Annotated in this window: 62 protein-coding genes, 1 tRNA gene and 1 pseudogene (1 of these 64 cut by a window edge); 21 read left to right on the forward strand and 43 right to left on the reverse strand. The window is 58.6% G+C overall.

Features of this window, described 5'->3' with window-relative positions; all coding sequences use genetic code 11:
• From BLLJ_RS09690 to BLLJ_RS09715, 7 genes are all read right to left on the reverse strand, one after another.
• Window positions 1–1,763: the 5' portion of a Sip1-related alpha-galactosidase gene (locus BLLJ_RS09690; protein ID WP_007054605.1), read on the reverse strand. The gene continues 100 nt to the left of window position 1, outside the view; 1,763 of the gene's 1,863 nt are visible here — the first part of the coding sequence; it begins with the start codon at window positions 1,761–1,763; the stop codon falls past the left edge of the window.
• Window positions 1,764–1,794: 31 nt separating this feature from the next.
• Complete coding sequence (locus tag BLLJ_RS09695; RefSeq protein ID WP_007057512.1) at window positions 1,795–3,465, reverse strand: glycoside hydrolase family 13 protein; 1,671 nt, start codon at window positions 3,463–3,465, stop codon at window positions 1,795–1,797.
• 100 nt (window positions 3,466–3,565) lie between these two features.
• On the reverse strand, window positions 3,566–4,390 hold the full coding sequence (locus BLLJ_RS09700) for a carbohydrate ABC transporter permease (RefSeq protein WP_007054607.1): 825 nt from the start codon (window positions 4,388–4,390) through the stop codon (window positions 3,566–3,568).
• A 2-nt stretch (window positions 4,391–4,392) separates the two neighbouring features.
• Window positions 4,393–5,304 carry a carbohydrate ABC transporter permease gene (locus BLLJ_RS09705; RefSeq protein ID WP_007057508.1) on the reverse strand — a complete coding sequence of 304 codons (912 nt, stop codon included), beginning with the start codon at window positions 5,302–5,304 and terminating at the stop codon, window positions 4,393–4,395.
• A gap of 132 nt (window positions 5,305–5,436) precedes the next feature.
• A complete protein-coding gene (locus tag BLLJ_RS09710; protein ID WP_007054609.1) occupies window positions 5,437–6,762 on the reverse strand; it encodes an ABC transporter substrate-binding protein in 1,326 nt (441 codons plus the stop codon).
• Window positions 6,763–7,008: 246 nt separating this feature from the next.
• Window positions 7,009–8,127 carry a glycoside hydrolase family 172 protein gene (locus tag BLLJ_RS10765; protein ID WP_007054610.1) on the reverse strand — a complete coding sequence of 373 codons (1,119 nt, stop codon included), beginning with the start codon at window positions 8,125–8,127 and terminating at the stop codon, window positions 7,009–7,011.
• A gap of 61 nt (window positions 8,128–8,188) precedes the next feature.
• A complete protein-coding gene (locus tag BLLJ_RS09715; protein ID WP_007054611.1) occupies window positions 8,189–9,517 on the reverse strand; it encodes an ABC transporter substrate-binding protein in 1,329 nt (442 codons plus the stop codon).
• A gap of 207 nt (window positions 9,518–9,724) precedes the next feature.
• Here BLLJ_RS09715 and BLLJ_RS09720 point away from each other — a divergent pair, with 207 nt between their 5' ends.
• Window positions 9,725–10,753, forward strand: coding sequence for a LacI family DNA-binding transcriptional regulator (locus BLLJ_RS09720; protein ID WP_013583019.1), 1,029 nt, complete (start codon window positions 9,725–9,727; stop codon window positions 10,751–10,753).
• Between the two features lie 117 nt (window positions 10,754–10,870).
• Window positions 10,871–11,890 carry a LacI family DNA-binding transcriptional regulator gene (locus BLLJ_RS09725; protein WP_012472085.1) on the forward strand — a complete coding sequence of 340 codons (1,020 nt, stop codon included), beginning with the start codon at window positions 10,871–10,873 and terminating at the stop codon, window positions 11,888–11,890.
• A gap of 58 nt (window positions 11,891–11,948) precedes the next feature.
• Here BLLJ_RS09725 and BLLJ_RS09730 read toward each other — a convergent pair whose 3' ends face one another.
• From BLLJ_RS09730 to BLLJ_RS09740, 3 genes are read right to left on the reverse strand one after another with little or no spacing between them, the layout of a single operon-like run.
• Entirely contained in the window at window positions 11,949–12,815 is an 867-nt protein-coding gene (locus tag BLLJ_RS09730) for a carbohydrate ABC transporter permease (RefSeq protein WP_007051830.1), read from the reverse strand.
• Window positions 12,816–12,833: 18 nt separating this feature from the next.
• Window positions 12,834–13,763 (reverse strand): carbohydrate ABC transporter permease, encoded by a 930-nt coding sequence (locus BLLJ_RS09735; RefSeq protein ID WP_007051829.1) that lies wholly within the window; start codon window positions 13,761–13,763, stop codon window positions 12,834–12,836.
• 21 nt (window positions 13,764–13,784) lie between these two features.
• Window positions 13,785–15,074 carry an ABC transporter substrate-binding protein gene (locus tag BLLJ_RS09740; RefSeq protein ID WP_007051828.1) on the reverse strand — a complete coding sequence of 430 codons (1,290 nt, stop codon included), beginning with the start codon at window positions 15,072–15,074 and terminating at the stop codon, window positions 13,785–13,787.
• A 173-nt stretch (window positions 15,075–15,247) separates the two neighbouring features.
• On the opposite strand from BLLJ_RS09740, the gene BLLJ_RS09745 reads away from it, so the two are divergent.
• Window positions 15,248–16,456 carry an ROK family transcriptional regulator gene (locus tag BLLJ_RS09745; RefSeq protein WP_013583020.1) on the forward strand — a complete coding sequence of 403 codons (1,209 nt, stop codon included), beginning with the start codon at window positions 15,248–15,250 and terminating at the stop codon, window positions 16,454–16,456.
• Window positions 16,457–16,620: 164 nt separating this feature from the next.
• On the opposite strand, the gene BLLJ_RS09750 is transcribed toward BLLJ_RS09745, so the two are convergent.
• Together BLLJ_RS09750 and BLLJ_RS09755 are read right to left on the reverse strand one after the other, a co-directional pair.
• The gene (locus BLLJ_RS09750) at window positions 16,621–18,927 is read right to left on the reverse strand and encodes an alpha-galactosidase (protein ID WP_013583021.1); all 2,307 of its coding nucleotides are present in this window, start codon (window positions 18,925–18,927) and stop codon (window positions 16,621–16,623) included.
• Window positions 18,928–19,046: 119 nt separating this feature from the next.
• On the reverse strand, window positions 19,047–19,496 hold the full coding sequence (locus BLLJ_RS09755; RefSeq protein WP_007056534.1) for a nucleoside deaminase: 450 nt from the start codon (window positions 19,494–19,496) through the stop codon (window positions 19,047–19,049).
• Window positions 19,497–19,621: 125 nt separating this feature from the next.
• Here BLLJ_RS09755 and BLLJ_RS09760 point away from each other — a divergent pair, with 125 nt between their 5' ends.
• Window positions 19,622–21,694 carry a cation:proton antiporter gene (locus BLLJ_RS09760; protein WP_013583022.1) on the forward strand — a complete coding sequence of 691 codons (2,073 nt, stop codon included), beginning with the start codon at window positions 19,622–19,624 and terminating at the stop codon, window positions 21,692–21,694.
• A 43-nt stretch (window positions 21,695–21,737) separates the two neighbouring features.
• On the opposite strand, the gene BLLJ_RS09765 is transcribed toward BLLJ_RS09760, so the two are convergent.
• The 3 genes from BLLJ_RS09765 to BLLJ_RS09775 form a co-directional block, all read right to left on the reverse strand.
• Entirely contained in the window at window positions 21,738–22,562 is an 825-nt protein-coding gene (locus tag BLLJ_RS09765) for a sulfite exporter TauE/SafE family protein (protein ID WP_016507544.1), read from the reverse strand.
• A gap of 89 nt (window positions 22,563–22,651) precedes the next feature.
• Entirely contained in the window at window positions 22,652–23,410 is a 759-nt protein-coding gene (locus BLLJ_RS09770) for an alpha/beta hydrolase (RefSeq protein ID WP_007056568.1), read from the reverse strand.
• A 118-nt stretch (window positions 23,411–23,528) separates the two neighbouring features.
• Complete coding sequence (locus BLLJ_RS09775) at window positions 23,529–24,389, reverse strand: hypothetical protein (RefSeq protein ID WP_011068622.1); 861 nt, start codon at window positions 24,387–24,389, stop codon at window positions 23,529–23,531.
• Window positions 24,390–24,745: 356 nt separating this feature from the next.
• Between BLLJ_RS09775 and dcd the strand changes: the two genes are divergently transcribed.
• Window positions 24,746–25,327, forward strand: coding sequence for a dCTP deaminase (gene dcd / locus BLLJ_RS09780; RefSeq protein ID WP_007051821.1), 582 nt, complete (start codon window positions 24,746–24,748; stop codon window positions 25,325–25,327).
• A 62-nt stretch (window positions 25,328–25,389) separates the two neighbouring features.
• Entirely contained in the window at window positions 25,390–27,111 is a 1,722-nt protein-coding gene (locus BLLJ_RS09785) for an FIVAR domain-containing protein (RefSeq protein WP_013583024.1), read from the forward strand.
• Window positions 27,112–27,327: 216 nt separating this feature from the next.
• Here BLLJ_RS09785 and BLLJ_RS09790 read toward each other — a convergent pair whose 3' ends face one another.
• The 3 genes from BLLJ_RS09790 to BLLJ_RS09800 all read right to left on the reverse strand — a co-directional run bounded on the left by BLLJ_RS09790 (window position 27,328) and on the right by BLLJ_RS09800 (window position 32,720).
• Window positions 27,328–30,315: a cation-translocating P-type ATPase gene (locus BLLJ_RS09790; protein ID WP_013583025.1), complete on the reverse strand. Its 2,988-nt coding sequence runs from the start codon at window positions 30,313–30,315 to the stop codon at window positions 27,328–27,330.
• Window positions 30,316–30,497: 182 nt separating this feature from the next.
• Window positions 30,498–31,331, reverse strand: coding sequence for an alpha/beta hydrolase (locus tag BLLJ_RS09795; protein ID WP_013583026.1), 834 nt, complete (start codon window positions 31,329–31,331; stop codon window positions 30,498–30,500).
• 75 nt (window positions 31,332–31,406) lie between these two features.
• Window positions 31,407–32,720, reverse strand: coding sequence for an MDR family MFS transporter (locus BLLJ_RS09800; protein WP_013583027.1), 1,314 nt, complete (start codon window positions 32,718–32,720; stop codon window positions 31,407–31,409).
• A gap of 72 nt (window positions 32,721–32,792) precedes the next feature.
• Between BLLJ_RS09800 and rlmB the strand changes: the two genes are divergently transcribed.
• Window positions 32,793–33,785, forward strand: coding sequence for a 23S rRNA (guanosine(2251)-2'-O)-methyltransferase RlmB (gene rlmB / locus BLLJ_RS09805; protein ID WP_007051816.1), 993 nt, complete (start codon window positions 32,793–32,795; stop codon window positions 33,783–33,785).
• A 106-nt stretch (window positions 33,786–33,891) separates the two neighbouring features.
• Here rlmB and BLLJ_RS09810 read toward each other — a convergent pair whose 3' ends face one another.
• The 14 genes from BLLJ_RS09810 to BLLJ_RS09880 form a co-directional block, all read right to left on the reverse strand.
• Window positions 33,892–35,304 (reverse strand): DUF4032 domain-containing protein, encoded by a 1,413-nt coding sequence (locus tag BLLJ_RS09810; RefSeq protein WP_032740914.1) that lies wholly within the window; start codon window positions 35,302–35,304, stop codon window positions 33,892–33,894.
• A 121-nt stretch (window positions 35,305–35,425) separates the two neighbouring features.
• A complete protein-coding gene (locus tag BLLJ_RS09815) occupies window positions 35,426–35,641 on the reverse strand; it encodes a hypothetical protein (protein ID WP_071474701.1) in 216 nt (71 codons plus the stop codon).
• A 20-nt stretch (window positions 35,642–35,661) separates the two neighbouring features.
• Window positions 35,662–36,453, reverse strand: coding sequence for a hypothetical protein (locus BLLJ_RS11005; protein WP_032740916.1), 792 nt, complete (start codon window positions 36,451–36,453; stop codon window positions 35,662–35,664).
• Entirely contained in the window at window positions 36,437–37,420 is a 984-nt protein-coding gene (locus BLLJ_RS09825) for a class C sortase (RefSeq protein WP_032740918.1), read from the reverse strand. The genes BLLJ_RS11005 and BLLJ_RS09825 overlap by 17 nt, the downstream gene beginning before the upstream one ends.
• A gap of 80 nt (window positions 37,421–37,500) precedes the next feature.
• The gene (locus BLLJ_RS09830) at window positions 37,501–39,090 is read right to left on the reverse strand and encodes a SpaH/EbpB family LPXTG-anchored major pilin (protein ID WP_013583031.1); all 1,590 of its coding nucleotides are present in this window, start codon (window positions 39,088–39,090) and stop codon (window positions 37,501–37,503) included.
• Between the two features lie 64 nt (window positions 39,091–39,154).
• A complete protein-coding gene (locus BLLJ_RS09835) occupies window positions 39,155–46,864 on the reverse strand; it encodes an LPXTG cell wall anchor domain-containing protein (RefSeq protein ID WP_013583032.1) in 7,710 nt (2,569 codons plus the stop codon).
• A gap of 780 nt (window positions 46,865–47,644) precedes the next feature.
• Window positions 47,645–48,772, reverse strand: a complete 1,128-nt coding sequence (locus BLLJ_RS09840; RefSeq protein WP_007054633.1) for an ABC transporter ATP-binding protein — start codon at window positions 48,770–48,772, stop codon at window positions 47,645–47,647.
• Window positions 48,773–49,130: 358 nt separating this feature from the next.
• Complete coding sequence (locus BLLJ_RS09845; protein WP_013583033.1) at window positions 49,131–50,306, reverse strand: glycosyltransferase family 2 protein; 1,176 nt, start codon at window positions 50,304–50,306, stop codon at window positions 49,131–49,133.
• Between the two features lie 63 nt (window positions 50,307–50,369).
• On the reverse strand, window positions 50,370–51,362 hold the full coding sequence (nrdF, locus tag BLLJ_RS09850; protein ID WP_013583034.1) for a class 1b ribonucleoside-diphosphate reductase subunit beta: 993 nt from the start codon (window positions 51,360–51,362) through the stop codon (window positions 50,370–50,372).
• A 310-nt stretch (window positions 51,363–51,672) separates the two neighbouring features.
• The gene (gene nrdE / locus BLLJ_RS09855; protein ID WP_013583035.1) at window positions 51,673–53,868 is read right to left on the reverse strand and encodes a class 1b ribonucleoside-diphosphate reductase subunit alpha; all 2,196 of its coding nucleotides are present in this window, start codon (window positions 53,866–53,868) and stop codon (window positions 51,673–51,675) included.
• 115 nt (window positions 53,869–53,983) lie between these two features.
• Complete coding sequence (nrdI, locus tag BLLJ_RS09860) at window positions 53,984–54,442, reverse strand: class Ib ribonucleoside-diphosphate reductase assembly flavoprotein NrdI (protein WP_008783041.1); 459 nt, start codon at window positions 54,440–54,442, stop codon at window positions 53,984–53,986.
• Window positions 54,439–54,705, reverse strand: coding sequence for a glutaredoxin family protein (locus BLLJ_RS09865; RefSeq protein WP_007051803.1), 267 nt, complete (start codon window positions 54,703–54,705; stop codon window positions 54,439–54,441). Before BLLJ_RS09865 ends, nrdI begins: the two co-directional genes overlap by 4 nt.
• A 587-nt stretch (window positions 54,706–55,292) precedes the next feature.
• Window positions 55,293–55,943: a helix-turn-helix transcriptional regulator gene (locus tag BLLJ_RS09875; RefSeq protein WP_032740920.1), complete on the reverse strand. Its 651-nt coding sequence runs from the start codon at window positions 55,941–55,943 to the stop codon at window positions 55,293–55,295.
• Window positions 55,924–56,607, reverse strand: a complete 684-nt coding sequence (locus tag BLLJ_RS09880) for a DUF3990 domain-containing protein (RefSeq protein ID WP_013583037.1) — start codon at window positions 56,605–56,607, stop codon at window positions 55,924–55,926. Before BLLJ_RS09880 ends, BLLJ_RS09875 begins: the two co-directional genes overlap by 20 nt.
• 194 nt (window positions 56,608–56,801) lie before the next feature.
• Here BLLJ_RS09880 and BLLJ_RS09885 point away from each other — a divergent pair, with 194 nt between their 5' ends.
• Window positions 56,802–57,569 carry a potassium channel family protein gene (locus BLLJ_RS09885; protein WP_007054642.1) on the forward strand — a complete coding sequence of 256 codons (768 nt, stop codon included), beginning with the start codon at window positions 56,802–56,804 and terminating at the stop codon, window positions 57,567–57,569.
• A 44-nt stretch (window positions 57,570–57,613) separates the two neighbouring features.
• Here BLLJ_RS09885 and BLLJ_RS11310 read toward each other — a convergent pair whose 3' ends face one another.
• Window positions 57,614–57,763, reverse strand: a complete 150-nt coding sequence (locus tag BLLJ_RS11310; protein ID WP_007056563.1) for a hypothetical protein — start codon at window positions 57,761–57,763, stop codon at window positions 57,614–57,616.
• Here BLLJ_RS11310 and BLLJ_RS09890 point away from each other — a divergent pair.
• Window positions 57,762–58,868 (forward strand): ATP-binding protein, encoded by a 1,107-nt coding sequence (locus BLLJ_RS09890; RefSeq protein WP_007056552.1) that lies wholly within the window; start codon window positions 57,762–57,764, stop codon window positions 58,866–58,868. The two genes, BLLJ_RS11310 and BLLJ_RS09890, sit on opposite strands and share 2 nt — an antisense overlap.
• Before the next feature lie 212 nt (window positions 58,869–59,080).
• Here BLLJ_RS09890 and BLLJ_RS09895 read toward each other — a convergent pair.
• A pseudogene (locus BLLJ_RS09895) lies at window positions 59,081–59,428 on the reverse strand (glycoside hydrolase family 3 N-terminal domain-containing protein); the annotation flags it as partial.
• A 373-nt stretch (window positions 59,429–59,801) separates the two neighbouring features.
• Between BLLJ_RS09895 and BLLJ_RS09900 the strand changes: the two are divergent.
• The 7 genes from BLLJ_RS09900 (at window position 59,802) to BLLJ_RS09930 (ending at window position 67,772) form a co-directional block, all read left to right on the forward strand.
• Complete coding sequence (locus tag BLLJ_RS09900) at window positions 59,802–62,021, forward strand: serine/threonine-protein kinase (RefSeq protein WP_008783044.1); 2,220 nt, start codon at window positions 59,802–59,804, stop codon at window positions 62,019–62,021.
• 177 nt (window positions 62,022–62,198) lie between these two features.
• Window positions 62,199–63,176, forward strand: coding sequence for a DsbA family protein (locus tag BLLJ_RS09905; RefSeq protein WP_013583038.1), 978 nt, complete (start codon window positions 62,199–62,201; stop codon window positions 63,174–63,176).
• Window positions 63,177–63,306: 130 nt separating this feature from the next.
• A tRNA-Thr gene (locus BLLJ_RS09910) sits at window positions 63,307–63,380 on the forward strand.
• A 316-nt stretch (window positions 63,381–63,696) separates the two neighbouring features.
• On the forward strand, window positions 63,697–65,193 hold the full coding sequence (locus tag BLLJ_RS09915; RefSeq protein ID WP_013583039.1) for an aggregation-promoting factor C-terminal-like domain-containing protein: 1,497 nt from the start codon (window positions 63,697–63,699) through the stop codon (window positions 65,191–65,193).
• Window positions 65,194–65,225: 32 nt separating this feature from the next.
• Window positions 65,226–66,149: a 16S rRNA (adenine(1518)-N(6)/adenine(1519)-N(6))-dimethyltransferase RsmA gene (gene rsmA / locus BLLJ_RS09920; RefSeq protein ID WP_013583040.1), complete on the forward strand. Its 924-nt coding sequence runs from the start codon at window positions 65,226–65,228 to the stop codon at window positions 66,147–66,149.
• Window positions 66,146–67,096, forward strand: coding sequence for a 4-(cytidine 5'-diphospho)-2-C-methyl-D-erythritol kinase (locus tag BLLJ_RS09925; RefSeq protein WP_007051793.1), 951 nt, complete (start codon window positions 66,146–66,148; stop codon window positions 67,094–67,096). Before rsmA ends, BLLJ_RS09925 begins: the two co-directional genes overlap by 4 nt.
• 46 nt (window positions 67,097–67,142) lie before the next feature.
• Window positions 67,143–67,772: a LytR C-terminal domain-containing protein gene (locus BLLJ_RS09930; protein WP_007051792.1), complete on the forward strand. Its 630-nt coding sequence runs from the start codon at window positions 67,143–67,145 to the stop codon at window positions 67,770–67,772.
• Window positions 67,773–67,856: 84 nt separating this feature from the next.
• On the opposite strand, the gene BLLJ_RS09935 is transcribed toward BLLJ_RS09930, so the two are convergent.
• Window positions 67,857–69,272: a CCA tRNA nucleotidyltransferase gene (locus BLLJ_RS09935; RefSeq protein ID WP_007051791.1), complete on the reverse strand. Its 1,416-nt coding sequence runs from the start codon at window positions 69,270–69,272 to the stop codon at window positions 67,857–67,859.
• 86 nt (window positions 69,273–69,358) lie between these two features.
• Here BLLJ_RS09935 and BLLJ_RS11535 point away from each other — a divergent pair, with 86 nt between their 5' ends.
• The 5 genes from BLLJ_RS11535 (at window position 69,359) to BLLJ_RS09960 (ending at window position 77,927) form a co-directional block, all read left to right on the forward strand.
• Window positions 69,359–70,651: an NUDIX hydrolase gene (locus tag BLLJ_RS11535; protein ID WP_013583041.1), complete on the forward strand. Its 1,293-nt coding sequence runs from the start codon at window positions 69,359–69,361 to the stop codon at window positions 70,649–70,651.
• A 71-nt stretch (window positions 70,652–70,722) separates the two neighbouring features.
• Window positions 70,723–72,918: a DUF6049 family protein gene (locus tag BLLJ_RS09945; RefSeq protein ID WP_173361541.1), complete on the forward strand. Its 2,196-nt coding sequence runs from the start codon at window positions 70,723–70,725 to the stop codon at window positions 72,916–72,918.
• Window positions 72,915–74,642 carry a murein biosynthesis integral membrane protein MurJ gene (gene murJ / locus BLLJ_RS09950; protein WP_013583043.1) on the forward strand — a complete coding sequence of 576 codons (1,728 nt, stop codon included), beginning with the start codon at window positions 72,915–72,917 and terminating at the stop codon, window positions 74,640–74,642. The genes BLLJ_RS09945 and murJ overlap by 4 nt, the downstream gene beginning before the upstream one ends.
• Before the next feature lie 82 nt (window positions 74,643–74,724).
• Window positions 74,725–76,788 (forward strand): protein kinase family protein, encoded by a 2,064-nt coding sequence (locus BLLJ_RS09955; RefSeq protein WP_013583044.1) that lies wholly within the window; start codon window positions 74,725–74,727, stop codon window positions 76,786–76,788.
• Window positions 76,789–76,907: 119 nt separating this feature from the next.
• Window positions 76,908–77,927 (forward strand): NAD(P)/FAD-dependent oxidoreductase, encoded by a 1,020-nt coding sequence (locus BLLJ_RS09960; protein WP_007051786.1) that lies wholly within the window; start codon window positions 76,908–76,910, stop codon window positions 77,925–77,927.
• A gap of 306 nt (window positions 77,928–78,233) precedes the next feature.
• Here the strand turns inward: BLLJ_RS09960 and BLLJ_RS09965 are convergent, their stop codons facing one another.
• From BLLJ_RS09965 to rpmH, 8 genes are all read right to left on the reverse strand, one after another.
• Window positions 78,234–79,595, reverse strand: a complete 1,362-nt coding sequence (locus BLLJ_RS09965) for a ParB/RepB/Spo0J family partition protein (protein WP_013583045.1) — start codon at window positions 79,593–79,595, stop codon at window positions 78,234–78,236.
• Window positions 79,595–80,566 carry a ParA family protein gene (locus BLLJ_RS09970; RefSeq protein WP_007051774.1) on the reverse strand — a complete coding sequence of 324 codons (972 nt, stop codon included), beginning with the start codon at window positions 80,564–80,566 and terminating at the stop codon, window positions 79,595–79,597. Before BLLJ_RS09970 ends, BLLJ_RS09965 begins: the two co-directional genes overlap by 1 nt.
• A 250-nt stretch (window positions 80,567–80,816) precedes the next feature.
• Window positions 80,817–81,482 (reverse strand): 16S rRNA (guanine(527)-N(7))-methyltransferase RsmG, encoded by a 666-nt coding sequence (gene rsmG, locus BLLJ_RS09975; protein ID WP_007056575.1) that lies wholly within the window; start codon window positions 81,480–81,482, stop codon window positions 80,817–80,819.
• 151 nt (window positions 81,483–81,633) lie between these two features.
• On the reverse strand, window positions 81,634–82,167 hold the full coding sequence (locus BLLJ_RS09980; protein WP_007051772.1) for a Jag family protein: 534 nt from the start codon (window positions 82,165–82,167) through the stop codon (window positions 81,634–81,636).
• A gap of 123 nt (window positions 82,168–82,290) precedes the next feature.
• A complete protein-coding gene (gene yidC, locus BLLJ_RS09985; RefSeq protein WP_007051771.1) occupies window positions 82,291–83,298 on the reverse strand; it encodes a membrane protein insertase YidC in 1,008 nt (335 codons plus the stop codon).
• Window positions 83,295–83,612, reverse strand: a complete 318-nt coding sequence (gene yidD, locus BLLJ_RS09990) for a membrane protein insertion efficiency factor YidD (RefSeq protein ID WP_007051770.1) — start codon at window positions 83,610–83,612, stop codon at window positions 83,295–83,297. Before yidD ends, yidC begins: the two co-directional genes overlap by 4 nt.
• Entirely contained in the window at window positions 83,609–83,968 is a 360-nt protein-coding gene (rnpA, locus tag BLLJ_RS09995; RefSeq protein WP_007051769.1) for a ribonuclease P protein component, read from the reverse strand. The genes yidD and rnpA overlap by 4 nt, the downstream gene beginning before the upstream one ends.
• Before the next feature lie 32 nt (window positions 83,969–84,000).
• Window positions 84,001–84,135, reverse strand: coding sequence for a 50S ribosomal protein L34 (gene rpmH / locus BLLJ_RS10000; RefSeq protein ID WP_007051768.1), 135 nt, complete (start codon window positions 84,133–84,135; stop codon window positions 84,001–84,003).
• Window positions 84,136–84,453: the final 318 nt, after the last annotated feature.

An 84,453-nucleotide genomic window follows, 5' to 3' on the forward strand; every position in this document is an offset into this window, starting at 1 on the left:
ATGCGGCAAGAGCGACCGCTAGCCGTAATAATGCCGATTTGTGGCTGCCGGCGCAATCCGACGAAAGCGATGACCTGTTCTGCGCCGAATCTTGCTGTGACACCGAGCGCATAGTCCGTATGTTCGGGGTCATTGAGCAGTGACGCAATGACTGGTCGGGCCGGCTCATCAGGACGCGGTAATGTACCATCTTCGGCAAGTAAATCACGCAAGACAGCCGCATCAGTGTGACCGCAGGCATCGGAACAATACACTGGTCCGCCGCTAAGCAATCGGAGCACGGCATGGACTCGCGCATGGGGATGCTCCGTCCAGAACATGTCCCAATCACAGTGGTACAGCTCCCCCATCAGCAGTGCACAGTATGCGTTCTGGATAAGGTGTTCGCCCAGCGAATCAGGATTGTGCGGTAGATAGTCGTCGCTACTACGGGTGATTGGCGATGAAGGACGATGCCAATAATCCTCCGGTGCCATGCCCATGCAGTTAATCAATGCGCCGCCGAATCGTCGTGAGGTCACTTCATCAAGCGCCTGATGGCGTCCCCAGGTGGCTTCACCGTAACTTTCGGTGCCACGAACCATTACTGACGTGGAACTTTGCGAATCCACTTTGACGAAATCGACGCCGGCTTCGGCGAGTTCGCCGTCCCAGGCATCCCAGAACTGTGCGGGTTGTTCAGCACGACTTCCAGGAATCAGGCAACCATTCGCCGTGGTGGTTATTGCGGTCGGGCAGCTGGCCGCGGCTACACCCGATTCGTCCAAACCATTCCAATAGCCTTGGAACGCCTGCCACACGCCTACGCTGCGCACGCCATAGTGCGTTTTGAGCAGCGCAATGGTGTGGGCAAGCCCGTGGGGGAAACGTTGGCGATCCGCGCCAAAGTCGATCAGGGTTTCCTTTGTGCGATCCGTGTTGGACCAACCGTCATCGATAAGCACCCAGGAAATGGGCACATGCTTGGCTTGGAACTCCTCCATCTTGTTGACGATAGCCTGCTCGTTGACATCTCGCCCCAATGAATCCCAAGTACACCATCCCAACCCGGTGAGCGCATCCGGGAATGGACGCTCCTTACGGGTGCGAATACCCAGCTGGCGTGCTGCCGTTTGTGTGGCAGCTCGAATGGCCATATACGGGTCGGATGCGCAAGCGATATATGCGGCAGTGTCACATAGAGTCGTGCGACCAACCCGGTTGGAAGACAGCACGAGCCGCAAAGCCGTGTCATCAGATTCTGTTGCGGGCTGCCCACTGAAATCAGCCCGAATATCCGTGCCGCAGATAGCGACCAACACTAGCCACTCGGCATCTTCGGCATCGTTGTTGCGGCGTAACAATAACTGCGTGCGTTCAGGCAGTTCAGATGGTGTACGCACCCAGGTCGGGCGCATCCACCACTCCTTGTGCTGGTATAGCGCCAGCATGGTGTCATCGTTGCCGCTGTCGACGCCGGCCATGGTGAGCGACACGTCAATCGCATGGTGGGGCTCAAACGCTTGTTGTTCCTGAAAGGCAGCGGCGCGGTCCTTGGGCTGGGGTGCATGCGCGTTCACATCGATACGCCAGAGTCGCACCTGAGCATCACCCTGGATACCCGCACTGGACGTGCACTCGTCTTCGCATGATTCGGGAACGATTGTGACGGCTTCTACCGGCAGTTCACAGATTGCCGAAGCCTGTTCGCCATAGACGGCACGACCGGTATCAAGATGGGCCGTTACCGTGCGAACGGTTATTGGACAGGTTTCGGCAATCATTGGCGTAACTCCTTGGTGTTCTTCAATGAGATTATGCTGGCAAGGCCCAGACGGTAGCAGCTGGAGGAACGCTCTCGACCTGAGTGTTCGCCTGCACAGTCGCGTCAGACACAAGTAGCACGGTCATCGGCTGCGGCAAGGCGACTGGTTGACTGTCAGAGAAGTTCGCCATCACAACCATGCCGGACGGCAAGCGCCAACCAAGCAGCGGCGCCGGACACTCTTCGTTGGTAAGCCACGAGAACTGGAAGTCCGTGCCGTTGGCCACCCACTGTTTGCGCAATGCGACAGCAGCACAATACAGGTGCAGGACGGAAGCCCCGTCACCAATCTGACGATTAGTGGCATACTGCGCAAACCATGCCGGCTGGGGCAGCCACGAAGCACCGGTGGCATTGAAGCCGAACGCCGGGCCGTCTGACTGCCACGGCAGCGGTACGCGGCAACCGTCGCGCCCCTTGAAATAATGACCGGAACGTTCCCAATTGGGATCCTGAATTTCATCTTCGGTCAAATCAAAGTCCTCCGGCAAACCAAGCTCTTCACCCTGATACACAAAGGCGGTACCTGGCAGGCCGAGCATCACCAGCGCTGCTGCACGGGCACGACGAGCGGCGAGCGCGGGGTCAATCGGCGGATTCGTGCCGTTGGACGTCACCCACTGCTCGATGTTTGCACCGCTCGGCAGTCCGAGACGCGAGGCGATACGTGGCACATCGTGGTTGCCGAGCACCCAGGTGGGGGCGGTTTCGGCAGCGAGAGCATAGCGATGCGTGCGCTCAATCGTGGTGCGGTATTCTTCGCGATTCCAGGCGGCCTTTGACATGGAGAAGTCGAATACGGCACCAAGTTCATCAGGCTTGGCGTATTGGAAAATACGGGTGGTGAATGGCGACCACGATTCGCCGACCGCATACTTGGCTGGCGTGTACTGATTGAACAGGTCGCGCCATTCACGGTAGATATCATGCACGGCGTCGCGGTCCCAGAGCGGATCGGAGCCATCGGTAGCCTGTGGAGACATCAGTGTCGGGTCGATACGGTCGCGCAGCGGCTCACGCAGGTCTTTGGCCAGACCGTGCGAGACATCGATGCGGAAACCGTCCACACCGCGATCGCACCAGAATGTGAGTACACGCAGGAACTCATGCCGCACCTCGGGATTGTCCCAATTGAGGTCCGGCTGCTCCTTGGCGAACAGATGCAGGTAGTACCAGCCGTCTCCACACGACTCCCATGCGGAACCGCCGAAGTTACTCAGCCAGTTGGTAGGCGGCAATTCGCCGTGCTCCCCCTTGCCCTGCCGGAACACATACCGTTGTGCCGCTTCCGATTCCGGACCTTGAGCCAGGGCCTCTTGGAACCAACGGTGCTGATCGGACGTGTGGTTCGGCACGATGTCCACGATGATGCCGATACCGCGTTCGTGCGCTTTGGCCACTAATTCGTCGAACTGATCGAGTGTGCCAAGGCGGGGATCCACATCACAATAGTCGGCAACATCATAACCTCCATCCGCCAGCGGCGATGGATAGAATGGAGAAAGCCAGAGCGCGTCCACCCCGAGCGCCTGCAGATAGTCGAGACGATCGATCACGCCTTGGAGATCACCGTTGCCGTCTCCATTGGCATCGCTGAATGAGCGGGGGTAAATCTGGTAGATGACGGCGTCGCGCCACCAGTCATTGTTGGTGAAAGTCATATCGTTCCCCTGTCCGATTGCTCGGTACGTATGGTTTTACCAGTATGGCCGCACGAAACACTGTTCCGGCGGCCATACCCTACATCCTCTTGCCTTCGGATCAGCCCTTAACCGAGCCGGCAAGCATGGCGCGGATGAAGTAGCGCTGGAGGAAGATGAACAGGATCATCGTCGGTGCCATGATGAGCAGTGCGCCCGCGTTGAGCAGCACCACGTCGGTCTGATACTGGCCAACGAACGACTGTAGGGCACCTGCCATCGTGCGCTTGTTCGGGTCGTTCTCCAACACCACAGCCAACAGGAACTGGTTCCAGGTGGCCAGGAAGGTCAGAATACCGAGCGAGGAGATGGCTGGCAGTGCCAACGGCAGCTGAATGGAACGGAACGTGCGCAGATGGCCTGCACCATCGATGGATGCGGCTTCGATCAGATCACGCGGCATCTGCTCGAAGCAGGAGCGCATCCACACAATACCGAACGGAATATTCAGGCCGATGAGCGGCAGGATCAGGGCAAGACGGGTATTCAGCAAGCCCATGCCACTGATCTCGTAGTACAGCGGAGTGACCAAGGTTTCGAACGGAATGGTCAGACCGACGAGGAACAGCACGTAGATCAGGCCCTTGCACGGCACCTTGAGCTGAGCGAAGGCATAACCGCCGAGCGAGCAGAAGATCACCACGCAGGGCACGACCACGATCACCAGAATGCAGCTGTTGAGCAGCAGCGGGGTGATGTTTGCCATGTTCCAGGCGTCGATGAAGTTCTCCCAGTGCGGGTGGGCAGTGAACTGGATACCTTCGGGCATGGAACCTTGCGGCTGCAATGCCGCGGAGAGCATGCTCAGGAACGGCAGTACGCAGAAGAGGACGGTCAGAGCGAGCATCGCCGTGCCGGTGATGCGAACGGCTTTGGATTGCTGCATGGTCACTGCTCCTTTCCGTTGACCAGACGCTGCAGAGGTCCGACGACCAGCAGCACGAGAATCATCAGGGTGACGGCGAGTGCGGAGGCCAAGCCAACGCTCTGCTGGGTGAAGGCCAAGCGGTAGACCTGCACGCCGGGCACCATGGTGGAGGTGCCGGGGCCGCCCTGAGTGGACATGTACACCACGTCGAAGCTGGCGAGCGCGGAGATGATGGTCATGGTCAGGCATACGCCGATTTGGCCGCGCAGACCGGGCAACGTGATGGAGAAGAGCTGACGCCACCAGCCGGCACCGTCAAGACTTGCTGCCTCGTACAGGGACTGGTCGATGCCGCCGATGCCCGAGAGCAAGAGCACCACACAGAAGCCGAGCTGCAGCCAGAAACCAATCACGCCTACCGCGTTCAGGGAGGTGGATTGGTCGCCGAGCCACACGTGGGCGAAGTCGCCGAGGCCTACTGCGCGCAGCAGCTGATTGGCGGTGCCCTTGTCGGCCAGCATCCAGGTCCAGGCCACACCGGCTGCAGCGCCTGGGATAACGCGCGGCAGGAACAGGCAAACCTGCGCGAAGGAACGACCGACCTTGGACTTCATGTCTTTGATGAGCACGGCAATGATCAGGCCGAGCACAATCGGGATGATGGAGAAGAAGATGATCAGGTAGAAGGAGTGCAGAATCGATCCGTACAGATCGGGGTCGGTGAACACGGTGATGTAGTTTTCGACACCGATGAAGGTGCTAGCATCGATACCGTTCCACTCGTAGAACGAGTACCAGATGGTCTGAATGATCGGCCACAACTCGAAGGCGATGTAGAACACAAGCGCCGGAGCGAGGAAAAGCAGGCTGACCAGACCGAGGGACATATTGCGCTTGGGCTTGACCGCCTTGGCTGCCTTATGGGAATCCATGATTGTCACCACGCTTTGCTGGTTTGGTGTGAACTGGGAATCGAACATCGCACACAACGTCGTGCGCGCGATGGGAAGGAACCAGGCGGAGCGGGAAAAAGGGAAGAACACTCCGCCCGGTAAGTGCAAGGGTTACTTGACCTCCTTCTCGTACTGAGCCTGAATGGATTCGACGAATGCCTTGGGGGTCATCGTGCCGTCAATCAGGGACTGGAAGCCGGGGATAATGGCGCTGGCCTGCATACCTGCGGTGGCGTTGTTGATGTAGTCGGTGGTGTTACCGGTCTTCACCAGACCTTCGTAGGCGGTAAGGACCTGGCCGAGAAGCTGGTTATCGGTGCTCGGAGTCTCGCCTTCGCCGACCGGCGGGTAGCCGTTGTCAACTGCGATCTGGCGGGCTTCGTCGGACTGGAGGAAGTCGAGGAAGGCGGCTGCAGCGTTCTTGTTCTTGGCGTTGGCCGGGATACCGAAAGCGGTCACGGCGTTGGCTGCGGCAGAACCGGAATCGGCCTTTTCGCCGGGGAAGGCGATCCAGCCGGCGTCATCGCCAAGTGCATCGTTGATGGAGGCGGAGTACCAGCTGCCGGAGGGGAAGAACAGGGCTTCGCCGTTGCAGAAGCGGCTCAGTGCAGTGGAACCGTCAAGGGCGAGCGCGTCGGAGGAGAAGTAACCGGCATCCTGCCAGTCCTTGATCTTCTGTGCAGCCTTCACGGCACCGTCGGTGTTGAAGGTGGCGCCATCCTTCTGGATAATCCAATCCTGCACGGTATCGCGACCCTCATAGTTGGTGAGCAATGCCTGGTAGATGTAGGAAGTGCCGCCTTCCTTGGCCGGCATCATCATGGCGAGCTTGCCAGCGTCGGAGGCCTTCTTCATATCGGCCTCGAGCTCTTCGACAGTGGCCGGAGCCTCGGTGATGCCGAGTTCCTTGGCGACTTTCTTGTTCCAGTACAGGCCGGTCATCGAGACACCGTCCGGCACTGCGTAGAGGCTGCCGGAACCGATCTTACCGTCGGAGCCCACGCGGTAGACCTGAGTCTGGGAATCCGGCAGCTTCCAACCGTAAGCATCGGCGTAAGCGTCAAGATTGACGACATGGTTGCCACGCACAGCGGAGTTGATGTCGGTGATACGGGCAATGTCCGGGGTGTCGGCGGCGGAGATGATGCGCGGGCCATTCTGCTGGGAGGTGTTGTCCGGATCGTAGGTGGCCTTGATGGTGATGTTCGGGTACTTCTTCTGGAAGGCTTCGATCAGCTGGTCATCAAAGGTCTTCAGGCCAGCGCCGTCCCACAGCTTGAGCTCATACTTGGTATCGCCAAGATCAGTGCTCACCGCTTCGGTTTCGGTGTTGGCTTTGTTGCTGGACGAGCCCGGGCCGCAAGCGGCGACGGATGCCAGGCATGCCACAGACATCAGACCGGCAATAACGGTTTTGGCGGTTCGTTCGATCCTCATTGATCATTCCTTTCTTCCTTCCGGGCGATCCCGGCTATGTCTTCCTTGGCTATCTCGGCTTAGCGTATTTGCTAAGCGCTTATGCATGAGGATAACAGATGTCGAACCGGTTCGTCAAATCCGCAACACGCAAACAAATGGCCGATTCCCGAAGAAATGAGGAAGGCTTGACGTTCCCCATAGGCAAGCACTTCCTTCTCGCGAAATTGCAACATCGGTCCCTTAAATACCTAAGCGCTTATTCATTCACCTAGGATGACGTTTCGAAGGCTCGGGCAGCTCGGGAAAAATTGAATGTGGCTCAATTTGATACCAGTACGCCACGCTAGACACATCATCCTGACGCTCAAATGCACCTTCATATCCTGAACCAATTTGTTGAAGCGTGACTCTAAGCTCACTATCAAACCTGATGGGATCAGGAATATGCCATCGGTACAAGCCACGCATAGGTGGACAATAATCGTCATGATATTGGTTTGCTATAGCCCCATCGCGCACAGAATAAAATGGATATCCTACATATGGGGCACAAAAAGTACGCTCGCGCGTATGACCATCTCGCTGCTCAGCGAAGCTCCATGCACCGCCAAAATAATCTTCGGTGCCGGTACTACACACTGTGGGATAATCGTTATCGCCATCTAGGAAAAACTTAATCTCTCCCTCACCCCACCAATATCGTTGCAACGTAGAAATAGCAAGATATGTGCCGACGTAATGGCCCCGTCCGCTGACTCCATCGAGGATTACATAGTCCTCGCCTAAAGTAGTGATTGGCTGTCTGCGCCATTGCGCATGGAAATAAGCCATTTCACGGGAGGAATACGCATTACCCAATGCATAATCAATCTGATAAAACAAAGCCGGAATAGCATGAGCGTGGTCATTGCGCACTACGATACGTGCCCGTTTACGAAACGGCATCGTGAAATAACAATTCATACCTCGTGTAGGTGCCACCACAATAGGCTCTGAGAACACATCGCAACTTTGTCCAAAGCCGCAACAGAAGAAGTCTCCTAGGGGACATTCCACAGAAGGTCGCTTTTCATCATCCCAATAGATGGCAAGCACCGCATCGCGCAGAACGTATCGATCAGCGTCACTGGTGCGATCCGTAACGGTAAACCACATGTGCCGAATACAACCGGGGCCTTCAATATCTGCCAATGTCACAGACTGCCCGGGAGCAATGTCATTCAAACACGGCTTTCCCTTGCGCGACGGCCCCAACGGACCAGTTTCACGGCAACCAAAACCCTTGGCTCCCGTTGGGTTCTCCGCATTAATCGAACATGTTACTTCGTCGCGGACAGTCGGCAAATCCGATAAAGTTCCCGCGTACGGTCCTGCCATCATCATAGGTTGACTCTCCTCAAATCAAGCGTCGCTAGCGAAAGCGGCATATAAGTTGAAGCTGTTTCTACCGCTTCGCTTCTTTGTCATATTGCGCCTGCACATTCTTTGTGAATTCCTGAGGCGTGATGCTGTTATCCAGCAGTAACTGGAAGTTAGGGATTAGCCCACTTGACTGCATTCCCGCAGTAGCATTATTAATGAAATCGCTAGTATGACCGCTCGTCAGCACGTCGGCATAGGCATCAAACATACTCTGCTGCAATGCGCTATTCGCCTTGAGATCCAAAGTAGATGATTTTGGCAAATAGCCAGAATTGTCAACAATAATCTGTTGCGCTTCGGCACTTTGCGTATAATCGAGGAACGCCGCAGCAGCATCACGGTTCTTAGCATTCACCGGAATACCATAAAATGCACCTGCATTAGCAGCAACGTTCGGCTCATCTTCACTGGTGGCACCCGGGAAAGCAAAGAACTGAACATCATCACCCAGCGCTTTGGCCACAGTATCCAGATTCCAATTACCGCTCGGGAAAAATAGTCCTTCACCATTGCAGAACCTGCTCAGAGCAGTAGAGGCATCCACTGCGTTAACACCTTCAGGCATATATCCCTTGTTATTCCAATCCTGCAAGGTGGACGCAGCGTCCTGCGCCGCCTGATTGTCGAAGGTACCAGATTTCTGCAAAATCCAATTCTGCACATCTTCCGCAGAACTGTTATTAGCCATTAACGCCTGAAAGACAAAAGAGGTACCGCCATCCTTGGCATATGTCATCATCGGCAGTATGCCGGCATCCTTGGCTGTCTGCATATCCGCCTCAAACTCCTCGACAGAGGTAGGAGCTGCATCAATACCTAGCTGCTCGGCAAGCTTGGTATTGAAATAAATGCCAGTCACCGAATAGGAGTTCGGCAATGCGTACAAATCACCGCTGCCGAGCTTGCCATTTGAATCCACTCGATACAATTCAGTCTGCGAATCGGGAACATCCCAGCCGTACGCATCCACATATGCCTCTAAAGACACCAAATGGTTGCCACGAACCGCTGAATTCATGTCGGTGACGCGGGCGATATCCGGCGCATCTTTTGCTGAAATCACACGCGGGCCATTTTGTCCAGAGACATTATCCGGATCATATTGTCCCGTGATGGTGATGTTTGGGTATTTCGCTTCGAACCCGGCAATCAGCGCCTCATCTACAGCCTTCAGACCCGCTCCATCCCACAAAGTCAGCTCATATTTTTTATTACCTAAATCAGTGCTGACCTCAGTAGGATTTGTATCACTTCGTGAGCTACTTGCCGAGCCGGGACCACATGCAGTCAGACTTCCAGCGATAAATATCGCAGCAAGCGCCGCGCCGCTGTTACGCATAATCCTATTCATCGGTTACCTCCTTGCATCCTCATCATATGCAATCGATATTTCTCTTTACTGTCACCATTTTTCGGCGGCAATAAAATATATTTGCGATATCGATTACGCACATCGTACATCTTTTTGCGGAACCCGTCAACCTTGCATCACACCAATGGTGGCCTTAACTTCAAAATCCAGATACAATACAATCGATTACGCAATGCAGGAGATCCCATGAGCGAACCAACAATCTATGAAGTAGCCAAGGAGGCTGGAGTCTCTGCGGCGACCGTATCTCGTGCAATCAACGGACGTGACCGCATATCGGAAACTACTAGGCAAAAGGTATTTGATGCATGTGCAAAGTTGGGGTTTTCAGCATCGAAAACAGCCTCCATGCTGCGAACGGGAAAGACAAATCGTATAGCACTTACCGTAGGTAACTCACTGGCTGGCTGGTTCAGTTCACAACTAGCCGAAGGCGTATATTCCGTGCTCGCATCCCAAGGATATGACTTGCTATCATACCGACTTGCAAACGCCGATCAAAGACGCGATTTCTTTTCCTCAATGCCAGTGAAGCGCAACGCAGACGCGGTCATCATCTCCTCCTTCGACATCAGCGAGACAGAGAGGCGAACCTTAGAACAACTCGGTATGCCAGTCATCGGTGTCAACACCATCGGGCTTACGGAACAGCGAGATATGATTTCCATCGGCGTAGACGAAATTATAGCAATGCGACAAACCGTTCATCAGCTCGCAGGACTGGGACATCGCAATATCGCCTTTATCTGCAAGCAGCAAGACAGTAACGGATTCATATGGGAAGCTGACCAACGTATAGAAGGGTTCCGTCTTGGCATGGCGGCTGAGGGACTCAACTTGCCCGACGGATACATCATCGCAGTACAGGACAACGAATTTGCCGGAGCAGAGGCACTCAGTAGCCTGCTCGCACTCTCCCCTCGCCCAACCGCCGTATGCTGCATCAGCGACGAGAATGCCATTCCTCTAGTCCATGCGCTTCGCTCATACGGATTCCGCGTACCTGAGGACATATCCGTCATCGGATTCGATGACTGGCCAATGGCACAAGCGCTCAATATATCAACCGTTCGGCACGACCCTCGGTCCTACGGAGCATTAGCGGCAGATGCCGCAATCCGATTATCACGAGGCGAAATTCTGACAGAAAGTTGCATCGTTGTTCCCACGACGCTCATGTTGCGCGGCACCACAGGCCCAGCACCTCGAGATTAAACATCGACAACGTCCGCATTTGATGATGTGCATATCATTATTGCAACAGCGAAACAACAGGTACCAGCCAGAGGAAGGACGACCGGGTAACAGCCACAAGGCGGCCACCCATTCACCATGAAACGCGCGACCATCAACGACGTAGCTCTCACGGCCGGAGTCTCAACTTTTACCGCATCCCGCGCTTTGCGAGGTAAGGATCACGTGGCAGCAGCTACGCGGGATAAGGTGCTGAAAGCGGCCAAAGAGCTGAATTACACCGCGTCTCGCTCGGCGGCGGCGCTGGCAAGCGGACGCACCAATCGCATTGCCATGCTGGCTCGCGAACGGCTGGCCGGCTGGTTCATGGGCGAATTATTCGACGGGCTGTATGACGAACTGAGCCGCGCACGCTATGACTTGACCGTATACCGAGCCGGCAGCGTCGAGGAGCGTGCGGAATTCTTTACTCGGCTGCCAGCCAATCGTAACGCCGACGCCCTCATCGTATCCGGATTTTCCGCCACCGATGAGGAAGCCGACACGTTGGCCAGCATGGGTATGCCCATCGTCTCGGTGAATTCGCCGTATATCAGCTGCTGCCAAGCCTCCGTGGCCATTGATGACGAGGCGGCCGAAGCCATGGCAGTGCGTTATCTTGCGGCCCTCGGGCATCGTCGTTTCTGCTATGTGGGGCGCACCGATCCGCTGACCGGCAAGGAATGGGGATTCGATGCACGCGCACGCGGATACAAAGATGAGATAGTCTCGCTTGGCCTCACCGACTGCGGCATCCACTTCATCGACTCGGAATCACCACGCTCGGCCAAACAAGTCATCGCCACCATGCTCGCGCAGCCTGAGCGGCCGACCGCTATCTGCGTGTGGTCTGACTACTACGCATTGCGCGTGGTACATGAGTTGCAGGCAATCGGAGTACGAATCCCCGAAGACGTTTCGGTCTTTGGCTTTGATGGGTCCGACGTGGCGGAATCCATTGGATTAAGCACCATGGTGCCAACTCCCCCGCGCGAAATCGGACAGATTGCCGCGCGCAAGGCACTGAATTTGGTTGAGGGGAAGACCTTGGACGACCCTCATACGACTGTACCTGTGGCGGTCGAGCCCGGCGCGACCAGTGGGCCAGTGCGGGAATAGGCGATATGGGAAAAGCCCCCCTCGGCGGAAAACCGAAGGAGGCTTGGGTGGAGCTGCACTACTTCACAGCGCCTCGCATGACTCCACCGACGACCCACTTTTGGGCGAAGATGTAGACGATGAGGATCGGGGCCATGGCCATCAGGTAGCTGGAGAAGGCCATCGGGTAGTTGGTGGCGAACTGCGAGCTGAAGACGTACTGGGCGAGCGGGATGGTCTGGTTCGACTGGTCGGTCAGGATGATCAACGGCAGGAGGAAGTCGTTCCAGGCCCACAGTGCGGTCAGGATGGCGATGGTGGCGTTAATCGGGCTCATCAGCGGGAAGATGATGGTCCAGAAAATGCGCCACGTGGATGCGCCATCGATTCGGGCCGCCTCTTCCAGCGAAACCGGAATCGAACGGATGAAGCCAGTGGCGATGAACAGGTTCGTGCCCAGGCCGAGCACCGTGTACAGAATGATCAGGCCGACCTGGTTGTCCAGGTGCAGGGAGCCCATCTGCTTCGCAATCGGCAGCATGACGACCGGGAACGGCACGAACATGGCGGCGATGAAGAAGTAGTACAGGAAGCGGAAGAAGCGCTTGTCCATGTTGCGGGCCACGGCGTAGGCCACGAAGGTGTTGGTCAGCAGGGTGAGCACCACGGCGGCCACCGTGATGATCGCGGAGTTGAGCGCGGCCTTCGGGTAGTTGACCTTGGCGGAGGCGTCGGCGAAGTTGTGCCACTGCCACGAGGTGGGCAGGGCGAAGGTGCCGGCTTCGGCCGGAGTCTTCAGCGCGGTGACGATGGTGAAGTAGAGCGGGATCAGAATGGTCAGGCTCAGCACGGCCACGGCGGCGGTCAGCCACCAGTTGATCTTGTGGTCCCTGCGGAACTTGGCGGGCTTGCCGGACTTGGACGGGGTAACTGTTGCAGTAGTCATTTCTTATCCTCCCCTAAATCAGATCTGTTCCTGGCTGCGGGAGATGCGCAGCTGTACGAAGGCGATGATCGCCAGCACGATGAAGAAGAGCACGGCGTTTGCGGTCTGGTAGGCGTACTCGCCACCGGTCAGGCCACCCTTCCAGATGAGGTAGGTGACGGTTTCGGTGGAGGAGTTCGGACCGCCCTCGGTCAAGGCGACGACCTGATCGAAGGTGCCGAGCGCGTTCTTCATGGACAGCACGAGGTTGATGGTGAAGAACGGTCCGATCAGCGGGAATGTGATCTTCCAGAACTTCTGCCAGGCGTTGACGCCGTCGATGGCGGCGGCCTCGTAGATTTCGTCGTCGATGGTCTGCAGGCCGGCGAGGTAGATGAGTACCGAGTAGGCGATGCCCTGCCAGACGGCGAGGAAGACGATTGGGATCCAGCTGAGTTGCTCATTGGTCAACAGCGAGGTGGACAGCCACTTGATGCCCAGCGCCTTGCCGAGCTCGGGCAGCGGGTTCATGAAGATGTACTTGAACACGTAGCCGATGACCAGCACGGAGAGGGTGTAGGGGATGAAGAAGATGGCTCGGAAGCCATTCTTGAAGGCGATCTTCGAGTTCAGCAGCACCGACAGGAACAGGGCGATCACATTAATCAGCACCGTGATGAGAATGGCGATGAGGAACGTGAACAGGTAGGCATGGCCCACTCGGTTGTCCTGGAAGAGGGCGATGTAGTTCTTCAGGCCGATGAACTTGTAATCGCCGTAGCCCTGCGAGTTGGTGAAGGAATACTTTACGCCATCAAGAAATGGCAGGTACAGGAAGAAGGCGAAGATGATGGCCGCCGGAACCACCATCCAGTAGTAGGCGGGGTCCACTTTGCGGGTGGAGAAGGCGGAGACCTTCTTCTTGGCCGGTTTCTTGGCAGCGGTCTTGGTTGCGGTTGCGTGTGACATGATGTTCTCCTCTCCTACCGATCACTCGAAGGTCCTGGCTTGGACCTTGTCCCATTCGGTCTGCATCTGGTTCAGGAAGCGGTCGGTGTTGCCGGAGGTCACCATGGTCTGCAGGTAGCCGCCGATGTTGATGGACGAAGGAATGTAGTGGTCGCAGAAGTCGGCCAGTCGGTTTTCCTCGAAGAACGGGCGCACGGTTTCCAGCGCATCGTTGCCGAAGTAGGTGTCCTTCAGCGGCGTGATGGCGGACTGGGCGTCGGCGTAGGCGTCAAGCTGATCCTTCTGCATGAGGAACTCGACGAGCTTCATCGCTTCCTTGGGGTGCTTGGTGTTCGCACCGATGGTGAGCATCACGTCGTCGCCGGCGGTGAGGATCTGCTCGCTGGCGTCATCGGTGGCCGGCATCTGGGCGAAACCAAGTTCGATATCGGGGTTGATCAGCAGGATCTGCGGGATGGCGTAGGTGCCGAGCGGGATGATCGCGGCCTTGCCTTGGGCGAAGTTCTGCGTGCCCTGCTGGTAGGTGACGCCGGTGTCCGCAGTGGAGTAGGTGAAGAGCTCGGATTCCTTCTCGACTGCGGTCTTCCACAGTTCCTGGAACGTGGTCTTGCCTTGCTTGAGCTCGGTGTACTTCGATTCGGGAACCAGCGTGCCGGTCAGGGAGGCGAGCGGTGCCTGGGTGGTCCAGGCGTCGGCCACGGAACCCTGCAGCGGGTTGATGCCGGCGTCCTTGAAGGTGTTGAGCATATCGGTGAACTCGCTCCAGGTGGTCGGCGGATTCTCCGGGTCAAGGCCAACCTTGCGGAACAGAGCCTTGTTGTAGATGTAGCCGGAGGCGTTACCCGCGAAGGGCAGGCCATACAGGCGCTTCTTGGAGGAATCGGTGGTCTGCACCAGATTCTTGGCGATCTGCACCATGCCGGGGTTGAGGGTGTCCACAATGGGTTCATCGGTGAAGTCGTAGAACACACCGGAGGCGGCGAAGTTGCCGAAGCTGATGTCGCCGTTGAAGGTGATCACGTCCGGCACACGATTCTTGACGAAACGGGTGCGCAGATCGGTCTGGGCGTTGGCGGAGTTGTTGATGTTGACCTTGATGGTCGGGTTCTGCTTCTCAAAGTCGGCGACCATGGACTTGAACTGGTCGGCGGCCTCGGACTTGAACTGGAAGAAATCCAGCGTGACGGTGCCTGCGGTGCTGGAGCCGCAGCCTGCCAGGCCGAACCCGACGGCGATCGCGCACATCACGGCGGCGGTGCGCACGGCCAGACGCTTCAGTCTAGGCGTTGCATGTGGGGAATCGGACAGCATAATTGTTGACTCCTTTATCTTTCTTTTCCTCCGGCTTCGGTGCCGGCGGTTCTTCCACTTTCCAAGGTAACGGTTCGGCCATTTCATTCCCAGCGCCAGCGAGCCCACTTGCGCAAGCAACAAAAAGCGCGGTATTTTGTGATTAACGCAATAAATACAGCGAAGGGGCTTGCATGTCTGATGTCAACGCGATTCCACAGTGGTTTTCCGGATCCGAGCATACGCATCGCGTGGCGGCGGCAATTGCCCAATACGGGCCGATAGCCCGCACTACGTTGGCACAGATGCTGGGACTGAGCCAAGGGGCCTTGTCCCGCATCACCAGCGATCTGATCTACGCCGGGGTGATCGAGGAGCTTCCGGCCGAGGCCGGCCCGTCAGGCAAGCTGCCCGAGCGATTCACGCCAAGGGAAAGTTCGGATCGTCGCGGACGCCCGCAGACTTCGCTGGTGTTGTGTTCGAACGCACGCACCTTCATTGGTGTCAAGGTTCATGGGATGTCGATTGTGGCCGCTGCGGTGAACGCGCATGACGAGGTGGTGTCCGGCCGGCACGAGGTGCCGATCGGGGCGGATCAGTCGGCTGAGTATGTGGTGTCGGCCATCACGCGGCTGGTGCGCGAATGTTCCGCCGATATCGCCTCTTCCGGACTGCCCTCCCCCACTGCGGTGGGCGTTGCGGTAGGTGGGCATGTGGTCGACGATTCGATTGTGACGTTCGCGCCGTTCCTGCATTGGGACGGGGCCACGGACTTGGGGACGATGGTCACAGAGGCGACCGGCCTGCCGTGCGGGGTGTTCAATGATATCGATTCTCTGCTGGTGGATGCCTCCTGGTTCGGGCCGGGTGTCGGCGTGGATATGTTCGCCGTGGTGACCATCGGCGTGGGTGTTGGTTATTCGCTGGCCGTGAACGGCAAGCCAGTGCAGTACCCGGATAAGAGCTATGGTCTGGTGGGCCACGTGCTTATCGATCCGGAGGGGCCGCGCTGCACCAGCGGACATATCGGCTGTTCACAATGCTTGACTGACGATTCGATCGCCGAACAGTACTCTGCGATTGTGGGTCGCGCGGTCAGTTTTGAGGACTTTGCGCGCGATGCCAAGGGACGCGTGCCGCAGGCCACGCAGTTGGTGAACCGGACGTGTTTCCGGTTGGGTTCGCTGGTGGCTACGGTGGCGAACATCGCGATGCCCGGACATGTGATGATTGCCGGGGAGTCCGCGTTTTTGGCCAAGCTCGGCACCGATTCGCTGCGCGATGGCATTCGTTTCTACCGTCACAGCCAGACCCAGCCGGTCAAGTTCACGATTATGGACCACGACTGGCAGCTCTGGGCCAAAGCCGCCGCCAGTCGCGTAATCGTGAAGCATATTGGGTAGGCCGTTCTTGGCTCCCCTCAGAGAGGGAAGCCAAGAACGTTGCTTCGCCACAGTTACTCCGCCACGACCAGCAATTACGGACTTGCCTATCGGCAAGGCTCAATCCCACCTTCGCTCAGCTGTCGCTTCGCTCAGGCCGTGGCTACTGACAGCCTACTAGGCTGTCAGCTTAACGCCACAGCCTTGAGCAATACTGCCTGCTGGGGGTGGAGGGACGGGGGACGGATGCCGTAACGCTGCAGGGCTTCGCCGGTCAGGACTACGCCTTCCTCGTTCCACCAGCCGAGAGTGCTCTGGCCGTTGGTCAGACCGGTCAAATCCAAGCTCGGGTCGAGCGGGCTGACGCGGTAGGTGCGCTCGGGGTCAAGTCCGGGCAGGTGCACGGGCGCGGCCGGATAGGTCTGGCTGGTGGTCAGCTGGGTGAAGCGGTAGATGGCGGCGTCGCGGTTCGGCATCACCATGCCATCCAAGCGCACGGCCGGATCGTTGGAGTCGGCGTGCACGCAGGTGTCGATGGCGAACCAGTCGCGGTGCTTCTTGAATTCGGCCACCCACACGGCCAGCTTGGCGAGCGCCTCGTCCGGCTCCTTCAACAGGTTCCATTCGATGCCCATGTGGCCGAAGAACGCCATGGCCATGCGCAGTTCCTGGCTGGTGGCACGCTGGGTGGAGTGCGCGGGACTGGCACCCACGTGCTCGCCCATCATCGCCGGCGGCACCAGCAGCGAGGTGTAGCGCTGGATGTCCGCGCGCTCGACCGGGTCCACGCAGTCGGAGACCCAGATACGGTCAGCGTGCTCTAGGATGCCGAGATCCACGCGGCCACCGCCGGAGGAGCAGCTTTCGATCTCAAGGCCCGGATGTGCGGTCTTGAGGCCCTTGAAGATGTTGTAGACGGCGAGGGTCTGCGCGTGCACGGCCGGGCGGCCGGAGCGGCGGGAACCGGGCTCGGTGACGAGCTTGTTGTGGTCCCACTTGATGTAGTCGATACCAAGCTCGCCGACAAGCTGGTCCATGCAGCCGTAGATGTAGTCGAACGCATCCGGATTGGTCAGATCGAGCACCTGCTGAGTGCGGCCCTGCAGCGGCAGTCGGCCGGTGGTGGGCGAAAGAATCCAATCGGGGTGGTTGCGGGCCACGTCGGAATCGGGGTTGACCATTTCCGGCTCGAACCACAAGCCGAATTCCATACCCTTGGCGTGCACGTAGTCGGCGAGCGCCTTCAGGGACTTCGGACCATCGGGCCAGACGTCCTGCGCAATCTGCCAGTCACCGAGGCCGGAGGTGTCGTCGCGGCGGGAGCCGAACCAGCCGTCGTCCACCACGAATCGTTCCACGCCGGAGTCGGCGGCCTTGTCGGCGAGCGCCTTCAGCGTATCGAAGTTGTGGTCGAAGTACACGGCTTCCCATGTGTTGAGGATCACCGGACGGCCGTGCGAGAACAGGCGCGGGTGCAGGGAGCGCACGTAGGAGTGGAATCGGGCGGCGATCTCGTTGAGACCATCGCCATAGGAGCCGAACAGCCACGGGGTGTCGTAGGAGTTCTGGCCTTCGCCAGGGCCAGCGAGCGTCACTTCGCCGCCGAACAGGAGTTCGCCGCCGCCGATCACGCCGGTTGTGTAGGGCAGACGTTCGGCGGACAGCACGGAGTTGCCGCTCCAGCCCACGTGCACCGAATAGGCGTCGCCATGCTCGAAGCTGAAACCGGGCACGCCGGCGGTCAGGAGCAGGGATGCGTCGAAGTCAGGGCGGCCGGCGAGCTGCGGCTTTTCGAAACGGCCGACGGTCAGCGGCTGGCGCTGCGGACTGCGTTCACGTAGATGGTGACCGGTGGTGGTGAGGATTTCGCCGGCGGATTCGGGCAGCGGGAAGCCGAGCTCGATCTTGCCGATCTCGAGCGGGGCTCCGGCGTCTGCACCGAACAGGTTGGTTACGGTGGCCTTCTGACGGACCAGGCCGCCGGGGAGCAGTTCGAGGTGCCATTCGACTTCCACGCCCTGCTCCTCATCGCGCGCGGTGACTATGACGCCGGGCACGCGGACCGGACCGGTGGCACGGGCATGGCCGGCCACATCGGTGTAGCTTTCGCCGGACACGGCATCGAGGGTGGCTTCCAGCACGCCGCCGGCCTCGATATTGGTCACGGTGAACTTGGGGAAGAGCTCGACGCCGGCGCGGCGCAGCACCACGCGCTGCTCGCCGATCCAGCTTTCGGCCTGGGTGGGCAGGATAGACGGCCAGGCGGTGTCGTCGAGCGCGCCGGACACGCGCTGCGGCTTCAGGGCGTCATAGGCGGCCAGCAGGGTGTCGGGCTTGGCCAGCGGGCGGCCCCAGTGGACGATGTGCGGCAGGTCGCTGCCGGCAAACACCAGACCGATCGCCACATTGGCGGCGGGCTGGGTCAGGTAGACGGCGGTGAGTGCGGTGCCGTCAGCGGCGGCGCCGGTGAAAGTGGAGGTGTTCTCGGCCATATTGTCTCCTTCGACGTGTGTGGATTTGCATTGCACTACTGGTTTCGATGGTAGAAGAAATGGAATATGTTGCCTTGGTGCCGCGTGTTGGTTGCGTGAGGTAAGTAATGCGTCCGTGTCTATCGCCGCTGGGCGAAGAAATCAGTCAGGATGGACTGACACTCGCCTTCCAGCACGCCGCCGTGCACTTCAGGACTATGGCCGATATGCGGATCGCGCGGAATATCCCAAATCGAACCGCATGCACCGAGCTTGGGATCCCAGGCACCGAACGCGATGGTGCCGATATGGGTCTGGATGCAGGCACCCGCGCACATCGGGCACGGCTCAAGTGTGACGGCCAGCGTGCAATCGGCGAGATTCCAAGCGCCCAAGGCTTGGGCCGCCTGACGCATGGCGATGATTTCGGCGTGGGCAAGCGGGTCGCCATCAGCCTCACGCGTGTTGTATCCGCGCCCGACAATCTGGCCGGCCGCATCCAGCACCACCGCACCAACCGGTACGTCACCAGCGGCTGCGGCCTGACCGGCCAGTTCCAGTGCGCAGCGCATCGCCTCGTCATATTCCATACCAACGAGTGTATGCCTTTTCTCATATCGTCTCATGATGTGCATAATCGGCCGCAAGCTTAACGTTTTCTTCATGGTTCCCATATACTTTTGGTGGAGAAAAATTTAAGGGAGAAGGCGGCAACATGGCGGTATTTGAGCTCATCCTATGCATCATTGCGGCGGTGGTGGTGAGCTCGTTTGTCAGTCGCTTCGTGCCCAAAGTCTCCACGCCGCTGGTCCAGATTGTGCTGGGCGTGCTGGTTACGTATCTGCCGTTTTTCCCGAATGCAACGCTCGACCCGGAACTGTTCATGGTGCTGTTTATCGCGCCATTGCTGTATTTGGAAGCCCACGAAATCGATAAGTCGGCGTTGCTGAAAACGCTGGATCTGAGCCTATCGCTGGCTATCGGACTGGCTATCGTCACGATGGCGGCGGTCGGATTCACTTTGCATGCCGTCTGGCCGTCCATCACCTTAGCCTCAGCCTTAGCACTCGGCGCGGCACTCGGCCCGACCGATGCGGTGGCCGTCAGCTCCCTCGGTAAAGAAGCCTCGCTGACGCAGCGTCAGCGCAGCGTGCTGAAAGGCGAATCACTCTTCAATGACGCTTCCGGCATCGTCGGCTTCCAGTTCGCTCTGGCCGCCGCCTTCACTGGAGAATTCGCCGTGGGGCAGGCCGCCGGCGAATTCGTGATCTCCTTCTTTGGCGGCACCTTATTTGGCCTGGTGATAGCAGCAGCGGCCAACTGGCTATTCGAGACCGTGCGATCCCTCGGCTGGGAAACCACTACCACACGTATTCTGATGGAACTGTTCCTGCCCTTCCTGCTGTATTTGGGCGCGGAGGAATTCAATGTGTCCGGCATTCTGTCGGTGGTGGCCGCTGGCCTGTTCATCCGATTCGACCGCACCGGCGTGGGGCCGAATGTGGCACGTACGAATATCGTTTCCACTTCAGTATGGGGTGTGCTGAGTTTCTCGCTCAACGGTGCGGTGTTCATTCTTCTGGGCATGCAGCTGCCGCGCGCCATGAGGGCCAGCTGGTCTGACCCGTATATCAGCAATACCGTGCTGATCGGCATTATTCTGCTGGTCACTCTGGTGGTAATCGCGCTTCGATTCTTCTGGATTGCGGCCATGCTGCGCGTTGCGCGAGATACAATCACCGGCCAGCGCCGCAAAATGACACCCGAACGCTGGCGCTCGGCCGCAGTGATGACCTTTGGCGGCCCCAAGGGAACCATCACGCTGTCATTGATGTTTACCATCCCGTATTACATTGCCGGCGGTGCGCCGTTCCCGATGCGTGACGAGCTGATTTTCATTGCGTCAGGCGTGATTATCGTGACCTTGCTGCTGGCCAACTTCCTGTTACCGCTATTGGCCCCGAACCGTGGCAAGGATCCCAGCGCGGAAATGATTCCGGTGACCATCGATGTGTTACGCGCCACGGTGGAGGAATTGACCGGACGCATCACGCCAGAGAATCGCCGTGCGATTCTGATGGTAATCGACCAATACACCAAGCGCATCGGACGATTGCAGCAGCGCATCGGCGATACCGATCCTCAGGGATTCGAGCAATTGCAGATCGAAGCGCTGCATTGGGAAAAGGAATTCGTGCGCGACCGACTTGCCGACACCAAGGCGCATCCGGCGGCGGATACGGCCACGCAAGAGCTGAACGTCGAAGCCTGCGAGCGCATGCTTGACCAGATTATGAATACGCTGCGTCACACTTCCACTGATCCGACTTCGGGGCATGCGGTATCGCAGATTCGCGGTCGCTTACGCATGTTCCAGCGGCAGATGAGCAATTACGCCAAACGCACGGTGTCCAAGATTCGCCATACCACACCATTGGTGAGCGAGGACCAGATTTTCGCGCGCACCCGCGAACTGCAGGTCGAGGCGATTCATCATGTTATCGGTCGGCTTATTGACGAGATGGGCCAGGATACGTACAACACCGAGCATTGTTCGGCACTGTTGCTGGATTATCGTCGTGCCGAGGCTTCATTGCAGGCACGTCCGACCATGAGCGGCACTACGGAAACCATCACGCAGGTCGAGGACGTAAAGCGCGAGAGCTACGGTATCGAACTCGGTATGATTCAGGACATGTACGAAGCCGGCGACATCAACCGAGCCCAAGCCCGCTCCCTGAGGCGCAACATCTACGTTATGCAAGTGGACGCTGATTCCGGCATCTAGTTTCCCTGGCTCCCTTCTCTGAGGGGAGCCAAGTTGGGGATTGCTATTCCCGTGTGACTTTGAGGGCTACCCAGATGCTGCGAATCAGCAGAACCGTCAGATAGGTTGCGAAGAGTATTCCGCCGGCACGCGGGCTCATGGCCCCGGCAATCCAAGTGCCCAGCGGTGCGGTCAGTGCCGCCACGATGCCGATAATCAGACCGGCTTTGGCATGCACCATTTTGCGGCGCACATTGGCCACGGTGGTGGTCATGGCATTCGGGAACATGGACAACAGCGAAGTACCACGCGCGATCAAATCGGACGCGCCAAACAGGATCGACAAAGCCGGCACGCAAATCGCGCCGCCGCCCACACCCAGCAAGCCAGCCAAAATACCGGCGAGCACGCCGAAAACAATCATCAGCAAGACAGTAACCAGATTAAATTCGATTGACGAATCACGCGAAGGTATAAAAATAAGCTGGCTCGCGATGATAAACGCCATAAACACCACGAACGCCCAGCGCAGCACGACTTCCGGCAGTCGGGACAACAGCAGCGAACCAATCTGACCGCCGATGAACATGCCCAGGAACATCAGCAGCGCGGCAATCCAATCCACATTGCCTTCAACCGCATAGGCCAGAACACCAGACACCGAGGTGGGCACAATCGCCAACATCGAAGTGGCGGCCGCATGCCGCTGGGTCAGGCCGAGCCAGACCAGCGCGGGCACGATGATGGTGCCGCCGCCAATGCCAAACAGTCCGGACAACAGCCCGACCAACACGCCCACCACAACCATAACCGCGATGCCGCGCGGGGACTCGTCCACATGATTCTCTTCAGTATGTGCAGTAGTACTTGCAGTGCTCACTTCGCTCATGGGAGAACAGTCTATGACCGAGTCAGCCACAAGCGCCCTCGATGTCCGATTGCTGCGACGGCCGCGCCAATTCCAGTAATGGCGGCTGACTACAGCACGCCAGAAGTAATGTCGTTGTCAAGTAGCCACTGGCGTAAATCGGCGAACTCCTCAAGACTCACATTGTGATCCAGACCGTGGTAGCTCTTGGTTTTCAGCCACGTATGCTCTTCCAGCCAAGCGGCGGTGGCGAACAGTTCGTATTTTGGGATTACGCCATCGTTCTTGCCGTACGTATAGAACACGGGGATATCGTAATCGGCCAGGCGAGAGTCGGCGGGGGCCGTGCCGGGCACCTGACCGGGTGTGTTGAAGCCGGACAGGGAGACGACGGCCCGGTACCGCTCGGGGTTGATGCGCAACAAATGCACGGCGACCAGCCCACCTTGCGAAAACCCAAGCGGCACCACGTCACGGTCGGCGGGAATGTTGTCGGCCACCCATCGGTCGACTGCTGTGGCGGCGGCATACGCGTCGTAGTCACGATCATCGCCGATAGGCAGGGCATCGTGAAACCACGCGTAGTTGCCGGGGTCGGGACTGCCTTCACGGGCCGGCGCGAGTGTCAGCGGCCCGCGCAGTGCCACGAAGTCGTTATATGGAGCGATGAGGCGCATGATGTCCGCCATGTCTTCTTCGCTGGATCCCCATCCATGCAGGCACAGGAACAGCGGATGCGTGGCATGCTGGTCGAAGCCGCCGCGCGAGGTGACGCTGTGTTCCACGGTGAGTGGCTCGCCAAAACGTCCGGGCACAGTGGTGGATTCGCGGCCGATCAGAGGCTGGCTGGCATTCGCTTCTTTGCTCATACCATTCCAATATAGAGGTCTTGCGCGCTGTGCGGAAAACGATGGACCATGATTTCAATCACATTGGGTAATCCGCGCCGAATCGCCTTGGGACTTTTCAAGGGATACCGGCAATCTGTCAGGCGTTACCGCTGTCTGCGGTATCTGCGGCTGCGGTGATTGTCTCAAGTTCGCCGCCCCACTGCTGCTGCAGTGCGGTCATCTTGCTGGCCTCGCCGAACACCATCCAGCGTTTGCCGTTCAGCAATCGCCAATCACCTTTCGTTTGCTCATTATCAGCGTATTGGCTCAGCAGTTCGGAAATCTTGCTTTCGATAGGTGCCCGGCTGATGGCTGCGGACGATTCCGATTCAAAGGATACGAAGGCCACTCTCGGATCAGTGCACATCTGTACGGTGGTGATGCCCGGCAAACCGCCCGTATCAAGCCCCTGCCATCCTTCTTTGCACGCGCCGGCAGCTTGTTCGATGCCTTGCTCCATCTGTGCGGTATCTTCGACGGGTGCCTTGTCGTTCGACTGCTGAATCAGTCCTTCCGGGAACAATACGCCCACGGCCACGCCGATAACCAAGCAAACTATGGCGCACACCAGTGCGATGATGCCGCCCGCGCCCACTCCCCCGTGAGTGGCGTACCGAGGCATGGTGACTCGCGCAGCGATGACCAGAATCAGGGTGATGCCGATAAGCACCGCCGCCGTCAACGCAATGTATCGTCCTGGCACTGCCGTCATAAAGGAAATGGCGTAAGGCGCGATCTCATGAACCGCCGAGGTGGCCGATACCACGACGGCTAGCAGTCCGCTGACAACGGCAAGTCTGCGGCACAATATCGACGTTGGGCTGCTGGCTTTTGTAGCGGCGAATCGCCGGCCGGCATCCCGCCTGGATGGGCGTCGATTCTGTGCACGACGTGAGCTGCGCGAATCGTCATACTGACCATCGCCGAAGAAATCGTAGTCCTCATCGTTGCGGGCCATCGGTGCCCCCTTCCTGCCGATTACACAGCTAGTGTACCGCTATGGCTTGGGAATGGCGGTCATTCGGGGGAATGATTCAGGGCACAAAAAGAACCCCGGCGGTTGCCCGCCGGGGAGAGAAAGGAGAGAGAAGAAGAAAGGGGGTTCAATTGTCGGGAACTGCTGCGGCTCCTGATCAGCTTTCCGCTGACATCTTTTATATAACCACTGCTTTCTGGGTCTACCTCTAAGTTTCTCTGAGAAAAACCTGAGAATACTTGCGATTGATGGACCGCGGAAGCGTGAGGAGCCTCTCACGTTTCCGCCCAAGGCGCTAGACTTGAAGGCAGTATTTATTTGCCCAAGGAGTTTTTCACATGCTGCTGTCCGACCGCGACATTCTCGCCGCACAGTCCGCAGGTCATATCTCACTTGATCCGTGGACCCCCGAAATGGTGCAGCCCGCTTCCATCGACGTGCGATTGGATCGGTACTTCCGTTTGTTCAATAACCACGCCTACACCTATGTCGATCCGGCGGAAAACCAAGGCGCGCTCACCGAACAGTTCGAGGTGGCTCCCGACGAACCGTGGATTTTGCACCCTGGCGAGTTCGCACTGGGTTCCACGTGGGAATACGTCAAGTTGGACCCGTCCATTGCCGCCCGTCTGGAAGGCAAGAGCTCACTGGGCCGATTGGGGATTCTCACCCATTCGACTGCGGGCTTCATTGACCCCGGTTTCGAGGGGCATATTACGCTTGAGCTGTCTAATGTGTCGACGTTGCCGGTCAAACTATGGCCTGGCATGAAAATCGGCCAGATGTGCTTCTTCCAGCTGAGCTCGCCCGCTGAGCACCCTTATGGCTCCAAGGGCACCGGCTCGCATTATCAGGGCCAGCGGGGTCCGACGCCGAGCCGTTCCTACGAGAATTTCTACCGCGCGCACATCGACGACTGAGCGTTGCGACGTACCATTCGGCCGGCGGATGCCGGCCATTTGCTTAATCCCAAGGAGATGTCATGACCAACAGCGATGGCGGGTTCCAGTTCGACTTCCAGCAGCCCGAAAAGCCGGTCAGGCCAACGGTTCCTCCGATTCCCGGGCAAGAGACGGCAGCATATAGCACAGAACCCACGGCACAAGCCACACCGGCTCTGCAGTTCCCGCAGTCTGTGCAGTCTGCGCAGCCCACACAGCCCACACAGTTTGTGCAGCCCGCGCAAGTAGCGTATGCCTCACAACCCACGCAAGCTGTGCCGACCGTACAAGCCGCTCAGCCGACGCAGCCCATCGATCCGGCCATGACGCAACCGTTCTCGCCGCAATTCCTAGCTGCGGTTGCCGCACAAGCACCACAGCCGGCGGCAGCCACGCAGCCAGTAGTATCCGAAACACCAATCGCCGCTGTGCCCGGCCAGCAGCAATACGTTTGGGATCAGACGACGCAAAGCTTCCGCCCGGTGGAACCGACAGCGCCGGTGACGCCAGCAGCACCAGCCGCACCAGCGGCACCGGCGACATCGCCTGTTTCGGTAGCTTCAAACGCCGCGACACAGGCGTTCCAACCCAATCAGGCCGAGCAGCCTGCGGTAGATGCCGAGGCAACACAAGCGTTCCAGCCTGATCAGGTCATGGCAACACAGCCTTTCGAAGCTCAGGCCATGCCGAATGCCGAAACCGCGGCCACACAGGCATACGGCGCATCATCCACCGTATCCGGTGAGACCGTTGCCATGCCGGCAACGCAAGTAGCGTCTGCCGATGATGCTGCAGCCACACAGGTGTTCCAACCGGCCGCCCTGGCCGCTTCGGCACAGGCTCAGCCTGCTGTGATGCCTCCCTCCATTCCGTTGGATCAGGTCTCCGATGAGGACGATTCCGATGGCGCCGAGCCTCGTCACGGCGGTAGCGGCAAAAAGAACACCCGCAAGATCGTCAGCATTGCCGTAGCAGTAGTCGCCGTGATAGCGCTGGTTGTCGCCGGCCTGCTCTGGTGGCATTCCAACAGCAGCAAGGCGAGCCAAGCCGTGGCATTGGCCGAGTGCAAGGTAGCGGCCAAGCAGTACACGAATGCTCAGAAGAAGCTCACCACCGCCATATCCAATGGCCAAACCAGCGCGCAAACATCCACCAGCGATGTGGCCGATGCCAATACGCTCACCACGCTGAATCAGGCGTTGCAAGACGCCGGCAATCCGGCTGACACCGCCAAGTGCGATTCCAACCTCAACGCCACTGAGTTGAAGTCTCACACTAAAGAGCTGCAGAATGATGCCAGCGACATGGCTGACAAGACGGATGCCATCAACAACGCGATCAAGGCCGTTAATACTTCAAAGGCGACGGCCGATACCAACACACTGAAATCGAACCTGAGCTCGGCTATTTCGCAGGCGCAGGGCACGCTGGATAATTCCGCGGGCAGTGTGGCCGATGAAAACACCCGCACCGCGCTGCAAAACGCCATCACCGAGGCCAATACGGTGATGAACGGGACCAGTCCGTCCGAATCCGACGTCAATAATGCGATTTCTAAACTGCAGAAGGCCGAGTCCGACGTCACCGCCTCGATGCAGGCCAAGCAGCAGGCAGATGCCGCCAAGCAAGCTCAGGAAGAGGCTCAGCAGAAGGCTGACCAAGAGGCACAGCAGAAGTCTCAAGACGAGTCCAACAATAGCGACAACAATAACGGCGGCGACAACTCCACCTCTACTGACGGCACTGACGGCAGCAACAACTGAGGTCTGCAGCGTTCTCCTGTTTCCCATGGGGCGGTAACTCCCCATGGGGCGGTTAGCATATTTTCCTTTTTCGCGGAATAATGCCGTTTTCAGCGACCGCCCCATGGGATAGTTACCGCCCCATGAGGAGCCGTTTGGATATAGCAGTGGGCCGGGCTCTGAATACCAGAGCCCGGCCCACTGCTATATGCCCACAATCAGGGCTATTGCGATGGCTTAACGCTTGGCCATCGCGCGTAGCACAATCTTGCGCAGTTCGGAGGCAATCAGCACGATTGCGGCCAGGCAGATGCATTCCACCCAAGCCATCGGGCTCAATGCCACGGTGCCGAACGGACCGTTGAGGAACGGCACGTAAATCACCACGAGCTGCAGCGCCACGGACAAACCAATCGCACCCCATAGCCACTTGTTGGAGAACAGACCCACGAATGCGGACTGCAGATGCGAACGGGAGGACAGCGCGTTGAATAGCTGGGCAAACACCAGAATCGTGAAGCCCATCGTACGGGCCTCGGTCATCTGCGCTTCATGGCCGATGGCATCCACCGAGCGGTCGGTGAACAAGCCGCCGGACAGGTGCATGTCCATACCAATCAGCGTGACGATGGCCATGATGACGCCGATGTAGATGATGTCGCCCCACATGGAGGCGTCAATCACGCGGTCCGTCACCTTACGCGGTTTACGACCCATCACATCGTCGGTCTGCGGGTCCACGCCCATAGCCAACGCCGGCGCGGCATCGGTCAGCAGGTTGATCCACAGCAACTGTGTGGCGAGCAGCGGCACGGTGACACCTACGGTTTCCGGCTGGCGGATGCCGAGGAAGCCGGCAAACACCACACCGAGGAACACGGTGAACACCTCACCCACATTGGAACTCAGCAGGTAGCGCAGGAACTTGCGGATGTTGTCGAAGATCACGCGACCCTCGCGTACGGCGGCCACGATGGTGGAGAAGTTGTCGTCCGCCAGAATCATCTTGGCGCTCTGCTTGGTCACTTCGGTGCCGGTGATGCCCATGGCCACGCCGATGTCCGCGGACTTGACTGCCGGGGCGTCGTTCACACCGTCGCCGGTCATGGCCACGATGTTGCCTTGACGCTGCAAGGATTCGACGATCTTGAGCTTGTGCTCGGGGGCCACGCGCGCGTACACGGACACTTCGGACGTGGCCTTGTCGAGTGCGGCCTCATCGGGCAGCTGGTCGAGCTGGTCGCCGGTCAGGGCCTTGCCGTCCTTGGCGATGATGCCAAGGTCGGAGGCGATGCGGGCGGCGGTCAGCGGGTGGTCGCCGGTGATCATCACCGTGCGGATGCCGGCACGATGGGCCTCGGTCACGGAGTCGCGCACCTCAGTACGCGGCGGATCGATAATGCCGACCATGCCATTCCAGATGAGATCGGTTTCGATGGCTTCGGCCTGATCGGCGATGTCGGACACCTGGCCTGCGGCGTTGACGCTTACACCGGGCACATCAGCCAAAGAACTGGTTTCCAGCGGACGGCAGGCCTCGCCAAGCGTACGGTAGGCCTCGGAGGAGAGACGTTCGACGGTGGCGAGAATCGACTGGCGATCGCCTTCGGTGAGCTTACGGACCTGACCACCCACGCGGATGCGCGTGCAGTAGCTCAACAGCACGTCGGGCGCGCCCTTGGCGAACACGGTGAGCTTGTCTGAATCGGTGCTGTCCTTGGCGATGATGGACATGCGCTTGCGTTCGGAGGTGAACGGAATCTCGCCAACGCGCGTGTAGCGCTTGATCTTGCGATCGGCCTTGACCTTGCGTGCGGCCACGATCAGCGAGACTTCGGTGGGGTCGCCCACAATCTCCCAACGGCCGTTCTCCTCGCGTAGTTCGCCGTCGTTCGCGAGCGTGCCGGCCACAAGCGTGGCGACGACTTCATCGGCCACAATCTGGGCCTGCTCGGATTCAGGACTGACGCCACCGGTCATAACCATGCGGCCTTCCGGCGCGTAACCGGTGCCGGTGATCTGCACTGCGCCGGACGGGGTGACCACGCGCTCCACGGTCATCTCGTTGCGGGTCAGCGTACCGGTCTTATCCGAGCAGATCACGGAAGCGGAGCCCAAGGTCTCCACCGAATGCAGTTTCTTGACGATGGCGTTGTGCGCGGCCATACGCTGCACACCAAGCGCCAGCACCACGGTCAGGATGGCGGCCAAGCCTTCCGGCACGGCGGCCACAGCCAGCGAGACGGCCAACAGCAAGGAATCAATCACGTCATGGACGTCGTTGAAGCCTTCCAGCACGGCGAGCGCCACCAGCACCACGACAGCGATGACGCACACCGCAATGCCGAGGATCTTGGAGACGTAATCCATCTCCTTTTGCAGCGGGGTTTTCTCATCTTCGGTGGCGGAGAGCATGTCGGCGATCTTGCCGACCTGCGTGTTCATACCGGTGCCGGTCACGATTGCGCGGCCGGTGCCTTGCGTCACGGAAGTGCCGTTGAAGATCATGTTGGCACGGTCGCCCAGCGCCTTGGCTTCGGTGAGTGTGTCCGGCTTCTTACCAACCGGCACGGATTCGCCGGTCAGTGAAGCCTCGGCGATGCGCAGGCTGGCCGCGTTGACCAGTCGGCCATCAGCGGAGACCGAATCGCCTTCCGCAAGGACGATGATGTCGCCGGGGACCACGTCGGCGGTGTTGATGCGCATGACCTTGTCATCGCGCAGCACCGAGGTCTGCGGGGCCGTCATTTGTGCGAGCGCTTCGACGGCCGCCTCGGCCTTGGCTTCTTGCATATAGCCGAGCACAGCATTGACAATCAGGATCAAGATGATCACGATGGCGTCGAACGGCAGCACTTCGCCGCCTTCCGCGCCGGGCTGCGCATTGGCTTTTTCGATGAACCAAGCGATCACCGAGATAATAGTGGCCGCGATCAGCAGGTAGACCAGCGGATCTTGGAATTGGGCCAGGAATTTCTTCCATTTCGGTACGGGCGGGGCGCTGGCGAGCTCGTTCGGGCCGAATTTGGCCAGTCGGCGCTTGGCTTCTTCCTCGCTCAGGCCGTGGGATGGGTCGACGTTCAGGGCTTTGGCCACGTCGTCGGCGCTGGTCAGACTTGGATCGGTATCCCCCAATAGCGCTTCCTGTGCGCGCACCTCTTCCGATTCCACGACCCCGTTCGTTGCGGTCGTGGACACTGCGGATTGATCTTTGAGATCATCCATAATGTTCTCCTTGGTATTGCCGCGGAGTAGTCAGCCTTGCGGCCGCTGCCGGGTTTTCTCTCCCGGCTGGACGCACAGGACTGCGCGGTTATGGACACCGGCGCAACTGCTGCCGATGCATACGATTGCCATTATTCCATAACCGCGTGGCGCACTTGGCGCACAGCGTAATAGCGTTTTGCCTAGAACAGGCGACGCAACCAGGCCTCAGCCAAATCAGGCCAACACTGCACGCATTCGACGATGTGCGCATAGAAGCCGTTACCGGCAGTTTCCGCATTGGCCAAGGACAGGCCGTGGCTGCCTTCAGGGAACAGGTGCGCCTCAATGCTCACGCCGGCGGCCCGGCAGGCCTGGATGAGCATTAGCGTGTTCTCCACGGGCACGGCGTCGTCGGTCATGGTATGCCAGACGAAGACGGGTGGCGTTTTGGCATCGATGTGCTTTTCGATGGAGAACTTGTCCAGCAAAGCCTGATTGTGAGCTTGGTCCCCTAGCAGGCATTGGAAGCTGCCGCGATGGGCGTACTTGCCGGCGGTGATTACTGGGTACGAGAGCATCAGCGCGTTCGGGCGCACGGCGTCCGGGTCTATGCCGCCCTGTTCGCGGATGTCTTCGTCGCCGACCGAGGTGGCGAGGTTGGCGGCCAGATGCCCGCCTGCGGAAAAGCCGAGTACGGCCACTTGCGCGGGGTTTACATGCCACTGATCCGCATTGGCGCGAATCAGGCGCATTGCCTCGGCAGCCTCCAGCAAAGCCACCGGATAGCGGCTGGGCTGCACCGAATAGCGCAGCACGAATACGGCGAAGCCTTTGGCCAGGAATTGCATGGCCACTGGCTCGGCTTCGCGGTCAGAAGTCATGGCGTAGCCGCCGCCAGGCAAAATCAGGATGGCCGGGCGTATACGGTCCGGTTCCATCTCCTCGCTGTTGTCGGCCACATAGCCAAAGAATCGCGCCTCGCTGCCATCAATGCCAACGATGGTTTGTTGAATGTATTGCATGCCATACATCATACGCGCAGAGAATAGTTCTCGATAAGAACCACTCGCCATATGCGGTCTTGCCCGTATCTCCAAACCGAATAACACTTACAGCGAATCGTGAAGACTGCGGGCCATGGCGCGGTCGCGCGAGCCTTTGGTGAGCTTGAGACCGAGGGTCACGGCAATCAACACAACAGTGCAGGCGATCCACAGCGTTCGACCGCCGAAGTTGCTGATAGTCCAGCCACCAATCAGCGGCGCCAGCGCAACCGACACCGACCACACTACGTTGTAGACGCCCTGATACGTGCCACGCGCCGACGCGGGTGCCATGGCGGCAACCGTAGTGGTGGCGATAGGGAATGTGCCCAGCTCACCCAGCGTCCACAGCACTACGGCAAGCGCGAATCCGCCCCAAGAATGGGCCGCGGCCTGCACCGCATAGCCGATGACGGTTACGGCGAGGCCCATCACCAGCACGCGTGAATTGCCCATGCGCGCGAACAGTTTCATCGCGGGAATCTGTAGCAGGCACAACATACCGCCATTGATGGTGAGCAGCACCGAATACTCGCCCAGCCCTAGACCAAGGTCCGTCATGGCAATGGGCAGGCCGGAGGTGCTTTGGAAGTACACAAGGAAGTAGCCGAACATCAGCAGGGAGAAGCCGAGGAATGGAGTATCGGTGAGCACGCGCCGCCAATTGCGAGACATGGCGCCCTTGACACTGGCAGCCGGTGCGGCATCCGAGTGATTCGGCCTCTCAATGCCGGCGAATTCCGCATGGGTAACACTGCATTCGTCTTCATGGCGCACCGCACTTGGCACCGATACAGTAATCCCCAAATGCCGCACCTCGCGGAAGAACGCAATCAGCAATATCGTGACGGCTATCATCACCGCCGCTTCAACGTAGAACATCAGCGAATACGAGATCTTGACCAGCTGGTTGGCCACAATCGGTCCAATCGCGTACCCAAAATTAATCGCCCACGATTGCAGTACGTATGCACGTTGCTGACGTTCGGCAGGCACCACATCCGCGATATACGCGGCGATGGCCGGGCTGGGCAGCGAGGCGAACGCACCATAGACGAACAGAGCCGCGCCTAAAGACACAGGATCAGTGAGTACGGAAACGACCAGCAGGGCAGCCGCTGCGCCGATTTCGCCGATGATAATCATGGATTGGCGGCCGAATCTGTCGGACAAGGTACCGCCGAACAGGCAGCCGATGATTGCGCCGAAGCCGTACATGGCCACGACTGTGCCCACCACACCCTCATCGAGGCGCAGCGCGGAAACCAAATATATCGACAAGAATGAGGTCACGAAGCGACCCATCCACAGAATCAGAATCGCCAACCATAATCCCCAATACAGCAGGGACAGTCCGAATATCATACGCTGCTTCTTCACTCTCAATACCTTACCGGCTACCGACGGCGGAATAGCCGCGTTTTGGCGCGGGGTGCTGGGACAATAGCACCTATGGCTATCAAAAAAGGACCGACCAAGGGGTCGGGTGGCAAGCATCGCAACAAACTGAAGGGCTACGGCCCCACTCCCAAGGCCGAGGACCGCGTCTATCACAAGGCGTACAAGGCCAAGAAAGCGGCCGAACGTCGGCAGATGGCCGACCCGCGTCTGGCAGCCCGCCGTCGAGTGGACAAGTTCGCTTCGGCGGATACTTCGGATCTGGTGTACGGCCGTAATTCCGTGCTGGAAGCACTGCGCGTAGGCGTACCTTCTTCCACGCTGTACATCATGTCTCGTATTGAACATGACGATCGTACTCGCGAAATCGTGAAAATCGCTGGTATGAACGGCCTGCACATGCTGGAGGCCGATCGTCTGGAGATGGATCGTATCGCCCGCTCTGGCAACCATCAGGGCGTGATTCTGAAGGTCGATCCGTTCCAGTACTCCTCGCTGAACGAGCTGGCCGATCGTGCTGAGAAGAAGGCCAAGGCAATGGAGGCCGCGAATTCGGCGGCCGCCCGTATTGCTGCGCGACCGCTGTTTATCGCATTGGACGGCGTGACCGATCCGCAGAACCTGGGTGCCGTGATTCGTTCGGCGGCCGCATTCGGTGCCAATGGTGTGATTCTGCCGGAACGCCGTTCCGCTTCAGTGAACGCCGCCGCTTGGAAGGTGTCTGCCGGTGCGGCCGCGCATATGCCGGTGGCGCGCGTGGTGAACCTGACTAAGGCACTTGAGGGCTTGAAGGAGCGTGGATACTACGTTGTCGGCCTTGACGGTGGCGGCGATAAGCTCGTCGGCGAGACTGGCTTTGAATCCGATCCGCTCGTTGTAGTGCTCGGTTCGGAAGGCAGCGGTTTGGGCCGACTGGTGCGCGAAACCTGCGACGCGATTGCCGGCATCCCGATCAGCTCGTCTGTTGAGTCGCTGAACGCTTCAGTGGCGGCGGGTATCAGCCTGTACGCGGTGTCCAACGCACGGCGCAAGGCTGCGGCGGAGTGATTGTCGCTTGAGGCCGTAATAGGTTGTACATACACGGAAGCCCCTCTATTTGAGGGGCTTCTTTGTGTGATGGGCTCACCTACAGACAGTCCACCGGATTGTCCGCTTAATGACTCCACACTGCCGCATCCGGATCGTCATCGGGGTTGTAGCCGTCGTCGTCCGGGTCGCTGTAGGTGGATTCGTCGTCAATGACGCCGGAATCGGCCTCTTCGTTAAGTTCGGCGAGTGCCTTGGAGTCAAGGCTGTAGCTCGGCAGAGCGTTGTCGATGTAGCTGGTCACGGCCTCGCCCATCGGCACGTCGTGGCCGGCCTTCTCCGCCAGGAACCAGCGATGGTCAAGCACCTCATGGAAGAACTGAGCAGGCTCGATCTGGGAGCGATATTCGCGCGGAATCATACGCACGGTCGGCTCGAACACCTCACGCATCCAGTCGGTGGCCACGATTTCCAGATCCTCGCCCTCACGCCACGTGGAGGCACGGTAGGCGTCAAGGTCGTTGAGCAGACGACGGGCCTGGTTCTCCTGCACGTCAAGGCCGGTGAGGCGCAGCAGCTTGCGGTTGGCGTAGCCGGCGTCCACCACGCGCGGGCGGACCAGCACACGCTTGCCGTCCTCGGCGGTCTTCATTTCCAGCTCGTCCACGTCGAAGCCCAGCTCGTTGAGCTTGTTGACGCGCTGCTCGATCTTCCACATTTCGTCCGGGTTGAACTTGTCGGTGTCGGTCAGGGCGCTCCACAGCGAGTGGTAGCGGTCGACTAGGCGGTTGCCCACCTCGATCTCATCCACGTCGCCGGGCAGTAGCTTGCCGGACGCCAAATCCATAAGTTCGCCGATGATGTTGGTGCGGGCCAAGTCGATATCGTATTCGCGCTGGCCGTCGGTGAGCTGGGCTTGCAGGTCACCGGTCTCGGCGTCCACCAGGAAGGCGGAGAAAGCGTCGGCGTCGCGCAGGAACAGGACGTTCGACAGGGACACATCGCCCCAGTAGAAGCCGGCCAGGTGCAGGCGCACCAGCAGCACGGCGAGGGCGTCAATCAGTCGTTCGGCGGTGTCCGGGCGCAGGTTGCGGGCGAACAACGCACGGTACGGCAGCGAGAACTTCAAGTGCCGGGTGACCAGAATCGCCTCCAGCGGCTCCCCTTCACGGGTATGACGGCCGATGACCACGGCGATCGGGGTCACAGTTGGCAGTTCGAGCTTCTGCAGTCGACGCAGGATCTCGTACTCTCGCTCGGCCACCTGGCGCGTGATCTCCTTCATGGCGTACACCTCGTCGCCCACGTGCACGAATCGCACGACGTGGCGGGAGATGCCTCGCGGCAGGTTGGCCAGCAGGTCCTTAGGCCAGGTGGCCAAGGGCTTGTGCCAGGGCAGCGTGAACATCTTTGGGTTCGAGCTGGCGGCGGTGATTTTCAGTGCTTGCGGTTCCGCTGAATCGGCGTGTTCGTCTTCGGCTTTGACAGACGTGGCCTTCAGCGCACGCGGATCCATCTGGGGCAATTCGTTCAACTCCATGTGTTCGATTTTACGTGGTGCTTGGGAAGTGCGCTTCCCAGCCACATATTCGGCGCGTTATTCTCGCATACGAATAAACAAAAAGTCGGGTAATCCCCCACATGAATGAGATCAGAAGAAATCAAGCCATCTTTAATTTTGTATCGCAAGCACCAGCAAAAAGCATCAAACAAAATAGGATACCGAACAACACAAAATCGATAGCCCAGAGACAATCCTGTTTGCTCGTTTTGCCCCCGTCATCCGCAGTAAAGAGCCACCCAACTATGAGGACAACGATTGAATAAACAAACCAACCTGTTGCGCAAATTATTGCGATTAAATCAAAAGCAGTCATGGTCAGAGGAGCTCCCAGGCTCATTTCATAACGCTTTCGTCATCTGTATGGGATTTGTCGCTCAAATTGACGTCACTCATGCGGCGCCTCATGCGCAGCCTGAATAAAACGAACGCAACGAGTAGCATGAGCCCCGCTGCCGCAGCAATGCTTCCTACGGCGGCACCGGTACGGCCGATAACGCCAGGCTTTACCGGCTCCTTGTTTGGATTATTTTCGGGCGGAGTGACGAGAGTTCCGGCGCTAAATTTCGGCTCTACCGTGATGTTGAGATCGGCGGCCGTATCTCCGCTGCCAGGAATCGAGATGAGGAACGGATCACAGTCGTATGCCTTGTTGGCTTTCGCCGAATCCGTGCGGGAGACCAGATATAGGCCAAGCGGTAGGTTCTGGAAAGTGAGCTGACCAGCTACGTTAGTGGTGCCGGAATGCTGGTATAGCTTGTTTTTCGCCGCGTGTGCAGCCAGCTTCTTGGCGGCATCGTGATATTCGCTCGATGTCAGGCGTTCCCAATCGGCAGTGAGACCGGAAAAATCACTGACGGTTTTATATGAGGAAACGCTACCATCATTGTTCGTTGTGACAGTGGCGACGCGCACGATGGCATAAGTATCGCCGGCAAGTGATTTGGGCGAAGCCGTGTCTCGGCCCCATACGGCATTGATGGTGAGAGTGCCGAAGGAATCAGCTTGCGCGTATGGCACCATGAAGCCGAAAGACACAAGACCAGTGAGGATGATAGTAATGGTGGCGGCAATCATGGCAGCAATGCGCGCCGCACCATACTCGCTTCCGCTATGCGGGTCTAACATGTCTGCCCGGTCCTTTCCGCCGTGATGAATGTGATTGGTTATTTGTATTGGCTGGCTGAGGAGGCAAGTCACCGTCCGGCTCGATGGCTGCGGAGCTAGAATCATCAGACGCGACCTTGGCGCTCCCACTCTGCCGGCGTCGCCGCTCATGCCGTTGCCACAAATGCCATGCGATGAGCAAGGCAATCAATGCGAGAGACGGCAACAAGTACTGCAGCGGGATGTCCACGTGGAATGTGGATTTGGCGTCATCCTGCTGCTGCGGCGCGTATGGGATGCGATGACCGCGCACCAGCAGCCGGTGCGTGTTGACCGCATACGGTGTGCAGGTGATGAGCGTGACCAAATCCTTGCCGGGCTCGATTGCCAGTTGTTTGGTATCGGTCGGCAGAACGGTAGTGATCTTATCGACCTGATACGCATACGTGTCTTTAAGTATTGTGATGTAGAACTTGTCGCCTTTTTTCATAAGGTTCAAGTCCGTGAACAGTTTTGCCGTGGGCAAGCCCCGGTGGCCAGACAGCGCCGCATGAGTGGACGCGCCGCCAACTGGCAGTGAGGTCTGTTTGAGATGTCCGATGCCGGATTGCAACACTTTCTCGGAAGTGCCGTGATAAATCGGCAAGGTCTCATCGAGCTTAGGCACAGTGATGTATCCCATCATGCCGTCACCGTCAATATTGAGCAGACTGTTGTATTCCTCGTCCGTGGATGCGGAATTGACGGCACTGGCAAGAGCGTCGGTCTCTCCTGCATCGTTCTGGGCGAGCTTTTCGTTATAGGCGTGCGCAGCATCCAGCACCTTCTGGTACTGTTCCTGGCTCAATGCTTCAACGCTGGCGTCGTAGTTATTTACGGCGCGGCTGGCGTTGCGCATAATGAGGAAGTTGCTGATCGTCGGATAGAACAGAATGAGCATTCCACCGAGAATGACTAGTAAGGGTAGGATGTTGCGCAGTCGTTTCATCGAGCGTTCTTTTCGCAAGGAAACCGTGTTGTGGGCGTAGCGGGTGTGTGCCCTTCACACCCAAAACACGGTCATGTTCGTCAGGCGTTCTTGCGCTTGAGAGTCCAGGCAACGCCGAGCGCGATGACCAGCACACCAATCACCGTGAAGGCGATGGTACCCATGCCACCAGTTTCAGGCAGGGTAACACCGGACTTGTTCTGGACCGGGATAACACCGTTCGATGCGGACTGGTTGTAGTTGCTGCCATTGTTGTTGTTGTAGGTGATGGCGACGGTGGCATTCGTGGTGTCAGTACCGTCGTTCTGGCCATCAACCTTCACGCCGATGGCGCTGGCGAGCTTGTTGTAGCCGGCCGGCGCTTTGGTCTCGGTGAGCGTGTACTCGCCGTTCTTCAGTCCCTGGAAGACAACCTTACCGTTTGCAGGAGTGATGATAATATCACCTGTCTCACCAGCCTTGGCTACACGGTATACAGCGTTCTGGGTCTCACTATCAGCGACTTTCACGAAGCTAATAGCGGAGCCGTCCTTATGTGCGAGTGTGAACTCAGCGCCAGCAAGTCGAGTAGCGGCATCATCATATTTTTTACCAGTGTACTTATCGACGGTGAAGCCATAAGTGAAGACGCGAACCTTGCTGGGTTCGGACTCACCGGTGCCACTGCTGCTCGGGTTGTTGGAGTACTGAATCGTTGCGGAGTTGGTGTTACCATGACCGCCCACAGCAGCCTTCTCGTTCAACGTGGCCGTGTAGGTGACGGTGATCGTCTTGCCGGCATTGGCCTGCTGCTTGGCCTTGAAGTCCTTCATGGCGACAGTAAGCGTATTGTCGGGGGCCGTAGGAGTGGTGACGGTGTAGTCAGTGCCCACGGTCAGTGGATTAGTCACACCGTCGACCGTAACGGAAGTGACTTGTCCAAAGGTGAGGCCCTTAGACAACGTATCCTTGAAGTTGAAGGTGTAGGTGTCATAGGCGGACATGTCTGGAATGGTGGAGGTCAGGGTGAAGGTCAGGGTATCACCGATCTTCGCGTCGGTGACGTCCTTACCAGTGCTGCCTACCTGTACCTTCTTGTCGACGGTAGGCAGGTCGCCCTTGATGTCGGCAGTCACATTAGCGCGGTCAACGGAAACTAGCGTGGCGTATTGACCACTGGTGTTGGCCAAGGTCGCACCCGGCACAGCGACCACGTAGTAGCCGTAGTCGAGACCAGCGAACGTCGCAGTGTACTTACCGTCCGTGGCATCGTCAGATACCTGAGTGGTCACGCCAGCCGCGATGTTGTTGGCCTTGGTCTGCGCCCAGTTCGATGCCTTGGTAGCGAAAGCAACCAAGTCTTCACCCTGCAGCTTGGATACGTAGTCGTTTGCTTTATCGTTGACGTTCTCGTTGGTAGCACCAGTTAGTCCGGAAGCAGCGGAGTCCTCAAAGAACGGCTTCCACTCGTCAGTCAACGTGTAGGAGACAGCCGTGCCGTCACCGCTCACGGTAGCGGAGAACATCTTGTAGGCGTTCACGGTCTTACCGGCGAACTTCGCGTCAGCAGTGCTGACCGTCAGCGTGGCATTATCCGCTGCGTTGGCCGTGGCGACTGTCGTCGCGGCCAATCCAAATACGGTGGCAATCGCCGCGGCAGCAGCGAAAACCTTTTTCATCAGTGATTTCATTACTGTTCCTTTCCCTAAATGGAAATCTTTTCTGTTTGGCAGGTACGGTTTGTCTATGTGGTCGTCACGCGGCATGGGCACCTCGCTTTCGTATACGGCTGGAACCCGAGCGGACTGTGCCGGATTGAACGCGTTGATTACGCACGTACCAGACCACGCCAGCTCCCATAAGCAGCAAGCCGAACATCAGGAACCACATCGTGCCCGCACCTCCCGTATCCGGAAGCAACGCCGCATTGGTAACAATGGCCACGCGTTCCTTGGTGTTGTAGGAGACCGATACTTGGTATCCGGCCTCCGCGGGCTTGATGGTCTTGGTGGTATCGCCGTCCTTATAGGTCACGGCGGTTTCTTTCACGGTGTACGTGTAGTAACGCACGATGTCCTTGCCGTTGGCATCCTGTCCATCCACGAATGCGACCGGCAGTCCTTGAATCACCTTGCGCCAGGTGTTGCTCCAGGAAGAGGCATCGGAGGAGTCCAACGTCACCGTCCATGGATTCTTCTGCGTCACGGTTGTGCAATCCGCGCCGAAGCATTGAATCGTCTGCGGCGTCACCGTATTGCCACTGCCATCGGTATAGTGCGCGGCGATCTTCAGCTCGACCGACTGCGGCCGTTCGAGGTTGCCGTCCTTCCATACCTTCTGGACGGTCAGGTCAATGGTTCGGCAACCGTCCTTGCCGCACGGGTCCTGGCCGTCGTCCGGTTCGGGGGTGAGTCCGCCGTTGTTGTCGGTCACGGTCGCGTCGAGCATGAGCACGGCCTTGGCCGGGGACTGGTAGGCATCGAGCTTTGTGCTGCTGCCACCAGCCACAGTCACGGCGTCCTTGATGCCGACCCATGTGGTGCCCGCGTCGCCGGATGCACCACTGTGCACAGCGCCGCTGTCGTATGTGTTGACCACGTCGAACAGCTTCACTTCCCAACGATCGAGTCCGGTGTTCAGCGCATCGTCTGCCGTGTTCTTCTGCGAGAAGATCTTGTTGCCGTCCTGTGCGGAGGTGCGGGCCTCACCGGCGTTCGCGGCCGCCTTGCGGTAGATGCGATAGGTGTTGTATGCCTTGCCGCCGTTGCCTTCATCGACCGGTCCGAGGATGTCGCTCATGGTGTTGAAGTCCCATACGGACTTGAGTTTGGTGTTCGAGAACGGGTCGACCAGTCCGCTGGTGCCGCGGATCGTGTCGGCGTAGACCATGTGGTCGTCTGCCAGCACGCCCTCGTCGTTCAGTCCGGCGAAACCGCCCGCGTAGCCTGTGGAAAGGTCTTTCATGCCGTCGGTATCCTGAGTCGCTCCACCACCGAACACGTCATAGCCGCTGGCGATGCCCGTCACGGTGGACTGTTCCACGCGGGTGCGGTTGCCCTTGATGAGTTGGACGGTCAGGTTGCTACCTGACCCATCCATGTCGATGCCGTCCTTGCTGCAGGGCAGTTTGATGACGCTGTCGCCGATGGTGACGATCGCCACGTCGGTCTGCTGCTGGTTTTCGGCGTCGGCCTTGGACAGGGCGACGCTCACCTTCAGCCCGAACAGGTTCACGTACAGCACATCGCCTTCCGAGAGCACCTTGAGGTCGAATACCTTGCCGAAGATAGTCGGGAACCACTTGCCCAAGTCGATGACGCCGACCTGCTGCGCCTTGTCGAGGTACAGGAGCTTGACCAGCGCGTTCACTACTTGCAGGAGCAGTTCCACGAGTACCGAGTTGACCTGCGTATCGACCAGATAGGCGCGGCTGGTTTCGCCGACGAATCCGCCGGCGATCTCGCCGCTGGTGACCTTCTTGAGATTGCCGGCCGTGCAGCCCTTCACTCGGGCCAGGTCCGCGTAGCCGACGAATCCGCCCGCGACCTCGCGCCCGGTGGCCTTGTCGGTGGCTTTGCCGTAATCGTCGCCATGGTGTGTGGCGGTGACGGTGTAGCCGTCCGGGATGCCGGTGACATGCGAATCACCGACATGCGAGCCCCAGATGTCAAGTACGCCGGCCGTGGCACCGAGCAGATTGAGCGCATCCGTGCCGAGCTGTGCATTGTCGGCGGCGACCGTGTCGGATTTGCCGAGGTGCCCGATGAAGCCGCCCACGTAGTTCACGCCGGTCACACTGTTGAGGTTGGTGACGTTGGACTGCTTGACGGAGCCATTGATCAGTCCACCGCCGAAGCCACCGGCCGCACCGGTGTAACGCTTCGAGTCGAGCATGCCCTTCGTGGTGGAATCATGGGCGACGACTTGGATGCCGTCGTTCACGCCGTTGACCTGACCGTCGTAGATGAAGGTGCGGAACGCTTCGAGCACGCCCACGTTGCCGACCTTGAGCAGTTTGAGCAGCAGGTTGGTGTCCTGCTTATCGCCGGCCTCGCCGCCGCCGACGGAAGCGACGCTGGACACATCGGCAAGGCCGAAGAAGCCGCCCGCGTATTGCCCGCCTTCAACGGCACGCAGCCCGGTGACTGTAAGTGCGGCTGGGTCATTGTTCGGATCCGCTTCACTGCCGGTGCCTTTGGCGGAATCCTTGTCACCGAGGATCGAGGCCTGCAGCGAGCCGGCGAAACCGCCGGCGTTCAGGGCATACTTGGTTGTGGTGTTACCCTTATCGTCCTTGGTCTCATATGCGCCGTCGACCGTGTATCCCCATGCCGGGTCATCCGAGCTCACATGCGCACCGCGAATCGTCGTAACCGTGGCCTGCAATACGCTGACCAGACTTGCCGGGGTCGAGACCAGCGAGTCGAGGATTCCTTGCAGGAATCCCTCGGATGCGTTGGTGTCCACATCCGCGACCGCGCCGGCAGTGGCCACGCCGATGAATCCGCCGACGTTGTTGCGGCCTTCCACCTTGCGCAGGTTGGAGACGTTGGCACCGGCCGCCTTGTCAGCAGTGGCCCCATCGGCAAGCTTCTGGCCGTTCTGGTCGAGATCGCCCCAGATCTGGCCGCCGACCGCGAGACCCACGTAGCCACCGGCGTTGCCGGTGCCGTGCGTGATGTCTTCGCCGGTGGCCACGACCTTCATACCCTTGCGGTAGCCGGCCACGCTCGAGGATTTGATGACTGGCACGAATACCTGTGCCACGTCGAGCATCTGACCCAGATCAAGTTTGATGCCTTTGTCGCCGAATAGTTGGATGGAGCCGAACGAGGATGCCGAGCCGGATTCCATCGTGCCCGCGTAGCCACCTGCCGCACGCATGGCGGAGACGGTCTTGACGTCCATCGACTGGCCATCGGTGATCGTGCCGGTGCGCATCAGGCCGACGTGTCCGCCGGCGACGCCGGAATCATGCAGGTTCGCGCCGGTCCGATACTCCGCACGTCCTGCGACGACGTTGAATCCGAAGATGTAGGATTCGAGGAACTTGTCCAGGGAATCCTGGTCGGTAACAGAGCCCGCACCATCAGCCGTGGTCACATCGGTGAATTCCTTGCCATACGCACCGTACTTGCCGATGTTGTCGACCCACGTCTTCCACTGGTCGTAGCTCATATTGCGCAGCGGACCGGTGACCTTCGTGTGCTCCTCAGTCGGGTAGACCACGGACAGCACGCCGGCGAGGTTGCCGGCCTTGATGAGACCGCCGAGCAAGGAGAGCGAACCGCCTTCAGCGGTATCGGCCGCTTCCATGAAGCCGGTGTAGCCGCCGGCGATTTCGGCACCGTATACGCTGCGGATGCGCGCGGCATAGGCTACGCGTTGCGGCCCGTTGTATTTGCCGTCGGTGTTCTCCTGCTTCCATGCTGCGGTGTTGTTGCCCCAGATATGGCCGCCGCGGTTACGTCCCGCATAGCCGCCGGCCATGCCGCGGCGTGTGGTCGTATCCGATGCCGCCTGTGCGCGCACCGCGCCGCCGCACACTGTGGCATCGGTCGAGCTGTTGCGAATCGTCGGCACGAAGTCCTGCACGAGCGAGAGCAGGTTGTCGAGGTTGACGAGCTTCTTGAGCACGCTGCCGTCGCCGAGTACGTTTGCCACGGCTCCCGGCTGCATGGTGCCCACGTAGCCGCCGGCCGAAACCTGGCCGATGATGTATACGAACTCATGCGAGCTGGAGTCCTGGATATGGCCGCCTTCGATGTCTCCGGCGAAGCCGCCGGCCATACCCAGTGGATCGGGCTTGTTGTTGGCGTTCCTATGGTCTGCCGTGCCGGCCAGCACGGAGTATCCGCCGATGCCGCCGGTCACATCGGAATGTTCAATCGTCGAGACGACGACATCCAGCACACTGAGTACATCGTTGAGATTGACGTTCTGGTCGAGCAGGCTCAAGCCGCCGCCCACGGCCGCCGCCGAGCCGATGTCCATTTTGCCGATGTAGCCGCCGGCATACCGAGCGGCGGTGACTGCATACGAGCTGTCTTTGCTCAGATAGGTGTCGTCGATGGATCCGGTGGTTTCCAGATTCTTCGGTGCCTTGACGTCGGTGTGGCGCAGTTGGGTCACGCTGGAATGGGATACCTGCACGCCGGAACCGTAGCCGATGTAGCCGCCGGCGGAACCGGATTGCGTATCGGATTGGTCAAGTCGGGTGGCGGAGACGGTGAAGCCGGGATCGTCCGGGTCGGAAATCTTGTTGCCGCTGGTGGTCTCCACGGTGGTGGCATCGGAATGCACGCCCGCGTAGGAGATGAACGGCACATAGCCCTGCACCACCTGCAGCAGGTTGGCGAGATCCACCGTACCGAATTTGCCGAGCAGGCTCAGGCCGCCGTTGCCAGCCGAAGCGAGTGCGCCGGAAACGACCTTGCCGCCGAAACCGCCTGCGTATGCGCCGCCGGTCACATGGTCGAGGTTGACAACGGCCACGGGGTTGGCTTGAACGCGGGACTGCACGTCTGCCAGCGTTGAGTCGTTCTCGAGATCAGTTTCGGAGAACTGATTGACTTTGCCGCTTTGGAAGTTTCCCGCATAGCCTCCCGCGATATCCCCTTCGACGTAACCGCCGTTGACGTACGTCACGGTGGTATACGTATAGCTTGGAATCAGATACGGCATGGCACCGAGCAGGTCGTTCACGGACAGCAGTCCGCCCTTGATGAGGTTGTCCAACACGCTGGAATCATCGGCGTTGCTAAGTGCGTCAGCGAGGCCACCGGTGGTGGAGAAGCCCACGAAGCCACCCGCGATGCCATCGGATGTGCTGGTATCGGCCGCGACCGACTTGAGGTTCGTCACATGGCTTTCGCGGGTCTTGGTGCTGTTGGCCTGACCGTAGAAACCGCCCGCAGCGTAATCGGTGGTCTCGTTGTTCTCGTTCTTGCCGGTCGCCTTGACCGTGAATCCGTTGGCGATGCCGTTCACATTCGATGAAGTGACTGCAACCGAAGAATATTGGGCAACCGATAGCAGACCGGAAAGCTTGATAAGCCCAAGCACATTGAGCCCGCCGGCACCAACGGCGTCGCCTGGTCCGGAGAAGCCGATGAAACCGCCGGCTTCTCCCTTGGCCGTGACCGTGGCCAGATTGGTAAGGTTCGTGTTGGTCACGTCACCACCGGTGGCGCATCCGATGGCACCGCCCGCATAGTATGAACCGGCCTTCACCGTCAAACCGGATGCCGGAGCGGTGACAGACATGTTCTCCACGGTGAACGCGGCAAACTGGTCGAACTTCTTGAGCGTGGCGATATCGCCAATTTTCACCACACTGTTGAGCAACCCAGCTACCGTTGTCGGTTGCAGATTGCCGGCGATGCCACCCGCGTAGGAGCCCGTGGCCGTGACCGATTCAAGGCCTTCTATGGTGGTGGAGCGCTGCTGGGGGAAGTCACGAGGATTGTTGTACTTCCAGAACGTAAGGTTCTTGAGATGATCCTGTGAGGAGTCGCCGATCACCGTGCCCGAACCTTCGCCCACGAGACCGCCCGCGTAATCGCCACCAGCCTTAACGGTGAGGGAGCCCTTCATCTGCGTGCCGAGAATCACGGAGGGATTCACACCGACGATGGACAGCAGTTCTCCCGCACCACTACCGCTGCCGCTCAGCAATTTGGCCACAGCCTTGGTGAGTTGTTTCAGCAGCGATGCGTTCGCGGCATCGTCCGTGCCGAGTTCCAGGCCCCATCCCACGGAGGCAAATCCGGTGAATCCGCCGGCATGGGATTTATCAGTAGACACGGCAGCCGTGGCTGAAATCGTATTATTGACCGCGTAGGCATTGGCCATCGCGCCGCTAAATCCACCGGCATAGTCCGTGGCAGATACAGTGACCTTGCCATCGCCGTCGACGGTCAGGTTGCTGTTCTCGATGAGGCTCTGCGGACGCAGCGCAGACAGCAAATCAATACCAAGCGAATCGAGCAGACCACCCACGTTGCCGTTGCGGCTTACTCCGGCGAAGCCACCGGCGTATTGCGTTGCCTGCACGGTGAAACCATTCGTGCTCGTCACCGAAGAGTTCTCAATGATTGCACCAATCTGCGCACCGACGAAGCCGCCGGCCTGCGGGTTGTCCTTGTTGCCGATCACCACGTTCTTTTTGAACCCGTTCACCGAACTGTTCGAGATAACCGGGTTGTAGTAGCCAACCGGAATCAAGGCATTCAGCCCGAGCGTGCCGGACAGCAACCAGTCCACCAGATCGCCCAGCCCGAGGAATGGGATGACACCCAAGATCTTCGAGAGTACATTGGTGAGCGTTCCCACGATGCCGGAGACCGCATCGTATCGGGTTGCGCCCTCAACATATCCCACGAAACCACCGGTCATACGGCTTACGCTGGATACCGAAACATCCGCCACTTCACAATCCGTGACCTTGGCATCGCCGTAAATACGGCCGGCGAACGCACCCGTGGCGAGATTGGAGGGATTGTCTTTGTGCAGGGTGAGCAGACCTCGAAGATTGAGGCCAAGATCTACTTGTCCGAATGTCAGCAGTTTCAACGCCTTAAGCAGAAGATCCAAAAGTCCACCCACTGCCGAAGTGAGCATACCGAGCAAGGTCGCCGGAATATACGATTCACTCGTATGATTCGCCACCGACACATCCTGCAGCTTGAGGTTCGACACCACGGCCGTACCGGCGCTGCCCAGACTGTTGCTGTTCATCACGGTCTTGTTCGTGATCGAGGCGAAGAAGCCGATGCCCTGCTGCTTGCTGACATCCAGCTGGTCGCCTTTGACATTAGAGACCATATCTTTCTGATTGACGACCACATGGCTGATGACCGGCCGAGCTGCGGTAGCGTGAACCACGCTTGCGCCATCGGCACCAACAGCCTTCCACAGGCTGGCTGCGGTGTCGCCGTCATTGGAGACCGCACCGAGCATAGTGCCGGAGAACATGAGCGGAGTCCACTCGGTGTTGTTGGTATCTGCCGCGTTCTTGGACAGGTCGATGTCACGGAAGATCAGGTAGTTGGCGTCTGCGGAATAGGTCAGGCCGGTGTTGGCAGCGGAGTAGTCCGTTTGCGTGCCATCAGCACCCACGCCGTAATACTTGATGCGGGTATTACCAGCGTCCACTTTCGTACGACATATCGCCAGCGAATTGTCATAGTCGGAGGCATCAGCATCGCGCAAAGTATCTGAATCGGAGAGATCGGCGTCACCGGCGTATTCGGAAGACGGCGTGCCGTCCACCCACTGATAATTGGGTCCTTGTCGCATGCAAGTCTGCGTGACCTTGTTGATGCGGCCAATAACCTTCTTGCCGGAACCAATCGCACGCAGCTGCTGCTCGTTACCAATCAGGATGTAGGTCTTGCCGTTGATCTCCTTGGTGACCTGACCCTCAAAGTCACGGCCGCCAAGCGCCGTCGCGGCGACCTGCACATTGGCCTTCGCCGGCGATTGATCCGTCGCATTTGAGGAATCGTTCTTGGCATCTTGAGAAGAAGCATCGTTTGGAGCCTGCGTTTGGGCTCCATCATTGGCGGAATTGCCAGCGGCAGCTTCTGCTGAGTCGTCCGCCTTATTGTCTGTCGCACCATTTGAGGATTCGGAAGAATCACCAGTAGTAGAAGATGAAGGAGATGAATCCTGCTGTGCGTCTTGATTCGTTTCGGAAGGTGTTGGCGCACCGTTTGATGTATTGGCCTCTTCTGACGTCTTATCGTCAACGTTGACATTGCGAGCAGAAGGAGCAGCTACGACAGTATTACCCCCCCCTCCTCAGAAATTACGGCATTAGGAGAGCTACTCACATCGTCTATATTCTGAGCATATGCTGCAGGCACCATGCACACGATGGACAAGGAAACAGCAATAACCGAAGCAAGGCAACGCTTCAAGGCATGGCTCTGCCGTCCAGATTCCTGTTCTGTTCCTCCGTTAAACCCGCAACGGACGAACTTCAATTTCGAGCTCACTGTTTCCCCTCATAGATTCGCAATCCTCTTTTCGGGGGTTACTGCATATAATCATACCCCCTTTCTAGGAAAAAGTTGTCGAAAAACTAGAAAATGTTCATTTGCGGGGCCAGTTAGCGTACGTTTTCTAGGCAAAAAGAAAAGCCCCGCAGCTATGCAGGGCTTTTCCAACGAGGTCATAAGAGAGGAAGAGAATAACCTCGTTTAATGGTTGACGAAGCGATTAGACCTCGCCAAGTATCTATTAGTTCAGACGCAGCTCAGTCGACGGAGCGAACAGGTGCATCTTGGCCGGGTCGATCTTGATCTTGACGGTCGCGCCAACCTTCGGCAGCGCACGCGGATTCACACGAATCGTGGTGAGCTTGTTCTGGTCGGACATGACCTGGGCAGCCTCAGCTGCGGAGCCATCGGTGATGATGTTGCCGTAGATGTAGCCATCGGAGCCCAGATCCTCGACGTTCACAACCTTCAGGGAGAAGGCGTTCGGGTCGTCAGCCGGGGCCAGACCAGCGTCCTCAGGACGGAAGCCGACCACGATCTGGCCGTTGTCTTCGGCGGTGAGCTTGTTGACGGCCTCAGCCGGCAGGTCCACGGTGTCCTCACCGATCTTCGCCTTGCCGTTGACCACCGGGTGGGTGTTCAGGTTCATCGACGGGGAGCCGATGAAGCCGGCGACGAAGACGTTGGCCGGACGATCGTACAGCTCAGTCGGGGCGCCGACCTGCTGCAGGATACCGAGCTTGATGACGGCGATGCGATCGCCCATCGTCAGGGCCTCGGTCTGATCGTGGGTCACGTACAGGGTGGTGACACCCAGCTGGCGCTGCAGAGCAGCGATCTGGGTACGGGTCTGGACACGGAGCTTGGCGTCGAGGTTGGACAGCGGCTCATCCATGAGGAAGACCTTCGGCTCACGGACGATTGCACGACCCATGGCCACACGCTGACGCTGACCACCGGACAGAGCCTTCGGCTTGCGGTCGAGGTACTCGGTCAGGTCGAGAATCTCAGCGGCCTTCTCGACGCGCTTGCGAATCTCGTCCTTCGGAGTGCCGGCGATCTTCAGGGCGAAGCCCATGTTGTCGGCAACGGTCATGTGCGGGTACAGAGCGTAGTTCTGGAACACCATTGCGATGTCGCGGTCCTTCGGCTGCATCGTGGTGACATCCTTGCCACCAATGAGGATGCGGCCCTTGTTGACCTCTTCCAGGCCGGCGAGCATACGAAGGGTCGTAGACTTACCACAGCCAGAAGGGCCGACGAGGACGAGGAACTCGCCATCCTTGATATCAAGATTCAGATCATCCACGGAGGGCTTATCGTTGCCCGGGTAGATACGAGTGACGTGGTCGAAAACGACTTCTGCCATAATTACTAATCCTTTCAGAGGCAGGTACGTGCCTCACGATCCGTTGTAAAGGGATTTGTTCTTTACTGTGCTTCCGCCCTCGCCACCGACGTACAACTTTGCTTTCGGAAACTGCAAGCTTCAGCGTTTACTTTTTTCCGGTTCAGTGAAGGTTCTCTTCGTTGAGCCGAGAACTACTATACACGGACCGTGGACCAAGGCAAGTGGCGTGTCTGAAATGTAGTTAACTTTATGGACGTTTCTGGGGGTGTTGTGTGGTTCGGCCCATGACACGCCTGTTTCTCGAACGTGCGAACCGGCACGCCCGACGTAGAGCAGGTCTGCTCTTCCCGGACTGATGGATTCCATCAGTCGCCGACTAATGCGACACAGACTCGAAGGTGACGCCGTTGCGGGCGGCTTTGCGCTCGGCCTTGCGCTCCTCGGCGTCTTCGATGCGCTGGATGCGCAGCTGGCGCCAGTCCTCGCGCATGTCGCGGAAACGGTCGGCCAGCGTTACGTCATCGTTCTCGGCATCGCCATCAGTACTGCTGCCATCGGCCTTACCGAACGTGCCATCGGCCACCTTGGCGATGCCCAGCTTGAGCAGTCCGAGCAACTCACGCAACGTTTCCGGTACGGGCTCATCGCCCTCATCGGCGGACTTGGTCAGGCCCTCGATGCGGCGACGAAGCGCGTCGGCGTCCTCGGGATCGATCTTGAGCCCGGCGATCAGCGACTGGCGCATGGTCTCGTAATCGAGGTTGGCAAAAAAATTCAGCTGTTGCAGCGTCATGAAGCCCTTGAGCTCGGGGAATCGGTGGACGATGTATTCCTCGCGGTCGTCGGCGGCGCGGGTCCAGTCGCGGGTGAGCTGCGGATCCCAGCTGGCGGTAATCGACCCCTCGCGCATGCGGTAGTGGTACAGCGCCTTGGGCAGACGGACCACGCGCGTGGCCTCGCCGATCACGTTGCAGATACGGGAGAGATCCTCGATTTTGCGACCCACCGGGAAGGAGAATCCGGTGCCCTGATAGGTGGAGGCGGGTGCCAGGAAGGCCCAGAAATAGCCGTCAATCTCAGCCTTGACTTGCTTTTTGATGACCTCGACCGGGGTCAGGACCTGCACCTCGGTGAAGTCGTTGTGGCGATAGTTGGACAGCAGCGGCTTGTTGTTCTCGGAGATGGTGTCGAACTGGAACATCACGAGGTCGGCGTCATACTCGCGCATGGCGTTCAGGCAGTCCTCCACCAACGTGGGTGCCACGGTGTCGTCGGAATCGGCGAAGTATATGTACGCGCCGATAGCCTCAGCGATACCGGAGTTGCGGGCGTCGGACAGGCCGCCGTTGGGCTTGTGAATCACGCGTATGCGCGGGTCGCGGGCGGCCCAGGCGTCGCACATGGCCGGGCAATTGTCGGGCGAGCCGTCGTCGACCAGCAGAATCTCCAGATTGGCGTACGTCTGCGCGGCAACAGACGCCACGCATTCGTCGAGGAACTTCTCGACCTTATATACCGGGATGATGATGCTGACCAACGGCTCCTGTTCCATATCTCCAGCGTAGCGCCGCCGTGCGAACGCGGCGGCGCTGCGGGTTCGCGGACCGCGAAACCCTTAGAAGTCCCAGTCGTCGTCATCGGTTTCTTCGGCTTTGCCCATCACGTAGGAGGAGCCGGAGCCGGAGAAGAAGTCGTGGTTTTCGTCGGCGTTCGGGCTCAGGGCGGCCAGGATCGCGGGGTTCACATCGCAAATCTCAGCCGGGAACAAAGCCGGGTAACCGAGGTTCATCAGCGCCTTGTTGCCGTTGTAGCGCAGGAACTTCTCGACGTCATCGGTCAGGCCCACGCGATCGTACAGCGACTGGGTGTACTCCACCTCGTTGTCGTACAGCTCGTTGAGCAGGTCGTACGTGTAGTCCTGCAGATCCAGGCGCTCGGCATCGCTCAGCTGGGCGATGCCCTTCTGGTACTTGTAGCCGATGTAGTAGCCGTGGACGGCCTCATCGCGGATAATCAGACGAATCACGTCGGCGGTGTTCGTCAGCTTGGCGTGCGCGGAGAAGTACATCGGCAGATAGAAGCCGGAGTAGAAGAGGAACGATTCGAGCAGGGTGGAGGCCACCTTGCGCTTGTACGGGTTGTCGCCCTCGTAATAGTCGAGCACGATCTCCGCCTTCTTCTGCAGGAACTCATTGTTCTCGCTCCAGTCGAATGCGGCATCGATCTGCTCGGTGGAGCACAGGGTGGAGAAGATGGACGAGTAGCTTTTGGCGTGCACGGATTCCATGAAGGCGATGTTGGTGTACACGGCCTCCTCGTGCGGGGTGAGCGCGTCCGGAATCAGGGAGACGGCGCCGACCGTGCCCTGGATGGTGTCAAGCAGGGTCAGGCCGGTGAAGACGCGCATGGTGAGCGTGTGCTCGTCCTCGGTCATCTTCTGCCAGCTGGGGATGTCGTTGGAGACGGGAACTTTTTCGGGCAGCCAGAAGTTGCCGGTCAGGCGGTCCCAGACCTCAAGGTCTTTCTCGTCTTCGAGGCGGTTCCAGTTGGTTGCGGAGACGCGGTCGATGAGTTTCAGCGGTTTGCGCGGAATGGAGATAGGTGCCATGAGTAGTGTTCCTTTTACTCGTTGTCGTTATCGTCGTTGGATTTGTTTTCGAACTCCTCCGGCGCGGTCAGCCGGAGCAGTGCTCTATAGACGGTTCGTGACATTGTTGGTTCCTTAGATGGTGGAGCCCCCCTCAGTCCGCTTCGCGGCCAGCTCCCCTCTCTGAGGGGAGCTGTCGGCGTTAGCCGAGTGAGGGGAGTAACAACGGCTCTCTGGTTGTTCAATGCGTGCGGAGACCGCCGTCTGAGGCCGAAGGCGTACGAAGGTACGTCGAGTGCCGAAGAAAGGCGGTATACGCTCCCTCGAACGATCAGAGCATGCAGGAGACGCAGCCTTGGACCTCAGTGCCTTCCAGGGCTTGCTGGCGGATGCGGATGTAGTAGAGGGTTTTGATGCCCTTGCGCCAGGCGTAGATCTGGGCCTTATTGAGGTCGCGGGTGGTGGCGGTGTCCGGGAAGAACAGCGTCAGCGACAGTCCCTGATCCACGTGCTGGGTGGCCTCGGCGTACGTGTCGACGATGGCCTTCCAGCCGATCTCGTAGGCGTCCTTGTAGTACCCGAGGTTGTCGTTGGTCATGTAGGCGGCCGGGTAGTACACGCGCCCGATCTTGCCTTCCTTGCGAATCTCGATCTTGGAGGCGATCGGGTGAATCGAGCTCGTGGAATGGTTGATGTACGAGATCGAGCCGGTGGGCGGCACGGCCTGCAGGTTCTGGTTGTAGATGCCGTCCTTCAGAATCGCGTCGCGCAGGGCCTCCCAGTCGGCCGCAGTCGGGATCGCGATGCCGTACTGTTCGAACAGCGCACGGACCCGTTCGGTGCGCGGAGTGAGCGAACGACGACCATCGGTGTACTTGTCGAAGTAGTTGCCCTGGCCGGCCGGCTTGGCGTAGTCGCTCGTAGCGAAGCTGGCGAACGTGCGGCCATGCTCCACGGCGAGCGCGTGCGAGGCACGGTAGGCGTGGTAGGCCACGGTCATGAAGTACATGTCGGTGAAGTCGAGGCCCTCTTCAGAACCGTACTGGATGCCTTCGCGGGCCAGGAAGCCGTGCAGGTTCATCTGGCCGAGACCGATGGCGTGGCCCTCCTCATTGGCGCGGCGAATCGAAGGCACCGCGTTGATGCTGGTGTGCTCGGCCACCGAGGTGAGTGCGCGGATCGCCGTCTCCACCGTGTGGCCCAAGCCGCCATCCATCGCCTTAGCGATGTTGAGCGAACCTAGATTGCAGGAGATGTCGCGGCCGACATGCGCATACGTGAGGTCCTCGTTGTATGCGCTCGGCTCCTGAACCTGCAGGATTTCCGAGCACAGGTTGGACATGGTCACGCGACCTTCGATCGGGTTCGCGCGGTTGACCGTGTCCTCGAACACGATGTACGGGTAGCCGGATTCGAACTGCAGTTCGGCGATGGTGGTGAAGAACTTACGGGCGTCGATGTAGGTCTTCTTGATGCGGTCGTCGGCCACCATCTCGTCATAATGCTCGGTAACGGAGATGTCGGCGAACGGCTTGCCGTACACGCGCTCCACGTCGTACGGGCTGAACAGGGCCATCTGGGCCTTCTGTTTGGCCAGTTCGAACGTGATGTCCGGAATCACCACGCCAAGAGCCAGCGACTTGATGCGGATCTTCTCGTCCGCGTTCTCTCGCTTGGTATCCAGGAAGCGCAGGATATCAGGGTGGTGGGCGTTGAGGTACACCGCGCCCGCGCCCTGACGTGCGCCGAGCTGGTTGGCATAGGAGAAGGAGTCCTCCAGCAGCTTCATGACCGGAATCACGCCGCTGGACTGGTTCTCGATGTGCTTGATCGGGGCGCCGAGCTCGCGCAGGTTGCTCAGCAGCAGGGCCACGCCACCGCCGCGCTTGGAGAGCTGGAGGGCCGCGTTGATGCCGCGCGAAATCGACTCCATGTTGTCTTCGATGCGCACCAGGAAGCAGCTGACCGGTTCGCCACGCTGGGCCTTGCCGAGATTCAGGAAGGTCGGGGTGGCGGGCTGGAAGCGGCCGGCAAGCATTTCGTCGGCGTATTCGATGGCCTGCTGCTCATTGCCGGCGGCGAGCTCCAGGGCCACAGCGGCGCAACGCTGCGGGAAGTCCTCAAGATAGAGGCGACCATCGAACGTCTTGAGCGCGTAGGACGTGTAGAACTTGAACGCACCAAGGAAAGTGCCGAACTCAAAGCCGGCGGATTCCACGTGCTCGTAGATGCGGTCGAGGAATTCAGCGGAGTACTGGTTGAAGACCGCAGGGTTGTAGTACTGGTTGCTGATCAGGTATTCGAGACGCTCGGCGGCGGAGGCGAACCGCTTGCTGTTGGTGGCCACGTGCCCTGTCACGTATTCGCGTTCGGCGGCCTTGTCTTTGTCGAACTGGATCTTGCCGTCGGCGTCATAGAGGTTGAGCATCGCGTTGAGCGCGTGGTAATCGTGCGCCGGGTCGTACTGTTCCGCTGCGGTGTCGGCAGTATTGTCGAGCGGCAGGCCGGTGGCGGTGAGGTCAGTCATTGGAAATCCTTGGAATATGGCAGAAGTGTGTTTACTCAGACAGTTGCTCCCCTCAGTCAACTTCGTTGACAGCTCCCCTCGGAGAGGGGAGCCAATACCTCGAGGGGGTCAAGATTTACTGTTCGGTGAAGAAGCGGACGAGGCCGTTTCGCACGGCGGCAGTGTCTTCCGGGGTGCCCATGAGTTCGTAACGGTAGAGGTAGGGCACCTTGCATTTGGCGGCGATGATGTCTCCGGCGGCACAGTAGGCCTCACCGAAATTGGTGTTGCCTGAGGCGATGACGCCGCGAATCCACTCGCGGTTGGCTGGATCGTTGAGGAAGCGTTTGACCTGAATCGGCACTGCTTTCTTGACCACGCCGCCGCCATAGGTGGGCACCATGATGACGTACGGTTCGCGGACGTTTAGCGCCGGGGCGGCGGCCCGCAACGGGATGCGGTAGACGTTGATGCCTTCGTCCTGCAAACGGCATCCGGCCACGAACCGTGCGGTGTTTTCGGAGGCCGACGAGAAGTAGACCAATGCGCCGATCGTCTTGCCTTCGGCCGCGAATTCGGGCTGGCTCAGACTCACGCGGACACCGTGGCGGCGGCGCGGTTGTCGGCGGCCACCTGCTGGGCGACTTCGCGAATCAGGTCGGGGCGGTAGCCGGTCCAGGAGTTGTCCGGCGTGATGACCACCGGAGCCTGCTGGAAACCGGCGGCCTGCAGCTGCTCAAGGGTGGAGGGGTTCTGCGTCAGGTCCACGGTTTCAAACGGCACACCCAGCTTGGTGAGCTGGCGCTTGGTGGCATCGCACTGCGGGCAATGCGGCTTGGTGAACACGGTGACGGTCATGGCGACTCCCCTTGATGTGGTTCTGATGAACAGTGAAGCGAAGGCCATATTACAGCGGTGTGATTTGAAATCAAGGCACTATATGTAGTGGCGCGTGTCACATAACAAACCTAGATATAGGGTTTTTCATTGATATTCCGCCATTCCCATGCACCCCCGAAAATCGGCGTGCAGCGACCCGCCCAATCACATGTGGCATTGTTCACATTTGCGTTTGAACCGCTCTTCGACTGATCCTCAACCGCCCTGCAACCGCCATCTTGAGTTTCGAGGGGCTGTTTTGACCCTTTCCGGAGATCTATCTCCGTTTCGAGGGGCTGGTACTCAAGTAAGCGCATCCCCAAAATGGCGGAATGACGGTGGGGCGAAGCCGTTTATACCCGTGTTCTAGCGGGCCACCAGCCCCTCGAAACGGGAGTAAACCTCTACGGAAGGCCAAATCAGCCCCTCGAAGCGGAGAACGGATACCTCGGCACCCCGTGTGGAGCCAGAAGGCCCGGCCGGATGTCCAAACGAGCATCCGGCCAGGCCTTAAAAGTAGTTGTTCAGTTATCAGAATCGATGCGGCGCGATACTACTCCGCGTCTTTACGGCTCCAACAGATCTTCGATGCGGCAGCCAAGCGTGCGGGCCAAAGCGAGCACGGTGGAGACGGCAGCTTTGCCAAGGTCTTTGCGGCGCTGCTCGTACATTTGGATGGAGCGCAGGGTAACGCCGGAGCGGCGGGCCAGCCCGGATTGGCTGAGTCCGGCGCGCACGCGGATCGTGTGCAGCCGGGAGTCGCCCTCGGTGCGATTATGGGCGGCCCGCTCGTCGTACACGTCGACGAATCGGCTTTCGTCGGCTTCGTGCAAAGCCGGGTAAAGTCGCACGATATCGCCGAGCGACAGCACATCGAGAATGTCCGAGAACCGCACTCCCCTGGCCCATTGGCAGTATGCGAGTACCCATCCGGCCCAGTATTCGGGTGTTGAGCCGGCGCGCAGTGCGGCTGGCGGCATATCGAGAATGCGCGCCCAACCGGTTTGCCGCATGATTTCGGCCACCAGCTCCTCGCCGGACATGCCACACACGTATTTGGGCGTGCCTCGCCCGAAAAGCGCGGCCGCCTCGGAGGTGGCGAAGAAGTCCATGAATAGGCCGACCGGCAACCCGCAATCGTTCAGCGCATAATCGAAGGCGCCGGCCAAGTTGGCCATGGCGTCCGGCAAGTATGTCTCATCGTAGGCGGTGATCATCGTTGGTCACTTTCTCACGGATGATGTCGCGCATGAACAGGCCGTCGAGATCGGCTTCAGCGCTGTTGCGACGGTAAGCTTCACGAGCCGTGCGGTCGCGCTCGTTGCGCAATACGTGGTAGGTCGAAGCGCGGGCGATTTCGCAGCCTTGGAACCGCAGCGCCGCGAATGCCTGAGGACTGGTGAGTACGATCTGCTTGCCGAGCTCACCCAACCGCATCGCCTCGGCGAGTTGGTCGAGGGAAATCGCGTTATTGACAAAAGCGCGGGCGAACGAGAAATACGAATCGTCGGCACGATATCCGACGATGACGTCAGACTGACTGGTATCCGGCAGAGACACTTGTTTCAGATATTCGATGCCTTGCGCGGCGACGGTGGTGGTCGGCTGGAAACGACGGTTTTCGACCAGCAGGGCCAACCAGTTCAGGATGGTGTAGGGCAACTGGGACAGGTCCAGGAAGGTGAGCCCGTTGGTGGCCAATGTGTACCGATTCGCGAAACCGTCATCCAGTCCCGCGCACGCCCATTCCTTGGCCAGCTCGACGCTGCGCGTGCAATAGAATCCGCGGCCATAATCGTTGTTCGGCTTGACCAGCCCGTATTCAGGATGCTTGATGACATGCGAAGAGCCATGCCACAGTTCGATCGATGCGGTCTCCATTGGCCGGCTCCTTCTCTCTCTCCTTACATATTCTTGATTATATCACTGTGGTGATAGTCATAAGGGAAATACGAGATGAAAAATACCGCTGTATACGTTCGTACACAACGTGAAATGTATACGAACGTATACAACACTGATGTCCGGAGTCATGCTCCGCAGTGGCGCAGCGGACGCGCCACTGCAATCGGAATATGGGACTGAAGACGTGGAAGAAGTGGACGGACTGGCCGCTGATGGTGCTGTCCGTGGTGTTTCTGGTGGTGTATTCGTGGGAAATTCTCTCCCGCACGCATATCGCGCTGTGTGAAACCGTCATCAACGTGATCTGGGTGGTGTTCGTCGTCGATTATGTGGTCTCGCTGTGGTTGGCCGACGATCGCTGGCGGTGGTTCAAGCACAACCTGTTCACGCTGCTGACCATCGCGCTGCCGATGCTCCGGCCCTTGCGACTGTTGCGTTTGCTGACCGTGCTGCACGTGCTGAACCGCACCTCCGGCATGGCGGTGCGCGGGCGCATCACCGTATACGCGGTCGGCGCGGTGGGAATGCTCATGTACGTGGGCGCGCTGGCCGTGTATTCCGTGGAGCGCGGGGCGTCCGGATCCACGATCACCGACTTCGGCACGGCGTTGTGGTGGGCGTTCGTGACCGTGACCACCGTGGGATATGGCGACTTCTCGCCGGTCACCTTCCAAGGCAAGATCATTGCGGTGGTGCTGATGTTCACCGGCATCGCGTTGATCGGTATTGTGACGGCCACGCTGGCCTCGTGGATCGTGGATCAGGTCAATCTGGAGACGGATCGGCGCGAGGACGCTCGGGAGAAGGAAGTGGCCAAGGAAGCCGCGCAAGAGGCTATTGCGACATCAGCCAATCCCGAAATCGACCTATTGCGCGAGGAAGTGCGTGAGCTGACCGCTACGGTAGCCGGTCTGCGCACCGAACTTGAGCGACGTTGATTGGCGAAGCGGGACAAACAACGATTCTGCCAAGAAGGTCCGCGTCAGTTGTTGTCACCGCGGATTGCGGCAGAATCATTGTCGCCACGGCTGTTTTCTTCAGTCGGCTCAACCCAACTTTTGATAATTTTTATTTTTTTGATATTTTTGATAATTTTTATTTTAGGTTGATTCAGCGAGGAGGCGGTCCACATGAAGGCAAAGGAAAACCCATTCAAGCCAACGGCAGGAGGGGAACCGCCCCTGCTCATCGGCCGAGGCAAAGTTATCCGCGATTTCGAGAAAGGTCTCGATAACGGAGTCGGTGCCCCAGGGCGCATTATGCTCGTCACCGGCGCTCGTGGAACCGGAAAAACCGTGATGCTCACTGTGTTCGGAGACCGGGCCAAAGCGCGCAGATGGGATGTCATCGAAGAAACGGCCTCTGCCGGACTATGCGAACGCCTTGTTGATGCCTTACGAACCGGGCGAGGGGCCCTTGACCACCTCACTATCCGACCATCGTTGACTTTTGCTGGAGCGGGCATCGGCCTCGGAGAAGCCGAACTATCCCCGAAGCGTATGCCCGAAACGTTGAGAAGTGCCATTGCCGGACGGTTGGATGCGCTTGAGAAGCGCCATGCTGGGTTGCTTATCACCATTGATGAGACTCAAGCGGCTGAGCGATCCGACATGATTGCCATCGCCACTGCCATACAGCATCAAATCAGGGAACGACGCAATATCGCCATCGTGTTCGCCGGTCTCCCACAGATGATTTCTGATTTGTTCAATGACGAAGTCATCACGTTCCTACGTCGCGCGAAAACGAACATACTCACAGATATTCCTCTTGATGAAGTGCGCGATGCTTTCGCCACAACATTCCGCGCCTCCGGCATGTCCATCACCGACGCTCAATTAAGCACTGCAGCCAATGTGACAGCCGGATACCCCTATATGATTCAACTGGTTGGCTACCATATCTGGGATGCCGCAGACATGCGGGACTCGGATACCATCATCGACGCTGATGTTACGGCAGGTATCGAGGAAGCACGTATTGACCTTGATAACGCCGTGTGCATCCCGGAGTTGCAAGGCTTATCCAAAAACGACCGTGAGTATCTCGAAGCCATGGCAGCGTCAGATGGTCCCTCTCCCACCGTGAATGTTGCACAGCGCATGGGCAAAACGCCTAACTATGCCGCCACCTACCGCAAACGCCTCCTTGACGCCTTCGTTATCCGCGAAACAGAACGAGGCGAAGTCGATTTTGCCGTGCCCTTCCTGCGCGAATACTTGCGTCGGAATCAGTAATCGGCACAATGCACAGTATCGATATATTCCGTTCCATATAATGACTTTTCGCATTCAGATACACAATGGACGGCCTGTTGAGTAGCACTCAGCAGGCCGTCCATTCTATTTAGCTATTCAGTTATCGGAGACACACCTCAGGCCTTGACCGGAGCGTCAGCGGGAGCCGATGCCGCCGCGGCCAGTTTGCGGCGCTTGAGGTACTTCATGATGGTCAGGACCATGCCGCGGAAGCCCCACTCGCCACGCAGGACAGTGTTGAGCAGTCCGGAGTGGGAACCGCCCCACTCCATACCGATGTAGTTGAAGGCGCTCATCACGGCACCCGCGCCGCCCTGCTTGACGCTCATCTCGAAGGGCTTCAGGTAGATCTCGCGAATCGACTGCTCGTTGGCCCAGGTGGCGAGCTCGCTCAGTCGGTTGGTCTCCTGGTCGTTCAGCGCGAAGTGCTTCATGAAGGCGTACACGCCCTTGGCCTGAGCGCCAGCGACCTGCTGGGAGGCCATCACGCCGAACAGGTAGCCGTCTTCGGAGAAGTATTCGAAGGTACGACCGGCGAAGTCGCGGCATTCGAATCTGATATCGTTATCGATTCGATCAGCGGCTCACGATACTGCCCTTGCATCGCTGTGCCACTGTTGAATGTGCCCGGCTGGCTCACCTTTGGGTCACCGCCGACACATCCTTGATGCCAATGGTTATAGAGTCGCAAATTCACGACTGGCGCACCTGCCCACGCACCTATCCTGTCATTTCGAGCGCATAATTTGCTACCACATCCGGTCAGGGCAATCGACCTTAATGGCGTAAACGGCACTTCTCAATACGTAAACGGCATTTATTCTTGGCTCCCCTCTCAGAGAGGGGAGCCAAGAAATATCAAGCTCGGCCTCCCAGGAGAGAGCCAGAATAATGCACCAGCAAGGCATTAGGATGGAGGGCATGAGCGATTTGAACGCGTTGAATCTTGAGCCCGGCGAAGTGGTTGGTGGGTATACGCTGATCTCCCGGCTCGGCTCAGGAGCTATGGGGTCGGTGTGGCGGGTGCGCGACGACGGCGGCACCACCTATGCCATGAAGATTCTGCGCGACTCCCTGACCGACGAGTCAGTGGCAGGCTCCGGCTCTGCGTCCACGGCCCTGCACGACCCCGACCTCAAGCCCGATGTCACGCCGCGCGAGCGCCTGCGGCGCGAGGCCATGGCCTTGAAGAAGATCAATCATCCGGGTGTGTGCGGCATCGTGGATATGGAACTCGACGATACGTTGGCGTTCATCGTCACTGAACTCATCGAGGGCAAGAATCTTAAGGATGATGTGGCCGCCAATGGCCGGTATGTGGGCGACGATCTGGAACGCTTGGCCCGCAAGCTCATCGAAGCCACCAAAGCCGTACATGCGGCCGGCATCGTCCATCGCGACATCAAACCCACCAATGTGATGGTGTCGGCCGCCGGACCGGTATTGGTCGATTTCGGTATCGCGATGGGCGAGGGCGAAAGTCACGTGACCCGCACCGGCCTAGTGATGGGTACACCCGGATTCATCGCACCCGAGATTATTGACGGTGCCGAATCCGACGACGCCACCGATTGGTGGTCGGTGGCGTCCGTGCTCGCTTTTGCCGCAACCGGCGCGCCTGTGTTCGGCACCAAGCCGATGATGGCGGTACTTGAGCGCGAGGCCTCGGGCAACGCGAATCTTTCCGGACTACCGGCCGGCACATTGGCTGCCTTCCGTTCTGCACTGGACCCGGATCGCAGGGATCGTTGCACGCCGGATCAATTGCTGAATGCCATCGCCTTGGATGCGTTGAATCCCAACGCTTGGCAGGGCGAGCAGGCGGGACCGTTCGCCGCGGGAGCCGTGGCTGGACAACCGGCTGCGATCGTTGCCGAAGCCGCGGAGGCGATGCCCCCTTTTGGCGCGGCCGGCGGCGTTGACCGCAATAATCCCCGAACCATCTGGCGCGCGGCCGAGGAAGCCGCTGAGGCTCCCACCATGGCCGTGTTCTCCGGCAATAAGGGCGATAACGGCGATGGCGAAACCGCCGTATTCTCGCCGGCTGGCGCCGCTACCGCCACGCTGCCCTTAGCCGATATGCCGCCACGTCCGCCGGCCGGTGCGGAGCAGGCCACGCAACTGTTGCCCGACGCTGCTGCCGATTTCACCGACGACGCCGGCACGCAGGTACTCACCGGCGCGACCACACCGATGCCGGACCAAACCACGCCGCTGGCCGAGCGCACCACCGTACTCCCCACGCCGCAGCCGTCATCATTCCCCCCGTCCGGCACCGCCCAGAGCAGCTGGGATCCCGCAAGCAACCAGCCCACAGCGGTGGACCCCGCCATTCGCCCGGCATTGCAGCGCATCATCGACCAAACCGCCCAAGCGGCCCCCACCGAAACCATGGTCCAAAATCCTCCCATGCCCAATCCGGTGGACGTGAAGCGAGGGGAATATCTGCAGCGCGGCACCCTGCCATTGATCCTGCTGGCGGCGCCGCTGGCGGCACTGGCGGCAAATGCTCCGCTCGTGGCCATCATCGCGGCCACTGCGTTGTTGTGGCTACTGCTCACCCTGGCCTATAACACCGAACCCCAGCTTGAGCGCGAGGGCAAACGCGGCGGCGAGCGCAAAAACTCCGATTCGTGGATTCGCGTGGCGACTTTTCCTTGGCATCTGGTCAAAGCCCTGCTGCTGGCCATTCCCCGCATACTGCTGCTAGTCATCATCTATATGGCGGGAACCGCCGTGGCCACCGCGGCTCTGGCACTGCCCGTTCACACCATCTCCTGGTATTTCACCGCGGATTGGGGTATTCCGGTGCCGTTGCTCAATGATGTGCCGTTCTCCGCTTCCGGGCTGGCGCTGGGCGGTTTCATGGCCATCGGCTGGCTGGTCACTGTGTTCGCCCCACAGTCGATGATGATTCGGCTGGGGGGCGGCGTACTGCGCGGGCTCAAACACAGTCGCCCGGCGGGCGCCCCATCCACCGAAGTGGGTGGGGCTCCACCTGCTCCAGTGGCGCCGGCGCCCAAGGGCGGCGGGCGCGGCACCGTGCTGTTCACCATATGGGCCATCATCACCGTGGCCTTGTGCGCGATGCCGATTCTGGGCATGCCGATCAACTGGATGCCGTTCGCCTAGAGCGGGGCGGAATCTCACACATCAGCCATCCGCACACATGGCCGTTGTGTATCCGATACGTTCGTTCCGTCACACTTTTACAGGGAATTCACCTCAGATCAGCTCTGGGCGCAGTCCTCCTCAGGCCCGGTCATTATGATGGGGCCCAAACATTGAAGCGATTGCAAGGGGATAGCTATGTCAGATCCGAAGCGTCAGGCCAAGCGTGCCACACGCGCTGAGCGCCGAGCGGCCGAGGAGGCCGCCCAGCAGGCACGGGCCGAGCAGGCAGCCAAGGAGCGTAAGCAGCAGACCATCATCGGCTGCATTGTGGTGGCCATTATTGTGGTGCTGGTGGCCATCGCTGGATTCGCCGTATACAAGGCTATGCGGCCGTCCAACACCAGCAGCAGTAGCCAGCAAAGCAACATGACCGCGGACGAGGCCTATAGCAAGCTCAAGAAAGTCAGTACCCAGCCGGCTAACGCCGACGACAAGGCCGGCTTCGTAATCTCCAACAAAGGGTATGGCCAGAAAGCCGAGGGGGCTCCCACCGTATCCATCTACATGGAACCGCTGTGCCCCGGCTGCGCCTCGGTGAACCGCCAACTCGACCCGACGCTCGTCAAGCTGATGAACGCAGGCCAGCTCAACATCGATTTGCACTTCCTCAATTTCCAGAACAACAAGAGCTCCGACAACTACTCCAACCGCGTGTTCAACGGTGCCATCTACATTGCCGAGCATGATGACGATCCCGACCACCTCATGAGCTACCTCTCCAACATCTACGCTGAGGATTTCCAGCCGGGCGAATTGTCCAATTACGAGCCGGTAAACAACGCCAAGCTGGAGAAGCAGGCCGTCAAGGCCGGCGTGAGCGAGGATGTGGCCGCCGCGGCGTTCAGCGGCAAGAACGAATACCTCGACTGGCTCACCGCCTCCAACAACTACACGATCCTGCGCCCCGAACTGTTCAACAGCTCCGGCGCCTTCTCCTCCCCCACACTCACCATCAACGGCGAATACTGGGATCTGAAGCAGCTCACGCTGGCGGACACGAATATGGTGGACGGCTTCCTCAAGTCCATTGGGCTGGATGCTGACCAGGTAGGCGTGGAAGGCAAAATGCCATCCATCGGTGCCAGCGGAAAGCCGATTTCGGTCGCCTCCTGATGCTGCGTGGCCGAATAAGTTGACGCCGCGACATATGCAATACCGCCTGCGGCTCGGCTTAAATTGACCACTCGGGAAGTACCGGTATACTAGTCATTTGTTCGCAACGATTTACGCGTTAAGAACAATCGCCTCTTTAGCTCAGATGGCCAGAGCGGCCGCCTTGTAAGCGGCAGGTCGTCGGTTCGATCCCGACAAGAGGCTCGTCGCGCAGAAAAAATGGCGTATTATGTGATACGTAGACTTTTCTACGCATATAATTCTTACCTTGGGTAAGTACTCCAGGAGCCTTCCCCCAATTATGGGCTTCCTGGAATGAGGGCGGAGCGTCCCCCAACCAGCTCCGCGCCTTCAAGGGGGCGGGAACATCCCCTTCTCTCCCGCCCCCCCTTTTCTTTTCTTTTTTTGAGCTCAGAACAATCTGACGAGCAGGAATGGTGACGGTGGCCGGTGAAACCGCAGTACGGGCCGGAACAACCGTTACGATGGGTGGCGTAATCGTTCACCCAGCAGGAAGAGTATGGCAATGGCACGGCGTTGGACCCCGCAGCGGTTTGTTACACTGCGTCGCATCCGCGTAATCGCCTGTATCGCGGCGACCAGTATCGCGCTGGCTGGATCATTCGCGTTCACCGCGCGTAAATCCGTGGCCCTGAACATCAACGGGCAAACCACCCAAGTCACCACATATGCGATGACGGCCACCCGTCTTCTGGAGGAACAAGGGGTGGATATCAAGACCCACGATATCGTCACTACCTCGTCCGGCGACCAGCTCGCCAATCATGCCGTGGTCACCGTACAGTCCGCCTACCAGACCACTATCAACATCGACGGCACGTCCGTTCCCTTCTGGACCGTGGCCACCAGTGCCGACCAGCTACTGGGATTTTTCGAGGAAAACCAGAACAACGCCGCGAAGATCACCGTCGACATCGACAATGTGTACAACCAGCTCACCGGCGGACTGGTCATCAATCAGGATGGCCCGGTCACCGTCATTGCGGACGGCAAGACTTCCGTGGCCCCCAACGGCAAACTGCCTGCGGCCTCCATTCTTGACTCCAAAGGCATCGTGCTGAACAAAGAGGACCGTGTGAGCGTCGAAAAGGACGGCGATACCACTATCCTGCGCGTACGGCGCGTGACGCATGGCGAGGAAACGCGCACAGCCGTAGTGCCATACTCCACACAAACCATCATCGACTCCAATCTTCCTGAAGGCCAGTCGGAGATCCGCCAGCAAGGCGTCAATGGCGAGAAAACCCAGGTGTATAACGTCACGTATGTCGATGGCGTGGCCGAATCGGAGACGCTGAAATCCGAAACCGTCACCACGATGGCCATCGACCAGATCATCGCCGTAGGCGCCGCCAAGTCTGATACCGATAAAGGTTCCGACAAAAAATCCGACTCCGCCGATAACGGCAAGGCCGATTCCGGTTTCAACAATCAGCACGAGTCGTCCGGTAACAATGCCAACAACACAGGCGACAAGAACAACAGCAGCTCTGGCAACAACACGAACACCGATACCAACAACAATGCCGGCAACACCGGCGGCAACAACTCCGGTAACTCCGGTAACACCGGCAATTCCGGTAACACTGGTAATTCCGGTAACACCGGCGGCGGTACGAACAACAATTCCGGCTCTTCTGGCTCCGATTCAGGCACAACCACCACGCCCTCCGGCCGCCTGTGGCACGCCACCGTAGCCCAGGCTCAGGCCTATGCCGCCGGTGCCGCCGCGCAGCGCGGGTGGACAGGCAACGACTGGGATTGTCTGGTCAAACTATGGACCCGCGAGTCCAGTTGGCTGTGGTATGCCGAAAACGCGAGCTCCGGTGCCTACGGCATTCCTCAGTCGCTACCAGCAGACAAAATGGCTGCGTTCGGTGCCAATTACCGTGACGATGCCGCCGTACAGATCGATTGGGGTCTGTGGTACATCGCACAAGCCTACGGCAGCCCGTCCAAGGCATGGCAACATTCCGAACAAGTCGGTTGGTACTGATCGGTTACGAAGCCCACAAGGAACACACGCTTATGAACGACACCATTCCCGCCACTGGTCACCTGTTAGGTGCCGCCGATATCCGTCGTATCGCGGCCGATGCCGGCATCAGCCCCACCAAGAAATTCGGGCAGAACTTCGTCATCGACCCCGGCACGGTCCGTCGTATCGTACGCGAGGCGGGAGTGACCGCTGCCGATCATGTCATGGAAGTCGGCCCCGGCCTGGGATCGTTGACGCTGGCGATTTTGGAAACCGGCGCCACCATGACCGCAGTCGAAATCGATCCGCCGCTGGCCGAACGACTGCCGGGCACAGTCGCCGAATTCATGCCCGAAGCCACGTCACGACTCACCGTCGTCAATCGGGATGCCTTAACCGTCACCCCGGAGAACGTGCCTGATTTCAGCGATGACGCATCGTTTACGCTGGTCGCCAATCTGCCGTACAACGTGGCCACGCCGATTCTGCTCACGCTGTTGGAGCGTTTCGACAACCTCGGCTCGTTCTTGGTGATGGTGCAAAAAGAGGTGGCCGACAGACTCGCCGCCAAGCCCGGTTCCAAGATCTACGGCACGCCGAGCGTGAAGCTCGCCTGGTATGGCACCGCCGAACGGGTGGGCACCATCGGCCGCAATGTGTTCTGGCCGGCTCCCAATGTGGATTCCGCGCTCGTCAAATTCACCCGGTATCAGGCCGATGACCCGGCTGCCCCGGGAACTGCGAACAGCACAGACGACGGCACACAACGGGAACTCGTATTTCGTCTGATCGATGCGGCATTCGGTCAGCGTCGCAAGACCCTGCACGCGGCATTGAAGACCATTGCGCCCTCCGAGGCATTCTCCATCGCCGGCATCGATCCGACCCGTCGAGGAGAGACGCTCACCATCGCCGAATTCACCGCTCTGGCCAAGGCCATCGAATCGTGTGGAGAGGGAGATGAGGCACAATGAGTCCGGTAATCTCACATCCACGCTCAGCCGCTGCCCGACATCAGTCCGATGAGCTCTCCCCCATCACCATTACGGTGGATTGCCCGGCGAAAACCAATCTCACCTTGGAAGTGGGACCTGCTCACGACGAATGGGGCGGACGCCACGAACTGGACACCATCTACTGCGCAATCGGCGTATACGACACCGTCACCGCAACCGCCAAGCAACCCGGAGCAGGATTCTCTCTGGAGCTCGAAGGCGCTTATTTGGGCGACTTGGCCTCCTCACGCAGCGACATGCGCCGCAACCATGCGGTACTGGCCCTCTTCGCCATGGCCCAGGCGGCCGAGCGCGAGCCGGATGTGGCGTTGACCATCACCAAGCGCATTCCCGTGGGTGCCGGACTAGGCGGCGGTTCAGCCGACGCCGCGGCGACCATGCTGGCGGTCAATCGTCTCTGGGAGCTGAACTGGCCCATAGAGCGCCTGCGCACCATTGCTGCCACGTTGGGCGCGGACATGCCGTTCTGCCTGACCGGTGGCCTTGCATACGGCACCGGTTTCGGCGAACGCATCACGGATATCGCCCCCGGCAGCCGCGATGAGCTGGCGCTGATAGAACAGGGATTCAGCGGCGAAGTATTGGTCGGCGCATACCAGTCGCAACTCAGCACTCCTGAGGTCTACCACACCTTTGACATCGTGGGAGCCGCAGAAGGCGACCGCAATCATCTGCAGGCTGCGGCAATCAGCCTGCATCCCCGCAGCGGGCAGGCCATCGACGCCGCCACGCAGGCGGGTGCCAGCCATGCATTCGTCTCCGGATCCGGCCCCTCAGTGGTCGCTTTCGCCGCCGACGAGGCAGCGGCACAACGCATTATCGAGGTGTGGCGCGATACAGCTGTGGTCGATCGTATTATTCGAGCCAAATCTCCCGAACACCCCAATATCAGCGTCAGACAGTGACGCTAAGGTAGCAACCAGCCACCCGACCCATGAAAGAAGTCCACCGATGACGTATCAGGTTGATGAACGTGAAGCCCGCAAGGCGTACGTGCGCCGCCGCCAGACCATCGTCTTTTCCATCAGCGGCGCGGTATTGGCAGTAGTGCTGGTCATAGCCCTACTGTTCAATTTCCACGTTTTCGGCCTCGGCGAAGTGGAGACTCCGGCCAGCCAGCCGAATTACGGCAACGCGGCGCCGTGCGCGGTCAAGGACAGCAGCGGCAAAGCGCAATACGTGTCCAACGCTTCGGTCGGCATTCGCGTGATGAACGGCACCTCTCACGGCCAATTCGCCAAGGCCGTGGGTGAAGCTTTGGCCAATCGTGGATTCAGCGTGCAGAAAATCGATAACTATTCCAGCACCGACGTTGAACGCACCACCATCTACTTCGGCAAGAACGCCATTAATCAGGCGTATACGCTGATCGGCAATTTCACCGACGCCACCATGATCATGACGGCTCGCGAGGATCAGCTCATCGATGTGGTCATCGGCGCCACGTTCAACGATCTGCAGGACACCAACTCCTCCCCGCAATCCGGTAAGACCATCACCAATATCGAGGGTTGCAAGGCCGCCGATAGCATGACCAAGCTGCCCGCCGACACCAAACACGACGCATACACGGCGCAGTAAGGCGCATACAGCTTCATCTTCGCGAAAAACCGTACGCTGACACGTATTCAGCGTACGGTTTTTTGGTATCGGACTAGTATCGGACTACTGAATCTCGGCGTACCAGCGCTTGAGTTCTTCGACGGCCACATCGTGGTCCACCGGACCGTTATCCAAGCGGTATTCCAGCATGTGCTTGTAGGCGCGGCCGATCATCGGGCCGGGCTCCAGGCCCAGCAACTCCATAATTTCGTTGCCGTCCAGATCCGGGCGGATCGCGTCGAAGTCCTCTTTCTTCTTGAGTTCGCGGACGCGCTCCTCCATCTCATCCATGGCCTGGGAGAAGATCATCGCCTTGCGTTTGTTTTGTGTGGTGGCATCCGCACGCGTGAGCCTGTTCAGCCGCTCATAGAGGTGCCCGGCATCCTTGACATACCGGCGTACGGCCGAATCGGTCCACGGCTCGTCCACATAGCCGTGGAAGCGCAGGTGCATATTCACCAGTTCCGAGACGTCCTCGACCAGATGGTGGTCAAAACGCAGCGCCTTCAAACGCTTGCGGGTCATTTTGGCACCCACCGCGTCATGGTGGTGGAAGCTCACCTTGCCGCCCGACTCGAACCGGCGGGTCTTCGGCTTGCCGATATCGTGCATCACGGCGGCCAAGCGCAGCGTCAGGTCGGGGGCGGGCACCGGGCCGTCCGGGCCGGTTTCCAGGGCGATAGCACGTTCGAGCACAATCATCGTGTGCTCGAAGACGTCCTTGTGGCGGTGGTGTTCGTCGATCTGCAATTGCAGGGCCGGAATTTCCGGGAAGACGATGTCCGCAAGACCGGATTCGACCAACGCCTCAAGGCCGGCGCGCGGACGGTCGGAGAGCAGCAGTTTGGTCAGTTCGTCGCGCACACGCTCGGCGGATACGATGTCGATGCGGTCGCGCATCGAGGTAATCGCCTCGGCCGCGTCCGGCGCGATACGGAAGCCCAGCTGGGCCACGAATCGCACGGCGCGCATCATACGCAACGGATCGTCGTCAAAGGACTGTCGCGGATCCACCGGCGTGCGCAACACGCCCTTGGACAGATCACTGGCACCACCGAACGGGTCCACGAATTGCAGGTCGGGCACGCGCAGAGCCATCGCGTTGACGGTGAAGTCGCGGCGGGACAGGTCGCCCTCAAGCGTGTCGCCATAATTGACCTCGGGCTTACGCGAGTCCGGATCGTACGTGTCAGAGCGATAGGTGGTGACCTCCACCTTGACCTCGGTGCCGTCCGGGCGGCGGCGCATGGCACCCAGCGTGCCGAACTTGCGCCCCATGTCCCAGAAGCCGTCATGCCCCCACCGGCGCAGTATCGGCTCGAACTGCTCAGGCCGTGCGGATGAGCAGAAGTCCAAATCGTGGCTCTTTCTATGGAGCAGCAAATCCCTGACCGGGCCGCCGACCAATGCCAGCTCGTAACCCTGTTCGGCGAACAGTCGACCAAGTTCGATGGCTTCAGGCCATACTTCGAAATCCAATGGGCACCTTCCCGCGTGCGACGTTTTTCTGCCCTACCAGCATACCGTTACCCCACCTGCACACGGGGTTGAGTAAGGTGGAGAATATGATTACGCCCGCCGACCTTGCCCGCATGCTGGGGCAAACACCAGATTCGGCGGATAGCCATACCCAAGACCACCTGCTGTATACGTCCGAAACTCCGCATCATTCCGCCGATTCGGGCGATTCTTCCGATGTCGGCGGCACCGCGAGCCACTCCACCAATCAGGCCGTTCATCAAGACGAAGTAGACGCAGTACCGACTGCGCAACATTCCGGTGTGCCTGGCACACCCGCAACGCCCGCCACACCCGAACCATCCGAATCCGAAATATCGGACGCCACCAGCGACATGCCCGCACCGAAGCCGATGATGCCCACACCGGCCACCGTCTTCGGCATGCATGCCACCGTCACCATCGCCACTACCAGCGGCACTATCGAGGGGCAGGCTGATGGTATCGCCGGCGAGGCCGGTGCCGAGACGATTGCCGAGGTCGAGCCGATTATCGCCACAGCACAAACGTCCGTAACCATCGTCACGAACGATCCCGCGGCGACCGCTCACGCGGCCGTAGATGCTGCCGTTGCGGTCGCCAAGGCCGCCGCCGCGCACACCACAGCGATACCGACTCCGCGCGACGTGCTGATGCCGCCTGCGGCACGTACCGCACCGGCCGCAACGCCGGTCACCATGCCGGTCTCAGCGCCGTCTGCAGCACCAGTGAGGCCCGCAACGTCAGCGCATCCCACGCCGGCCACGGTCTTCGGCCGGCACCCGTCCGGAGATGTTGCCTCGCCGGAACCGGCAGTGCCGGTAGAACCGGTGACACCATCCGGCCCGACTCCGGCCATGATGCCGCAACGCCGTACGTCGGACGGTCCGACCACATTCGCTTCACTGGATGCCCAGGAACTGCCGGTCGTACGCGAATATTCGGCAGGCGGTCTGATTTTCGATGACCAGAACCGCGTGGCCATTATCGCCCGTCATTCCCGCTCCGGCCATCTCGAATGGTGCTTGCCGAAGGGGCATATCGAAAAAGGCGAGACCCCGCAGCAGACCGCTGTGCGCGAAGTGCATGAAGAGACCGGCATCCTGGGCGAGGTGATCGATTCCATCGCCACCATCGACTACTGGTTCACCGGTACCACGCAGCGCGTGCACAAGCTGGTCCATCACTTCGCGCTCAAACAGACCGGCGGTGAACTGACGGTGGAAGGAGACCCGGATCATGAGGCGGAAGACGCCATCTGGGTGCGTTTTGAAGATTTGGATGACGTGTTGAGCTATCCCAACGAACGCAAAATCGCGTGGCTCTACGCCAGGAAGAAGAACAGGCAGGCAAACGAGTGAACCTACCCGGAGTCTTACGACATTGCACACGTCTGGCACACGCACTGGCGGCTGGCGTCGCCGTTGTGGCGATGCTGGCCGCTCCATTGACCGTCTACGCGAACGATACGACGGACACGACTGATTCATCCGATACGACGGACGCAACGGGCAATCAGACCGAGAATCAGCCCAAGCAGAGCATTGCCATCACGCAAAGCACCCCCATCGTCACCTCCAAATCGGGCTATCGTGTCACCGCGGTCATCAGCAATACGGACAGCACGGCCACGTCAAGCGGCACACTGCACCTGACCACCAATGCGTTGTTCACCTTTGTCTCGCGCACCGATATTCAGAATTGGGCCGAGAACAACGCCCCCATCCCAACCCCCAACGAGTTGGGTTCCGTTGACGTGCCATCGATTCCCGCCGGCGGCACTGCCACCGTCACCATCGAGGTGAACGCCAATCAGCAGACCCTTGCCTCCATAGGGAGTTGGGGACCGAAACCGCTGATGCTGTCGTATATCGTTGGCAATCAGATACTCGCCGATTTGCCGAGTTTTCTGACCCGATCTTCGGATGGGCTCAACACCGCGACAACACCGGCCATGAACCTGACCGTGGCCATGCCCTACACCGCCAGCGGCTGGCAGGTCGATAATAAGGCCATCAGCAATCGCATTGCCGAAACCACCACTTCCTCGACATCAACATCGTCCAAGTCCAACAGCACGGACAAGGCCGACAAGTCCGATAACGCCGACGCCAGCAACGCGGCCAAAGCCACTGATACGCAAGCCATATCCTTATCCGAACAGGATGCCGATACCGCGCGATCCCTTGGGCAGACATTCGCCAAGCACCGCTCGCTGCAAGTGATCGCGGATCCTCTGTATTGGCGTCAGTCCGCAGTGCAACCGTCCATTGCCGGCATCATGCAGCCCGCCGACTTCGACATCACCGCCTATACCGCACTGGACGATACCGCGGCCTACGAAAAGGCCGGCATCACCACTGAGCAGTGGAACGCCAAGCAGGCGGCCGCATGGTATGCCGACGGAGGCGACTCCGAAACACCCTCCGCGTACGCATGGCAGGGCAACAACTGTTGGACGTTGGATGCGCTGACCGCAGCACGCGAGCAGGGCTATGACACGGTGATTGCCGATGCCTCTTTCGATGCCGACCAGACTGAAGCCGTACACACAGGCACCTACGTGGTGCATACGCCTGCCGGCGATGTCACCGTGCTGAAGGAGCAATCGACCTTGGGCACGCTGGCCAAGGGCCAAGCCACCAGCACGGACGCGCAGGCCGAGTCCAGCGATGCCGGTCGGTTGGCCCGACTGATCGCTCAGAGCGCGTTCTACCAGATGGAACAGCCCTATACATCCCGATACCTGCTTATGACGTTCTCCCGCACCACGGAGGCCAGCTGGATCGATCAGGTGATGAGCGCCTTCGAGCAGGCGTCTTGGTTGAATCTGACGGACCTGAAGACCATGGCCAAGGCCGATCCGTACAATGTCAGCGATTCGGTCAATCCCGACAATGCCGATGATGCCAACACCGCCAATACCCGGTCGGCATTGAGACAGTTGGCCGACAGCCGGCATGACATCATGCGCATGGCCACCTCCATATTGAGGAACGAGATTGATTCCGACGAGGTCTCGTCGTTGGACCCGCAGGCCCTGGCCCGGCAGGACGCCAATGACACCGCCTCGCATAGCAACGATCCGACGCAATGGATTGGCTCTTTACTGGCGCTGCATGACGATATGGCGCTGCGGTCCATGTCTGGCTCCCCCCAGCCGACAGCCACGCGAAAAGCCATGGTCAAAGCCACGAAAACACTGGCCAGCGATCTTCTGAACGGCGTACGCATCAACCCATCGGAATCAATATCCGTGTTCAGCGAATCCGCGAAAATGCCAATCACCGTCAGCAATGACCTTCCCTACGCCGTCAGCGTGCAGGTCAACTCACTGACTGACTCCATGCAGATCGTCACCTCGCGAACCGCTGACATCGATATTCCCTCGCATAGCGACGCTCAGGTGACCTTCACCATCCGCGTTTCCACTTCCGGCTCATCGACGGCCCATGTGTCGTTGACCGACCGGGAAGGCAACAGCTTCGGCAACACGCAGGACACCGCGATCACCAGTGTGATGCGCATCAGTGATGCCAGCGGCTTCATTATCATCGGCTTCGCCGTGCTACTGGGCATTATCGGCCTGTGGCGGCAGTTCCATCGGAAGAAGGACCCCGACGAATGAGTTCAAGCGTAGGTCGTAATTCCCTGATCATGGCCACGGGAACCGCTGCTTCCCGTGTGACCGGTCAGCTCCGCACGATTCTTCTCGCTGCGGCCATCGGCACCACCGGATTGGCGGCCAACGCCTATCAGGCCGGTTCCATGATTCCCCAATCCGTGTTCACGCTGGTGTCCGGCGGCATCTTCAACGCCGTGCTGGTGCCCCAGATCGTGCGCACGTTGAAAGAAAAAGACGCCCAAGAACGACTGAATCGCCTGATTACGTTGGCCATCGGCATCCTATTGGCCATGACCGTGGTGATGGCGGCGGCCAGCCCTCTGCTTGCCCGCCTGTACGTGGGTAGCGACGATCACCAGATGATAGCCCTGACCACCTCGTTCACCCTGTGGTGCATGCCTCAGGTGTTCTTCTACGGCCTGTATACGGTATTGGGTCAGATCCTGGCCGCCAAAGACCATTTCCTCACGTATGCGTGGAGCTCAACCGGTGCCAACATTATTAGTTGCGCCGGTTTTACTGGCTTTATTCTGCTGTTCAGCAAGGCCAATGAACAGCCCCTCGAATTCTGGACCGCCGACAAAATCGCGCTTACCGCAGGCACCTGGACTTTGGGCGTGGCCTTCCAAGCGCTGATACTGTTCCTGCCGCTGGCCCGTATCGGGTTCAAGTACAAACCCAGCTTCGGGCTTGGCGGCTTTGGACTCAGGTCTATGGGTCCCGTGGCGTTAGGCTCTTTGGGCGTGGTGATCACCAGTGAGATCTGCGGCATTATCCTTACCCGTATCGCCACATCCGCACCGCAGCGCGCCCACGAACTGACGGGTGCCAGCCTGTTCAGCGTGGCAGGCAACGCGACCTATCAGAATGCGTACACACTGTTCATCCTGCCCTATTCACTCATCGCCGTATCGGTATCCACGGCTATGTTCCCCAAAATCTCCCGTTCCATCGCAGCTGCGAATCTGGATGAGGCACGGCACGACCTGGTCAGCGCACTGAATAATGTGGGCCTGCTCATCATGTTCTTCGCCGCCGCCATGGTCGTGTTCCCCGAACCGATCATCCGTGCATTGCTTCCGTCCGTCTCGATGGACGAGACTATGTTGATCTCCTATGCGCTTATCGCCTTGTCTGTGGGCATTCCATTGGGGTCGGCGTTCCTGTTAATCCAGCGCACGTTCTACGCCTTTGAGGACGGCCTTCACCCCTTCCTGTCCGCGGTGATGCAGTATGGATTCACCTCAATATTCATGATCATCGGCATGATGGTACTTCCTCCTGAGCATTGGGTACTCGGCATCGCCTGCTCGGTGACCCTCGGTGGATTACTGGCGTTGCCGCTGACGTTGATGATGTTGCGCCGCAAGTTCGAAGGCAATCTTGGCGGTCGGGAGATCACGAGGACATATGCCAAGGCCATTGTGGCGGCACTGGCTTCCGGAGTTGTGGTCTGGCTGATCAAACGACCGGTAGTCGCACTGCTCGGCGCGGATATTCGACCAGTAGGCGGGCACATGAGCTGGTGGTCTGCGCTGGCCATCTGCGTGGTGCTCACCATTGTGCTGGCCGTAGTATATGTGGCTGTGTTGTGGGTGGTACACACCCCGGAACTCATCAGCGCCTATCACTCGATACTGGCCCGTCTACACAAGACTCCGGCCAGTGAGGACGTTGCTGTGACAGCCCAGCCGGAAAAAAGTCGACGCTACGTAAATCAATCCTGAGACGGAGCCCGTCAAGGATAGCCCCGCACGTAGAATATCTAAGACCAATCTCGAACACCAATCACACGGAGCCGAACGCACTATGAAACCGCAACTCGGAGACACGATTCTCAACCGATACACCTTGGTATCATCGTTGCGTGAGGAGCCTGGCATTCAGGCATGGAAAGCCAACGACCGTGTGCTGGCAAAGGATTGCCAGCTGTTCATCATTACCGATCGCAGCGCTTTCGCCGCAATCGATGAGCTCGCTGGTCGCATCGCCGCCACTCGCCCTGATCGTGTGATTCCCATACTGAAATACCGTATGGAATCCGACGTACTTCTCATTGTCATGCCGGTGGATAGCGGCCAATGCCTGACTGACTACATGGTAGATACCGCCAAGCCGCTCAGCTACAGCGCCATCCGGTCGATTATCGGAGAATGCGCCGACGTGCTGCGCGAGGTCATTGCGGATACTCCCAGCGGCATCGTCATCACAACCGACACCGTTCGAGTGACTACCTCCGGTGTGCAAATTGCCGATGCACCATGTGCCACGATGCTGGCCGATACGTCCGCTACCGATCTGCGCACGGACGGTCCTGAACGGTATGCGATTCGCCAGCTTGCGGCATTACTCTACACCCTGCTGACACGCACGCCAAGCCAAGCGACACCCACATTCAATCTGCGTGCCTTGCCGCAAGACACCCCTGGCGAATTCCGCGTGATTTGCAAGCGTGGATTGGCCTTGAGCGAGCCCGACGATCATACGTTGCCAATGGCTGCCCTTGTAGAACTCGATGCCTTGTTGGGTAATTGGAAGCCGCTCTCTGAACTGAGCGATGCTGATATTGCTTTGCCGAGCGTGGAAAGCGATTGCTCGATTACCAAGGCGATACTGAAGCCTGCCAACGAGACTGATATCGTGCCTATTCCCAGCACGTTGATTAACAGCAGCAGTCTTCCGGAATTGTCTATTACCCCTTCCCTGCCGGTTCAGACGGCCGCCGTCCCCGCTCCGCACGCGATGTCACCGGTTCCTCTGCCTGATGGGTCCAGTACTGCTGACGGTAACCAGTCTCAGTCTGATGCCCGCCGTCTGTTTGACTTCAACCTTTCTGACGCCTGGGAGCACGAAAATCTTTCCGGTGAAGGCACCGGTGACTGGTACAGCGAAATGAATCCGGCCCCCATCGGCGGTCCGGGTGATAATACTCGGTTGACAGTGCCTATTGTTACCGGCGGTATTTCCGATGCCGCCGTGGGAGAGACAACCAGTCGTATTCCCGTGTTCGACGCCAGCGGCCGTGCTGTGGCTCCTGGTGAGGAATCGCTGCGTGCCTTGGAAGAGGAGCAGGCCCGCATTGCCGAAGTAAGCGCCATTCCTCCGAGCTTCACACCGAAGAATGTGCCGGATGACGAGGTTGACAGCAAGCTGCCCGATGAACATCTGTTCGGCAAACTGTCGACCAAGGTCGTTGCCATCATTGTGGCTCTGATATTGGTAGTGGCAGCGGCTGTTTGGGCAGTGCATGCGTTCCGATCCTCCGGAGACAATCCTGCCGATGCTTCCAGCAACTCCAGTGAAGGTGACTGGCCTGATATCAATGCTGACGCTGTGCCATTTGGTGGCAGCGAGAACGCGACGAACGGTGGCACCACTGACGATTCTTCAAAATCGAGTGATGCCACTCAGAGCGAATCCAAGGACTCGGCATCAGACAAGTCCAAGAAGTCCGAGACTGCTGATTCGTCGTCCAAGAAGACCAAGGCCAAGAAGTCCGGCGATAAGGATTCCAGCGCTGTTCCGCAACCGAGCCATGAGAACAACACGGCGTTTACGATTTCCAGCGCCAACTTCCTGTCGAATCCTGGCGGCCAATCCGGGTACGCATACTACATGCACCTTGACCAGCCGCAGGATGCGTACCGCATGGTTATCACCATCCGCACATCCGGTGGTAAGGGCTATATTCGCGCAAATACCACTGGGGACCCCACTCAAGGCAAGCAGGTGGCCGAATTCACCTTTGCTGAAGGTGGCACTACTGAGGTGAAGTTCACCAAAGCCGTCAAGACGCAGGATCTGCTGCTGTGGGTGCCATCGGATAGCCTGCCGCAGAACCAGCTGTACATCGAAAAGGTGGAGGTCTTCTAATCGGCATCTATGCCGATGACTGACCCAAGAAGGGGCGGTACCGTTCGCATACATTCGACGATACCGCCCCTTCTTCGCATCTGGCTGAATGACACGGAATATCGTATGGGGGTGTGACAATGTTTCACGTGAAACATAACGTCATCATTATCGGTTCTGGTCCCGCTGGCTACACGGCCGCCATCTATCTTGGCCGCGCAGGTCTCAATCCTGTTATGGTCACTGGTGCGTTGTCGCCAGGTGGACAGTTGGTCAACACCACTGAGGTGGAGAACTTCCCCGGATTCCCGGAAGGTATTCTTGGCCCGGATCTTATGGATCGCATGAAGGAACAGGCCAAGCGCTTCGGTACAACCTATATCGCAGACGATGTCTCTTCCATCGAGGCGTGTGAGAGTGATTCGGTCAAGCCGACCTATCGTGTAACACTCTCCGATGACTCCCAATTGGAGGCATCGTCGCTTATCATCGCCACAGGGTCGTCATTCCGTAAGCTTGGGGTGCCCGGCGAACAGGAGCTGTCCGGACATGGCGTCTCGTACTGCGCCACCTGCGATGGCTTCTTCTTCAGGAACAAGCCTATCGTGGTCGTAGGCGGTGGCGATTCGGCTTTTGAAGAGGCATTATTCCTGACCCGGTTCGGTTCTTCGGTCACCTTGATTCACCGACGCGATAGCTTCCGCGCCTCGCAGATCATGGTGGACCGAGCCAAAGCCAATCCGACCATCACTCTGATGACCAACACAGTGGTGACCTCCATTACCGGCACCTCCTCCCCCACACAGAACACCGGTGCACCTATTGCCATTCCTGGCTTGACGCTCAAACGACCGGCTGTAGCACCGGCCAGTGTCAGCAGCATCGCCGTACGTAATGTGGTGACCGGAGAAGAAAGCACGCTGGACACCAACGCCGTATTCGTGGCTATCGGTCATACGCCAGCCACTGATTTTGCGGCCGGTGTTGTGGACCGTGACGATGATGGATATGTCGTGGTGCAGGGTGCCAGCACGGTGACCAGTGCGCCAGGCATCTTTGCTGCAGGCGATTGCGTGGATCGTACTTATCGTCAAGCGATCAGCGCAGCGGGCATGGGCTGCCGTGCAGCGCTGGATACGCAGGCCTATCTTACGGACTGATGGTGGCGGACTGATGGTGGCTTGCTGTTCTGGCTGCTGCCTGTGACATAGGAGCAACGCTAGGTCAGTGTTACAGCATGCCGCCCTTGGATAGTACGTATCGGTCAAAGGCATAGAAAGACCCCTCAGGCGACGGAGAATCACGATGTGTGATTGTCCCTCCAGCCTGAGGGGTTTTCTATTGCGACAGGGGCTACAACGCAGGCATACGCCCCTGCCAGGAATCACGCAGAGGCTATAACGTCTTGCGCATACAACGCACTGCACAGCAATAATGCCGGCGACAACACGAATGTTCTTATCGTGTTACACCCATTTGGAATCGGCATCGCCTTGGCTCGGCACCAGCAGCTGCAGGATGCGATCCATATCCTCTGGTGACGAAAAGACGATTTCGATGCGACCATGCTTGGTGCTGCCCTTAATCGACACCTTGGTATCGAAATGATTTTCCAAACTCTGCTGGATGGCGGAACCAACCCAAGGATTGGTCTTAGACGTCTTAGGCTTCTTCGGCTGCTCCCCCGACGCAATCTTCATGGCGACGATTTCTTCGGTGCTGCGTACAGAAAGACCTTCCGCAATAATACGAGAAGCCAGCTTGTCCATTTCCTCCGGATCGCTCAGGCCCAATAGCGCACGCGCATGACCGGACGATAGCACACCGGCAGCCACTCTCTTTTGCACAGAAGCCGGCAGGTTCAGCAGTCGCAAGGTATTGGCGATTTGCGGGCGAGACTTGGACACCGACTTGGACAGTTGTACTTGTGTCAACCCGAACTCTTCAATCATCTGCTGGTAGGCAGCCGCCTCTTCCAGCGGATTCAAGGCCACACGGTGCAAGTTTTCCAGCAATGCATCGCGGAGCATATCATCATCCGCAGTGGTTTTGACGATGGCGGGAATCGTCTCCAACCCAGCCAACTGAGAAGCACGCCAACGGCGTTCACCCATAATGAGCTCATACGGGCTGTCCAAATGACCGGCAAACGGATTCGTGCTGGATTCCGTCTCGTCGTGCTTGGCGGCTTTGGCCGCAGCAATCTGGCTTGCCGGACGCTTGCGCACGACTATCGGTTGCAGCACACCAACTTCCTTAATGGAAGCAGACAGCTCATTCAACTCATCCTCGTCGAAGATGGTACGAGGCTGATGTGCATTGGGCCCGATATCAGACAGTTTGAGTTCAGCCAGATAACCACCGGCTACCGGCTTGAGCTCGTCCTTCTTATCTGTGTCAGCGGTCTTTGCCGCCGATGCAGTCAAAGATGTTTCACGTGAAACATCTTTGACAGTGACGGATGTACGATGTGCCGTCTGAGACGCAGACGACTTGCCGCCCTGCTGAGGTGCGGCGACCTTACCGGTTTGAGGTTTCTCCGTACCGAAAAACAGGTCGCTAGGATGAGTAATGGTGTCCAATGCGGGCATGGATGCGCGTTTACCGGCGGCTTTCTTGACTGCCTTGCTGGACGATATCGTCTGAGGCACGGCAGGTTTTGATTCCTGCTGGGCAGTAACCTTCTTGGCGGGGGTTATGTCAGCAGTGGCCTCCGGAGTAGACGAATCCTCCGCAATCATTGCGGGCTGCTCCGCCACCGGCTCCTCCCCTGGCAATGTGGGGAACAAAGCGCCAAGGCCCTTACCAAGTCGTGATTTTGATGCCATTACTTGTTCCTCCTCGCATCAATGGTGTCAAGGACTTGTTGCGAACGCTGTGCGATTTCCAAAGCTGCTTCACCATACGATATGGCACCTATGCCACGAGGATCATAGGCAATCACCGATTGGGAGAAACTCGGCGCTTCGGAGATCTTGACTGAACGCGGGATGGTGGTATTCAGCACAATGCTGGGATAGTGTCCCTTAACCTCGTTATATACTTCACGGCTCAATAACGTTCGGCGATCGAACATCGTGACGAGCATGGTGGACACCAGCAGTACGGGATTGAAATGCTCTTGCACCAAACCAATCGTGTTAATCAGCTGGCCAAGACCCTCCAATGCGTAATACTCAGCCTGGATAGGAATCAGCATCTCGGTCACTGCACACATGGCGTTGATGACCAAGAGGCCCAAGCTGGGCGGGCAATCAATGAACACGTAATCATAGTGTTTATCTGATTGACGCAGGTAGAGGTCCAAGGCCTCCTTCAACAATGTGTTTCGGTTGGGCAGATCAGCCACTTCCAACTCGGCACCGCTGAGATCGATTGATGCAGGCACAACATCAAGTGTGGGAAAATCAGGACAGACCGTGATAACATCACCCAGATCGGAACGCCCCTCGATAACGTCATAGACCGAGGGCTCTCCCGATGCATGAGATACACCCAACGCCGTAGAGGCATTGCCCTGCGGGTCCATATCGATGACCAACACCTGCGCGCCCTTGTTCGCCAGCGCCGCAGCGGTGTTTACCGTGGATGTGGTTTTACCCACTCCCCCCTTCTGGTTGGCCACGGCAATACGACGGGTACGTTGAGGTTTGGGGAAATCGGTTTTCTTGAGTACATCGTAGCGTGAGCTTTCATCAGCCATCTGGCTGCCAAGCACTGAACCGTGACCATCGAATATTCGCTGAAGCGTTTCGGAAGCCGATTCTATAGGTTCCGACTGATGATCCTTGGTGGACATCGCTCCTCCTTGCACAGACGTAAGTTCCAGTGTTCTCATTCGTATGGACATGATGCTCGTTATCCACAATTGCGATATACAATGTGGATAAGTGTGGATAAGTGTGAATGACGTTGAGTGTTAGATTATGTATTCGCAGACGAAAAACATTGAAAAATCAGTGTTTTCATCATTCTGCACATCGTCCCGTAAAAATGTGGATAACTTTTACGCACATATGGAAATGTGGATAACTCAATCAGTACTCCACTCATCGCTTATCCACAATCACCACGTGGGTAGGCTCAAGATCCGGTCCGACAGCCGCCTCAACGACGCGTGGACGACGACCACCGAATTTTGCAATCTCCTTGCCAGCCTTGTCGATTTCAGCCTGAGCAGACCGTCCCTTCAGTGCGATCAACTGTCCTGACGGTTTCAGCAACGGCAACGTCCAGCCAGAGAGTTTGGTCATAGGAGCAACCGCACGACACGTGACAACAGCGAACGGATGAATTTCCCGCTTCCGTACCTGCTGGATGACGGCATCGGAGCGTCCACGAATAATCTCAACGTTCTGCAGTTGCATCAGGCCAACACATTCATGCAACCATTCGATTCGCCGCTCCATCGGTTCAATCAGCGTGAAGTCATGATCCGGCAAACACGCGGCAGCCACCAATCCAGGAAAACCACCACCACTGCCGACGTCGGCAACTGTTTTGAAGCGAATACCATTCGTCGCATTCCGAACGTACGGCACAATCGCAGCGGAATTCAGAATATGCCGTTCCCAAATGATATCGACGTCACGGGGGCCGATCAATCCACGAGGTTCACCCTCTTCGGCAATCTTGGCATGGAAACGCTCCAACTTCGGCAACGCATCACCCAAGACCTCAGCAAGTACAGGTGACCCCTGCAGCTGATCCGTCATAGCCATCTCCCTCACCATGTTTCACGTGAAACAATCAACATGGAGAATGGCGCCGCTCATTACGACGCCATTCTCCATGCGGTCACTTTAGTTTGTTCAAAGACGACATCCGTCGAACGTCCCTGTCATCTCAAAAAAACTCGCCGAGCAATTACTCCTGATCAAGCTCGTCGTCTTCGGCGGTATCCTCGACTCTATTCTTGAGATACACCGTCACGTAACGATGAGGCTCCTCACCGTGCGAGCGAGACTTCAGCCCCTCTTCCCGAACCACATCGTGAACGACTTTACGTTCGAAGGAATTCATCGGCTTCAAGTCATACGGCTCGCCGGAATCCTTCACTGCGTCAATGGCATCCAAGGCGATATCACGGAGGTGCTGACGCTTGCGCTTCAGGAAACCGTCGACATCCACAATCAGATGAGAACGCTCGCCGGTCTTCTGCTGTACAGCCAGACGAGTCAATTGCTGCAGAGCATCAACGACTTCACCATTACGGCCAATAAGATGTTTGATGTCAGTATCGTCATCAGCAACGATTTGCACGGTGGGGCGGTCATTACGCACGCCCATCTCAATGTCGCCCTCATAGTCGGCGATATCCAGTAGGCCTTCAAGGTAATCCGCGGCGATGTCAGCCTCTTCGTTGAGCTGGTCGATCGACTTCACGTCATCCTGTGCCATACGCTACTCCTTCATGTCGTGTTTGAATTCCAAGTCTAAGCCCTGCTCCCCCGAACAGAGAAAGTAATGTCGGTGCGTGTTGAATGTTTCACGTGAAACATCGAACTCGCACCGACATAGTCGTCACTTCTTTTTGCGCTTACGCACGGGCTGTTGACGCTGATAGCCCTGAGTGGCCTTACGCTCGGCCTCTTCCTTGGCCTTGGCCAATGCTTCTTCTTCCAGAGAGGGCAGGCCGGCCTTTGCGCGGCGAGCATTCTCATTACGATGATCGCGCTTCTCCTTGTCCGCCGCAGCCGGAGAGCCAGGGGTCGGGAATGCGTACACCTGCCACAATGTGCGGCAGAGGTTGCACACGTTGTTGGTCAGCCAGTAGACCAGCACGGCGAACGGCATGGCGACACCGGAGAAGATGTACATCACCGGGAAGAGCCACAGCATAGCCTTCTGCATGGTCTCGGTCTGCTTGTTCATCGAAGCAGCTGCCATGTTGCGCTTCATGCTGAAGTACTGCATAAACCACAGGCAGAAACACATCAGGAACACGAAGATACCGATGACCGCCTTGCCACTAGCGGCAGCACTGGTGAAGTTATCGGTCACGCTGACAATGCCGAACACATCGGTTTGGGTGAATTGCTTGGCGGTTGCTACGTCGAACGCGCCCAACGCATCGCGTTTACCGTTGGCAATGTATGGAATGGCCGACAGCGTATAGAACATGGACATGAACACCGGGCCCTGAATGAGCATAGGCAAGCAGGAGCCAGCCGGATTGACGTCATTGTCTTGATACAGTTTCATGGTTTCACGGCTCATGGCCTCCCTGGAAGCCTGATCCGTCTTGCCTTTGTACTTGTTCTGAATACGCTGCATCTTCGGCGCCAATGCCTGCATCTTGCGCATCGACTTCATCTGCTTGTAGAACAGCGGGAAGATACAAGCCTGCACCACCAGCACCAGGATGATAATGGCAAGCACCCATGAGACACCAATCGGGCTCACGCCCAGCATCACGAAGAAGTCATGCACGATCTTCATGATCCAGGTCTGCAACCACTCAACGGGAGTCAGGATTTTATATAGAAATCCCCAAAACCCGCTATCAAGCAGAAATTCATTTGAGTTCATCGTTGGGCCTCTCTTTGGGTTGTGGCCAATGGTGTCAGTCGAGGCTCTTCATGAGCCTTCGACCACGAAAACCTGTAAAAAACGGAATACCGTTGTGGAACATCGTCGATTCCCCCACGACTCCACGGCCGGCAACGCAGTAATCTCAGCACGGCGAGCACTCCCCCTTTGAACGCGCCATACCGTTCCAATGCCTCAATGGCATAATTCGAGCACGTTGGATAATACTTGCAACAAGGCGGTGTGTTTGCCGAGATGTGCTGTTGATACCAGCGCACCCCACCAATCATCACCGCCTTGAAAGAAGCTGTCATGCCTCAGCCACCTTATGCGCCACCGTGGCAAAAGCCTTCGCGATCTGCTGATCTAGCGAAGCGAACGATGCGGTCGCTGCACTGGGCTTGGCGCGCAAAACGATATCGCAATGCGCGGGCAGCAGATCCTCATGGGCTCTGGCCAATACACGAAACCTACGCTTCACCGTATTACGGGTGACCGCATGTCCTACCGATTTGGAGACAGCTAATCCCAAACGGCGATGCACCGTCCGGTCGTCATCATCATGATGGTCGTCGGGCACCAAATAGTGCACGACGATATCCTTGCCACCTGCTTTGCGCCGGCGTTTCAGCACGGTGACGAAATCACGATGGCTTTGAAGCCTCTCCACCTCGACTATGCCTGTGGCACTGATCGGAATGATCAGGCGGAGAGGGTCTTGCGGCCCTTGGCACGGCGACGGTTGATCACCGCACGGCCAGAACGGGTGCGCATGCGCAGGCGGAAGCCGTGCTTCATGTGGCGACGACGGTTGTTCGGCTGGAACGTCCTCTTCATAATCCATTGCTCCTAGGTCTATTCGGCAACGCTTCGCGCTGCCCTCACGTGAGTCAAGCTATACCAAAGTACTCTCACCCCTACCCTCAAGTCAAAACGGACGGAGTATTTTCACATTTCGACACGTTGCGAGACACGCCCCAAATCTCTTATAATCGGCGGAATACCAACCATTCACGGCCAAAAGTTATCCACAAATTACATGTTTGTTATTCACAATCCAGTTATTTCAACACGCGACACGGTGGATAACTTGTCTAAACCAGAGTAAATATTATCTGTTGTACGTATTTCGCCACAGCGACAGAAGGGGCCACC

Origin of the sequence: Bifidobacterium longum subsp. longum JCM 1217 (assembly GCF_000196555.1) — a bacterium.
In the GTDB taxonomy this organism is placed as follows: Bacteria; Actinomycetota; Actinomycetes; order Actinomycetales; family Bifidobacteriaceae; genus Bifidobacterium; species Bifidobacterium longum.

Bases quoted from the DNA above. Each gene is read 5' to 3' on its own strand.
- BLLJ_RS09725 (WP_012472085.1), top strand. From the start codon at position 10,871: ATGAAACGCGCGACCATCAACGACGTAGCTCTCACGGCCGGAGTCTCA.
- BLLJ_RS09825 (WP_032740918.1), bottom strand. From the start codon at position 37,420: ATGAAACGACTGCGCAACATCCTACCCTTACTAGTCATTCTCGGTGGA.
- BLLJ_RS09765 (WP_016507544.1), bottom strand. From the start codon at position 22,562: ATGAGCGAAGTGAGCACTGCAAGTACTACTGCACATACTGAAGAGAAT.
- BLLJ_RS09700 (WP_007054607.1), bottom strand. From the start codon at position 4,390: ATGCAGCAATCCAAAGCCGTTCGCATCACCGGCACGGCGATGCTCGCT.
- nrdE (WP_013583035.1), bottom strand. From the start codon at position 53,868: ATGACTGACCTCACCGCCACCGGCCTGCCGCTCGACAATACTGCCGAC.
- BLLJ_RS09845 (WP_013583033.1), bottom strand. From the start codon at position 50,306: ATGGAACAGGAGCCGTTGGTCAGCATCATCATCCCGGTATATAAGGTC.
- nrdF (WP_013583034.1), bottom strand. From the start codon at position 51,362: ATGGCACCTATCTCCATTCCGCGCAAACCGCTGAAACTCATCGACCGC.
- BLLJ_RS09740 (WP_007051828.1), bottom strand. From the start codon at position 15,074: ATGCTGTCCGATTCCCCACATGCAACGCCTAGACTGAAGCGTCTGGCC.
- BLLJ_RS09775 (WP_011068622.1), bottom strand. From the start codon at position 24,389: ATGGCCCGCAACGATGAGGACTACGATTTCTTCGGCGATGGTCAGTAT.
- BLLJ_RS09880 (WP_013583037.1), bottom strand. From the start codon at position 56,607: ATGGAGACCGCATCGATCGAACTGTGGCATGGCTCTTCGCATGTCATC.
- dcd (WP_007051821.1), top strand. From the start codon at position 24,746: ATGCTGCTGTCCGACCGCGACATTCTCGCCGCACAGTCCGCAGGTCAT.
- BLLJ_RS09785 (WP_013583024.1), top strand. From the start codon at position 25,390: ATGACCAACAGCGATGGCGGGTTCCAGTTCGACTTCCAGCAGCCCGAA.
- murJ (WP_013583043.1), top strand. From the start codon at position 72,915: ATGAGTTCAAGCGTAGGTCGTAATTCCCTGATCATGGCCACGGGAACC.
- BLLJ_RS09755 (WP_007056534.1), bottom strand. From the start codon at position 19,496: ATGGAATATGACGAGGCGATGCGCTGCGCACTGGAACTGGCCGGTCAG.
- BLLJ_RS09695 (WP_007057512.1), bottom strand. From the start codon at position 3,465: ATGACTTTCACCAACAATGACTGGTGGCGCGACGCCGTCATCTACCAG.
- BLLJ_RS09955 (WP_013583044.1), top strand. From the start codon at position 74,725: ATGAAACCGCAACTCGGAGACACGATTCTCAACCGATACACCTTGGTA.
- rsmG (WP_007056575.1), bottom strand. From the start codon at position 81,482: ATGACGGATCAGCTGCAGGGGTCACCTGTACTTGCTGAGGTCTTGGGT.
- BLLJ_RS09840 (WP_007054633.1), bottom strand. From the start codon at position 48,772: ATGGCAGAAGTCGTTTTCGACCACGTCACTCGTATCTACCCGGGCAAC.
- BLLJ_RS09890 (WP_007056552.1), top strand. From the start codon at position 57,762: ATGAAGGCAAAGGAAAACCCATTCAAGCCAACGGCAGGAGGGGAACCG.
- BLLJ_RS09730 (WP_007051830.1), bottom strand. From the start codon at position 12,815: ATGACTACTGCAACAGTTACCCCGTCCAAGTCCGGCAAGCCCGCCAAG.
- BLLJ_RS09720 (WP_013583019.1), top strand. From the start codon at position 9,725: ATGAGCGAACCAACAATCTATGAAGTAGCCAAGGAGGCTGGAGTCTCT.
- BLLJ_RS09970 (WP_007051774.1), bottom strand. From the start codon at position 80,566: ATGTCCACCAAGGATCATCAGTCGGAACCTATAGAATCGGCTTCCGAA.
- rlmB (WP_007051816.1), top strand. From the start codon at position 32,793: ATGGCTATCAAAAAAGGACCGACCAAGGGGTCGGGTGGCAAGCATCGC.
- BLLJ_RS09930 (WP_007051792.1), top strand. From the start codon at position 67,143: ATGACGTATCAGGTTGATGAACGTGAAGCCCGCAAGGCGTACGTGCGC.
- BLLJ_RS11310 (WP_007056563.1), bottom strand. From the start codon at position 57,763: ATGTGGACCGCCTCCTCGCTGAATCAACCTAAAATAAAAATTATCAAA.
- BLLJ_RS09760 (WP_013583022.1), top strand. From the start codon at position 19,622: ATGGCGGTATTTGAGCTCATCCTATGCATCATTGCGGCGGTGGTGGTG.
- BLLJ_RS09830 (WP_013583031.1), bottom strand. From the start codon at position 39,090: ATGAAATCACTGATGAAAAAGGTTTTCGCTGCTGCCGCGGCGATTGCC.
- BLLJ_RS09745 (WP_013583020.1), top strand. From the start codon at position 15,248: ATGTCTGATGTCAACGCGATTCCACAGTGGTTTTCCGGATCCGAGCAT.
- BLLJ_RS09945 (WP_173361541.1), top strand. From the start codon at position 70,723: ATGCTGGCCGCTCCATTGACCGTCTACGCGAACGATACGACGGACACG.
- BLLJ_RS11005 (WP_032740916.1), bottom strand. From the start codon at position 36,453: ATGTTAGACCCGCATAGCGGAAGCGAGTATGGTGCGGCGCGCATTGCT.
- BLLJ_RS09715 (WP_007054611.1), bottom strand. From the start codon at position 9,517: ATGAATAGGATTATGCGTAACAGCGGCGCGGCGCTTGCTGCGATATTT.
- BLLJ_RS09960 (WP_007051786.1), top strand. From the start codon at position 76,908: ATGTTTCACGTGAAACATAACGTCATCATTATCGGTTCTGGTCCCGCT.
- BLLJ_RS09900 (WP_008783044.1), top strand. From the start codon at position 59,802: ATGGAGGGCATGAGCGATTTGAACGCGTTGAATCTTGAGCCCGGCGAA.
- BLLJ_RS10765 (WP_007054610.1), bottom strand. From the start codon at position 8,127: ATGATGATGGCAGGACCGTACGCGGGAACTTTATCGGATTTGCCGACT.
- BLLJ_RS09770 (WP_007056568.1), bottom strand. From the start codon at position 23,410: ATGAGCAAAGAAGCGAATGCCAGCCAGCCTCTGATCGGCCGCGAATCC.
- BLLJ_RS09790 (WP_013583025.1), bottom strand. From the start codon at position 30,315: ATGGATGATCTCAAAGATCAATCCGCAGTGTCCACGACCGCAACGAAC.
- BLLJ_RS09875 (WP_032740920.1), bottom strand. From the start codon at position 55,943: ATGATCACCGCCTACGATGAGACATACTTGCCGGACGCCATGGCCAAC.
- BLLJ_RS09925 (WP_007051793.1), top strand. From the start codon at position 66,146: ATGAGTCCGGTAATCTCACATCCACGCTCAGCCGCTGCCCGACATCAG.
- yidD (WP_007051770.1), bottom strand. From the start codon at position 83,612: ATGACAGCTTCTTTCAAGGCGGTGATGATTGGTGGGGTGCGCTGGTAT.
- BLLJ_RS09885 (WP_007054642.1), top strand. From the start codon at position 56,802: ATGGGACTGAAGACGTGGAAGAAGTGGACGGACTGGCCGCTGATGGTG.
- BLLJ_RS09965 (WP_013583045.1), bottom strand. From the start codon at position 79,595: ATGGCATCAAAATCACGACTTGGTAAGGGCCTTGGCGCTTTGTTCCCC.
- BLLJ_RS09815 (WP_071474701.1), bottom strand. From the start codon at position 35,641: ATGACTGCTTTTGATTTAATCGCAATAATTTGCGCAACAGGTTGGTTT.
- BLLJ_RS09980 (WP_007051772.1), bottom strand. From the start codon at position 82,167: ATGGCACAGGATGACGTGAAGTCGATCGACCAGCTCAACGAAGAGGCT.
- BLLJ_RS09905 (WP_013583038.1), top strand. From the start codon at position 62,199: ATGTCAGATCCGAAGCGTCAGGCCAAGCGTGCCACACGCGCTGAGCGC.
- BLLJ_RS09710 (WP_007054609.1), bottom strand. From the start codon at position 6,762: ATGAGGATCGAACGAACCGCCAAAACCGTTATTGCCGGTCTGATGTCT.
- BLLJ_RS09750 (WP_013583021.1), bottom strand. From the start codon at position 18,927: ATGGCCGAGAACACCTCCACTTTCACCGGCGCCGCCGCTGACGGCACC.
- BLLJ_RS09915 (WP_013583039.1), top strand. From the start codon at position 63,697: ATGGCAATGGCACGGCGTTGGACCCCGCAGCGGTTTGTTACACTGCGT.
- rsmA (WP_013583040.1), top strand. From the start codon at position 65,226: ATGAACGACACCATTCCCGCCACTGGTCACCTGTTAGGTGCCGCCGAT.
- BLLJ_RS09705 (WP_007057508.1), bottom strand. From the start codon at position 5,304: ATGGATTCCCATAAGGCAGCCAAGGCGGTCAAGCCCAAGCGCAATATG.
- BLLJ_RS09810 (WP_032740914.1), bottom strand. From the start codon at position 35,304: ATGGAGTTGAACGAATTGCCCCAGATGGATCCGCGTGCGCTGAAGGCC.
- BLLJ_RS09865 (WP_007051803.1), bottom strand. From the start codon at position 54,705: ATGACCGTCACCGTGTTCACCAAGCCGCATTGCCCGCAGTGCGATGCC.
- BLLJ_RS11535 (WP_013583041.1), top strand. From the start codon at position 69,359: ATGATTACGCCCGCCGACCTTGCCCGCATGCTGGGGCAAACACCAGAT.
- BLLJ_RS09795 (WP_013583026.1), bottom strand. From the start codon at position 31,331: ATGATGTATGGCATGCAATACATTCAACAAACCATCGTTGGCATTGAT.
- rpmH (WP_007051768.1), bottom strand. From the start codon at position 84,135: ATGAAGAGGACGTTCCAGCCGAACAACCGTCGTCGCCACATGAAGCAC.
- BLLJ_RS09735 (WP_007051829.1), bottom strand. From the start codon at position 13,763: ATGTCACACGCAACCGCAACCAAGACCGCTGCCAAGAAACCGGCCAAG.
- yidC (WP_007051771.1), bottom strand. From the start codon at position 83,298: ATGAACTCAAATGAATTTCTGCTTGATAGCGGGTTTTGGGGATTTCTA.